Annotated in this window: 100 protein-coding genes, 4 tRNA genes and 1 pseudogene (2 of these 105 only partly in view); 47 read left to right on the top strand and 58 right to left on the bottom strand. The window is 68.7% G+C overall.

All coding sequences use genetic code 11. From position 1 onward, the window contains the following. A protein-coding gene (locus IU476_RS11625) for an MFS transporter (RefSeq protein WP_195099416.1) crosses the window boundary here: on the top strand, positions 1–14142 show its 3' portion. The gene continues 7275 nt to the left of window position 1, outside the view; only the last 14142 of its 21417 coding nucleotides appear in the window; its start codon lies beyond the left edge, outside the window; the stop codon is at positions 14140–14142. A gap of 29 nt (positions 14143–14171) precedes the next feature. On the opposite strand, the gene IU476_RS11620 is transcribed toward IU476_RS11625, so the two are convergent. After that, positions 14172–14687, bottom strand: a complete 516-nt coding sequence (locus IU476_RS11620) for a VOC family protein (protein WP_195099415.1) — start codon at positions 14685–14687, stop codon at positions 14172–14174. Positions 14688–14855: 168 nt separating this feature from the next. Here IU476_RS11620 and IU476_RS11615 point away from each other — a divergent pair, with 168 nt between their 5' ends. The 5 genes from IU476_RS11615 (at position 14856) to IU476_RS11595 (ending at position 18600) form a co-directional block, all read left to right on the top strand. Next, a complete protein-coding gene (locus tag IU476_RS11615; RefSeq protein WP_195099413.1) occupies positions 14856–15395 on the top strand; it encodes a hypothetical protein in 540 nt (179 codons plus the stop codon). Positions 15396–15463: 68 nt separating this feature from the next. Next, the gene (locus tag IU476_RS11610; protein ID WP_195099411.1) at positions 15464–16387 is read left to right on the top strand and encodes a hypothetical protein; all 924 of its coding nucleotides are present in this window, start codon (positions 15464–15466) and stop codon (positions 16385–16387) included. Positions 16388–16513: 126 nt separating this feature from the next. Beyond that, positions 16514–17125, top strand: a complete 612-nt coding sequence (locus IU476_RS11605) for a TetR/AcrR family transcriptional regulator (protein ID WP_195099409.1) — start codon at positions 16514–16516, stop codon at positions 17123–17125. Positions 17126–17198: 73 nt separating this feature from the next. Next, complete coding sequence (locus tag IU476_RS11600; protein ID WP_195099407.1) at positions 17199–18092, top strand: alpha/beta hydrolase; 894 nt, start codon at positions 17199–17201, stop codon at positions 18090–18092. Between the two features lie 25 nt (positions 18093–18117). Further along, positions 18118–18600, top strand: a complete 483-nt coding sequence (locus IU476_RS11595) for a hypothetical protein (protein WP_195099405.1) — start codon at positions 18118–18120, stop codon at positions 18598–18600. Between the two features lie 117 nt (positions 18601–18717). Here IU476_RS11595 and IU476_RS11590 read toward each other — a convergent pair whose 3' ends face one another. Next, positions 18718–19356: a hypothetical protein gene (locus IU476_RS11590; protein ID WP_195099403.1), complete on the bottom strand. Its 639-nt coding sequence runs from the start codon at positions 19354–19356 to the stop codon at positions 18718–18720. Between the two features lie 96 nt (positions 19357–19452). Here IU476_RS11590 and IU476_RS36055 point away from each other — a divergent pair, with 96 nt between their 5' ends. Further along, complete coding sequence (locus IU476_RS36055) at positions 19453–19641, top strand: hypothetical protein (RefSeq protein ID WP_228823477.1); 189 nt, start codon at positions 19453–19455, stop codon at positions 19639–19641. On the opposite strand, the gene IU476_RS11580 is transcribed toward IU476_RS36055, so the two are convergent. From IU476_RS11580 to IU476_RS11550, 7 genes are all read right to left on the bottom strand, one after another. Beyond that, positions 19631–20293: an alpha/beta fold hydrolase gene (locus tag IU476_RS11580; protein ID WP_195099402.1), complete on the bottom strand. Its 663-nt coding sequence runs from the start codon at positions 20291–20293 to the stop codon at positions 19631–19633. The genes IU476_RS36055 and IU476_RS11580 overlap by 11 nt on opposite strands. 256 nt (positions 20294–20549) lie before the next feature. Beyond that, positions 20550–21776 (bottom strand): helix-turn-helix domain-containing protein, encoded by a 1227-nt coding sequence (locus IU476_RS11575; RefSeq protein WP_195099401.1) that lies wholly within the window; start codon positions 21774–21776, stop codon positions 20550–20552. Positions 21777–21939: 163 nt separating this feature from the next. After that, a complete protein-coding gene (locus IU476_RS11570) occupies positions 21940–22413 on the bottom strand; it encodes a peroxiredoxin family protein (RefSeq protein WP_195099400.1) in 474 nt (157 codons plus the stop codon). A gap of 19 nt (positions 22414–22432) precedes the next feature. Continuing rightward, positions 22433–23098 (bottom strand): RNA polymerase sigma factor, encoded by a 666-nt coding sequence (locus tag IU476_RS11565; protein WP_324194013.1) that lies wholly within the window; start codon positions 23096–23098, stop codon positions 22433–22435. A 1031-nt stretch (positions 23099–24129) separates the two neighbouring features. Beyond that, entirely contained in the window at positions 24130–24684 is a 555-nt protein-coding gene (locus tag IU476_RS11560; protein WP_195099399.1) for a hypothetical protein, read from the bottom strand. Further along, the gene (locus tag IU476_RS11555; protein WP_195099398.1) at positions 24671–24943 is read right to left on the bottom strand and encodes a hypothetical protein; all 273 of its coding nucleotides are present in this window, start codon (positions 24941–24943) and stop codon (positions 24671–24673) included. The genes IU476_RS11560 and IU476_RS11555 overlap by 14 nt, the downstream gene beginning before the upstream one ends. 89 nt (positions 24944–25032) lie before the next feature. Continuing rightward, positions 25033–26688 (bottom strand): beta/alpha barrel domain-containing protein, encoded by a 1656-nt coding sequence (locus IU476_RS11550; RefSeq protein ID WP_195099397.1) that lies wholly within the window; start codon positions 26686–26688, stop codon positions 25033–25035. A gap of 690 nt (positions 26689–27378) precedes the next feature. Between IU476_RS11550 and IU476_RS11545 the strand changes: the two genes are divergently transcribed. Further along, on the top strand, positions 27379–27930 hold the full coding sequence (locus IU476_RS11545; protein ID WP_324194044.1) for a DUF5753 domain-containing protein: 552 nt from the start codon (positions 27379–27381) through the stop codon (positions 27928–27930). A 17-nt stretch (positions 27931–27947) separates the two neighbouring features. On the opposite strand, the gene IU476_RS11540 is transcribed toward IU476_RS11545, so the two are convergent. Beyond that, positions 27948–29177: a helix-turn-helix domain-containing protein gene (locus IU476_RS11540; protein WP_267466422.1), complete on the bottom strand. Its 1230-nt coding sequence runs from the start codon at positions 29175–29177 to the stop codon at positions 27948–27950. 283 nt (positions 29178–29460) lie between these two features. On the opposite strand from IU476_RS11540, the gene IU476_RS11535 reads away from it, so the two are divergent. Next, positions 29461–29637 carry a hypothetical protein gene (locus IU476_RS11535; RefSeq protein WP_195099392.1) on the top strand — a complete coding sequence of 59 codons (177 nt, stop codon included), beginning with the start codon at positions 29461–29463 and terminating at the stop codon, positions 29635–29637. A gap of 36 nt (positions 29638–29673) precedes the next feature. After that, a complete protein-coding gene (locus IU476_RS11530; protein WP_195099391.1) occupies positions 29674–29853 on the top strand; it encodes a hypothetical protein in 180 nt (59 codons plus the stop codon). Between the two features lie 32 nt (positions 29854–29885). Here IU476_RS11530 and IU476_RS11525 read toward each other — a convergent pair. Both IU476_RS11525 and IU476_RS11520 read right to left on the bottom strand, forming a co-directional pair. Continuing rightward, positions 29886–29962 (bottom strand) — tRNA-Pro (locus tag IU476_RS11525). Positions 29963–29984: 22 nt separating this feature from the next. Then, a tRNA-Gly gene (locus IU476_RS11520) sits at positions 29985–30055 on the bottom strand. Between the two features lie 452 nt (positions 30056–30507). On the opposite strand from IU476_RS11520, the gene IU476_RS11515 reads away from it, so the two are divergent. Beyond that, positions 30508–31503: a GGDEF domain-containing protein gene (locus IU476_RS11515; protein WP_195099390.1), complete on the top strand. Its 996-nt coding sequence runs from the start codon at positions 30508–30510 to the stop codon at positions 31501–31503. Between the two features lie 44 nt (positions 31504–31547). Continuing rightward, a complete protein-coding gene (locus tag IU476_RS11510; RefSeq protein ID WP_195099389.1) occupies positions 31548–32399 on the top strand; it encodes a DUF1542 domain-containing protein in 852 nt (283 codons plus the stop codon). A gap of 90 nt (positions 32400–32489) precedes the next feature. On the opposite strand, the gene IU476_RS11505 is transcribed toward IU476_RS11510, so the two are convergent. Continuing rightward, positions 32490–33296 carry an Fpg/Nei family DNA glycosylase gene (locus tag IU476_RS11505; RefSeq protein WP_195099388.1) on the bottom strand — a complete coding sequence of 269 codons (807 nt, stop codon included), beginning with the start codon at positions 33294–33296 and terminating at the stop codon, positions 32490–32492. After that, positions 33296–33766, bottom strand: coding sequence for a ribose-5-phosphate isomerase (locus IU476_RS11500; protein ID WP_195099387.1), 471 nt, complete (start codon positions 33764–33766; stop codon positions 33296–33298). The genes IU476_RS11505 and IU476_RS11500 overlap by 1 nt, the downstream gene beginning before the upstream one ends. Before the next feature lie 131 nt (positions 33767–33897). Here IU476_RS11500 and IU476_RS11495 point away from each other — a divergent pair. Next, a pseudogene (locus IU476_RS11495) lies at positions 33898–34917 on the top strand (M48 family metallopeptidase); the annotation flags it as partial. A gap of 423 nt (positions 34918–35340) precedes the next feature. Here IU476_RS11495 and IU476_RS11490 read toward each other — a convergent pair. Continuing rightward, positions 35341–36000: a mycothiol-dependent nitroreductase Rv2466c family protein gene (locus IU476_RS11490; protein WP_324194012.1), complete on the bottom strand. Its 660-nt coding sequence runs from the start codon at positions 35998–36000 to the stop codon at positions 35341–35343. 149 nt (positions 36001–36149) lie between these two features. On the opposite strand from IU476_RS11490, the gene IU476_RS11485 reads away from it, so the two are divergent. The 4 genes from IU476_RS11485 to IU476_RS11470 all read left to right on the top strand — a co-directional run bounded on the left by IU476_RS11485 (position 36150) and on the right by IU476_RS11470 (position 39572). Further along, positions 36150–37370, top strand: a complete 1221-nt coding sequence (locus IU476_RS11485; protein ID WP_195099386.1) for an NAD(P)/FAD-dependent oxidoreductase — start codon at positions 36150–36152, stop codon at positions 37368–37370. Between the two features lie 97 nt (positions 37371–37467). Further along, positions 37468–37869, top strand: a complete 402-nt coding sequence (locus IU476_RS11480) for a YciI family protein (protein WP_195099385.1) — start codon at positions 37468–37470, stop codon at positions 37867–37869. A gap of 16 nt (positions 37870–37885) precedes the next feature. Then, complete coding sequence (locus IU476_RS11475; protein ID WP_195099384.1) at positions 37886–39157, top strand: RNA polymerase sigma factor; 1272 nt, start codon at positions 37886–37888, stop codon at positions 39155–39157. Between the two features lies 1 nt (position 39158). Next, positions 39159–39572, top strand: coding sequence for a DUF1801 domain-containing protein (locus tag IU476_RS11470; RefSeq protein ID WP_195099382.1), 414 nt, complete (start codon positions 39159–39161; stop codon positions 39570–39572). Here IU476_RS11470 and IU476_RS11465 read toward each other — a convergent pair whose 3' ends face one another. Then, the gene (locus IU476_RS11465; protein WP_195099381.1) at positions 39573–40409 is read right to left on the bottom strand and encodes a phosphoribosylaminoimidazolesuccinocarboxamide synthase; all 837 of its coding nucleotides are present in this window, start codon (positions 40407–40409) and stop codon (positions 39573–39575) included. A gap of 137 nt (positions 40410–40546) precedes the next feature. On the opposite strand from IU476_RS11465, the gene pepN reads away from it, so the two are divergent. The 3 genes from pepN (at position 40547) to IU476_RS11450 (ending at position 44508) form a co-directional block, all read left to right on the top strand. Further along, the gene (pepN, locus tag IU476_RS11460; protein WP_195099380.1) at positions 40547–43138 is read left to right on the top strand and encodes an aminopeptidase N; all 2592 of its coding nucleotides are present in this window, start codon (positions 40547–40549) and stop codon (positions 43136–43138) included. Between the two features lie 133 nt (positions 43139–43271). Continuing rightward, positions 43272–43880 (top strand): ClpP family protease, encoded by a 609-nt coding sequence (locus IU476_RS11455; protein WP_195099379.1) that lies wholly within the window; start codon positions 43272–43274, stop codon positions 43878–43880. Between the two features lie 37 nt (positions 43881–43917). Next, a complete protein-coding gene (locus tag IU476_RS11450; protein ID WP_195099378.1) occupies positions 43918–44508 on the top strand; it encodes a ClpP family protease in 591 nt (196 codons plus the stop codon). A gap of 6 nt (positions 44509–44514) precedes the next feature. On the opposite strand, the gene IU476_RS11445 is transcribed toward IU476_RS11450, so the two are convergent. The 5 genes from IU476_RS11445 to IU476_RS11425 form a co-directional block, all read right to left on the bottom strand. Continuing rightward, positions 44515–44910 carry a helix-turn-helix domain-containing protein gene (locus tag IU476_RS11445; protein ID WP_195099377.1) on the bottom strand — a complete coding sequence of 132 codons (396 nt, stop codon included), beginning with the start codon at positions 44908–44910 and terminating at the stop codon, positions 44515–44517. A 140-nt stretch (positions 44911–45050) separates the two neighbouring features. Further along, complete coding sequence (locus IU476_RS11440; RefSeq protein WP_195099376.1) at positions 45051–45521, bottom strand: DUF5130 domain-containing protein; 471 nt, start codon at positions 45519–45521, stop codon at positions 45051–45053. Continuing rightward, complete coding sequence (ctaJ, locus tag IU476_RS11435; protein ID WP_195099374.1) at positions 45508–45786, bottom strand: aa3-type cytochrome oxidase subunit CtaJ; 279 nt, start codon at positions 45784–45786, stop codon at positions 45508–45510. The genes IU476_RS11440 and ctaJ overlap by 14 nt, the downstream gene beginning before the upstream one ends. Before the next feature lie 71 nt (positions 45787–45857). Next, positions 45858–47468, bottom strand: coding sequence for a glycoside hydrolase family 13 protein (locus tag IU476_RS11430; RefSeq protein WP_195099372.1), 1611 nt, complete (start codon positions 47466–47468; stop codon positions 45858–45860). A gap of 124 nt (positions 47469–47592) precedes the next feature. Further along, complete coding sequence (locus tag IU476_RS11425) at positions 47593–48009, bottom strand: globin (protein ID WP_195099858.1); 417 nt, start codon at positions 48007–48009, stop codon at positions 47593–47595. A 315-nt stretch (positions 48010–48324) separates the two neighbouring features. On the opposite strand from IU476_RS11425, the gene IU476_RS11420 reads away from it, so the two are divergent. Beyond that, positions 48325–49017, top strand: a complete 693-nt coding sequence (locus tag IU476_RS11420; RefSeq protein WP_228823476.1) for an HNH endonuclease — start codon at positions 48325–48327, stop codon at positions 49015–49017. 2 nt (positions 49018–49019) lie between these two features. On the opposite strand, the gene IU476_RS11415 is transcribed toward IU476_RS11420, so the two are convergent. After that, positions 49020–49487 carry a MarR family winged helix-turn-helix transcriptional regulator gene (locus IU476_RS11415; RefSeq protein ID WP_324194011.1) on the bottom strand — a complete coding sequence of 156 codons (468 nt, stop codon included), beginning with the start codon at positions 49485–49487 and terminating at the stop codon, positions 49020–49022. Positions 49488–49546: 59 nt separating this feature from the next. On the opposite strand from IU476_RS11415, the gene IU476_RS11410 reads away from it, so the two are divergent. Together IU476_RS11410 and IU476_RS11405 are read left to right on the top strand one after the other, a co-directional pair. Then, complete coding sequence (locus IU476_RS11410) at positions 49547–49903, top strand: hypothetical protein (protein ID WP_195099365.1); 357 nt, start codon at positions 49547–49549, stop codon at positions 49901–49903. Between the two features lie 89 nt (positions 49904–49992). Then, positions 49993–50946: an NAD-dependent epimerase/dehydratase family protein gene (locus IU476_RS11405; RefSeq protein ID WP_195099363.1), complete on the top strand. Its 954-nt coding sequence runs from the start codon at positions 49993–49995 to the stop codon at positions 50944–50946. 7 nt (positions 50947–50953) lie between these two features. Here the strand turns inward: IU476_RS11405 and IU476_RS11400 are convergent, their stop codons facing one another. Next, a complete protein-coding gene (locus IU476_RS11400) occupies positions 50954–51526 on the bottom strand; it encodes a helix-turn-helix domain-containing protein (RefSeq protein WP_195099361.1) in 573 nt (190 codons plus the stop codon). A gap of 73 nt (positions 51527–51599) precedes the next feature. Between IU476_RS11400 and IU476_RS11395 the strand changes: the two genes are divergently transcribed. After that, positions 51600–52289, top strand: coding sequence for an AzlC family ABC transporter permease (locus tag IU476_RS11395; protein ID WP_195099359.1), 690 nt, complete (start codon positions 51600–51602; stop codon positions 52287–52289). Positions 52290–52501: 212 nt separating this feature from the next. After that, on the top strand, positions 52502–52822 hold the full coding sequence (locus tag IU476_RS11390; RefSeq protein WP_195099357.1) for an AzlD domain-containing protein: 321 nt from the start codon (positions 52502–52504) through the stop codon (positions 52820–52822). Positions 52823–53828: 1006 nt separating this feature from the next. Here IU476_RS11390 and IU476_RS11385 read toward each other — a convergent pair. From IU476_RS11385 to IU476_RS11355, 7 genes are all read right to left on the bottom strand, one after another. Next, on the bottom strand, positions 53829–54521 hold the full coding sequence (locus tag IU476_RS11385; RefSeq protein ID WP_228823475.1) for a DUF8010 domain-containing protein: 693 nt from the start codon (positions 54519–54521) through the stop codon (positions 53829–53831). Between the two features lie 113 nt (positions 54522–54634). Continuing rightward, positions 54635–55090 (bottom strand): acyl-CoA thioesterase, encoded by a 456-nt coding sequence (locus IU476_RS11380; protein ID WP_438944007.1) that lies wholly within the window; start codon positions 55088–55090, stop codon positions 54635–54637. 263 nt (positions 55091–55353) lie between these two features. Then, a complete protein-coding gene (locus tag IU476_RS11375; protein WP_195099355.1) occupies positions 55354–60255 on the bottom strand; it encodes an NAD-glutamate dehydrogenase in 4902 nt (1633 codons plus the stop codon). A 324-nt stretch (positions 60256–60579) separates the two neighbouring features. Beyond that, a complete protein-coding gene (ettA, locus tag IU476_RS11370; RefSeq protein ID WP_195099353.1) occupies positions 60580–62256 on the bottom strand; it encodes an energy-dependent translational throttle protein EttA in 1677 nt (558 codons plus the stop codon). A gap of 78 nt (positions 62257–62334) precedes the next feature. Then, entirely contained in the window at positions 62335–62802 is a 468-nt protein-coding gene (gene ssb / locus IU476_RS11365; protein ID WP_195099351.1) for a single-stranded DNA-binding protein, read from the bottom strand. A gap of 183 nt (positions 62803–62985) precedes the next feature. Next, the gene (locus IU476_RS11360; protein WP_195099350.1) at positions 62986–63942 is read right to left on the bottom strand and encodes a threonine/serine dehydratase; all 957 of its coding nucleotides are present in this window, start codon (positions 63940–63942) and stop codon (positions 62986–62988) included. After that, entirely contained in the window at positions 63939–65978 is a 2040-nt protein-coding gene (locus IU476_RS11355) for a bifunctional copper resistance protein CopD/cytochrome c oxidase assembly protein (RefSeq protein WP_195099348.1), read from the bottom strand. Before IU476_RS11355 ends, IU476_RS11360 begins: the two co-directional genes overlap by 4 nt. Before the next feature lie 187 nt (positions 65979–66165). On the opposite strand from IU476_RS11355, the gene IU476_RS11350 reads away from it, so the two are divergent. The 3 genes from IU476_RS11350 to IU476_RS11340 all read left to right on the top strand — a co-directional run bounded on the left by IU476_RS11350 (position 66166) and on the right by IU476_RS11340 (position 67559). Then, positions 66166–66239: transfer RNA gene (locus tag IU476_RS11350), tRNA-Arg, on the top strand. A 223-nt stretch (positions 66240–66462) separates the two neighbouring features. Next, positions 66463–67155, top strand: a complete 693-nt coding sequence (locus tag IU476_RS11345) for a GTP pyrophosphokinase (RefSeq protein WP_195099347.1) — start codon at positions 66463–66465, stop codon at positions 67153–67155. 134 nt (positions 67156–67289) lie between these two features. Next, entirely contained in the window at positions 67290–67559 is a 270-nt protein-coding gene (locus IU476_RS11340; RefSeq protein ID WP_195099346.1) for a hypothetical protein, read from the top strand. A 27-nt stretch (positions 67560–67586) separates the two neighbouring features. On the opposite strand, the gene IU476_RS11335 is transcribed toward IU476_RS11340, so the two are convergent. From IU476_RS11335 to IU476_RS11315, 5 genes are all read right to left on the bottom strand, one after another. Next, positions 67587–68219 (bottom strand): MBL fold metallo-hydrolase, encoded by a 633-nt coding sequence (locus IU476_RS11335; protein WP_195099345.1) that lies wholly within the window; start codon positions 68217–68219, stop codon positions 67587–67589. Then, positions 68216–69301 carry an S-(hydroxymethyl)mycothiol dehydrogenase gene (locus IU476_RS11330; protein WP_195099344.1) on the bottom strand — a complete coding sequence of 362 codons (1086 nt, stop codon included), beginning with the start codon at positions 69299–69301 and terminating at the stop codon, positions 68216–68218. Before IU476_RS11330 ends, IU476_RS11335 begins: the two co-directional genes overlap by 4 nt. 44 nt (positions 69302–69345) lie before the next feature. Next, positions 69346–69846, bottom strand: coding sequence for an SRPBCC family protein (locus IU476_RS11325; RefSeq protein WP_195099855.1), 501 nt, complete (start codon positions 69844–69846; stop codon positions 69346–69348). Between the two features lie 65 nt (positions 69847–69911). After that, positions 69912–71447, bottom strand: coding sequence for an aldehyde dehydrogenase family protein (locus IU476_RS11320; RefSeq protein WP_195099343.1), 1536 nt, complete (start codon positions 71445–71447; stop codon positions 69912–69914). A gap of 297 nt (positions 71448–71744) precedes the next feature. After that, positions 71745–73214 (bottom strand): flavin-containing monooxygenase, encoded by a 1470-nt coding sequence (locus tag IU476_RS11315; RefSeq protein WP_195099340.1) that lies wholly within the window; start codon positions 73212–73214, stop codon positions 71745–71747. A gap of 460 nt (positions 73215–73674) precedes the next feature. Between IU476_RS11315 and IU476_RS11310 the strand changes: the two genes are divergently transcribed. Then, the gene (locus IU476_RS11310) at positions 73675–74568 is read left to right on the top strand and encodes a Sco1979 family transcriptional regulator (RefSeq protein WP_195099339.1); all 894 of its coding nucleotides are present in this window, start codon (positions 73675–73677) and stop codon (positions 74566–74568) included. Here the strand turns inward: IU476_RS11310 and IU476_RS11305 are convergent. Both IU476_RS11305 and IU476_RS11300 read right to left on the bottom strand, forming a co-directional pair. Beyond that, on the bottom strand, positions 74501–75577 hold the full coding sequence (locus tag IU476_RS11305; protein ID WP_324194010.1) for a fatty acid desaturase family protein: 1077 nt from the start codon (positions 75575–75577) through the stop codon (positions 74501–74503). The two genes, IU476_RS11310 and IU476_RS11305, sit on opposite strands and share 68 nt — an antisense overlap. Before the next feature lie 146 nt (positions 75578–75723). Beyond that, positions 75724–76659 (bottom strand): hypothetical protein, encoded by a 936-nt coding sequence (locus IU476_RS11300; RefSeq protein WP_195099337.1) that lies wholly within the window; start codon positions 76657–76659, stop codon positions 75724–75726. A gap of 480 nt (positions 76660–77139) precedes the next feature. Between IU476_RS11300 and IU476_RS11295 the strand changes: the two genes are divergently transcribed. After that, positions 77140–77457, top strand: coding sequence for a DUF3349 domain-containing protein (locus tag IU476_RS11295; protein WP_195099336.1), 318 nt, complete (start codon positions 77140–77142; stop codon positions 77455–77457). A gap of 131 nt (positions 77458–77588) precedes the next feature. On the opposite strand, the gene IU476_RS11290 is transcribed toward IU476_RS11295, so the two are convergent. The 6 genes from IU476_RS11290 to IU476_RS11265 form a co-directional block, all read right to left on the bottom strand. Further along, a complete protein-coding gene (locus tag IU476_RS11290; protein WP_195099335.1) occupies positions 77589–78221 on the bottom strand; it encodes an alpha/beta fold hydrolase in 633 nt (210 codons plus the stop codon). After that, on the bottom strand, positions 78218–78904 hold the full coding sequence (gene biuH, locus IU476_RS11285; protein ID WP_195099332.1) for a biuret amidohydrolase: 687 nt from the start codon (positions 78902–78904) through the stop codon (positions 78218–78220). The genes IU476_RS11290 and biuH overlap by 4 nt, the downstream gene beginning before the upstream one ends. Continuing rightward, entirely contained in the window at positions 78901–80199 is a 1299-nt protein-coding gene (locus tag IU476_RS11280) for a cytosine permease (protein WP_195099330.1), read from the bottom strand. The genes biuH and IU476_RS11280 overlap by 4 nt, the downstream gene beginning before the upstream one ends. Beyond that, a complete protein-coding gene (gene atzD, locus IU476_RS11275; protein ID WP_195099328.1) occupies positions 80196–81242 on the bottom strand; it encodes a cyanuric acid amidohydrolase in 1047 nt (348 codons plus the stop codon). Before atzD ends, IU476_RS11280 begins: the two co-directional genes overlap by 4 nt. Continuing rightward, positions 81239–82555, bottom strand: coding sequence for a nucleobase:cation symporter-2 family protein (locus IU476_RS11270; protein ID WP_195099326.1), 1317 nt, complete (start codon positions 82553–82555; stop codon positions 81239–81241). Before IU476_RS11270 ends, atzD begins: the two co-directional genes overlap by 4 nt. A 120-nt stretch (positions 82556–82675) precedes the next feature. Then, on the bottom strand, positions 82676–83320 hold the full coding sequence (locus tag IU476_RS11265; protein ID WP_195099324.1) for a GntR family transcriptional regulator: 645 nt from the start codon (positions 83318–83320) through the stop codon (positions 82676–82678). A gap of 79 nt (positions 83321–83399) precedes the next feature. On the opposite strand from IU476_RS11265, the gene IU476_RS11260 reads away from it, so the two are divergent. Continuing rightward, the gene (locus IU476_RS11260; protein WP_195099321.1) at positions 83400–83609 is read left to right on the top strand and encodes a hypothetical protein; all 210 of its coding nucleotides are present in this window, start codon (positions 83400–83402) and stop codon (positions 83607–83609) included. Between the two features lie 4 nt (positions 83610–83613). Here IU476_RS11260 and IU476_RS11255 read toward each other — a convergent pair whose 3' ends face one another. Continuing rightward, the gene (locus IU476_RS11255) at positions 83614–84531 is read right to left on the bottom strand and encodes an alpha/beta hydrolase family protein (protein ID WP_324194009.1); all 918 of its coding nucleotides are present in this window, start codon (positions 84529–84531) and stop codon (positions 83614–83616) included. Positions 84532–84607: 76 nt separating this feature from the next. Then, positions 84608–86734, bottom strand: coding sequence for an acyltransferase family protein (locus IU476_RS11250; protein WP_438943996.1), 2127 nt, complete (start codon positions 86732–86734; stop codon positions 84608–84610). A 252-nt stretch (positions 86735–86986) separates the two neighbouring features. On the opposite strand from IU476_RS11250, the gene IU476_RS11245 reads away from it, so the two are divergent. Further along, positions 86987–87559 carry an Rv1733c family protein gene (locus tag IU476_RS11245; RefSeq protein WP_195099319.1) on the top strand — a complete coding sequence of 191 codons (573 nt, stop codon included), beginning with the start codon at positions 86987–86989 and terminating at the stop codon, positions 87557–87559. 229 nt (positions 87560–87788) lie between these two features. On the opposite strand, the gene IU476_RS11240 is transcribed toward IU476_RS11245, so the two are convergent. Continuing rightward, positions 87789–90080 (bottom strand): catalase, encoded by a 2292-nt coding sequence (locus IU476_RS11240; RefSeq protein WP_195099299.1) that lies wholly within the window; start codon positions 90078–90080, stop codon positions 87789–87791. 27 nt (positions 90081–90107) lie between these two features. Here IU476_RS11240 and IU476_RS11235 point away from each other — a divergent pair, with 27 nt between their 5' ends. The 3 genes from IU476_RS11235 to IU476_RS11225 all read left to right on the top strand — a co-directional run bounded on the left by IU476_RS11235 (position 90108) and on the right by IU476_RS11225 (position 92242). After that, positions 90108–90656, top strand: a complete 549-nt coding sequence (locus IU476_RS11235) for a TerD family protein (protein ID WP_195099296.1) — start codon at positions 90108–90110, stop codon at positions 90654–90656. 86 nt (positions 90657–90742) lie between these two features. Next, a complete protein-coding gene (locus IU476_RS11230) occupies positions 90743–91180 on the top strand; it encodes a nuclear transport factor 2 family protein (protein ID WP_195099292.1) in 438 nt (145 codons plus the stop codon). Between the two features lie 39 nt (positions 91181–91219). Further along, positions 91220–92242, top strand: a complete 1023-nt coding sequence (locus IU476_RS11225) for an MsnO8 family LLM class oxidoreductase (protein WP_195099290.1) — start codon at positions 91220–91222, stop codon at positions 92240–92242. A 103-nt stretch (positions 92243–92345) separates the two neighbouring features. Here the strand turns inward: IU476_RS11225 and ctaD are convergent, their stop codons facing one another. After that, entirely contained in the window at positions 92346–94085 is a 1740-nt protein-coding gene (gene ctaD / locus IU476_RS11220) for an aa3-type cytochrome oxidase subunit I (protein ID WP_195099288.1), read from the bottom strand. A gap of 204 nt (positions 94086–94289) precedes the next feature. Next, entirely contained in the window at positions 94290–96473 is a 2184-nt protein-coding gene (locus tag IU476_RS11215) for an ArnT family glycosyltransferase (protein ID WP_195099286.1), read from the bottom strand. A 186-nt stretch (positions 96474–96659) separates the two neighbouring features. Here IU476_RS11215 and IU476_RS11210 point away from each other — a divergent pair. Further along, positions 96660–96735: transfer RNA gene (locus tag IU476_RS11210), tRNA-Gly, on the top strand. 57 nt (positions 96736–96792) lie between these two features. Here IU476_RS11210 and IU476_RS11205 read toward each other — a convergent pair. The 4 genes from IU476_RS11205 to uraD form a co-directional block, all read right to left on the bottom strand. Then, positions 96793–97557, bottom strand: a complete 765-nt coding sequence (locus IU476_RS11205) for an IclR family transcriptional regulator (protein ID WP_438943995.1) — start codon at positions 97555–97557, stop codon at positions 96793–96795. A gap of 137 nt (positions 97558–97694) precedes the next feature. Continuing rightward, positions 97695–98600, bottom strand: a complete 906-nt coding sequence (pucL, locus tag IU476_RS11200; protein WP_195099282.1) for a factor-independent urate hydroxylase — start codon at positions 98598–98600, stop codon at positions 97695–97697. Positions 98601–98606: 6 nt separating this feature from the next. Then, a complete protein-coding gene (gene uraH / locus IU476_RS11195; protein WP_195099280.1) occupies positions 98607–98942 on the bottom strand; it encodes a hydroxyisourate hydrolase in 336 nt (111 codons plus the stop codon). Beyond that, complete coding sequence (gene uraD, locus IU476_RS11190) at positions 98939–99436, bottom strand: 2-oxo-4-hydroxy-4-carboxy-5-ureidoimidazoline decarboxylase (protein ID WP_195099278.1); 498 nt, start codon at positions 99434–99436, stop codon at positions 98939–98941. Before uraD ends, uraH begins: the two co-directional genes overlap by 4 nt. Before the next feature lie 348 nt (positions 99437–99784). Here uraD and IU476_RS11185 point away from each other — a divergent pair, with 348 nt between their 5' ends. From IU476_RS11185 to IU476_RS11155, 7 genes are all read left to right on the top strand, one after another. Further along, the gene (locus tag IU476_RS11185; RefSeq protein ID WP_195099276.1) at positions 99785–100594 is read left to right on the top strand and encodes a hydroxypyruvate isomerase family protein; all 810 of its coding nucleotides are present in this window, start codon (positions 99785–99787) and stop codon (positions 100592–100594) included. Further along, the gene (locus IU476_RS11180) at positions 100576–101490 is read left to right on the top strand and encodes a 2-hydroxy-3-oxopropionate reductase (protein WP_228823560.1); all 915 of its coding nucleotides are present in this window, start codon (positions 100576–100578) and stop codon (positions 101488–101490) included. Before IU476_RS11185 ends, IU476_RS11180 begins: the two co-directional genes overlap by 19 nt. A 19-nt stretch (positions 101491–101509) precedes the next feature. After that, on the top strand, positions 101510–103201 hold the full coding sequence (gene gcl / locus IU476_RS11175; protein WP_195099272.1) for a glyoxylate carboligase: 1692 nt from the start codon (positions 101510–101512) through the stop codon (positions 103199–103201). After that, positions 103198–104421, top strand: coding sequence for a glycerate kinase (locus tag IU476_RS11170; protein ID WP_195099270.1), 1224 nt, complete (start codon positions 103198–103200; stop codon positions 104419–104421). The genes gcl and IU476_RS11170 overlap by 4 nt, the downstream gene beginning before the upstream one ends. Before the next feature lie 128 nt (positions 104422–104549). Further along, entirely contained in the window at positions 104550–105545 is a 996-nt protein-coding gene (alc, locus tag IU476_RS11165) for an allantoicase (protein WP_195099268.1), read from the top strand. Positions 105546–105562: 17 nt separating this feature from the next. Beyond that, on the top strand, positions 105563–105949 hold the full coding sequence (locus IU476_RS11160) for an allophanate hydrolase-related protein (RefSeq protein ID WP_195099266.1): 387 nt from the start codon (positions 105563–105565) through the stop codon (positions 105947–105949). 120 nt (positions 105950–106069) lie between these two features. Beyond that, a complete protein-coding gene (locus IU476_RS11155; RefSeq protein WP_195099264.1) occupies positions 106070–106630 on the top strand; it encodes a hypothetical protein in 561 nt (186 codons plus the stop codon). A 21-nt stretch (positions 106631–106651) separates the two neighbouring features. On the opposite strand, the gene IU476_RS11150 is transcribed toward IU476_RS11155, so the two are convergent. Further along, entirely contained in the window at positions 106652–106798 is a 147-nt protein-coding gene (locus IU476_RS11150) for a DUF1059 domain-containing protein (RefSeq protein ID WP_195099262.1), read from the bottom strand. 28 nt (positions 106799–106826) lie between these two features. Next, complete coding sequence (locus tag IU476_RS11145; protein WP_195099259.1) at positions 106827–107663, bottom strand: LLM class F420-dependent oxidoreductase; 837 nt, start codon at positions 107661–107663, stop codon at positions 106827–106829. Positions 107664–107838: 175 nt separating this feature from the next. Here IU476_RS11145 and IU476_RS11140 point away from each other — a divergent pair, with 175 nt between their 5' ends. Beyond that, positions 107839–109473 carry a cutinase family protein gene (locus IU476_RS11140; RefSeq protein ID WP_195099258.1) on the top strand — a complete coding sequence of 545 codons (1635 nt, stop codon included), beginning with the start codon at positions 107839–107841 and terminating at the stop codon, positions 109471–109473. A gap of 213 nt (positions 109474–109686) precedes the next feature. On the opposite strand, the gene IU476_RS11135 is transcribed toward IU476_RS11140, so the two are convergent. Beyond that, positions 109687–110043, bottom strand: a complete 357-nt coding sequence (locus tag IU476_RS11135) for a MerR family transcriptional regulator (protein WP_195099256.1) — start codon at positions 110041–110043, stop codon at positions 109687–109689. Positions 110044–110110: 67 nt separating this feature from the next. Here IU476_RS11135 and IU476_RS11130 point away from each other — a divergent pair, with 67 nt between their 5' ends. Then, positions 110111–110884 (top strand): amidohydrolase family protein, encoded by a 774-nt coding sequence (locus tag IU476_RS11130; protein WP_195099254.1) that lies wholly within the window; start codon positions 110111–110113, stop codon positions 110882–110884. 325 nt (positions 110885–111209) lie between these two features. On the opposite strand, the gene IU476_RS11125 is transcribed toward IU476_RS11130, so the two are convergent. Further along, the gene (locus IU476_RS11125; protein WP_195099251.1) at positions 111210–111521 is read right to left on the bottom strand and encodes a hypothetical protein; all 312 of its coding nucleotides are present in this window, start codon (positions 111519–111521) and stop codon (positions 111210–111212) included. Positions 111522–111698: 177 nt separating this feature from the next. On the opposite strand from IU476_RS11125, the gene IU476_RS11120 reads away from it, so the two are divergent. Beyond that, complete coding sequence (locus IU476_RS11120) at positions 111699–113036, top strand: helix-turn-helix domain-containing protein (protein WP_500048423.1); 1338 nt, start codon at positions 111699–111701, stop codon at positions 113034–113036. Then, positions 113003–113596: a RibD family protein gene (locus tag IU476_RS11115; RefSeq protein ID WP_324194008.1), complete on the top strand. Its 594-nt coding sequence runs from the start codon at positions 113003–113005 to the stop codon at positions 113594–113596. Before IU476_RS11120 ends, IU476_RS11115 begins: the two co-directional genes overlap by 34 nt. Before the next feature lie 137 nt (positions 113597–113733). Here IU476_RS11115 and IU476_RS11110 read toward each other — a convergent pair whose 3' ends face one another. Then, positions 113734–114891, bottom strand: coding sequence for an ROK family transcriptional regulator (locus IU476_RS11110; RefSeq protein ID WP_195099249.1), 1158 nt, complete (start codon positions 114889–114891; stop codon positions 113734–113736). Positions 114892–114978: 87 nt separating this feature from the next. Continuing rightward, positions 114979–115343, bottom strand: partial view of a sugar ABC transporter permease gene (locus IU476_RS11105; RefSeq protein ID WP_195099248.1) — the 3' end only. 1042 nt of this gene lie beyond the right edge of the window; the window shows 365 of its 1407 coding nt (coding positions 1043–1407); the start codon falls outside the window, past its right edge; its stop codon occupies positions 114979–114981.

Below are 115343 nucleotides of genomic sequence, written 5' to 3'. Positions count from 1 at the left end.
CCGGAGAAAACCGGGTTCACGACGAACGGGCTGCGACCGTTCCTCATGCTGCGCAGCGGCACATTCATCACCTGTGCCGAGGGTGAGCACACGGATCTGCTGAGTTCCTATCTGGCCGAGCACGCCTCCGAGAACGAGCGACAGCAGAGTTCGATACCCGACGCACCGACCATTGTCGCCGGATTCGGTCTGTGGCAGATGACCGAGGGCGCACCGGAATTGGTGAGCCTGTTCTCGGGCGCCTTCTACGCGGAAAGCAAAGTCAGCTCCAAGGCCCGGGTGCAACTGCTGCATCGGCTGGGCGAGCGCATCGACCTGTCGACGATCAAATTCGAATTCGTCTCCGATTCCGTGGGACCCGCGTGGTGGGCTCCGGCGGAGAACGAGGGTGACGCCGCGGCCGCCCATCTCGTCCCGGAACCCGGCGAACTGGTGCAGATCGCGAAGTTCCGCGACGAGTTACGCAAACACCTCCGCGGCGGCACGGACCACTTCTCCTTCGCGGTCACGCACGTTCAGGCGCCCTACAGCGGTGGACTGACCTTCGGCGTCGTGTACGAGCCCGTGCTCGGCGAGCCCGCCACGGCGACCGTCCACGTGAGCCCGGCGAGCACCACCGCGGAAGCACGCTACGACTCCTTCGACCCCGGCACCGAACCCGAGCGCACCTACCCCGCCTTCCGCACCGCACACGAGGTACTGACCCGCTGGCTGACCGCCTCCGGCTTCCACTGGGCGGACGGCACAGAGGCGCTCCTGTCCCCCGCGCCGCCCGAAAACTCCTCCGCCGCAATCGTTCCGACGCCGGGACCCACCCCTGCGGGCACGCCGTGGAAACAGGCAGCACCTGTAGCGATGGCTGATCCCGCATCGTCCGTGACAGCCGGCCCGGCGACCGGAGAGCCGGCCGCCGCGAATTCGGGTACACCCTGGGGTCGATCGGCCGACAAGGACGCCCAGCCGAATCGGCGCGGCCGGACCGACTCGACCACCGGCCGAGAACAAGAACCCGGAACGCCGCAGACACTCACCGATCCCGAGACCGCCGTGCTCGAGCTGGTGTATCGAGGTCACGTCACCGCGGACATCGCGCAGACGCTCGGCATGAGCACCAGCTCGGTGCGCAGTCACCAAGCCCGCGCGGCCAAGAAGTTCGGTACGTCAGGTGTCGTCACCACCGTTCTGGCCGCCAAGCGCGGGGGACTGATCGACTGCGGTGCGGCCGCTCCGATCGGTGACGTCAGGCTCACCGAGGAGCAACGAGAACTGTTGAGCCGCATGGCCGCCGGTGAGACCGACGAGAAGATCGGCGAGAGTTGGGGCGTCAGCCCGGCCGCGGTCCAACGGCGGCGCAATCGCATCGGGGCCGTGCTAGACGCGACAGGCAGTGTCCCGATCTTCATGAAGGCTTTGCGCCTCGGGATCATCGACGACGACGGGGCCACCTCGGAGGCGTACGACGAGGTCCTGGCCGTCGATATGGAGGCGGCGCTGGCGCAGGAGCTGCCCGAAGCTGGCCGCGTGCTCGGTTTCCTCGACCGAGCCGAGGCTTTCCGAGAGGCCTCGACCGCACCGCTCCCCGAATTCGCCTCGACGGCGGCAGCGCGCCTTTGGGAGTTGCTGGAAGAGGCAACATTTCAGCTGACGCGGACCGGCGATCCGGCGGCCGGGCTGGCTCCGCTGCACACCATCTGCCAGGTACTCACCGAGGTCCGCACCCGCCTACCGGACGAGCAGGCGGCGCAGCACGCGCTCGATGCCGTTCGCGCACTGCACGACCAACTTTCGGCGCTGCACGAAGCGCCGAGATCACTGCGCCACCGCTCGGCCAGGGTCTGGGCGGCGGCATCGGAAAGCCTCGGCGACGACTCGGCGGTCGCGACGTCGGTCGAGCGCGCCATGCGGCGACTCCACGACATCGCAGCGGCCGCGGACACCCGGCCGCTGATCTCACACCGCGAGAAGGAAGTGCTCGCGCTGATCGGCGAAGGCTGTGGCGACGAGGAAATCGCGGTGCGACTGGGCATAACCCCGGGCACCGTCGGGCAACACGTGAAGAATCTCCGCCGCAAACTCGGCCGGGGCAAACGGTCGGAGCTGCCGACCATGGCAGCACGGGCGGAGGATGCGGGCACCGCCGATCACATGTTGGCCTCGGTATGGAGATGGGCGAGTGCGGCACCGCTGTCGGAACGGGAACGCGAAATCCTGCGCATGCACGGCGAGGGCATGAGCACCGCCGAGATCGCGACCGCACTCGGCTGTGCCACCGGTACGGTCCGCAATCATGTCCGCCATCTTCTCTACAAGACCGGATTGAATACCCGAGCCGACCTCACCGAGGCGCTGGCAAGCTCGCCCACGTCCGATCCGTTACAAGCAGAGTTCCGCACCCAGGTGTATGTGCGGGCGGCGTCGACCGTCGAGCAGCGCACGCGCCGCGGCGTGCTGAAGCTGAACGCGATGCAGAAGAGGCGGCTGACGGAGGAGATCACCGACGAGACGTTCCTCGTTGCGGCACAGCGTATCCCGACCGACGCACCGGATCCCGGCGGCGCACTCGCCGTGATTTTCCGCGAAGTCGCTCACGATCATCTGCAATCGGCGCAACACCGGCACAGCATCTGGTCCGCGCTGCCCGCGTCCATGCGAACCGGCAGGTACGCCCGCAGTTTCGTGCTGGCCGATCGGCAACAGCTGCGAGAACGGCTGGAGGCACTCCGAAATGCGCACCCGGCGCTCCACCGGTGTCTCGCGCTCCGGCACGTGACGCAGCTGTCGGAGCAGCGAACGGCCGAGTTGATGAAATACGGGGTCTCCGTCATCCGGGCGATGGAGTACCGCGCCGCCCAGATCGTCGCGGGGATTCCCCCCGAGTCCATGCTGGTCTACGACGAAGGGCCGGCCGCGCTCGCACCAGCGGCCACGTCAGCCCCCGCACCCGCCCCGCATCCAGCGGCCGCCCCTACGCCGACGGCGAATTTGCCGAAGCCGGAGAAGGGCACGACCCGGCGCGTAGAACCAGGGGATCCTCCCGGGTTCCTGGGCCTACCCAATCCCGACGACCTTTTCGGCAATCCGCTGCCGCCGCTGGACCGCCGCCTCCGGGACCAGCAGCGCAATCTCGGCATCTTCAATGTCGACGGCGGCGGGTTCGCCCATGGCGGCCGAAAACCCGAGACCGGCGCTCCCCCAGCAGGTTCGGGTGCAGCGGCCGAGCCGACAGAGCAGCAGGCACCGGCGGCGCGGAAGGGTGCCACCGAGGGTGTGCGGAACGCGCGCGTCAAGCAGGCGGTGCTGGTCGAGTGCACGGCGGGCCTCGATGTCACCAAGGCCCTCGAGGTCGGACGTGCGTTGGCCGCGCGGACCGACGCGGACTGGCAGGATGCCGTCGATGCTCTGCCGGACGATGAACGCGCGGCGCTGCAGCGCGCGGGCGGAGGCCGGAAGGGGCCGCCGGATCCGCCCGACGACACGCCTCCCCCCAGGGAACTCCGTCGCCGCGCGATAGCGAAGGTGGTTGCCGCTCTCACCGCCGAACCCACTCACAACGCGGAAACCACTGCGCGGGAGCCTGTTCCGTCGCTTCCATCCAGTACGGAGTTGCGGCCACTGGGCGGCACGACCGGCCGGAGCATGACCTATGCCGAGGCCACCGATGTCGTCGCCGCGGCGTTGCGCCGGTTGCCGGACGACGTGCCGACGGACCTGGTGACCGTCGAGGTCGGCGACTTCGTGGTGTTCATCGCCGACACCGGCGACACCGACCCGGGGCCGCGAGCCACGCTGGAGGCCCGCGTGCTGGAGGCGCTAACACAGCTGAACGTCGCGGGCGTTCCCCGACTCTTCTACGCGGGCAACACCTTCCGCATGCCGGGCGGAGGACGTGCGATGGTACGCATCCAAAGCCGCACGCCCACCGCCGTGCGGACCGGTAACCCGGTCCCTGCCCTGACCGAGCCCGCGCTCCGCGCCGTCTACAAGCGACTGGGCGTGCTACCGGCCGAACACGATGACACCCGAACACATCTGCGGCGACTGATCACCATCGAGACCGTGATAGCCGACGCACTGTTCGACGATCTCGGCGGCCTCTTCACCACGCTGGAAATCCCCGAAAACCCCTTCGCTCCGGTACTTCAGCAGCTCCCGTTCCTGGACCAGGACCGGTTCCAGGTGCTGCATTTCGACCCCCGCTTCGGACACCTGCTCATCGCGGCGGTCGACGGTCGCATCGTCGTTTTCGATACCGAATTCGCCAAACGCGAAGCCCAACACCATGATCGACCGGGTCTCTTCGACGAGCCGGAGCCGCCGGGCGGCTACATCTACGGCGGACCCACCCTCACACTGCTGCTGCAGATCCAGCGCATCCTCCACGGCCTGGCACGACTCGACAGCGCCGCGAACACCGGATCGCTGACACCGGAGCAACTCGCCTTCACACGGACCGCGCTGCTGCGCGCCTTCGCCACGGCGCGTCCCGCTTGGGGCCAGCAGTCGACGCTGCCTCCGGTTCCCGTCACCGCGGCTATCGGCGTCTGGCACGCGCTCGGCACCGACATCGACGTGGAACTGCTTCGGGCACTGGACGATCGGGCGCTGTTGCGCAACCTGTCGGCGGGCTTCCCGATCAAGACGACCCTCGCCGAGGCGTTCCGGCAGGCCATCCGCTCCGGCCGGCTGCCCGCACATCGGCAACTGCCGTCGGCGGCACAGCTCGCCCATCATTTCGAGATCTCCCCGGCCAACGCGGGATTCGTCTACGCGGAGTTGCGCAACGAGGGACTGGTCGAAGCACAGCAAGGCCGTGGAACCGTGGTGGCGGAGACCACCGAACAGGCCGAAAGCACCACGCGCCCGGCCGATCCGGGTTTCGCCGTACAGGGCGTCGTCGCCGCGGACGAGCTGTGCCGGCAACTGACGGGACGGACGACCGTCACCGCCATCGCAGAGGGTTTGCGCACCGCGATCATGGAGGGCGGCCTGTCCCCCGGCTGGAAACTTCCGCCGCACAAGGAGATCGCCGACGGATTGGGCGTCTCGGGCTCCACCGTGGCCCGCGCGTACCGGAAGCTTCGCGACGAGGGCCACCTGGCCGTCCACCACGGCGCCGGAACGGTGGTAGCGGACCCCGAGGTCGCCGCCCGCGCGAAGCGTGCCGCCTTCATGGCGGCATATCAGGCCCGGAACCGGTTGTGGCACTCGCCGCCGTCGGACGATCCGACCCGCGGGCATGTCGACCGATACGGTCCCGACGGTGAGCCGGCACTGCCTGAGGAAATGCACTACGGAGCGGTGCGGCTGGTGTTGCCGGAAGCGACGGCGCCCGTGGAAGGCGTCCAGAACGAATGGGGAAACTGTTACGTCATCGCCGGCGTCAACGCGTCGGGCGCGGTCGCGCGCGACGCGATCGTCGGCATGGTTTCTCAGGTCGGCGAAACGGTCGTGGTCCGAGCGGCTTTCGGGACATATACGCTGAACGCGACGCTGCCCTTCTACGCGGACGGCAGACCCGCCTACGCGACCTCTCCGGACGGCTCGACGCTCGTCGCGTATATCGAGAAGGCCGCAGCCGCCCATTTCGGCTCGTATCGGGCGGTCGAAGCGGGCAACGCCGCGGATTTCATGTATTGGGCCCTCGGCGACCGCTACCCGGAAACCAATATCGTCGATGTCCGGACGATGCCGGTGGAGGATATCCGCGCCGTCCTGACAGCGCGCGTTCCCGTGGCGGTCAATATCGTGCCCCCGGAACGCCCGGACGACGTCCCGGCCGATCTGGACGACCACAATCTCCTCAAAAAGCATGTCTACGTACCGGCCCACCTCGCCGCAGACGGCGGAGTAGTACTGCTGAACCCCTGGGGCAGAAAGCATTCCGTCGGCATGACAGTGGACATCCTGCACGGGATAAACGCCAGCCTGCACTGGGTGAGCACCGAGCGCTATCAGCCGCCCACCGAGGCAGCCGAACGAACGAGCGACACCCGCGCGCTCACGCCTGTCTTGCCGCACCCGACACCGTGGCATCCGGACGGGGAACCGGCCGCGAACACCACTGCGTCACCTGATTCCACTGCTTCCGACGAAGATCCACGGCAGTTGCTCGGTGTGCCCGACGGTGTGGACCCGATGCCGTCGGCGGCCGACCGGAACACCGATGTCGAATACGCGCTCGCGAGCCTCGCGCGGCACCACGACCACTTTCCCGTCGAATTCACCACCGATCCGGGGCTCGTCTACATTCCGGAGCCCGGCCGACCGCCCGCCGAAGTGCTCGCCGACGGCGTCGCCCCGAAATCCGCCGGGCCCCTCACCACCTACCGAAATGTCGAACAGGCTCGGCGCTGGTCCACTACCGGCCGCGTTTATGTGGCGCGCCCGGACGCCGGATTCTTGCGCGCCGACCCGGACGGTTCCGTCCAGCTCATCGGCGGAGTCGCCGGACGGTACATCCTCGGGTACTACGATTTCGGCCCGGAAGTACCGGCCACCCTCCCGTACGGGTTCACCACACCGGCCGCGCGCACCGGGGTGTGGACGCCCAACACCGAATACGGCCCGCTCGCATGGGCGAAAAGCCCGGTGTCGCAGGCCGATTCGAACGACAGCACCGATGACGCTCTCGCCGCGTGGTTGCGGGAGCTGAGCGATCAAGGAATCGACCCCGACCAGTTGATGGCCGATCTGGCGCTGGTCTGGGAATTCCTTCGCGTCGACCCGAAATGGGCTTTGGACGCGAGGCACCACTACGACGCGGTGATCATGTTCGGCAGCCCGGACGACGGCGGATCGGCAGTGGTCGCGAACCTGACCAATGAGCACGGCCTCAGTGATGTTCCGGTGGTGTTCTCCGGATACGACAAGAATGCCGCCGCGGCGGGAGAACCGCAGCGGCCGTGGAATACCGAGGCCGCCCGTTTCCGGCTGGGGGCGGAACGCACGGGAGTGGGCGCGTTCGAGGTCATCGAGGAATACGAAGCGGCAAACACTCGGCAGAACGCGATCAATTCCGTTGCGGAGCTCAAGGATCGCGGTCATCCGGTCGGATCGATCGTCGCCGTCTGCACACCGCACCACGCCCGCCGCGTGTGGGCGACGATCACGAAGAAAGTTCCGGAGGTCCACACCGTAGCCGTCGTCTCGGCCCAGGTGTCGCTCGACAATTACCTCCGCCACGGCCTGCGCTCCGCGGGGCAACCGGACCCGAGCCCGCAACACATCGTCACGGAGATCCTGAAGGAAATCCGGAGGCTGATGGAAACGCCCCGCCTCGGCTTGATCGTCCACCAAGCCATTCCACAGAACGTGGTCGCCGCCTACCGCGAAACGTCGCGCAAGCTGGGGGTTCCGCTGGCAAAAAACCTCGACGAATTCATCAAAGCGCCGACAAACCCCGCACACGACGGGCCAGCGCCCGAGGCCGCGGCAGAGCCTGCCCCAGCCGCGCGGTCCGCTCACCCGGCCCGGACCGCCGGACTCCCCGGCTTCCTCGGCGTCCCCGACCTCGACGATCCGTTCGAGGACCGTGGAGACCCGTTCTATCAAGGCCACAAACGTGCAAGGGGGAAAGAGCGAGTCGAGCGATTCGCCAAGCCACACGCGACCGGCGGCGGTGAAGCTCCGGGCGGGCAACCCGGCCCGAAGGGCGAACAGGGCGTACCCGCGGAACCGGACACGGGGAATCCGCCTGCGGCAACTCCGGACAACGCGGTCCCCGCGACGACGGAACCAGCGTCGGAGGAACCGGCAACCACCGCGGCCGCGCCCGACAACGCCACCGCGGCGAAGGACTCCCTGATCCACGTGATCCGCACCGAACCCGGTGTGGGCATGCGCCTCGGTTCCGAATTCCTCAACACCACCGGCTTCGAAATCATGCACACGATGACGGAGCTCTATTTCATGAAGGAGGCCGGCGCGGGAGTGGCCGGTGCCGTCGGGTTGGCCACCCAGGTGCCGTACTTCGCAGGCGCATTGATCGCGGGCCACATGACCGACCACATCCGGCCCAAGTATTTGATGCTCGGCAGCCAAGTCGCCATGGCTACCGGCGGCCTCGCGGCGACGGTCGGGCTGGCGTCCGGTGGCGCGTACGCCGTCCCGTTGCTGATCGGGACCACCCTGATGGGAGCGGCGTCCTCGGTGGTCTATTCCAGCGCCGCCGGCAAGGTCATCATCGAGATGGTCGGCGAGGCACAAGTCGGGCTGGCCCGGTTCAACAATCTCAAGATGAACGCCACTCGTGTGCTGGGAAAGGGTGTCGGCCCCGCAGCGCTGCAAACGGGCCCCTGGATGGCGCCCCTCATCGACACCGCGACCAGTCTGGTGAATCTGGCGTCGTTGTGGAAATTGCCGGCGACCGTGGCAGCCCCGAATCCGAACAAGACCGAGCAGATCGGGCTGCGCGAGTCGATCACCGAGGGCGTTCGGGCATTGCAGGGCCTGCCGCTGCGACGACGTCAGAACACGAACCTGGGTCTGACCAATTTTTATCTGGGCCTGCAGTCACTGCAATTCACGGCGATGCTCACCGAATCCGGGCTGACGGAATGGGAGCAGGGCGCCGCGCTGGCGCTCATCCCGCTCGGCGGTCTGGTCGGAAACGTGGTGCGGGGCAACTGGATAACGAAGGCTCCGATCGAGACGCTGCTCACGGCCAGGTTGGCCGGGTTGGCCGTGCCCGCGATAATCCAGGCGGCCACCGATAATCTCTGGCTCGCCTCGGCGGCTTTCGCCGGTACCTGGGCGGTCCTCGGTACCGCGGGCATTCCGGTCGCCGCCTACATGGCCCGGACGATCCCGTCCGAGGTGCGCGGGCGGGTCGCCTCACTCACCACGGTGACGACTCGTGGCGCGTTCGCGCTGGGACCCGCGATCGCCGGTGGCTCCATCGCGTTGTTCGGCAGCGATGCCACCGGCGTCTCCGTCGCCGCGACGTTCGGCACCATCGCCGCGTGGTCGGTGTACAAGCGCCTGTTCAAGGCCCGGAAACTGCTGGACTGCATCAACCAGACGGCGGCCGTGATCCGTGAGCTGGGCCTGGCGGAGGGAACAGCGCTCTGGAAGTGGCAGAAGAGGCCGAAGCACCTCGAGAAGGCCATCGCCACCCAACTCGTCGAGATGGAGATCGGCCCCGGCAAGCCGGATCCCGTCACCCGCACGATCGCGGACGTCCGAAACCTGAAGGACGGCGCCGACACGGCCGTCCTGCTGCTCGACGACGGCACCCGGATGCACGCTCTGACCATCACCAACACCGACAACGCCCGCGGCGGCAACGTCGTCGTCTTCGACACCAACATCACCCGGCCCGGCGACCCCCACACCGACCCCGACGACCCCGAACGCATCCCGCGCGTCCGCACCGTCGAGGAATGGAAACAGAACTACCCCGACATCGAAGAGGCCTTCGTCGCCTTCCTGACGACCGACGACGAAGACGATCTCACCAGCCTGCACCCCCGCGACCCCGCCCTGAAGGCCCCGCGCAAGGACGGAACAGTCCTCGGACCGCTGGGCGACGAGCACCCCGCCGCACCGGCCCCGGCGACACAGCCCGGCGACGGCACGATCCGGCTGCCGGCGCCCGGTGAAGCGGAGGTGGTGCGCCTGTTCGCCGACGGGATGCCGCGCGAGACGCTCGGCGCCGTGCTCGCCATGCCGCCGCACCGGGTCGACGAGTTCCTGGAACAGTTGGCGGACAAGGTCGGTGGCAGTGGTGAGCCCGGCGCGGCCGCAGCCGCTCCGGTGGAGCTGTCGGCCGACCGTGCGGAGTTACTGCGCACGATCGCCGGAACACTTTCGGACGCAGCCGATCACCGCCCCTGCGCGGTCGACGCGACGATCGCGGACAGGTTCCGGTCGCGGATGGCGGCCGAAAGTCCCGCTGGGAAAACGCGTGTCGCCGACGGTCCGGCCACGGGCCGTGAGCGCGCGGTGTTGCGGCTGGCCGCGGAAGGCCTGTCCGCCAGAGCGATCGGCCGCGCGCTCGGCGTCTCGGACGGCACGGTGCGCGCCGACCTGGACGCGCTGGCGGCGAAACTCGGTGCGGCCGACCGAAATGCGCTTATCCACGCGGCGCATGAGGTTTGGGCCGCCGACCACCCTGAGCCCGAGCCCCAGCCGAACGAGGATGTGCGGCTGCAACCACGGGAGCTTCAGACCCTGGGCTTGTTGGCCGCGAATCGTTCCACCACCGACATCGCCGACGAACTCGGCCTGACGCAGCGCGCGGTGCGTGTCGTCCGATCCCGGCTGCGGGCGAAGATCGGAATCAAGGACGTCGATGCCATGGTCGAGTGGGCGCGCGGCCGAGGAATCCTCCCGGAGCTCCCGGCGCCTGCCGCGGTCCCCGACGTCCGGCCACCCTTCGACCGCGCGCTGCTCGCCCGCACCGCCGCCGAACTGTGCGCCCCGGCCGCCCTCGAAGACGTAAACGCCACGCTCCCAGCAGGTTCCGGTCGAGCGACCGAACCGCTGCCCGGCAGCGCGCTGCCGAACGCGCGCACCACACTCGCCGAGCAGCTCGCGGTCGCACCGGGCATCGTGACGCCGGGCGCGCTCCGACTGGCGCTCACCTTGCTGGCAGAACAGACGCAGGGCGTGAATCCGGGCACCGTGGCGGCCTTCGACGGCCCGGCCGCCCTGCGATGGCTGGGAAATCAGCTCCGATTCCAAGCCGGTCAGGAAGCGGCGACCCGCGCGGCCGCCCTGACCGAACTCGTCTGGCCCGATGATGCGGAGCAACCCGCGACAGACGGAGATGTATTGGGGCAGAGCGCTTTCGACGCGCGCCGACGGGAGTTGGAGCACGGCCTTCGCGAGGTGATAGGTGTCGTGGAACTCCACCCGCCACACCCCATGACCACCGGTGAGATCATCGCCGAGTTGCACCATGTCGCCACGGTGGCGGGCGCACCGGAACTAGCGCAGCTCGCCGATGCCGCCGAGTCCTTCCTGTGTGCGCCCGGTCCGCAGCCACCGCCGGCCGATCCGGTGCAGATCTTCACGATGCGCCGGCAGCTGGCCGAACACTTGGACGTCGGCGTCGACGAGACGACTCGTGCGCACGCCCGAACCCTTGCCGCCGACGAAACCGTCGCGCCCCGAATCCGTATGCTGGCCGAGCGTTTCGCCGAGTTGAGCCCGGTCGACGCCGCTGCCGTACCCACGGCCGCGGACGTGGCCCACGCGGCGGGGGTCGGCAAGCCGTACGTCTCCGCCGTGTTCAACGCACGGTTCGACGAGCGGAAACCACGGTTCGGCGAGACCGTGCAGCGCGTGCTGGTCGCCGCCCGCCGGCTGGGCGTCCTGCCGGACCGCGCCGACCTGCGCGGTCTCCTCGACCCCGGCTTCGACCGGGAACGGTTCCGGCCGCCGCGCTGGGTCGGCGGCGAGTTCGTCCCGGCGCGTTTCCGGCCGCAGCCCGACCGCACCGCGCTGGCCGACGCGTCCGGCCTCGCCAAAGGCGTTGTCCGCGAAGCGGTCAAGGGCACGGCCACGCCCGACGAGCTGCGCCGGGTGCGCGCCGCGGCCGACACGATCGGGTTCTGGTACCACCCGGACAGCCCGCTGGGCACAGCCGGTCCCGAGGCGGCGCCGCGACCCCTCGCGCCCGGCCCCACGGGTTTCGTCGACCCCGAAGCGCCGTTCGACGGCCCCGACCACCCCTGGAAACCCGCTCGCGCCCAGATCGGCGAATTGGGGACCGTCCACGTCGACGGTGGCGGTCACGGCAAGTGGTGGCGAAAACCGAAGGGGCAGCCGGGTTCTCGCGTCGACGCACCCGCGGAACCAGCCGCCGCACCCGAACCGGCGGCAGCCGCGGAGTCAGGGCCCGCCGAAAAGCCCGTCCCTGTAAGGGAATTGCTCACCACCAATAAGGCCTACCGGCAGCTGTACATCTCCAACGCGATATCCGGACTCGGCGACAGCGTCCAGCAATCGTCGCTGCCGCTGCTGACCTTGAGCCTGACCGGTTCACCGATGGCGGCGGGACTGACCCAGTTCGCGCTGTGGGTGCCGTCGGTCCTCTTCGAGCTCCCCGCCGGATACGCCGCGGATTTCCTCGACCGCGGGCGGACGATGCGCAACGCGCAGTGGATCGCCTTGTCGACCGCCGCCGGCGCGGGGGCCGCGATCACCTTCGGCGCACCGCACATCGGTCTGGTGCTGGCGGGCACGACCCTGGTGGAGGGCACCGCGGCCAAGTTCTACGCACGCAGCCTGCGGGGCACGGTCCGGGATCTGGTCACCGTCGAGCAGTTGCCGAGTGCGAACCGGATGACCGCTGTCGAACGTTACCTCGCCGGAACGGCCGGGCGCGTCCTCGGACCAGCGCTGCTCGGCCTCAACCAGGTACTGCCGTTCGCGGTGAACACCGCCTCGTTCGCGCTCAACCAGGTGAGCCTGGCGAAACTACGGAAGGATCTGCCGGAGCACGTCGCGGGCGAGCGCCGTTCCTTCCGCTACGCGCTCTCCGACATTCGCGACGGCGCGGCGCAGATCTGGCGTGATCCGTTCCTGCGGCTGTACACCGCCGTCACTCCCCTCACGAATGCCTCGATCGGCGTATTGAATCTGCGTACCGCGGCCATCGTGGACGAGGCCACGATGCCGGGCATCGCGGCCGGCGTGGTGCTCGGGGCGGGCGCCATCGGCGGCGTGATCGGCGGGTTCCTGCCGCACAACTTGATCGGCAAGGCTCCGGTCAAGATCCTGTATCCCGCTGCGCTGCTGGGTTTCACAGGTGTGGCCGCGTTGCAGGCGCTGACCACCAACCCGTTCGTCGCCGCAGTCGGTGCGCTCGGCACGTCGGTGATCGGCGTCGGCATGAACGTCCGGGTCGAGAACCACCTCCAGGAGAATGTCCCGCAAGAGTTCTACAACCGGGCCGCCAGTGCACGGGATCTGGTCCTGTCGTCCGGTACCGCCGCCGGTGGCCTGTTGGGCGGCGCGATGCTGCAAGCGCACGGGGTCGACGCCGCCGGCTGGGCTCCGGTCGCCGTCATCGGCGCGGCCGCGGCGGGCGTCACGATGCGCCGGCTCGGCACCTACGTCCACCGTGTGTTCGGATTCCCCTGGCGTACAAAGGAAACCGACGACGCGACCGCAACGGAACCACCGCCACGCACCCCACTCCGCCCCGTCACCCCCGTGCGCCACTTCGCAATACCTTCGGGAGAGGCACAGCGACTCTTCGAGCAGGTGCGGGGTTTGGAACCGGATTTCGCCGGAACCGGCAACAGGTTGAACATCGTCGATACGAGTTCCGGCCCGGCCGTGGTCAGATTCGGAAAAGAACAGCGACCCGAGGCATTTCTGAAGAAATGGATGCCCGAGCACGCGGCCATCGAGTACGTGCGCGAGAGCGACGTGCGCACGCCCGAACTGCTGTACGCCGGGACCCACCCGGCGACCTGTACCGAGTTCACCGTCGTGCGATACGTTCGCAGCGAAACCCGCCCCTTCGACGACCCGCAGTTGCCGCATTGGCTACCCGATCTGCTGAACCAGGTTCGCACTCTGTCGTCGCTGCCACTGCCGGCAGGGATGGACATGGATGTTCCCCAATGGCAGAGCCAGATGATCCAGTATGCCGACGAGGCGTACGACAACCTGCCGGATGTGCAGCGAGCGAGGCTCGACGAACTCGGGATCGGCCCCCTGTCCCGATACGTGCAGCCGGACAGCAGCCGTTCGGGCGACCCGGTCGTCTTCTCGCACAACGACCTCTGGCCGATGAACCTCGGACTCGACGCGAAGAAGAAACTGTGGATTTTCGACTGGGAGCTGGCCGGGCCCGGTGATCCGGTCTTCAACACCTCCTTCTTTCTCGATCGCATCGGAAATCCGAATGCGAAAACGGTCGCGGAGGTCACCGCGAGGTTCGGCGAGTGGGTACTGTCCGTGAATCCCGGCGTAGACATCGAGGCCGGTCTCCGCATGTACAACCGCATGGAATACTGGCGAGGGGCGGCCATGACCGCCGGCGCGCTACCGGAATACGTGGCCGCCGATCCCGACATCTTCGAGCCCTGGGTCGGCTTCTATCACCGGGCGTTCTCGCGAAATCCCGACTGGCCCGACTTCTCGCGAGACGAATTGCGCACGATACTCCGCCGCTGGTTGGACTGAGCGCGCGGACGCAACGCGTGCCGGTTCGGTCAGGCGCCCTGCCTGATCTGCTCGAAAAATCTCCGCATGTGCGGCCCGATCTCGGCCAACTCCAGATACGGCACGCCCGCCGCCGCACCGTCGAGGTAGGCGAAACGCATCTGTCCGCCCATGTCGCCCTGCTGCACCACTTCGATCCCCTGTGCGGTCGCCGCACGCAGCGCCTCGTCGAAATCGTCGGGCTCCGTGCAGATGTGGTGCAGGCCGGGTCCGCCGCGTTCCAGGAACTCGGTGTAGATGGAGACACCGCGGACCGGCTGGATCAGCTCCAATTGCGTTGCGCCGCTGTAGGACAGCGAGATGTGCGCGGTGAAGTCCGCGGGCTCGCCGCGGTAGGCGCAGTGCTCGGGACCGAAATGCACGTCGGGCATGCGGGTCCAGGCGCGGAGTCCGTAGCAGGCGCTCAGGAACCGTTCGGCCGCGTCCACATCGGTCACCACCCACGCCACCTGCGTGATCGCCTGCCCCGCAAGACCGACCACCACATCGACCTCCTCTCGCCACATCTCCCCGCCGACGAGGGACGTACGTACGCGAACCTACCGTCCCCCGGCACGACCGCTAGGACGCCCGCGCAGCGAAGCTACCGTCCACTGGGATTACCGCCCGGCCCGCGCGGCGAACCTCCCGCCAGTGGTGACAGGCGGGTCCGCCCCGCCGCTTAGGCTTGCCGGATGACCAGTCCGAGCACCCCGTGGTCGCCCCGGACCGAGGAACTACCCACCGAGCAGCTCGAGACGACACCCGCGAGCGCGCCCGACCCGCAGCCGGACAGCGAACCACCCCGCCGACGCAAGCCCACACCCCTGTTCGAAGCCGGGATGTTCGTCGGAATCGCCATCGTCACAATCCTTCTCATCGCCTTCGGCCACGACGCGTTCGAGTCGCCGTCGAGCACGCCGCACGCGCCGAACCGGGCGGCCACGTCGACGGCGAGCCCGCGCACCGGCAATCCGGCCATCCGGATCACCAGCGGTTTCGCGGTCGGCAAGGTGACCGCGAACGACGGCGAGTCGCTGCGGGTCAGCGGCGTATCGGGATCGACGACCGTCGTGCGCACCGACACCGACACGCGCGTCATGGTGCTGCCGGGCTCGCGGGTGTCCGACGCGCGCCCCGGCACCATGGTCATGGTCTACGGCGACAAGCAGCCCGACGGGTCGATCATCGCCAACCTGCTGATGGGCGTCACGCTGCCGATTCCCGGACGCTGAGCGCGGACTTCCCAGAGACGGGACTTCGCGCCCCATCCGCGCAGCTCCATCGCACTTACACTCGGGCCATGGCACAGCCCACGCCTTGGGGGCGGAGCGAGACTCCACCCGGGCGGCCCGATCCACCACCGGCTCCGGACCGCCCGAAAAGTGCCGCGTACCGCCGCCCCGACCTGGGGCCGTATCTGGCGCTCGTGCGGGCGAATTGGGGCTATCTCAGTGCCGCGGTCGCCGGGTTCGTCTCGCTCATCCTGTTGTTCCAGCCCTGGCTCACCGCGTCCGGCCCGGACGGCCGCGCCGCCACCAACGCCTTCGGCCGGATCGACGCGACCACCGCGTACCTGTCGGCCTGGTCGCAGCAGCACAACGGCGTCGCGCGCATCACCGGAATCTGGGCGATCCTGGCCGCCGCCGCCATCGTCGTCACCTGCGTCATGGCGGTGCTGAACGTGCGGCTGCGCACCGAGATCGCGGCCCGCGCGACCGCCATCTCCGCGATGACCGCCGCCGCGTTCATCATCCTCACGCTGGTCTACATCAACAGCAAGGCGCCCGAACTCAAGGCGATGACCGCACGCCAGTACGACGCCGGCGGGCAGATCGGCTCGCTGATGGCGTGGGCCTTCGGCAACGGCAGTCTCGCGATACCCGGCATCGCGCGAAAACCGTACTCTAGCGCCGGTCTCACACCGTGGGGCCTGGTGGCCGGTGGTCTCTCGCTGTTCGCCGCCGCCATGGCCTCGACCCAGTGGCTCCGCGACCACCCGGCCAGCCGCCCCCGCCTACGCCTGCGGTCTCCGATCGTCGCCGCCACCGCGGCACCGGCGCAGGCAACATCCGCCGCGGCGGAACCGGTCACGTCAACGCAACCGGCGAGTCCAGCACCGGAACCGCCCGCCCCAGCGCAACCACCTGCGACGGAGCCGGTCGCTACGGAACAACCCGCATCCGCGGCGGAGCGGTCCGAGAAACCCTCGCCCCCGACGGAGTAACCCTCCGAGAATTCCGTTCCGGCCGGAAATATTCGAAAGAAGCAGCCTTCCCGCAGGAATGAGGGACGGCCGCCGGATTCGACCCGGCGACGCGCGACCGGCACGGCCGCTGAGTACCGTGAGCGCATGCAGGACCCCACGCCGCCGCGGTCAGGCCGCCCGCGCGATCCCGCCGTGGATGCCGCGTTGCTGGCGGCCGCGGCCCGGCTGGTCGCCGAGCGCGGATACGGCGCGCTGACCCTGCAGGCCGTCGCGGACGAGGCGGCCACCAGCCGTCCCGCCCTCTACCGCCGCTACTCCGACCGCGCCGAACTGGTCGTGGCCCTGCTGATCGACCGTTTCGGATTGCAGCCCGGCGCACAGGATTTGGGCGGTATCGAGGCCGAGATGGTCGCCATCCAACGTCATCAGGTCGAGTTGTTCAACGACCCTGTCCTGCGCAACGCTCTGCCCGGCCTGCTCGAGGACCTGTCCCGCAGTCCCGGCCTGGCACACCGATTCATGACGCGATTCCTCATTCCGCGCCGGGTCTCCACGGCGTGCATCCTCGACCGCGCGGTGGCTCGCGGCGAGATCGCCCCCGGCACGGACCCGGAGTGGATCTGCGATCTCATCACCGGCCCGATGCTGATGCGCGCCTTGATCCCGATGCTCGGTCCGATCGACGAGACGCTGGTGGAGCTGACCGTCCGCTCCGCGCTCGACGCCGTGGGCTATCGGCCCGGCGTTCAAACCTGATTGTGGTTGACGCCACACCGACCCGACCCATAGGCTCCGTTACGTTACAGCGCGTAATGGTATCGGAGGCACGATGCGCGTCGAGGTCGAGTTCCCCAGTGGCGGTGTCACTTTGCGCGGGTGGTTGTACCGGCCCGAGCAAGCGCCCGAGTCCGGGGCTCCGCTGGTGGTGATGACGCACGGCTTCGCCGGGGTGAAGGAGTGGGTGGCGCCGTTCGCGGAGGTTTTCGCGCGGGCCGGCCTGGCGTGTCTGGTGTACGACCATCCCGGGTTCGGCACCTCGGACGGCGAGCCGCGCTACGAGGTCGATCCGACCGCGCAGATCGAGGGCTACCGCGACGCGATCACGTTCGCGCAGACGCTCGACGGCATCGACGCCGCGCGAATCGCGGTGTGGGGCACCAGCTATGCGGGCGCGCACGTGCTCGTCGTGGCGGCCACCGACCGCCGGGTGCGCGCCGTCGTCTCCCAGGTGCCGCTGACCTACGGGTGGGCCACCTTCAGCCGGCTGGTGCCGCCGACCATGCTGCCCGTGCTGCACGAGGCGATCGCCGCGGATCGGCTCGCCCGCGCGGGCGGCGCACCGCACCAGACGATCAAGGCCGCCTCCGACGACCCCGCCGACCTGGTCGCGATGCCCGGCCTCGAGGTCTACGAGTGGCTGATGGCCAACGGGCCGCAGGTCCCCACCTGGCGTAACGAGGTCACGTTGAGCAGCGTGGACAAGTTCCAGTCCTATGCGCCCGAGGCCTTCCTGCGCCGGATCTCCCCCACGCCGCTGCTGCTGGTGGTCGCCGACCACGACACCCTCGCGCCGACCGATCTCGCTCTCGCCGCTTTCGCCGAGGCCCTCGAACCCAAACAGCTCGAGCTGGTGGCCGGCGGCCATTTCGCGGTGTACGAGCAGCGATTCGACCAGGCGTCCGCGGCCGCGCGCGATTTTCTGCTCGCACACCTGGCCGACTGAGAAACACTGCGGTGGTACACGATTCATGACAGTTCTGGCTTTGGCGATCGGCCGCGCCGAACTCGCCGCCGCCCCGGTGGCCGCGGGCGTCGGCCCGGCCGATATCCGTCGCATCGCCCTTCCGGCCGAGGCGAAGTGGGATGCCTGCCGCGACCTGCTGCTCGAGGTCGCGGGCGACGACGAGATCACCGCGGTCGGGATCGCCTGCCCCGGCGGCATTCCGTCCGTGTCGGGTGAATTCTCGTTGCGGCACACGGGTTTCGGCATCGTCGCGGCGGTGCGGCGCATGTTCCCGGTCGCGATCGTGCAGGTGGCGACCCGCGAACTGTGCCGAGCACTCGCCGAGCGCAACCTCGGCCCGGTGCCCGGCGCGGACGCGATCCTCGCGGGCGCCGGCGTCCTCGCCCTCATCGCGGAGGAGCGCGTGCCCCGCACCTCGCACCGGGACACCCGCGGGCCCACTCGCAGGCCGCGGCGGGCTACTTGCCTTCGTCCGCGACGGCGCTGAGAGTTCTTATTCGCGAACGGATTTCGGTTCTCTACTTGAGCCGCCCGCGCTGACCTCAGCGGCATTACATCGGCGGCGGGCATCGTCTCGCCCACAGTCCGGATGTTCGCGAGGGCGCTACCGGCTGCGGTCCCACTGCAATCGGTCGATCGCCTTCACTGTCAGTGTCGCTCGGTCGGCGGCGGGCAGCCGTCGGCGTTCGTACTCGATCAGGCGCTCGGCGGTCGCCGTGCTGCCCCCGACCATGGACAGCAGCTGGCGGAAATCGTCCCGCTCGGCGACGGGTCGCGGCGCGGCGGGCTGCGGCGCGGCCGGTCGAGGGGCGAGTGTGGGCATCGGCGCGGTGCGCGGCGGCCTCGCCTGCATCGGGGGGCGTGGCCGACGCGGAGTCACGGGGGTCTCGGGGTCCGGGTCGACGACCTTGCCGATGAGTCCGCAACCGATGAACACGGCCAGGCTGCCTCCGATGAGCCCACCGCCGATTTTCAGCAGCCGTATCCCGGTCTCGTGACTGTCGCGCTGGTCCTCGAGCGCTTCTTGATAGGTGGAGCGGCTGGTCAAACGTCCGTTGGTGTACTTGATACATTGCGTGCCCGGAGTCATGTCCTCGCCGTCACAGGTCGGCGCGGCGCTGGTGTCCTTGGTCAGGTCCACGATCCCGATGACGATCGGCACGAAGCCGACGAAGAACATGATCACCGAGACGACCGCGGCCGTCATCGCCAAGACCCACACGAGCTTTCGAAGTACGTACACGTCTTCCCCGCCTGCCCACTCTCGAAAACCCTTGCCGACCTGATTGCTTCACCGACTACGTTCTCCCGAGAGCCTTAACAACCTCTTGGCACCCGGTTGCAGCAAGCGCTCGGCATCGGCCCACAGCACGTCCAGCACTATCTGCGGGCGACCATCGGCATCGGCATCGGCATCGGCATCGGCATCGGCATCGGCATCGGCATCGGCATCGGCATCGGCGCAGGATCAGGGTCCAGCACTATCTACGTGCACATCCCCCACCATGGCAGGCGGCTCATTCGTTGAGCAGCAGTGCGGCAACAGCTTTCGGGTCTTCCCGCATGGCGTCGTGCCCGGTCGGAAGGTCGTGCACCTGCCACTCCGGATCCCCCGCCAGCCGGGTGCGGAGTTCCGCGAACGGTGTCCGGTCCGCCCATCCCGAGCAGTAGACGAACTCCTTGCGAGGAATTCGTCCGAGCCCACCGGTGAGCCGAATCGCCTGCAGGAACGAGGCAATCGGATGCGGACGCCGACGAGGATCCCCACCCTCCGGCGGCTGAACGGCGTACCCGGTACTCGCCGCCCCGGCAACGAACGCCTGCCGATACCGCTCTGTCGTTGCGGCCCAACAGGACTCACCATCACGCGGCACATACGCATCGATGAACACCACCCGCGAAATCCGCTCCGGCACCCGGTCGGCTGCCGCCGCAACCACCATCCCGCCGTAACTGTGCCCGACCAACGTCACCCCGTCGGCATCCCCGATCGCCCCCACCACATCCGCGGCATGCGTATCGAGATTCGCCCCCGCCACCGTCTCCGGCCCATCCCCCACCCGCAACCCGGTCAACGTCAACGCACGAACAACATGCCCCTCCCGCTCCAACAACGGCACCACCCCGTCGAACGACCACCCACCATGCCACCCGCCCGGCACCAGCACGAACGCCGCCATACAGATCTCCTCCACTCCGAGGCCACACCTCGACTACAGGTCCGCCCAACATCTACGTGACCGAACCACTCGACATGGCAACGATTCCACCACCCCACCCCGGCGTGCCACCGACAGAACGCCAACCAATACCCATTCCCCGCCAACTCGCTGCTACCCGACAACCACGATGTGCGGCGACGACCTACACATCCGACCAGCCCTCAACGCGCGCAACTAGGAGTAGCGCAACTAAGAATCAGAACGTCGCGTGTACTCAGGCTCGCGCAGCCCACATTCCCAGAAACTCCCGCGCTTCGGACACCTTCGCGTACGGTCTTGCGGCAGCGGCGATTTCGTCGAGCCGCCGCTGTAGCCGTGCAGACGCCAAATCCGAAATCGTGGTGAACGCGTTCGTCAGCAATGCGCATGCCTGGGCGATATCGCCGCTCCGGACCAGATTGTGGGCCAAGTGCAATTGCCAGGATGCGCGCTCTCGCGGCCAGGCGTCGGAGCTCGAGATCGCGTCGTTGAAATGTGCCGTTGCCGCCTTGTGGTCACCGAGCCGCATGTGCGCTTTTCCGGAGACGCCACTCATTTGGGCTTCCGGCAGGTAGACCCAGTCCGGATCGAAACCGCGGACGGAATCGTAGGCCCGGAAAGCGCGAGATATGGCGTTCACTGTTTCGGTCCGTTCACCACGGGCACCATGCGCTTCAGCTTCACGAAGAGCCATCAGCGCCCGCAGTTTCGGTCCACCGTGGCTGCGTGCGGCACGCGAAGCCGCACGAGCGTATTGCACGGCCATCTGGTCGCCTGCGGTGTTCGAACCGAATCGGTTGACCATCAGGTGGCTGGCGTTACCGAAGGCGTGCGCGGCAGCGATCCCGTCGTCAGCAGCCGCAGCGGTCTGGGCCGCTTCGGTGTAATAGCGGCCCGCGCTGTCGGGACGTCCGGAGTCGTAGTGCACCCACCCCGCGGCGGTCAAAATCTCGGCGGTCGCGCCGGCGAGTTCTCGGCCGACGGCCTCGCTGTAGTCACCGACATCGAGAACGTGCCGGGCGTAACGCGCCTGGCCCGCCGCGACACCGCGCAGGCGGTCGCCGCCGATCACCAGATCGAGGTCGTGAATCTGATTGACGCTGTCGGTAAGCGCGGCGACATCGGCCGCGCCGACCCTGATGTTCGACATCGGAACCGCGGCGGGCGACGACGTGCTTGCGGCGACCGCGGCCAGGCTGCCCGCACCGAGTGCACCGGCTCGGAAGAATTCGCGTCGCTTCACGTCCGCCTCCTCTTCGTCCTCCACCACCAGTATGTCAAGCGGAACGCCGAGCGCACGGGCCACTCGACGCAGCGTGCGGACATCGTGAACAGCCGGACCGTCGTGTTCCAGCTGGGAGACGGCGGGTTGGGTGAGGTGAATGAGCGCAGCGAGTTCGGCCTGTGTCATGCCGATCGACTTGCGGACCCGGCGGATCACCTCTCCGGTTGTCATGTGCATCAAGGCATCCCCGTTCCGCAGTGAACGTGCGTCAGCTGACTCAGAATGACACTGGGCCCTTGCCCCACAACATGTTTCGACCCCTAGGGCAGCTTATACCGTCCTTTGCGACGGACAGCGGTCATTGCCGAACTTCGCTGATTGCCCGTGTCAGCAGCTTCGGTCAGTTTGTGGTGGCGGTGCTCAGGGAGCGGACGGCCGCGCTGATGCCTTTCCTGTCGTAACCCGCGGTGGGCAGTGTGGCGCTGTGGGCGTGGCGGACGACGCCGTTCATGTCGACGAGGAGGGTGCCGGACTGCTGCATCGCGCCAAAAACTTTGCGCGCCAGGCCGATCGAGTCGTGTGGGATTCCGTCGGTCCCGACCAGTACAGGGAATGAGATGCCGCGCTTGGTTTTCCATGCCGCGGCAATATCGCGGGACTCGGGTACGGCGATGAGGACGCGAACATTGGCGGAGTCGAAGTCGTCGCGGTCCACGAGAAGCTGGCGGACGTGCCGGTTGCAGACCGGGCACGAGGTCGACCGCATGAAATACAGCAATGTGCCGTGCGCGCCGCGGTGATCGGACAGCCGCCACGGCTGCCCGGCGCTGTCCTCGAATTCCAGTTCCGGTGCGAGAGTTCCGGTTTCGAGCATGGTGAAACTTCCCTTCGATTCAGATGTGCGCGAGACTCTGCCGGACCGCGGTACGCGCTCGGTGCAGCTGCGATTTCATTCCGGCGATACTCAGGCCGAGAGCCTCGGCGGTCGCCCGTCCCGAGTAATCGAGCACATCGCGCATGATCAGAACCCGCCGCTGCACCTCGGGCAACGCGGTGATCGCCTGCGCGATCCGATCGGCCTCGAACCGGCGCAGCACTTCGTCCTCGGCGGAACCCACCACATCGTCCTCACCACCACCGCCCCACGACCGCAAGTCGAGCACCGGCCGCGCCCGCCGCAGACATTCGTTTCGCACGATCCGGAACATCCACGACGCCAAAGCCGTTGCGGCCCGCAATGTCCCGATCTTCCGATACAGAATGATCAGCGCCTCCTGCGCGGCATCCTCGGCATCAGCGGAAGACGCACACAATTGCCGCGCAAACCGCCGCACATGCGGATGCGCCCCGAGCACCACCGCGGAGATCGCATCCTGATCCCCCCGCTGAGCCGCCTCCACCAACTTCACACCGACCCACCCGGCCGACACTCCACCTACCTCCTCGACGGCTCGGCACTCCGTCTCCATCCGGGACCATTCGGGTCTGGTCGGCGCACTGCCACATCTGAGTTCGACTTTCACGACAATAAGAGCATTCCCAACCCGAAAAGGATTCACAGAACGCTACTTACGACTGTGACCTGCGGTGTTCGAACGCTCAGCCCTCCCGGTACCGCGCCAGCACCGGCTTCACCGCGTCGGTAGCCGGCCGCTCTGCGGCGAGGTCGTGGCGTCGACGGTCAACTGCTCGATGAGAGATGAATCGACCACGCGTGCTTGCCCTTTCAGATCGGCGTGATGTCCGATGCCGTTGTCGATGGATGCGAATGTTCTCCACCGCCGTGCTTTGCGGCTACGGCCAACGTTTCGAGACAGAATCCGGCCCTGCGAGGAACCCGCCCTATTTTTCTAGCCGTCCGAGCGGCTCGGCCAATTCAATGTGCGATCTCGTCGCTGAACAGCAGCGTCGGCTCCGCCAGGATGTCGCAGTACATCTCCCTCTTCTAGATCTCGTCTACGCTTCCGAAGCGCGCCGTGGTGTAGCCGAAGCCCAGCCTGAGCGCGGCGCGGCGGGCGACGCCGTTCGTGTCGACGAGGAGGGTGCCGGACTGCTGCATCGTACTGAAGACTTTGCGCGCCAAACCGATCGAGGCGTGTGAGGTTCCGTCGATCCCGACAAGTACAGGGAATGAGGTGCCGCGCTTGGTTTTCCAGGCCGCAGCAACATCGCTGGACTCGGGTACGGCGACGAGAACGCGACCGTCGGCGGAGTCGAATTCGTCGCTATCCGCGAGGGCTAGATACCAGGGATAGCGCGCCTGCCATCGCTTCGCTCTTGCCGATCGTCCGATAGAACAATCCTTTGAAGATTGACTAGCGATAAGCGGCCGATTCGGCGTAAATATCAAGGAGTACCATCAACCATTTGTTGTTACCTCAGCACAAAGAGCGCCGACAGTGTATGTCGATTTGAAGCGAGTTGATGCAGGACGGGCCGATACGGCAGGATTCATATAGTGAACAAGGTGATTCTTGCGCTCCAAATCGGACTTATTCTTAAGAATGTTTAATATTTTTCACCAGGGTCTTTTATGTCGAGCGTCTAACATTTCTTCAATAGAGAATACATCATTCTAGCATTGGTAACTTCATTTGGGCTCGATCGCAGTATCACCATCGCCAGCTTCACGGTCGCACCATTCCTGAGCGATCTTTTCCATCCTCCGATCTGTGAGGAATGATGCATCGCCGTATCGCTGTATGTAGGCGAGAATTTGGCGTACTTTGTCGTAGGGCTGCACATCTCCCGCTACGGCGACTTTTTCTAGATCCGACCTACGTCTTGCCATCTCTGTTTCGGACAAGGTGTGGTCCGCAAGAACTCGCGTCTGAAAATATTCCTCAGCAAGCATCATCGGGGCTTTGTCCCCTACGCTTCTTAGGAACAGTTTCGCCCATAGGTCGCAGTCGGAACGCATCCGGTCGACGCGGCTCCGGGTCCTGGCCTTCTCTAACTCCCGTAGGAAGCCCTGAGCCGCTTGCAGGTACCTCGCCATGCCACCAAATAGCCCTTTTCGTGGCCCTTCGGCAGACGAAGGCTTCGGATTTGAGCCATCCTTCCTGAGGTGAGAATCTCCACCCTCGGAAACTTCTAAACCGTCTGGATCTCCTGCGGCGGCAGCGTGCGGATCATCCGCGCTCATGAAGGGACAACTTCCGGGCTGCAACAACCTGTGAACCAATGGCAAAGATTAAGTCACTAGGGAGAATTGCCCCCTTCAAGGCGCTTACATAGGGGATATTTGCAGCAGCTTGGCTGCTGAGTACACCGACGCCAAAGATTACCGTGCCGAGGCTTGCGAGAAAGAGAAGCCAAACAAAGTAGGTGAGGTAGTCAACGGGGCCCAGCGTACCGCGGTGTCGCAGCACGTCGATGATGACGACAAGAATTGTCAGCACCACCGTGGAGCCGGACACTATAGCAATGCCTAGGTGGGTCGTCAACTCCTAGCCTTTCGCGGAACCTATTGTTCGGTTCCAGGCTATACCACCTACTTCGGGATCTCATAGAAACGATGCCCACGTCGTGAGCGTGCTTGTTTTACGAGACCTTTACCTTCCAGTTGCTCCAGGACAGCATAAGTTAGACCTGGTGACACCGACATCTGGGCCGCCAAGGCATACTTGTCGGTCGATCCTTTTCCCTGCTCGATCGCATCGAGAAGTGATCGAGCCACGCTTTCAGTAACCTCAGGGTTGCTGATGCCTGCGGTCAGCGGCAATTGATCGCCTAGAGCTTGGATGCAGTCTGCTGCGAGCCCAGGATTGGCCAAGGCCCCTGTAGCGGTCTGCACTACATTGCATCCGGCACTATACAAGGCCTCGAACGAGGCGGCATTCGTGACTCCCCCCATGCCGATTATCTCGTACTCAAGACCGAGAGTGACTTTAAGTACGGACAGATTGCGAACAAACTCCAATGCGTAGTTTAGAATGCCGTGTCCAGACAAGCCGGCCTGTGGCCGTCCGGGGAATACATTCTCGCCGTCCTTATTGCTTGCATCGACTTGGAGCGTGTTTATACCGGCGATGGCGTCAACGTAGTTGCCTATCGCGGAGACCAGTGTTTCAAGTAGATCTTTCGGTAGATAGGAAAGCTTGGCAATCAGTCTTGTCCCGGGTTGGAGTTGCCTCCGGACCGATCTTATTATCTCACCGGTTAGATCAACATTATGACAAACGGGACGTTGCATTACATTCTTGCCCGTTCGGTCCAGGGAATTAGGGCAAGACAGATTCAGCTCGATCGAATCTGCTCCCGCTTCTTCAGCATGAAGCGCTACGCGAACGTAGTCGTTCACTAGAGTTGTGCGGGTACGGTCATCTCCATCGTATATATCACCGACTACACTCACAATAAGGCATTGGCCAAATGCCTCAACTATTCTTTTCGCCTCAGCGACATCTGGCTTCCATTCCTTTGGATCCAGGCTAGGCACGCCAAAAGAATTTACAGTCGAGACCAACTCAGGGGATGTCACCCAATTGTCTTCTTCGGCAGTGACATGATGAGATCTGAAATGCGAAGTCACTGGAAGTGGATCTTTGATGTTAGAGGCGAAAATCCAATTGGGCTTATCGAACCCTGGATGGAATCTACTACGCACCGTCTTGTAGGTGAGGACATTGAAGCCATGTCGTGCGAAGTAATAGATCCAAAGGGAGTTAGCCGTTAGAGCCGAAGACGAAACCCCTATCGGAAAACCAATTTGATGCCCGAGTAGAGACCATCTTCTGGCGGGATCGGTTGTCGGCCGACTTGGCGGAACTGAACTAAGAGGATACTGAGCGTTATCAAAATATCCCTTGGATATATTATAAGCGGGCAGTTCAATACCATGTTCCGACGCAAGACGAAACTGGGCACCAAAGTATAGAATATCTGGCAGCGCCGAGAGTTCTTCTGATTTCAGGCGCTGTCCACTTGACCCAATGTTATCGAGTATCTGGTTGGCCCTATGAAGCCGACGTGGATCTCGAACATTATTTCGATAGCATTGACGGATTAGGTGCAGTAGTGATGGTTCGCGACTCAAGGTAGTTTCTACTTCACGAAGACTGGCTTCGTTCGCGTAAGGATGTCCGCTATGATGAGAGGCAGGCTGACCACTTGAGTCTGAATGCTGGTCATCATCTGAAATCGTCATCGCTCTCTCGTCACCTTCTCGCGTGCCAGCAGAAGCCATCACCCGAACCATGAGTCCCAAAAGGCGATAATGTAACACAAAATAGCGACATGGCCTCACCGTGTCGCTTTTGCGCTGCAAGCATCACTTCTTAACTACTCGTGTCATGGTAGCCTAGGGGTGTGGCGGTTGACCAGTGATAGAAAACATAGATGGTGTTCGGTATTTCGTTCGGCATGTCAAGCTCAACCGCCTGTCCAACACTGACGGACGGTCATCTGACCAACACCGGAGGATAGCCAGTCGATCAAACATCGCCTCCGAGTGGCGTTCGAGGCCGTTAGTCGTCTGGATTGTCGCAGCTGCGTAACGGTTCTGAGGTCCGGGCTGTTGATAAGGCGGTGTGTTGCCGCTGCGCGATAGGCGACGACCCACTCCGATAGGCTGTACCTATCGAGCGTTACACTTGAGAGTCCGACACGCCACTAGAAGGCTTCGCAAGCATCGGATCACTAATCTAAAACAACCGGTCGGTTTATTGTGTGGGACGGGCGACTTCCGCTTAGGACACCTGGATATTGAAAGGTTGCGATACCGCGCCAGCTGCTGCCTCACCGCGTCTGTGTCCGGCGGCACCTCGGGGGGGTTCGTCCAGACGTAGACGTCGTGTTGGTGGAGGACCACCAGTTGTAGCGGCGACGTCAACGGCGCATAAGACTCGCACAGCAGACGAATCTGATGCGCATCTACCAGCCGATCATGGTGCCGGGCATCCTCCAGACCGCGGATTACGCCGCTGCGGTGCTGCGCAAGAGCATCGACTTCTTTCGCATCCCGGACGACCTCGAACAAGGCGTCGCCAAACGCCTCGAGCGGCAACAAGTCCTGTACCACGGCAAGCGCCAGTTCCGGATCATCATGGGCGAGCAGGCCTTGCACACCACAGTCGGCGGAGACGACGTCATGACCGGGCAACTGGACCGGCTCATCGCCGTGATCGGATTGCCTCGCGTGCTGGTGGGCATCGTTCCTGCCGATGCCGAACTGTCCATGGCCACAACCAATTTCGTCATCTACGACAACCGCATGGTGCTGGTCGAAGCGATCACGGCAGAGCTGACCATCACCCAGCCGCGAGAAATCGCGCAGTACGCAGAGGTATTCGACAGCGTCGCACGCCAGTCGGTGTTCGGAAAGGCCGCCCGCGCCATAATCACTGAAGCCGCGGAACAGCGGTGGTCACGACCCTCCGGAGGATTGTGACGGGACATCGCCGATGGTCAGCTGCCGGCCACCAGCTCCAGAAACTCCCGTACCTCCGGCACCGCCGGGTACGACCGGACGTCCTGCACGATGCTCTCGATAGTGGCCTGGAGCCGCGTCGACGTCATGCTGTTGATCTGCGCGAAATGGTCGGTCAGAAGCTGGCAGCCCGCGGAGATGTCACCCGCCTGAATGTTGTTCTCGGCCAGCTTGATACGCCAGCCGACGTTCTCGCGTGGCCATGAGGCTGTGCCGTCTACCGCTTCTTGCAGATAGGCCGTCGCCGTGCGGTGGTCGCCGATCCGCATGTACGACCAACCGGTCATCCCGGCCAAGGCCGACGGTGGCAGATGCACCCAATCCGGGTCGTGACCGCGTCCGGATTCGTAGGCGCGGTGTGCCCGGCTGATGGCGTTCACCATCGCGCTCCTGTCGCCCGTCACGCTGTGGGCGCCCGCCTCATAGATCGCGCCCACGGCGCGCAGCCTCGGCCCGCCATCCCGGCGTGCAGCGTTCTGCGCAGCGCCGGCCAGGTTGACGCCATGCACCGGACGTGCCTCTTTCGAAGGTTTCGACGGGCCGAATCCGCCTTGGAAACTTTGCATGCTGGCGTTGAGCAGGGCGTGCGACGCGGCGATTCCGTCGTTCGCCGCCGCCGCGGTCTGGGCTGCTTCGGCGTAGTAGTGCCGCGCCCGATTCAGATGACCCGCGTCGAAATGCACCCAGCCCGCTGCGGTCATCATCTCGGCGGCTGCGCTGGTGAGAGTCTGTCCGACTGCTTCGGTGTAGGTGCCGCAATCGAGCAGCTGCTCGACATAGCGCACTTCGTTGGCGGCGAGGCGGCACAGCCGATCGCCACCGACGAGCAGATCGAGTTCATGAATTTGGCTGGTACTGGCGGTGATCTCGGCGACCTCGGCGGCCCCGACATGGACGCTTCCAATTGGCGCTGTGGCAGCGCGCCCTGTGGTTCCGGCAACCCCGACTGTCCCCGCACCGAGAGCAGTGGCCCGTAGGAAATTGCGACGGTTCACATCCGCCTCCTCGTCCGACTCCACCACCAGTATGGCAAGCGGGACGTGCAGAGCCTTGGCGATGCGGCGCAGCACCCGCACATCGTGGATCGCCGCTCCGTCGTGTTCCAGTTGTGAAATGACCGGCTGAGTGTAGCCGAGGACCGCCCCCAATTCGGCTTGCGTCATACCGAGAGATTTCCGAAGCCGTCGAACGACCTCTCCGGTGGTCATGTGCATGCTGCTGTCCCCCGCTCTCCCAGTGAAAGTGCGTCGTGCAAATCGTCCGGCCGCTCGGGATACCTTGCCAGGCAGGGGGTTTGACCCTGCACCGAACTGTATACGGGTTTCCGAATATTTCAGGGCCTTCGCGTATACGCGGCGGAGACCGGCCTCGATCCGCCTTACGGTCGGGACCGTGCCCGACCGAACCAGAGATTCGACACGGACCGCAGTCGCCGTCCAGCCCGCTCCCGGCGATGGGATGTCCGATGCGGCCGTCACCGCGAGACGGAGGATGCGGCACATCCACATCGAATCCGGCGCGCTCGTACTCGACTTCCGGGCCGGGGCGGAACAAGCCGAGACCGTGGCCGCCCGACTGGCGCAATGCCTTCCGGGTCTCGTCGTCACGCTCGACGACGACGTGCGCCCCGGCTTTCCTCCGCTGCCCTGTGGCGAGTTGTGGAACTGAGACTCGGACGAACCCGCCCGAAGGGAGCTACAACCCTTGACCGCCAACACTTTCGTGCACGCCGACAGTCCCCTGGCCGAGCACATGTGTCAGGTGCGACTGCTCGAACTGAGTGTGGGACGCGCGTTCGAGCTACGGTTCGCGCACCGGAGCCATCGCCCCGACGAGTGTTCGGTCCATCTCGCCGTCGCGGCGTTCCTGCTCGAACAGGACTAGGCGAACGGGAGGCACTCGGCCGGAAGACCTTGTGGTCGGGATGACAGGATTTGAACCTGCGACCCTCCGCTCCCAAAGCGGATGCGCTACCAAGCTGCGCTACATCCCGGGGGGCCACGGTGGACCGCCAGAGCGGGCGACGGGAATCGAACCCGCACCATCAGCTTGGAAGGCTGAGGTTCTACCATTGAACTACGCCCGCACGCATACGACACCCTGGGATCGCCACGATGTCGTCTGCGCCTAGGACTGTACCGAACCTCACTTCCGAAACGCCAATCGCCTCGGGGCCGCGCGCCCGCCGACCGGATTCGCGCCGCGTATCGCCCGGATCGAAGCATCCGGTCCGGCGCGCCGAAGCAGACACGCAGAACACGCCGAACGCGACACGCAGACAGACCTGTAACAGTCGTGCCTGATCAGCGATGACACGGACGGTCGCCATTCGCGAGATATCGGAACAGGTTGTAAAACACCGTTTTTCGGTATCGAGTGGCTTGCTAGGATCCTTTTTGCCGGACGGGGGTATCTGGAAAGGGGGCGGTGAGCGTGCATCGAGCAAGGTGTACCGGACCGCAAGGTAGTGAGCACGATCCGGAGGGCGTGACCGGTCGGGGTACCGGCGCAGACGGCGTTCGCGTGGGGTGAGCATCGATGCCCCTCGAAGTCGAAACGCAGGCCATCGCGGCCACCACCCGGGACTGGGTTCGTGCTGTCTACAGCAGCAGCGGACTGACCGTTCCGCCCGAACATCTGGAACAGGTTTTCGCCGGCATCATCGACGAACTGCTGGATCTGGCGCGCACGGAACCGTTTCCGGTGCCGGCCGCCCGGTCCATCGGCCGCCGGCTGGGCGAGGCGCCGTTCGACCGCACCCGGATGCTGGCCCCGGCCACCCGCGCACTGCTCGGGTTCGCCCCGGGTGAGCCGGGTTCGCTGGTGGCCACCCGGTGGCCGTTCGTCGCCAGCCACGCCATCGATGCCTACGCCGAGGCCCTCCAGCAGCGCGCGCTGGCCCAGCAGGAACGCAATCTGACCGCGGCGGTGTCGGTGCGGGTGCAGGAGATCGCGGCGCTGCAGCACCGGCTGCGCCACGAGGCCACCCACGACGCGCTCACCGACCTGGCCAACCGCTCGCTGCTGCAGGAGCGGGTGCGACTGATGGCGACCGACCGGTCGCGCGGCGTCGGGCTGCTGCTCATCGACCTGGACGATTTCAAGCAGATCAACGACGGGTTCGGCCACTCGGTCGGCGACGAGGTGCTGGTCGAGATCTCCCGCCGGCTCCGGGCCACCTGCCCGCCGGACACGGTGGTCTGCCGGTACGGCGGCGACGAGTTCGTCCTGGCGCTACCCGCCCGCCGCAACACTCTGGGCGAGCTGGCAATGCGGATCCTGGCCGCGCTGCAGGATCCGGTGCCCACGGCCAGCGGCCCGGTGCCGGTCTCGGCGAGCGTCGGCACCGCCTACTGCCCGCCGGGCCGCTCGTGCGACTTCTCCGATCTGCTGCGCAGCGCCGACCGGGCGATGTACTCGGCGAAGACGGCGGGCAAGCGCCGGTTCGCGCTGTCCGAACTCGACGAGGGGGAGCCGGAGCCGGCTCCCTACGCCCCGGCCCGGCTGGGGTACGACACGGCCGTCGCGGGCTGATCGACGGCCGATCGGTCCCGGCGCGCCCGCGTACGCTGGTCGATGTGACAACGCTTCTTGTCCTCCTCGTTCTCGTTTTGGTGGTGTTCGTAGCCGTGTCTTTCTTCGGTCGTTCCGCGCAGCGCAATCGGCAGGCCACCGAACTGGCCGACGCCAAGGCCGACGCCCGCCGCCTCATCGAGCGCCTGGGCGGGCAGGTCTACAACCTGGTCGGCAACGACGACGCCTCCAAGCAGGCCCTGGCCGACGCCGGTGAGCGGCTCAACGCGGCCGGCTCCCAGATCGACCAGGCGAACACGGTCGCGCAGGCCCGGCTGGCGAAGGAGACGGCGGTCGAGGGCCTGTACTACGTGCGCGCGGCCCGCACCGCGATGAACCTCGATCCGGGCCCGCCGGTGCCGGAGCTGGACGGCCAGCGCTCGGCCGGCCGCGTCACCGAGGACCGCACGGTCGACTTCGAGGGCCGTCGGATCGAGGCGTCGCCCACCCCGTCGCCGCAGACACCGAACTACTACCCCGGCGGCCGCGTCGCCGGGCGGCCCGTCCCCGCGGGCTGGTACTCCGAGCCGTGGTGGAAGACCGCGCTGGTCGCGGGCGCCTGGGGCATCGGCTCGGTGCTGCTGTTCGACGCCCTGTTCAGCGGCATGTCCGGAGTCGCTTACGGCGCTTCGGGATTCGAGAACGGATACGGCGAAGGCTACGACGCCGGTTTCGAGGCCGGGCAGGACGCGGGCGGCGACCAAGGCGCCCTCGACCAAGGCGGCGACCAAGGCTTCGCCGACCAGGGCGGCGACAGCGGCTGGGACGGCGGCGGCTGGGACGGCGGCGGGGGCTTCGACGGCGGCGGCTGGGACGGTGGAGGTTTCGACGGCGGCGGGTTCGATGGCGGCTTCTGAACCACCCTCCCCCGCCTACTCAGCCACGGTTTCGGCGAAACGGTCGGCTCTGCCCCGACGAGGAAGGGGCGGGCTCGAGGCAGACGGTGGTCAGCCAGGTTGGCAAGTGGGGCACCAGAACAGGTTTCGGCCCTCCAGTACCGCGTGTAGCACCGTAGAACCGCAGATGCGGCACGGCTCGCCTGCGCGCCGGTACACGTAGGTGCGGGGCTTGCCCTCGGCGTAGGACGGTGCGCCGCGGTCGTGTTCGCGCCGCACCACGACGATCTTCCCGCGCCGCACGCCCACCCGCATGAGCTCGACCAGATCGGTCCACAGCTCGTCCCATTCGGCGGCGGACAGGTCGCGGCCCCGGCGCTGCGGTGAGATGCCGTGCCGGAACAGCAGTTCCGCGCGGTAGACGTTGCCGACGCCGGCGAGCACTGTCTGGTCCATGAGCAGCGCGCCGAGGGTGCGGGTGGAGCGGCGGATGCGCTGCCAGGCGCGGTCCGGATCGGCGTTGCGGCGCAACGGGTCCGGGCCGAGCCGGGCGGTCAGCGCCGCCACCTCCGGTTCGTGCAGGACCTCGCACGCGGTGGGGCCGCGCAGGTCGGTGCCGTACACCGACTCGCGCCCACCGATCATCCGCATCCGCACCTGCCCGACCGGATCACTCAGGGCCCCAACCGTTTCGGTGAACTTTCCGTACAGCCCGAGGTGGACGTGCACGACTAGGCCCGAATCGTAGTGGTGCAGCAGGTGTTTGCCCCACGCCTCGGCGCGCACCAGGACGCGGCCGTCGACCAGCGCCGCGCCCTCGGCGAACCGACCCTGCGGACTCGACACCCGTACGACTCCCCCGGCGAAGTGCTTGTGATGCTCCTTCGCCAGGCGGTGCAGCGTATGCCCCTCGGGCATCAGCTCTGCGGAACGGGGGCCTCGCCGGTCTTCTCGTACTCGGCGAGGATGTCGATGCGGCGCTGGTGGCGCTCCTCGCCGGACCACGGGGTGGACAGGAAGGCGTCGACGATGGCCAGCGCGTCGGCGGTGCTGTGCATGCGGCCGCCGATGCCCATCAGCTGCGCGTTGTTGTGCTCGCGGGCCAGGCGCGCGGTCTCGATGCTCCACGCCAGCGCGCAACGGGCGCCGGGCACCTTGTTGGCGGCGATCTGCTCGCCATTGCCGCTGCCGCCGAGCACGATGCCCAGGCTGCCCGGATCGGCCACGACCTTGCGGGCCGCGTCGATGCAGAAGGCCGGGTAGTCGTCGGCGGCGTCGTATTCGTGCGCACCGCAGTCGACGACCTCGTGACCGGCCCGCTGCAGGTGATCCTTGACGTGGTTCTTCAGCTCGAAGCCGGCATGATCGGCACCCAGATATACGCGCATGGCAGCGATTGTGTCAGGCGGCCGAATGCGGTCGTACCCGGGTCCGATGCGCTCGCGACGCCGTTGTCGATACACAGATCACAACGGTGTGCCGACGGCGTGCCGGCCGGTTACTGCCTAAGGTTCAGCTCATGCAGTTCGACGACAGCACGTCGCCCCCGACACCCCATTCGGGCCGGCCGCCCGCCGATCCCGCTGCCACACCGACGGGTTGGGATCTTCGGCTGGGCCCGCCCGGCTGGGCCCCGCAGACGCCGTACTCCCCGCCGCGGCCGCCCGTGGTGCAGCAGACGCGCGGACTGTCGCCCTACGGGATGCCCGCCCGGCACAGCTGGGAGATCCCGCTGCTGGTCGTCGTCATCGTGATCACCGTGCTCGGCTATCTGCTGAGCATGTTGCTGCTGCTGGTCGGCGAGATCAACGACTACATGCTGCTGCTGTTGGGCGCGCCGATCCTGCTGTACCTCGGGCGCGGCCTGAACTACGCGACCCAGCGGGTGAACGCGGTGCGCATGTCGCCCACGCAGTTTCCCGAGGGCTTCCGGATGGTGGTCGAGGCCGCGCAGCGCTTCGGCATGGGCACCGTGCCCGACGCCTACGTGCTGACCGGCAACGGCCAGATCAACGCCTTCGCCTCCGGGCACGGCTTCCGCCGCTACGTCGTCGTGTACAGCGACCTGTTCGAGGTCGGCGGCCGGGCTCGCGACCCCGACGCGCTCGCGTTCATCATCGGCCACGAGGTCGGCCACATCGCCGCCGGGCACGTGTCCTACTGGCGGCAGCTGGGCATGTTCCTGGTGCCGTTCCTGCCGATCCTGGGCAATTCGCTGATCCGCAGCCAGGAGTACACCGCCGACAATCACGGCTACTGCAACCGCGCCGCCGGTGCGCCCGGCGCGATGCGGACGCTCGCGGCGGGCAAGTGGCTCAACCCCCTCGTCGGGTTCGACGAGATGGCCGACCGGGCGGCGCAGGAGAAGGGCTTCTTCGTCTGGGTCGCCAACGCCATGTCCTCCCACCCCGTCCTGACCTGGCGCATGTGGGCCCTGCGCGACCGCAGCCGCCACGGCAAACTGTTCTGGCGCCCCAGCGCTCCCCACGTCCCCCCGAACGCCATCCCACCCAAGGGCCTCCCGACCCCCGGCGGCCCTCGGGACGGAAGCGGTTATCCGACAGGCGAATTCGGCCAGACCGGACCGGGGTACTCGACAGGCGGCTACGGTCAGCCGCAGAGCGGTATCAGCTATACGCCAAGCGGTTTCAGCCAGCCGACCCCGGGAACCGGCTATCCGGCGAGCGGAATCGGCCAACCGCCCTCCGGATCCGGCTATCCCTCAACCGGATTCGATCATCCAACCCCCGGAACTGGTTATCCGACAAGCGGATTCGAGCAGAGCGGCTCGGGTTCCGAACAAGCGACGGGCGACTACGGTCGACCGCAGGGCGAAACCGGCCATACGGCAAGCGATTCCGGCGAGACCCCGGACTCGCCGAAAGGCTCGAAGTAGCCGACACCTCGGTCACGTAGTCGGCACCCCAAGCCCCCCGTCGAGCCGGAACGAGAGCCGACCCGCTCAGTCGAACTGCGGGTCCTCGGTGCGGGTGCGCTTGAGTTCGAAGAAGTGCGGGTAGGACGCCAGGGCGACGGCTCCGTCCCAGACCTTGCCGGCGTCCTCGCCGCGCGGGATGCGCGACAGCACGGGGCCGAAGAAGGCGACGTCGTTGATGTGGATGGTGGGGGTGCCGACGTCCTTGCCGACCTTGTCCATGCCGGCGTGGTGGCTGGCGCGCAGCGCCTCGTCGTAGTCGGTGCTCGACGCCGCCTCGGCCAGTTCGGCGGGCAGGCCCACCTCGGCGAGCGCGTCGGCGATGACGGCGGCCAGCGTCTCGGCGCGGTCCTCGCGCTCGTACTCGGCCCGGCGGTTGTGGATGCGGGTGCCCATCGCAGTGTAGAGCGGGGCCAGGATCTTGTCGCCGTGCTGCTGCGCGGCGGCGATCGCGACCCGGACCGGCGCCCACGCCGTCTTCATCAGCTCCTGGTAGACCTCGGGCAGCTCGTCGCGACCCTCGTTGAGCACAGCCAGGCTCATCACGTGGAAGTGGGCCTCGATGTCGCGCACCTTCTCGACCTCCAGGATCCAGCGGGAGGTGATCCAGCACCACGGGCACAGCGGGTCGAACCAGAAGTCCACGCGGTCCTTAGCGCCGGTCGGGGTGGTCGTCGTGTCGCTCACGTCGGGGTCCTCTCGAAGTCGGGTGGCATCGAATCGCACGGATGCCGTCGACAGTCATCAACGACGGAAACTTGCGGATATTTCCCGACCCGCCCGGCCCGGCGCAGTAGGGTCGGAATCGACCTGGTTGCCGTCGCACGGAGGTTTCCATGAGCACAGATTCCAGGTTCGTCCTCGTCGGCGGCGGGCTCGCCGCGGCGAAACTCGCGGAGGCGTTGCGCGCCAACGATTTCGCGGGCTCGGTCACGCTGATCGGCGCGGAGGAGCGGCTGCCCTACGAGCGACCTCCGCTGTCGAAGGAGCATCTGCTGGGCAAACAGCAGCTCGCCGATTTCACCACCGCGCCGGCCCAGTGGTACCGCGACCATCACGTCGAGATCATGCTCGGCACCACCGTCGCCGCGATCGACCGCGGTTCGAAAACCGTTGCGCTGCCCGATGGTTCGACGCTGCCCTACGACAAGCTGGCGCTGGCGACCGGCTCGCGGCCCCGCCGGCTGCCGCTGCCGGGGGCCGATGCCGAGGGCGTCTACGAGCTGCGGACCATCGAGCAGTCCGACGCGCTGATCGAACTGTTCGGTTCGGCGCGGCGACTGGCGGTGATCGGTGCGGGCTGGATCGGGCTGGAGGTGACGGCCGCCGCGCGCGCCGCCGGTGTCGAGGTCACGGTGCTGGAGACCGAGCGGGTGCCGTTGCGGTCCGCGCTCGGCGACCGGATGGGCGAGGTGTTCGCCGACCTGCATCGCGCGCACGGCGTCGACCTGCGCTGCGGGGTGAAGGTCGCCGAGATCACCACCTCCGGCGGCCGCGCGACGGGTGTGCGGCTCGACGACGGCACCGCGATCGAGGCCGACGTGGTGCTGCAGGCGGTCGGCGCGCGGCCGAATATCGAACTTGCCGCCGACGCCGGCCTCGCGGTGGCGAGCGGCGTGCTGGTGGACGAGAGCCTGGCGACGACCGACCCGGACATCGTGGCGGTCGGCGACATCGCCGAGCAGCAGCATCCGGTGCTGGGCCGCCGCATCCGGGTGGAGCATTGGGCGACCGCGCTCAATCAGCCCGCGGTGGCGGCGCTGACGATGCTGGGCAAACCGGCCACCTACGATCGGCTGCCGTATTTCTTCACCGACCAATACGACTTGGGCATGGAGTACACCGGCTACGTCGCGCCGGGGCAGGACACCTCCCTCGTCGTGCGCGGTGACACGGCGGCACGCGCGTTCGTGGCGTTCTGGCTGGACTCGGGCAACCGCGTGCTGGCCGGGATGAACGTCAACATCTGGGACGTCACGGACCGCATCAAGGAGTTGATCCGAGCGGGCGAGCCGGTGGATCCACAGCGGCTGGCCGACACGTCGACATCCCTGTGAGTACCCTCACAACGCAGGTGTGTCGAAGCCTCCGCGCCGGCTCCGACTCGTCCGTGAGAGCGCCACAGCGGGCGCACCGAACACCTTGGAGCCGACCGTGAAGTACATGCTGTTGAAGACCTACGGCACCCCCGCGTACTGCGACACCCCGATCGAGCAGTGGTCGCCGGAGGAGATCGCGGCCAATATCGAGTTCCAGCGGGTCCTCGGCGCGGAGCTGCGCAAGTCCGGCGAGTTGGTGGACGCCCAGGGCCTGGCCTTCCCCGACCAAGCTCGCATCGTCTGCTCCGACGGCCGCTCCGCCCCGGTGGTGACCGACGGGCCGTTCCCGGAGACCAAGGAGTTCCTCGCGGGCTACTTCATCGTCGACGTCGACGGCCCCGAACGCGCCTACGAGATCGCCGCCCGCGCCTCGGCGTCCCCCGGCCCCGGCGGCAAGCCGATCGGCGAGTACATCGAGGTCCGGGCGGTCATGGACGCCCCGGCCCCGGACGCCTAGCGGAGCACGGCCTTTCATGCCCCGCCCACGATCCGATGCGCCGAGCACGGCAGGCACCGAACATTCCCTCTCCCCGGCGGAAGTCGCCTTCCTGCTGCGCGAACTCGCCCCGGCGGTGGTCGGCATGCTGGCCCGGCGGTCGGGGGATTTCGACGCCGCGGAGGATGCCGTGCAGGAGGCGATGCTTGCGGCTGCGACCCAGTGGCCTACCGAGGGACTGCCGGAGAATCCGCGGGCGTGGCTGGTCCATGTCGCGCAACGGCGGCTGACCGATGCCGTGCGCACCGAAATCGCCCGGCGCAGTCGGGAAGTGGCCGTAGCCGTGCGAGAAACCATGCCGTCCAACGATTTCGAAGACGCGCAGGACGACACCCTGACGGTGTTCCTGCTCTGCTGCCACCCCGCGCTGTCACCCGCGAGCGCCATCGCGCTGACCCTGCGCGCGGTGGGCGGCCTCACCACCGAGGAGATCGCCCGCGCCTTCCTGCTCCCGGAACCGACCATGGCGCAACGGATCTCGCGGGCGAAGAAGCGCTTGTCGACCCTCGAGCGTCCCTTCGCCTGCCCGCCCGACCTGACCGACGAGTCTCGGCGCGCCGCCGTCCTGCACGTGCTGTACGTGCTGTTCACCGAGGGCCACACGGCCAGCGGCGGCCCCGAGCTGTACCGCGTCGACCTGGCCACCGAGGCGATCCGGCTGACCCGGCTCGCACACCGGCTGCTCCCGGACGATCCCGAGGTGACAGCGCTGCTGGCGCTCATGCTGCTCACCGATGCCCGGCGACGCGCGCGCAGCGGGCCGAGCGGCGAACTCGTGCCGCTGCTGGAGCAGGACCGCTCCCGCTGGGACCGGACACGCCTGGCCGAGGGGATCAAGCTGGCGACGAATGCCATCGGCCACGGCCTGCACGGGCCCTATCGCGTCCAAGCGGCGATCGCCGCCCTGCACGCCCAGGCACGCCGCGCCGAGGACACCGACTGGGAGCGAATCCTGTTGCTGTACAACCTTTTAGAAGACATGTCCGAAAACCCGATGGTGACACTGAACCGCGCCGTCGCCACCGCCATGGTGCACGGCCCCGCCGCGGGCCTGGCCCTGAGCGCCACCCTCGACGACGCCTTGTCCGGCAACCACCGCCTGGCCGCCGTCCGCGGACATCTCCACGAGATGGCAGGAGACCACCCCGCCGCCGTCGCCGCCTACACCGCGGCCGCCCACCGCACCACCAGCACCCCCGAACGCGACTACCTGACCATCCGCGCCGCGCGGTTGAGGAAGCAGAGCTGACATGCCCGACCAGCAGACCCCGTACGCCAAGGACCCGCGCGTCGACGCCTACATCGACGCCCTCCCGGACTGGCAACAGGAGATTTGCCACCGCGTCCGCGACCTGGTGCACGCCGCCGACCCGGAACTCACCGAGACCGTCAAACGCCGCGTGCAGCCCTACTTCGTCCTCCAGGGCAATGTCTGCGCGCTGCTGGCCACCAAGGACCACGTGAACATCTTCCTGTACGACGGCGGCATCGTGCCCGACCCGGCGGGCATCATCACCGGCGGGCACGACAACAAGACCGCCCGCATGATCTCGCTCTACCGCGACGACGAGATCAACGAGACCGCCCTGGTGGAGATGTTCCGGCGGATCATCGCCGACAACCGGGCCGGTGGGTGGCGAAAGATCAAGGCGCGCAGCGAATGATCAGCGCGGCGTGCCGGACCACGCGGTGCCGGTGACGAGTTCGTAGGCCTCGGCGTATTTGCCGCGCGTGGCCTCGACGATCTCGGCGGGGATCTCCGGTCCGGGCGGTTCCTTGTCCCATCCCGTCGAGGTCGCCCAGTCGCGCACATACTGCTTGTCGAACGAGCGCTGCGGGCGGCCGGGCTCCCACTCGGCGGCGGGCCAGTAGCGGGAGGAGTCGGAGGTGAGCACCTCGTCGCCCAGCGTCAGAACCTCACCGTCCCAGCCGAATTCGAACTTGGTGTCGGCGATGATCACACCGCGCTCGGCCGCGTAGGCCGCGCCCCGGGTGTAGACGTCGAGGGTCAGCTCGCGCAGGCGTTCGGCGACCTCGCGGCCCTCCTGCCGCACCACGTCGTCGAAGGTGATGGGCTCGTCGTGCCCCACCGACGCCTTGGTGGTGGGCGTGAAGATCGGCTCGGGCAGCTTGTCGCCCTCGCGCAGACCCGGGGGCAGCGCGATGCCCGAGACCGAGCCGGTGCGCTGGTACTCCTTGAGCCCCGAACCGGACAGGTAGCCGCGCGCGATGCACTCCACCTGCACCATCTTCAGCGGCTTGACGCGCACCGCGCGCCCCGCGAACTCCGCGGGCACGTCCGTGGTCGACAGCACGTGATTGGGCACGTCGGCGAAGTATTCGAACCACCAGTTCGACAGCCCGGTCAGCAGCGCGCCCTTGTCGGGAATCGGCGTAGGCAGCACCACGTCGTAGACCGACACCCGGTCGGAGGCGACGAGGATCAGCGAGTCGCCGTCCTCGTACAGGTCGCGCACCTTGCCGGCGTGGATGTGCTTCAACTGTCCTCCTCGGGATGCTGGAACCTCAGCCTTCCAAGCTGATGGCGTGCGCCGCGCTGCTCAGCCTACCGAGGCGGCCGCGCGCCGCCCGACGTGGCATTCTGGGCCACGACGGCCGAACAGCGAAGGAGCACTCCTTGTCAGCACCGAATCTCACCCGAGAGCAGGCGATCGCCCGCGCCGCGACGATCAGCGTGGAGAACTATCGCGTCGAACTCGACCTGACCGGGCAGCCCACCGACGCGGCGGCCCCGTCCTCGGAGCGGTTCTTCTCGCGATCCACGGTGACCTTCACGGCGACACCCGGGGCGGAGACGTTCATCGACTTCGTCGGGGCCGGGGTGCGCTCGGCGGTGCTCAACGGCACGGCGCTCGAGATCGGCGACTACGACGAGTCCGCGGGCCTGACCCTCACCGGCCTGGCCGAACGCAACGAACTGGTGATCGAGGCCGACTGCGAGTACTCGCACACCGGCGAGGGCCTGCACCGCTTCGTCGACCCCACCGACGACAAGGTCTACCTGTACTCGCAGTTCGAAACCGCCGACGCCAAGCGGATGTTCGCCTGCTTCGACCAGCCCGACCTCAAGGCCACCTACGACATCACCGTCACCGCGCCCGCGGACTGGGAGGTCATCTCGAACGGCGCGGCGGTCGACGCCCGCAAGACCGGCACCGTGGTCACGCACACCTTCGCGACCACGCCCCGGATGAGCACGTACCTGGTGGCGCTGATCGCGGGCCCCTACGCCAAGTGGACCGACACCTACACCGACGAGCACGGCGACATCCCGCTGGGCATCTACTGCCGCGCGTCGCTGGCCGAATTCATGGACGCCGAACGGCTTTTCACCGAGACCAAGCAGGGCTTCGGCTTCTACCACCGCAATTTCGGCGTGCCGTACGCGTTCGGCAAGTACGACCAGCTGTTCGTCCCCGAATTCAACGCCGGCGCCATGGAGAACGCGGGCGCGGTCACCTTCCTCGAGGACTACGTGTTCCGGTCCAAGGTGACGCGCGCGTCCTACGAGCGGCGCTGCGAGACCGTGCTGCACGAGATGGCGCACATGTGGTTCGGCGACCTGGTCACCATGAAGTGGTGGGACGACCTGTGGCTGAACGAGTCGTTCGCCACCTTCGCCTCGGTGCTGGCGCAGACCTCGGCCACCGAATACACCAGCGCCTGGACCACTTTCGCGAACGTGGAGAAGTCCTGGGCGTACCGGCAGGACCAGCTGCCCTCCACGCACCCGATCGCCGCCGACATCCCGGACCTGGCCGCGGTGGAGGTCAACTTCGACGGAATCACCTATGCCAAGGGCGCTTCGGTGCTCAAGCAGCTGGTCGCCTACGTCGGCGAGGAGCCGTTCCTGGCCGGGCTGCGCGACTACTTCGCCGACCACGCCTACGGCAACGCCACCTTCGACGATCTCGTGGGCGCGCTCGAAAAGGCTTCCGGCCGTGACCTTTCCGGGTGGGGCGCGCAGTGGCTCAAGACCACCGGCCTGAACATCCTGCGCCCCGACTTCGAGGTGGACGCCGAGGGCCGGTTCACCCGCTTCGCCGTGATCCAGGAGGGCGCGCACCCCGGCGCGGGTGAGCGCCGCGTGCACCGCCTGGCCGTCGGCGTCTACGACGACCGGGACGGCAAGCTGGTGCGCACCCACCGCGTCGAGCTCGATCTGGCGGCCGCCGAGCGCACCGAGGTGCCGGAGCTGGTGGGCGTCGGGCGCGGCAAGCTGGTGCTGATCAACGACGACGACCTCACCTACTGCTCGGTGCGCCTGGATCCGGAGTCGCAGGAGACGGTGGTCACCCGGATCGCGGACATCGCCGAGTCGCTGCCGCGCACGCTGGCCTGGTCGGCGGCGTGGGAGATGACGCGGCAGGCGGAGATGAAGGCTCGCGACTTCGTCGCGCTGGTGCGGCGCGGCGTCGGCGGCGAGACCGAAATCGGTGTGGTGCAACGGGTTCTGATGCAGGCGCACACCGCGCTGGACAGCTACGCGGACCCGGAGTGGGCGGCGCGGGAGGGCTGGCCGCGGTTCGCCGACCGGCTGCTCGAGCTGGCGCGCGCGGCCGAGCCGGGCTCGGACCACCAGCTGGCCTTCGTCAACTCGCTGACCGCCGCACGGCTCTCGCCGCAGCACGTCGAGGTGCTGCGCGCGCTGTACGAGGGTGACCCGGCCGAGTCGGGCCTGGCGGGGCTGGTGGTGGACACCGACCTGCGCTGGCGGCTGGTGCAGGCGCTCGCCAAGGCGGGCGCGGTCGACGCCGACGACCACACCACGCCGGTGATCGACGCCGAACTGGATCGCGACCCGACGGCCGCGGGTCGTCGCCATGCCGCGACCGCCGCCACCGCGCGGCCGCAGGCGCAGGTCAAGGAAAACGCCTGGGACACCGTGATGAACGACGATTCGGTGCCCAACATCACCGCCCGCGCCATCGTCGGCGGCTTCGCGCCGTCGGGCCAGGACGAGCTGCTGACCCCCTACGTCGAGCGCTACTTCGCCGAGATCCCGAACGTGTGGGAGCGCCGCTCCAGCGAGGTCGCCCAGACCGTCGTCGTCGGCCTCTACCCGCACTGGGCCATCACTCCCGAAGCGGTCGCCATCGCCGACAAGTTCCTCGACGGCGACCACCCACCGGCCCTGCGCCGCCTCGTCACCGAGGGCAAGGCCGGCATCGAACGCTCCTTGCGCGCAAGGGCTTTCGACGCCAGCTGAGCCTTCCCGTACCCGAACGGCCCGCCCGCGCGACCATTGCGCGAGCGGGCCGTTCGATATTCGCTGCTGTGAGCAGATCTGCTGACAGCAGCGTGGAGGGCTGTAGGCGGGTCTGCTCGGGCACGGTGGGGGCATGGCTCACGACGACAACAAGATTCCGCTGTTCAGCTGGCGCGCGCGGGAGCAACTGCTCAGCCGGCGCATCCTCGTTCTCGACGGGGGACTCGACGACGACAACGGCACGCTGCTGGCGACCCAGTTGCTCACGCTGGCGGCCGAGGACCCGGATTCCGGTGTGTCACTGTGGATTCACTCGCCCGGCGGCTCGGTGCCGTCGATGCTGGCGATCCGCGACGTGATGCGCCTGGTGCCGTGCGACGTGTCGACCCTGGCGCTCGGATTGGCGTGCAGCGCGGGGCAGTTCCTGCTCTCCGCCGGCACCCGCGGCAAGCGCTTCGCGTTGCCGCACGCCCGGATCCTCATGCACCAGGGCTCGGCGGGGATCGGCGGCAGCGCGGGCGAGGTGGAGGTGCAGGCCGACGACCTGCGGCACACCGTCAACACGGTGCTCGGCCTCATCGCCGAGGACACCGGGCAGCCGTTCGAGCGCATCTACGAGGACTCGCTGCACGACCGCTGGTTCAGCGCCACCCAGGCACAGGAGTACGGGTTCATCGACGGCATCGTCGACTCCTTCCACCAGGTGATCCCGCAGCGGCAGCGCGTGGGGATCTCGGCATGAGCACCACCACCATCCACCGCGACCGCCAGGAGAAACCATGACCAGCTACACGATCCCGAACGTCATCGCGCAGCATCCGCGCGGCGAGCGGATCATGGACGTCTACTCCCACCTGCTCACCGAGCGGATCGTGTACCTCGGCACCCCGATCGACTCCGGGGTCGCGAACGCGCTCATCGCCCAGCTGCTGCACCTGGACGCCGACAGCCCCGGGCAGGACATCAACCTCTACATCAACTGCGAGGGCGGCGACCTGTCGGCCATGCTCGCGGTCTACGACACCATGCAGCACGTCCACTCGCCGGTGCTGACGACCTGCGTGGGACAGGCCATCGGCGTGGGCGCGGTCCTGCTCGCGGGCGGCGCGCGCGGCCGCCGATCGATGCTGCCGCACACCCGAATCGTGTTGCACCAGCCCGCGGCTCGCGGTCAGGGCGCCATCCCCGACCTGATCATCCAGGCCGACGAATTGGTGCGGATGCGCACGGAGATCGAATCGATCCTGTCCGAGCACACCGGCCAGGACGTGGCGACGCTACGCCACGACACCGACCGCGACCGCGTGTTCACCGCCCAGGCCGCGATCGAGTACGGCCTGGTCGACCAGGTGCTGGGTCGCCGCGATTGACGGCGGTCAGGCGGCCAGCAGTGTCGGGCCGGAGCGGCGGACACGTTCGACGTCGCCGGGAGCGACCGGGCGGGCGAGGGCCAGGTGGCGCTGACGGCGCAGTGCGTCGGCGACCTGTTCGGTGAGAGCGCCGAGGGAGGTGCCGAGCGCGCCCGCGAGGGCGGCGATCATCTCGCTGGACGGCTCCTTGCGCCCCCGCTCCACCTCCGACAGGTACTGCGGCGAGACTCCGGCGCGGGCCGCGGTCTCCGCCAGCGTCTCGCTGTGGTCCTGCCGCAGCGCCCGCAACCGCTCGCCCAGCACCTCACGCCACAGCGGCTCGCGGGCGGTCTCCTCCGCCCGCGCCGGTGAGCGGTCGTCGCGTCCGCCGGGTATGGAATGAAGTCGCGGGTGCTCGGCCATGCCCCGAGCCTAAATCCCCCAGCGGATCACGCGCCCCCCGATTCCGCTCAGGGCGTAACCCATTCCCTGACACCGCACCCCTTCCGTCACTCCGCGCCCGTCCGGGCGGGCACGTGGAAACGGAAGGGGTGCGGCGGTTTTCAGCTGGGGCGGCCGATGGCGGCGGCCATGACGCGCACGGCCGACACCAGTCCGTCGATCAGCTCGCCCTGGCGGAACGAGCTCAGCGCGGCGGTGACACCGAGCTGGCAGACGCGGTCGTTCACCCGGTCGGCGACGTCGCGGCCGGAGCGGACCTCGATGGCGCGGTCGTTGGGCGAGACGGCGATGAGCACCGAGCGCTCCGCCTCCGGCGTGGTCGGGAACAGCGCCTCGACACCGGTCGCCGGGTCGGGACGGAGGTCGCCGATGAAGATGTTGAAGCGCACCTTGGTCGCGCGGGTGGCCTCGGTGAGCGTGTTGTCCAGGATCAGCCGCTCGGTGTCGGTGAACGGCGCCTCCTTGAACACGTCGCCCGCCTCGTGCACACCGGAGACCCGGCCGCTGGTGGTGACGGCGTATCCGCGCGGCAGGTCGGCCTCGACCACCGCGGGCCAGTTAGAACTTGCCACTTGCCCGGCCTCCGATCAGCTCCGCCCCGGCGGATTCGATAGCCGCATGACTGTCATGCGAATGGTCAGCGATGTGGTGACCGAGCACGGTCACCTCGTCGGTCGCGCTCCACAGCACCGGGTCCGCGGTCCACTTGTCACCGAGGGAGAAGTGCACCGGCTTCTCGCCGGGCAGCGGTTTGCCGAGATACGACAATCCGGCGATCACCGCGTAGATCACCAGCGGGATGCCGACAAAGATCAGCACTGTCTCGAGAATGCTCACAGCCCAACGGTAGACGATGGGCCGGACCCGAGCGCCGACCGGTGAGCCACCGCGGCCCGTGTCGCGATCACTCAGACCAGCCAGGCGGCCGCGTTCACCGGGAGCCGGTCGCCGTCCAGCGGGGCGCTGGACAGCAGCACCTCGCCCGGGGGCAGCGGAATCGGCTCGTCGGAGGCGTTCAGCGCGCACACCAGGCCGCCGGAGCGCCGGAACGCCAGGCAGCCGTCGGGGCTGCCGTACCAGTCGAGGTGGTCGCCGGCGAATTCCGGTCGCAGCGCGCGCATCTCGATGGCCAGCCGGTACAGCGACAGCGTCGAGTCGAGCCGTTCCAGCTGCGCCTCGACGGTGAGGTCGGCCCACTGCGGCGGCATCGGCAGCCACGGCCGGCCGGTGGTGAACCCGAACGGCGGCCGCTCGCCCTCCCACGGCAGCGGCACCCGGCAGCCGTCCCGGCCGCGCTCGGTGTGGCCCGACCGCTCCCAGGCCGGATCCCGCAGCGCGTCGTCCGGCAGGTCGTCCACATTCGGCAGGCCCAGCTCGGACCCGTTGTACACGAACACCGCCCCGGGCAGCGCCAGTTCGAGCAGCAGCATCGCGCGCGCCCGGTCCACCCCGACGCTGCCGCCGCCGTAGCGGGTGACCTCGCGCTCGACGTCGTGATTGGACAGCGTCCAGGTGGCGCTGGCGCCGACACCCGATACCGCGGTGAGCGAATTATCCACGGCGGCACGGATTTTCGCGGCGTCGAAGGACGTCTCCGCGAGCCGGAAGTTGAAAGCGAGATGCAGCTCGTCGGGGCGCACGTATTCGCCGAAGCGGACGTTGTCGTCCACCCACACCTCGCCGATCGACACCGCGCCGGGGTACTCGTCGATCACCTTGCGCAGCCGGCGGTGGATGTCGTGCACGCCCGGATTGTTGAAGCGCGGATCGTCGTCGTCGTGTTTCAGCATGCGGGTGTCGACGACGTCCATGTCCGGCAGGCCCGGCGGTTTGGCCATGCCGTGGGCGACGTCGATGCGGAACCCGTCCACGCCGCGGTCCAGCCAGAACCGCATGGTCTCCTCGAAATCCGCGGCGACCTCGGGATTGTCCCAGTTCAGGTCCGGCTGCTCGGCGGCGAAGAGGTGCAGGTACCACTGGCCGGGACGGCCGTCGGGTTCGGTGACGCGGGTCCAGGCCGGGCCGCCGAAGATGCTCGGCCAGTTGTTGGGCGGTTCGGCGCCATCGGGTCCGCGGCCGTCGCGGAAGAGGTAGCGCGCGCGGGCCGCACTGCCCGGACCGGCGGCGAGCGCCTCGGCGAACCACGGGTGCCGGTCGCTGGTGTGGTTGGGCACCAGGTCCATGGTGACCTTGAGCTGTCGGTCGTGCGCCTCGGCGATCAGCTCGTCGAGTACCGCCAGATCGCCGAACAGCGGATCGATGTCGCGCGGATCGCTGACGTCGTAGCCGCCGTCGGCCATCGGCGATCGCATCACCGGGCAGATCCACAACGCGTCGACGCCGAGGAGTTCCAAGTAGCCGAGCCGGTCGCGGAGCCCGGCGAGGTCGCCGACACCGTCACCGGTCGAATCGGCGAACGAGCGCGGGTAGACCTGATAGAACACCGCCGATCGCCACCACGGCGCGTCCGCGGCGGGCTGGTCCGACGTGCCCGGCTCCCCGGAGGATGAAGCTGTCACAATTGCCAATAGTGCCAAAGCATTCCGGTAAAAGCCGCCGTGGGGGCGCGTGTTGGGCGGATCGAGCTAATCTTCAGCGAGAATCGGACATACTCCGGTCCGTGCCGGGTTTTCCGCCGCGGCCTCAGATCGGCGAGTTGATCAGCGAATTCGCCGCCATCTCCAGGTAATCGAGCAGCGCGCGGCGGTGCTCGTCGTCGAGGACCTCCGGCTCGATCTCGGCGACCGCGATCCGCATGCACCGCAACCAGGCGTCGCGCTCGATCGGCCCGATCCGGAAGGGCATGTGCCGCATGCGCAATCGCGGATGGCCGCGCTCGTCGGAGTAGGTCCGCGGGCCGCCCCAGTACTGCTCGAGGAACATGCGCAAGCGGCGCTCGGCGGGACCCAGATCCTCCTCCGGATACAGCGGCCGCAGCACCTCGTCGGCGGCCACCTCCCGATAGAAGGTGGCCACGAGGCGGTGGAACGTGTCCGCTCCCCCGACCGCCTCGTAGAAGGACGTCGCCGTCTGCTCGCCGGAACTCACGCCCGCCAGCATATCGCCGGGGCCCGCGGCCCGGCATCCACGCGATGCGGGCAACCGGATCCGTGCGCCGCGGGCAACAAGTCGGCATGCAATCGGGATCGGGTCGTGCTGGCCGCGGCGAGGGGTGGATCGCATGCTGAGAGTGGCCGGTGAACAGTGGGATTCGCCGCGCCGGCGGATACCGCCCCCGGGTGTTACCGCGCGTTCACGAACACCACAGACGGAATGTGTCAAATCAGCTGGCAAAGGCGACGATTCCATGGTCAACTGGTTGGCAGTGTCTGCCGAGATACCACACGAACCGGACCAAACGAATTCGGGGTTCCCATGAAGCAGCGGCACGGCGCTCGGTCACACGAGGCCAGAACCCACCGACAACTCCAGCCCGCCGACGTCCACAATCGTGGGTCGGGGGCTACTCCGCTGCATGTCCTGTCCGATAAACGCTCTTATCCGGGTGCCCTTCCGCACCGCACCGTCGAATCCGCTCCCCCCGCCGCGGCCTGGGTGAAGCGCCGGGTGTTGCTTCTGAACGCCACCTACGAGCCGCTCACCGCACTGTCCGCGCGCCGCGCCATCGTGCTTCTGATCTGCGACAAGGCCGACGCCGTGCACGACAATCCCGACGGCCCCGTGGTGCATTCCGCGGGCGCGTCGGTCGCCCTGCCCTCGGTGATCCGCCTGCGCAACTACGTCCGCGTGCCCTATCGCGCCCGGGTCCCGATGACCCGCGCGGCGCTGATGCACCGCGACCGCTACCGCTGCGCCTACTGCGGCGGCAAGGCGGAGACCATCGACCACGTCATCCCCCGCAGCCGCGGCGGCCCGCACACGTGGGAGAACTGCGTCGCCTCCTGCGCACCGTGCAACCACCGCAAGGCCGACAAACTGCTCAGCGAGCTGGGGTGGACCCTGCACCATCCGCTGGTCTCCCCGAAGGGCCCGCACTGGCGTCTGCTGTCGACCACCGCCGACCTGGATCCGGCGTGGTTGCAGTACCTCGGCGAGGGCGCGGCGTAGGTTCAGCCGTTCGTCGGCGGTCGGCCGAACAGCGGCAATCCCGCGGTCGTGCCGACCGTTCCGAGCGCGCGATGCAGGGCGGCGCGGTCCCGGCCCCCCAGTTCCGCGGCGAGTTCGCCGTCGAGCCGATGCGCGATGTCCTCGCACGCGGTCAGCAGCTCGCGGCCGCGGTCGGTAAGCGTCAGCACCTGACGCCGCCGGTCGTCGGCGTCGCGGACGCGGCGTAGCGCGCCGAGGTTCTCGAGATGGTCGGCCAGCGCGACGACGAGGCTGGGCGCGACCTCCATGCGCGCGGCCATTTCCTGTTGCGAGGCCGCGCCGTCCCCGCTCAGCGCGATGAGCATGCCCACGTGCTTCTGCTTGAGGCCTAGTTCCGCGATGCGCGCCGCGTAGAGGTCGGCGACCTTGGTGCCGAGGTAGCCCAGCCGGAACGTGAGGGTTGCCGGCAACCCCGCATTGACATCGCTCACGGGCACGATAATACTTCGCATTAATCATTCACAGTCTGAATCATTCATGGAGTGATCCAATGCCTCTCGCCCTCACCCTCCTCAATGCGGCGACAGCCCTGCTCACCGGTGGTGCCGCGGTGCTGGGACTCACCCGACCGGCACTGCTGGCACCGGCCGGGACGGTCGTCTCACCCGGCGTGGCGATGTACGCCCGCATGTACGCCGCCCGCGCACTGCCGCTGAGCGCGGTGACGCTCGCGGTACTCGTCGGCGATGTTCACGACGCCGTCGTCCCGGTACTGCTGATCGCCGGCCTGGCGCAGGTCGGCGACATGATCGTCGCTGCGCTGCAACGCAATCCGGGCATGCTCGCCGGTTCCACCCTCAGCGCGGTCGTGCCCCTGGGGTCGGTTGTTTGGATCACCACACACTGAAGAGAGCACTGCTCTTGACAAGCAGGGCCGGACGGCGGCATGCTTGTCGCATTAGAGATCAGCGCTCACAAAAGCGAAAGGTGCGCACAATGACCGAGCTGCACGTCGTCACCGGCGCCGGACCCGTCGGCACCACCGTTGCCGAGCAGCTCGCGGCCGCGGGCAAGCACGTCCGCGTGCTGACCCGGTCCGGGAGCGGCCCGGCGCATCCCCTGATCGAGCGCCGGAAGGTGGATGTCACTCGGCGCGAACAGCTTTCGGCGGTGGTCGAGGGCGCCGTGGCGGTCTACCACTGCACGCACGGCTCGAAATACGAGGCGCGCACCTGGTGGGCCGAGCTGCCCGCCACCGAGCAGACCGTGCTCGAGGTGGCCGGGCAGGCGGGCGCGGTGGTGGTCTTCCCGGAGAGCCTGTACTCCTACGGCCCGGTCGATCGGCCGATGACCGAGGACATGCCGCGCGCGGCCGACTTCGGCAAGCCCGCCGTCCGGGTGGCGCTGCTGCGGGCGCGCGACGCCTCGCCGACCCCGACGGTGAGCGTCGCGGCCTCCGACTTCATCGGCCCGCACGTGCGCAACTCCCACGCCGGGGAGCGCATGGTCCCGAACATCCTGAGCGGCAAGGCGGTTCAGGCCTTCGGCAAGACCGACCTGCCGCACTCGTTCACCTACATGCCCGACCTCGCGGCGGCGATGATCGCCGCGGCGGCGGACCGCTCGCTGTGGAATTCCTTCCTGCACGCCCCGACCGCGCCGGCGGTGTCGATCCGCGAATTGGTCGCCGCGCTGGCCGCCGCCGCGGGCATGCCCGCCCCGAAGATTCTGGCGATGCCCGGGTGGGCGCTGCGCACGGTCGGAGTGGTCAACGGTTTCATGCGCGAGCTGTCCGAGATGAACTACCAGTTCGAGCGGCCCTTCGAACTGGACTCCACGGTCAGCGAACGTCGGCTCGGGCTGCGGCACACGCCGCTCGACGAGGTCGCGCGCGGCACCGTCGACTGGTGGAAAACCGTTGTGGCACAGGAGGGAGCGCTCGCCGCATGAGCGCCGGTCAGCCGTACTCGCTCGCCTGGATCCCCCAGGTGCCGGGCTCGAGGGCCTGGAAGATGTGCGGCTGATCACCGGGATAGCGGATGTAGTCGCCCGGACCGAGTTCGACCGGATCGGCGGCCGGACCGACCAGGGCGCGCCCGGCGGCGAGCACGACGTGCTCGATCTCGCCGCGGGAATGCGGATCGGACTGCCGCGGCTGGCCCGGCTCGGCGGCGATCCGGTAGATGTCACGGCGCGCGTTCGGCGGACTGGCCGCCAGCAGCGCCACCTGATAATCGGCCTGCGCCGACGCCAGCACCGGTCCCTCCCCCGCCCGGATCACCTGCACCTGCGGGCGCGGCGGGTCGAGCAGGCGCGAGAACGGGATGCCCAGCGCGACGCACAGCGCCCACAGGGTCTCGATGCTCGGATTGCCGACACCCGATTCCAATTGCGAGAGAGTGGATTTGGCGACACCGGCCCGGCGCGCCACCTCGGTCAGCGACAGCCCGACCCGGGCCCGCTCGCGGCGCAGCGCGGCGGCGATGGCCTCCTTCGGCGGGGCGGACTGGGTGTCGTCGTGCTCGGTCATGATGGGTTCAGACAGTACCGCGCGGCGACGGCGCGATTGACGAGGCGGACCGGCAGCGTTCAATATAGTAGTCGTGCGTTCGATATGGCGAACACTCGAGCGGAGTGATCTCACCGGGATAGCGACCATCTGCCTGGCGGTCGTGGCCATCGGCGTGTCCTATGGCGCCTCGGCCGTGACCTCGGGGATGCCCGCCTGGCTGCCGCTGCTGCTCAGCGTGCTGGTGCTGGCCGGGGGTTCGGAATTCCTGTTCGTCGGCATCGTCGCCGCGGGTGGCAGCCTCGCCGCGGCCGTGCTGGCCGGGCTGGTGGTCAACGCCCGCCATCTACCGTACGGACTGGCGGTGCCCGAGGTGGTCGGCACCGGATGGCGGCGGCTGCTCGGGACGCACGTCATGAACGACGAGTCGGTGGCGGTGGCGCTGGCCGAGCCCGACCGCGACCGCCGCCGCGCCGTCTTCTGGCTGTGCGGTCTCGGCGTGCTGCTGGCCTGGCCGCTGGGCGCGCTGCTGGGTGTGGCGATCGGCGCGGCGGTGCCGGACCCCAACCGTTTCGGGTTGGACGCGGTGTTCCCGGCGGTGCTGCTGGCCTTGGCATTGCCCGCGGTACGCGGTGATCGGGGAACCCGACGCGCGGTGCTGGTGGGCATGGCCGTTGCGGCGGCGGCGACGCCCTTCCTCGGCGCGGGGTTGCCGGTGCTGCTGGCCTTGCCCGCTGCCTCGCTCGCCTCCGGACGCGACACCCCCGCCGCCGAACAGACTTGAAGCGGTTCGTCGACGAACCGACTGGATCGGAGACCGTTCCGCTCGTCGACGAACCGACCGGGATCCAAGACCCGTTCCGCTCGCCCACGAACCGACCGAATCCGAGACCGTTCCGCTCGCCCACGAACCGACCGAATCCGAGACCGTTCCGCTCGCCGACGAACCGACACCGAAGCCGTTCCCGCCCAACCCGTCACGAAAGCGCCGCGACTATGTCCGTAAGCACCACACTGATTCTCGGCACGCTCGCCCTCGCGGTCGGCACCTACGCGCTGCGCTTCGCGGGCCCCCTCCTTCGCCGCCGCGTCACCTTCCCGCCGCGCGTCACCCAACTTCTGGAAGCCGGCTCGGTGGTCCTGCTCGCCGCCCTAGCCGTCACCGAACTCGTGCCCGACGGCCACCGGGCCGGATTCGCCCTTCCCGCAGGCGTTCTCGTCGCCGTCGCCCTGGCCTGGCGGCGCGCCCCGCTCCTCGTGGTGGCGCTCTCCGCCGCCGTCACCACCGCCCTCCTCCGCCTCCTCGGCGTCGCCTGACCACAACCGGTCCGGCCATCGAGCGTGCGCCGCTTCGATTATCGCGGCGCTTATCCATCCGCTGGAAACACCCCGAAATTACTTACCGGTAGGTAGTGAAGGTGATTTGCCGCTTTCCTGAAAGCGACTGCTTGGTGAGCCGCCCGGCGACTGCTGGAAATTCGTCAAAGGTCGCGTAAATCCGTCTACACAACGCCGACCGCCGTGGTATCCAATCGTTCTCGGTGCGGTTTTGTCGCACGACGTATTATGTCGCGGCGGTTGCTCGTCAATCGCTGTAAGAACACCCGGGAAACGAGCCCGGAATTCGCTCGTAGCGTCCTTTGTTGTGCCGTTCCACTGCTGTACTCTCCTGATTCGGACCGCCCTGTTCATGAGGTCGACCCACCCCTGGTGTGCGCGCATGCGGCGCACGAGGTGCCGTGATCGAAAAATTTCATGATCTGAATCAGGAGGTCCGAGATGCCCGATTCGGGTAGCTCTCACGGCACGGAGTCCCGGTGCTGCACAGGGAAAGAGTGCCGGTCGAGGAAGGAAGGGCCCCGGCCCTGGATGACGCTTGTCGGCGCCACCACGGCCAAAGCCCTCCTCGACTATCTTCTCCGCCGGTTCGATCTTTTCGACCGGTGACGGAAACGGTGTGATCCACCACTTCCGGTGAGGCCGCGGGGCAAGGCCTTTTGTCCCGCTTCCCGGCTGCGGCCGGGACCGTGGGCACTCGGACACCACTCCGGGTGTCCACGGCAGCCAACCGAAACGATCGATGCGCCCGGCAATGCGCCGCTCGATTCTTACACACATCGCCGTGTAGTCCTATAGGAACCGCGCGGCCGTGTACTTCCGACCTGCTGTTATTCAGCGGTACGGTCGGCGAATTCGGCGGGCGGCATGCTTACTGAACTGCACGGATAGCCGCATAATCTCGACTCGGTCACATTCGATGAATTCTCCATTGTGCGGCAGCACAGATGCGGAGCCGACGGGTTGATCGGGATGGGCGGCGTGCTCAGCGGGGGGTGAGGGGCATGCCGGGGCCGCGGCGGCGGGCGACCGAACCGTAGCGGGCGTCCAGGCGTAGCCAGGTGCGGGCGGCGCGGACGCGGACGATCTCGGTCGGGGCGATGCGGCGGGCGTCGGCCTTCTCGCCGGAGTGCGGGATGAAGTCCATGGCCGTGAGGGTGAACACGACGCGCATGGGGACCTCGACCTGCTGGCCGCCGCCGGTGACCGTCAGCACGGTCTGGTCGAGCAGCGACACCGGCGGGCCGAGACCGCTGCCGTGCTCCGCGGCCACCTCGGCGCCTCGCTCGGCCAGTTCGACGAGGCTGCGCGCCGGGACATCCTCGACGTGCACCCAGCCCTCGGCCGGGGGCAGGGCGGTCCGCCACGCCGAATCCATCGAGAAGCCCAGGTCTATGGGGTCGCCCGCGCCGGGACCGCTCAGTCCGGTCAGCAGCGTGTCACCGCCGACCGTGACGTCGTCGACGCCCAGTTCGGCGACCACCGTGCGGACGGCCAGCGCCTCGAAACTCGTTGCGGCCCAAGCGGCCACGTACCGATCGCCGCGCCGCCGCAAGCGGATCACGGCCGCCGGGTCCAGCCGCACCGCGCGGCCGACGAAGGTCGCCAGATTCTCGCGTTCGGCCGGGTCGGGCACCCGCAGCGCTCGATGGTCCGATCGATCGAATCCAGGCATCATCGCCCGCGTCCTCACCTTCCGCGCGTCCGGACCTCGACCACGACTCCGGCCGTACCGGATTGCCGTGGTCACCACCGGAAACCCTACCCGGCGCGAGTGCGGTCACCGTCTCGTCAGTGGGACTTCCACTGCGCGAGGTAGTCGCGTTCGGCCGGGGTGAGGCGGCGCAGCCGCTGCGTGTCGATGTCGAAGGCGGCCATCTGGGTGGTGGCGATCACCGCCGGCGGCGAGTCCAGCGTGACGCCGTTCGCCCGCACCTCGTACCCGATGGTGAAGTCGACCGCGCGCAACTGCTCGATCCACATCGCCACGTCCAGCGGAGTGTCCTCGTGCCGCAACTGTCCCCGATAGCGCACGTGCAGATCGGCCAGCACGCAGCCGGAGCGCAGCCCCACGGTCGGGCGGTCGCCCTCGAACAGCCACGGGATGCGCGCCTCTTCCAGCAGGGTCACCATGCGCGCGTGGTTGATGTGCTGGAAGACGTCCATGTCCGACCAGCGGACATCGACCTTGGTGTGAAAACGCTTGGGCAGCACGGCGGTAGCAGCCGACTTCGCGAGCCCGTTCACCGAACCGGCACTCGTCACACGTAACCTCCGATCGGATTGCCACGCGCGCGCCTGCCGGGCGGCCTGCGCCGCGGGAAGTGGAGCAGCGGATCAGACCGGTTCCGATGCGGCGATGCCTCCGAAACCGATTCGGCTACCCAGTATGCCGGGTCCGCGGCGCGCTCCCGGCCGGGGACCGGGCGCGCCGTCCGCGACACGCCCGGTCCTCGCCGGTCAGGGGACCGTTCTGCCCGTTTCTGTGAATCGGCACAAGGTCCGCGTCGTCAGCGCGGCACCTCCGACTGCGCGCCCACGCCGCTGACCATGCTGCGCACCTGGCGCGCCGCCACGGACAGGGTGGCCAGGTCGTGGGTGCCGGACTCGAAGAGTTCCGCGAGGGCCGCGCGGGCGCGGCCGAGGCGGGACTGGTTCTTCGATTCCCAGTACGCGATCTTCTCCTCGGCCGTCTCCTCCGGATCGCCGCCGGAGAGCACGTCGAGGGTGAGCGAGCGCAGCGACCCGTACATGTCGTCGCGCAGGGCGAGCCGGGCCAGCGAATGCCAGCGGTCGCCGCGCTCGAGGTGGCTGACCGCCTGCAGCAGCCAGTCGATCTTGAGGTGCTCGTTGAGCGCGTAGTACAGCGCGCCCACCTCTTCGCCGCTGCGGTCGGTGATGTCGGCGATGTCGACCACGTCGAGCAGGGGGAACAGGTTGAGCAGACCGAACACCTCGGTCGCCAGCTCCTGCGGGACGCCGCGGCCGATCAGTTTCGCCGACTGCTCCTCGAGGGTGTCGATGTGGTGGCCGCGCAGCCACCCCGGCACCTTGGGCGCCAGCTCCCGCACCGAGCCGCTGTACCGGTGGATCTCGGCGCCGACCGCGATGGGCTGCGGGCGGTTGCTCAGCAGCCAGCGCGAGGCGCGGTCGAGGGTGCGCTTGGTCTCGAGTTCCAGATCGTCCTTCACCGCGGTGGTGATGTCGGCGCTCCGGATGCGCGTCCAGATCGACTGCAGGTCGAAGATCTGGGTCGCGGCCGCGAACGCGCGCACCGCGTCGGTCGCGCTGGCGCCGATCTCCTCGTTGAGCCGGTGGGCGTAGGTGATGCCGCCGAGGTCGACCATCTCGTTGATCACCATGGTGGTGACGATCTCCCGGCGCAGCCGGTGCCGCTTGATGGCGGCGCCGAAACGCTCGCGCAGGGGCGTCGGGAAGTACTGCGGCAGCCGGGCCGAGAAGTAGGCGCTGTCGGGCAGGTCCGAGTCGAGCAGATCGGACTTCAGCGAAAGCTTCGCGTGCGCCATCAGATTCGCCAGTTCGGGCGAGGTGAGCCCGGCGCCCGCCTCGGCGCGGCGCTTGATCTCCACGTCCGAGGGCAAGGCTTCCAGTTCGCGGTCCAGGCCCCGGCGGGATTCCAGGTCCTCGATCAGGCGCTTCTGCACGTTCAGCATCCGCGGCGCTTCGGCGCGCGACATGCCCATCAGGAAGTTCTGGGACACGTTGTCCTGCAACACCATGTCCGAGACCTCGTCGGTCATCGAAGCCAGCAGCGGCCCACGCTCGGCGGCCGGCAGCTCGCCCGCCGACACCACGCCGTCGATCAGGACCTTGATGTTGACCTCGTGGTCGGAGCAGTCGACACCGGCGGAGTTGTCCAGCGCGTCGGTGTTGCACTTGCCGCCGTTGCGGCAGAACTCGATGCGACCCAGCGCGGTGAGACCGAGGTTGCCACCCTCGCCGATCACCTTGACTCGCAACTTGTTCGCGTCCACCCGCACCGCGTCGTTCGACTTGTCACCGACATCCGCATTCGACTCGGTACTCGCCTTGATGTAAGTGCCGATACCGCCGTTCCACAGCAAATCCACCGGAGCCAGCAGAATCGCCTTGATCAATTCCGGCGGGGACATCGACGCGGTTCCTTCGGGCAGACCCAGTGCCCGGCGCACCTGCGGGCTGATCGGCACCGCTTTCACGGTGCGGTCGTAGACCCCGCCACCCTCGCTGATCAGCGAGGCGTCGTAATCACGCCACGACGACCGCGGCAACTCGAACATCCGCCGCCGCTCCGCGAACGACCGCGCCGCATCAGGATCCGGATCCAAAAAAATATGCCGATGATCGAACGCCGCCACCAACCGAATGTGCTCCGACAACAACATCCCGTTACCGAACACATCCCCCGACATATCACCGACACCCACCACAGAAAACTCCTGCGACTGCGTATCGACATCCATCTCCGCGAAATGCCGCTTCACCGACTCCCACGCACCCTTGGCCGTGATCCCCATCGCCTTGTGGTCATACCCCACCGAACCACCCGACGCGAACGCATCACCCAACCAGAACCCGTAGGACTGCGCCACCTCGTTCGCGATATCCGAGAACGTCGCCGTCCCCTTGTCCGCCGCCACCACCAGATACGTATCGTCACCATCACGACGCACCACCCGCTCCGGCGGAATCACCTCGCCGGTGGCGTGATCCACGTTGTCGGTGACATCCAGCAGACCCGAGATGAACGTGCGGTAGCAGGCCACACCCTCGGCCTGCAACGCCTGCCGGTCCGCGGCCGGGTCGCCCGTGGTCGCCGGCGGGTGCTTCACCACGAAGCCGCCCTTCGCGCCCACCGGCACGATCACCGCGTTCTTCACCGCCTGCGCCTTCACCAGGCCCAGGATCTCGGTGCGGAAATCCTCCAGCCGGTCCGACCACCGCAACCCGCCACGGGCCACCGGACCGAACCGCAGGTGCACGCCCTCGACCCGCGGCGAATACACGAAGATCTCGAATTGCGGCTTGGGCCTGGGCAATTCGGCGATCTCGCCCGGCTCCACCTTGAGCGACACATACTCGCGGGGCGCACCCTGCGCGTCGGTGCGGTAGTAGTTGGTGCGCAGCGTCGCCCGCACCAGGCTCAGGATGGCGCGCAGGATGCGGTCGGCGTCGAGGCTCACGACCTCGTTGATCCGCTCGGTGAGCGCCGCCTCCAGTTCCGCGGCCCGCTCCGGGGAGGCGGAGTCGGGGTCGAAGTGCGCCGCGAACAGCTCGACGAACAAGCGCGCCGCGTCCGGTGAGACCAGCAGTACGCGCGCGATGTTGGCCTGGCTGTAGGGGAAGTCCGCCTGCTGCAGGTACTTCGAGTACGCGCGCAGGATCGAGACCGTGCGCCAGTGCAGGCCCGCGCGCAGCACCAGCTCGTTGAGCGCGTCCGCCTCGGCCCGCCCGTACCAGAGGGCGTCGAAGGCCTCGGTGAAGCGCTCGCGCAGCCCGCGCTCCTGGGCGCCGAGCGCGTCCAACCGGTGCAGCGGCTCGACCAGCTCGGCATCCATGTTGCGGTCCAACGACATTCGCAGCAGGTCCGGGCGGGCCTGCAGGCCGAAGTCGTAGATCCAGGTCTCGCGGTCGTCCTCGAACTGGAGCTTGTAGGGCCGCTCGTCGACGACCTCGACGCCCAGGCTCTGCAGCAGCGGCAGCACCTGGCTCAGCGAGATGCCGCCGCCGACGTAGAGGGTGAACCGCCACGACCCCGGCTCGGAGCCGGGACGCCGGTACAGGTGCTGGTCGATGCAACCGTCGCCCAGCCGCTCCAGCCGCACGATGTCGGCCAGGGCGCGGGCGGCGGTGAAGTCCTCCTTGTAGGCGTCCGGCAGGGCGGCGGTGTAGCGCTGCACCACGGCCGGGTCCAGGACGGTGGCGGCGGCGACCTCGTCGCGCAGGTGGTCGTCCCAGGTGCGGCTGGCCTCCGCGAGCAGGCCTTGGATGCGCAGCCGGTTGGCCTCGGAGACGTCCACCGGCGTGCCGGGTTCGGGCAGCCGCACGGTGAAATAGACGCTGGCCAACTCGCTTTCGGAGACGCGCGCCGAGTAGTCGATGGAGACGCCGCCCAGCTCGCGCACCAGGATGTCCTGGATCTCCAGGCGGACGCGGGTGGTGTAGCGGTCGCGCGGCAGGTAGACCATGCAGGCCACGAATCTGCCGTAGGAATCCGAGCGCAGGAACAGCCGGACCTGCCGCCGCATGCCGACATTGAGCACCGCGCCGGCGGTGTGCCGCATGGTCTCGACGTCGGCGGAGAACAGTTCGGTGCGCGGGAAGGACTGGATGACCTCGAGCATCGCCTGCCCGGAGAACGAGTCGAGATCGAAGCCGCTCTTCTCGATCACCGCCCGCACCCGGCGCGCGATCACCGGGATGTCGAGCACGTTCTCGTGCATGGCGGCGACGGTGAACACGCCGATGAACAGATGTTCGCCGGTAATCGTTCCGCTGGAGTCGAATTCGGCGACGCCGACGAAGTAGGGGTAGACCGAGCGGTGCACGGTCGCGGGCACCAGACCCTGGGTGAGCAGCAGCAGCGGGCGGTCCCCGCCGTCGACCGGCACCCGGAAGTCGGTGCCCACGTTGGGGCGCAGCACGCCGAGCGAACTCTCCGGCACCACAGTGGGTTTCGCCTGCGGGTCGCCCGTGGCGGCGCGCTGGTAGCGGGCGTAGCCGAGCACCGTGAAATGCCCGTCGGCCAGCCAGCGCAACAGGTTCGCGCAATCGACCAGGTCGGTGGCGGAGAACGGCGGCGTGCCCTCCTTGGCGGCCACCTCGAGTTCGTCGGCCAACCGGTCCTGCACGGTGCGCATGGTCTCGGTGTCGCCGATGACCTGACGGACGTCGGTGAGCACGTCGGCGATGCCGGTTTCCAGCTCCGCCAACAGGTCCGGGCTGGTGGACGGGTGCAGCTGCAGATGCATCCAGGACTCGCGCAGGCCGGTGGACCCGTTGCCGTCGACCTCGTGCGGAACAGCGGATTCCAGGGCGCCCTCGGCGTCGCGGGTCACCTCGAGAATCGGGTGGATGACCTCGCTGATGCTGACCGCCTTGCGGCTCAGATACGAGGTGACCGACTCGACCAGCAGCGGCATGTCGTCGGTGACCATCTGCACCGCGGCACCCAGGCCCGCGCCGTCGTCCGGGTGGTACACCCGCACCCGCGCCTGCCCCGGCGGGCGGAGCATGCCCAGCTCGATGTGCCGCCGGAACACCAGGTTCGAGCCACCGGTGATCGCGCAGTCGACATCGCCGGCATCCACGTGGCGGAAGTACGCCTCCTCGAGCGCCGCCAGCTCGCCGCGCAACTGCTCCGGCAAACTCGCGACCCACGCCACGGTGGACATATCGGACGAGACCGTCATTTTCTTCGCCAACTCCCTCGGATTGGTCCGCAACAAAGTGACGCCGGAGTCGAGAGTAGCTGGACGCCGCAGACGCCGCCCGGGATTCTCCCCAAACCTGCGACTACGCCGACCTGCCCGAACCCTCCGGTCGGTACCACCCCACCGGTGCGCTACCGAAGAGCCAGGTAGTGCACGACAAGCGTTGCGCCCGTGGTTATTCGGCGCCCGCCTGAAATATGACGAATCACACTGTTTGCTTGTCGATAACCCGCCAGTAACCGGGTTGCCGACCGGTCCCGGACGCCTCCCGCGGGGGCGCTCCGGGACCGGAACGGCGGAAAGTTAGTCGCGGGTCAGCTTGCGGTGGGTGACCCGGTGCGGCCGCGCCGCGTCGGGGCCCAGCCGCTCGACCTTGTTGGCCTCGTAGGCCTCGAAGTTGCCCTCGAACCAGAACCAGGCGGCCTCGTTGTCGTCGTTGCCCTCCCACGCCAGGATGTGCGTGCAGGTGCGGTCGAGGAACCAGCGGTCGTGGGAGATGACCACGGAGCAGCCGGCGAACTGCTCGAGCGCGTTCTCCAGCGAGCCGAGGGTTTCGACGTCGAGGTCGTTGGTGGGCTCGTCGAGCAGGATCAGGTTGCCGCCCTGCTTGAGGGTCAGCGCCAGGTTCAGGCGGTTGCGCTCACCGCCGGACAGCACGCCCGCGGGCTTCTGCTGGTCCGGGCCCTTGAAGCCGAAGGCGGAAACGTATGCGCGCGAAGGCATTTCCTGGCTGCCGACCTGGATGAAGTCCAGGCCCTCGGAAACGACCTGCCACACCGTCTTGTTCGGGTCGATGCCGGCGCGGTTCTGGTCGACGTAGCTCAGCTTGACCGTGTCGCCGATCCTCACCGTGCCGCTGTCGGGCTGCTCGAGCCCGACGATGGTCTTGAACAGCGTGGACTTGCCGACACCGTTGGGGCCGATGACGCCGACGATGCCGTTGCGCGGCAGGGTGAACGACAGGTCCTTGATCAGCTGGCGGTCGCCGAAGCCCTTGTCCAGGTGCTCGACCTCGACGACCACGTTGCCCAGGCGCGGACCGGCGGGGATCTGGATCTCCTCGAAGTCCAGTTTCCGCATCTTCTCGGCCTCGGCCGCCATCTCCTCGTAGCGTCCGAGGCGGGCCTTGTTCTTGGCCTGGCGGGCCTTGGCGCCCGAACGCACCCAGGCCAACTCGTCCTTCAGCCGCTTCTGCAGCTTCTGGTCCTTCTTGCCCTGCACCTCGAGGCGCTCGGCCTTCTTCTCCAGGTAGGTGGAGTAGTTGCCCTCGTAGGGGTAGGTGCGGCCGCGGTCGAGTTCGAGGATCCAGCCGGCGACGTTGTCGAGGAAGTACCGGTCGTGGGTGACGGCCAGCACGGCGCCCGGGTACTGGGCGAGGAACTGTTCGAGCCACAGCACGGACTCGGCGTCGAGGTGGTTGGTGGGCTCGTCGAGCAGGAGCAGGTCGGGCTTGCTCAGCAGCAGCTTGCACAGCGCGACGCGGCGGCGCTCACCACCGGAGAGGTTGGTGACCGGCTCGTCGGGCGGCGGGCAGCGCAGCGCGTCCATGGCCTGTTCCAGCTGCGAGTCCAGGTCCCAGGCGTCGGCGTGGTCCAGGTCCTCCTGGAGCTTGCCCATCTCCTCCATCAGCTCGTCGGAGTAGTCGGTGGCCATGAGTTCGGCGATCTCGTTGAAGCGGTCCAGCTTCACCTTGATCTCGCCGAGGCCCTCCTCGACGTTGCCGCGAACGGTCTTCTCCTCGTTCAGCGGCGGCTCCTGCTGCAGGATGCCGACGGTCGCGCCCGGGGCGAGCCAGGCGTCTCCGTTGTTGGGCTGGTCCAGTCCCGCCATGATCTTCAGCACGCTCGACTTACCGGCGCCGTTCGGACCGACAACGCCGATCTTGGCGCCGGGAAGGAAGTTCAAGTTCACGTCATCGAGGACGACCTTGTCTCCGTGCGCCTTGCGAACCTTGCGCATCTGGTAAATGAACTCAGCCATATAGGGAAGCCTATCGGTGTGGGTGCGGGTGGGGCGAAGCGGAGCTACCGCGCGGGCGCCGGACATCGAAGCCCCTCGTCATCCGGCATCGGCCGGGGTAGCGGCGACCGGCTCCGGGGTATCGGAATCCGCCGGTCGACGGACCGCCTCAGTATCAACGTCCGCGGGTGAGCCGGAGTTCCCGGACGGCTGGCGCACCACCGGTGCGGAACAGCGCCCCAGGTCCGGCCCGAGCGCACTGGCCCGCATCTCCAGGTCGTGCCGATCGGCCCCCTCCCTGGTCCGGTACTCCGACGTCCGCAACTGCCCGTAGGCGATGATCGGATCCCCCCGCCGAATCGACGCGTCCACCCCCTCCACCATCCGCCGCCAGCAACTCACGGTCAGGTACAGGGTCCCGTTGTCCACCCACTCCCCGGTCTGCCGATCGAACCGCCGAGCATTACTCGCCATCCGAAACGAAACCACCTGCTCCCCACTGGGCAGACTCCGCCGCACCGGATGCGTGATCACATTGCCGACAACAGCCGTATTGGCCTCGTACATCTTCCACCCCTTCACTTTTCGACCCTGACGACGACGCAAGGCACACTCCCCCACCCCGCGACCGCCCCAACCAGCGAACACGTCCAGCCTGACCGATCCCCGCCCCCCACAACACCCCCGAATTCGAATTTGTGGATGAATCCGAGGTGTGTGAACACCCGCCGTTCCGCTTCGCGGGCCGACCTACAGCGTCGTCAAATCCGTGTTCGCCCCGCACAATACGATCACCGGCCGCTCCCCCGGGTCTGGGATGTACGCCCCGCTCTGGATTGCCGCGAGGGCTACCGCACCCGCCGGTTCGACCACGATGCGGAACTCTCGCCACAGGTACTCGCGGGCCATGGCGATGGCGTCGTCGGTGACCAGGACCGAGGCCATGTGGTAGCGCTGGGCGAGTTCGAGGGGGATGTCGCCGATTCTGGTGGCGCCCAAGGCATCCGAGGCGATGCCGCTGACGTGGACGTCGACCGGGCGGCCCGCGGCGAGGGCGGCGTGCAGGGTGGGCGAGCCCTTCGGCTCGACGCCCACGACGCGGCCGCGCAGGCCCAGGGCGGCGGCGATGCCGGACGCGAGGCCACCGCCGCCGACGGCGACGAGGATCGGGGGGCGGCCACGCACCTGACGCTCGATCTCCAGCCCCACCACGCCCGCTCCGGCCACCACCGCGGGCAGGTCGTAGGCATGCAGTTGCAGCGCGTCGCGCTCCTCGACGAGCTGGTCGGCGTAGCTCTTGGCGTCGGCGTAAGTCGTTCCGTGCCAGAGCACTTCGGCGCCGTAGGCCCACATGGCGGCCACCTTGGTGTGCGGCGCCGACTCGGGCACCACCACCGTGCACGACCGGCTCTGCACCGCACAGGCCAGCGCCGCGGCGATACCGGCGTTGCCGCCGGAGGCGATGACGACGCCGCGCTCGTCGGATCGGTTCTCCAGCAACGCGTTCAGGCTGCCGCGCACCTTGAAGGTGCCGCCGTGCTGCAGGTACTCGAGTTTGAAACTCACCTTGACCGGACCGTGCGGACCGGACACCTCGGTGTGGAACATCGGCGTGACCCGCACCCGCCGGCCCAGGCGCAGGCGGGCGGCGCGCACGTCGGATCGGTACAGCTTCTTCACGTTTCCCGTCGCGGGCGCGTCGGTCACGACCGGCTCCCCCGATCCCGCCGCGCCAGTTCGGCGAACATGGCGTTGTGCGCGGCCAGGTCGGCATCGTGATCGCGGTCGGCGGCGCGATCCATCCGCTTGGCCAGCCGATCGTCGCTGCGCGACCACTGGATCAGCAGCGCCAGCATCACCAGCACCAACGGAATCTCACCGCTGGCCCAGGCCAGGCTGCCGCCGGTGCGCTGGTCGCCGAGCAGGTCGGTGTTCCAGCTCAGGCCGAGCGATCGGTAGAACGTGGCGCCCAGCACCGTCGTCATACTCATCAGCGCGACGCCGAAGAACGCGTGGAAGGGCAGCGAGCCGAACACCATGCCCACCTTCGTCATCGGCTGCACCTGGCGCGGTTTGGGGTCGATGCCGAGCACCACCCAGTAGAAGAGATAGCCCGACACCAGGAAGTGCAGATTCATCACCAGGTGCGCGCCGTGCGAATCGACCACCGCGTCGAAGATCCCGCCCAGATACAGCGCGTAGAACCCCACCACGAACAACGCCGTCGCGACCACGGGCTGAGTCAGGAACCGCGACACCGGATTGTGCACCGCGGCCAGTACCCACTCGCGCGGCCCCGGTGGCGCGTCGCGTCCCGCGGGCGGCAGCGCACGCAGCGTCAGCAGCACGGGGCCGCCGAGCGCGAACAGGATCGGCGCCAGCATCGACAACAGCATGTGCTGCGCCATGTGCACACTGAACATCGCCGGGGCATAGCGACCGACACCGGAACTGGTGGCCACCAACAAGACCGCACACCCGCACAGCCAGGCGAGAGTCCGCCCGGCGGGCCAGGCGTCGCCGCGGGCGCGCAGTCGCCGCACCCCGGCCAGATACAGCACAGCAAGCACGAGGGCAAGGGTCCCGAAGATCAGGTCGAAGCGCCAGTCGAACAGAATTCTCGCGGCCGTCGGCGGACCGGCCAGGTCGTATCCGAGTTCCACCTCGGACGGCGACGGTACCTGCCGCAGCTCCGGCGGCGGCGTGCGGCCGAGCCCGACCGCGAGCCCGACGGTGGCCGCGAACACCAGCACTTCCACGCCCGCGTACCGGATCAGCGCGGCGCGATCACGCGGATTCGCGCGCAGCGCGGGCACGGCGGTGCGCCGCTGCACGAAGCCGATCACGCCCAGCGCGCACAGCGCGACCGTCTTGGCGACGACCAACCGGCCGTAGGTCGTCGTGAACAGGTCGCTCCACGGCACCCGCACCCACGCGTTGAGCACGCCGCTCACGGCGACGACCGCGAGCGCGCCGGTCGCCACGACGGAGAACCGCCGCGCCGCCAGCCCGGTGTGCTCGCCCCCGCGCAGCGCGTAGGCCAGCACCGCGAACAGCCCGCCGAGCCACAGCGACACCCCGACCAGGTGCAGGATCAGGCTGTTGGTCGCGACATCGTGCGCGCCACCCGACGACGAATGTCCGGTGAGCGCCACGGGCATCAGGCACAGCACCGCGAACCCGAACAGCACCGGCGTCCAGCCCCAGCGCAGCGCCAGCCGGCAGCCGATCGCCAGCGCGAGCGCCATGCAGGCCGTCGTCCGCCACGAACCGGCGACCTCGACCTGGGCGATGGCGTGCCAGACCTGATCGGGTCGCAGAGTCGTCCGGACCGGTTGCCCGGTGGTGTCCGACAGCGTCAGCGGCACCAGCAGCGCGGCCGCGCCGGCCCAGACCAGAGCCGCGATCCCGGCCCGGTGCAGTGCCCGGTAACCGCCGACGTCGAGCAGTCCACTACGCTGCGGCGGTGTGAGGAATGCCGCGAACAGCAGCGAGCCGACCGCCACCGCCGCGGAGAGATCGGCGATCGCGCGCACCGCGGGCAGACCGTAGGTGGTCAGCGGACCAGGATCGGGAATCCCGAGCAACGTCAACGCCTGAGCGGCCGACAGCCCCACCACCAAAGGCGCGACCAACGCGGCCAACGCCACCGCCACCGTGGTGAGCACCGGGAACATCGCCGCCGACTCCGCCCGGGTGTCCTGGGATTCAGGTTCGACGGACGGGTCCAGCGGTGACGACATGGGCCTCAGCCTAGTTCGGCACCACACCTCCGGCCGCCCCGCCCCGGACCTCCCCGCGCCCCCTGTGACGCCGCCGACATGCCCGCGAGTTGCCCGCCGAGCACCCGGACCGAATCTGGACGCTCGTTATACTAATCGTGCTGGACACCGTCCCGAGAAACCGGCATGGTGTGTGGTGCTGTGCACTGCCTCCGTAGCTCAGTTGGATAGAGCAAGGGCCTTCTAATCCCTAGGTCGCAGGTTCGATTCCTGCCGGGGGCACTACCACCTCTGACCAGCGGCATTCGTCGCCGGATCAGGGATACCCACACCGCTCGACGCCCAAACACTCAGGAATTTCGCCGCCACGGTGACGACCATCGACGCTGTGGCGGGTCCCACCCGACATGGCAGGAAATGTGCAGGCACGGGCAGAATGAAGCGCGTGAGAGCCTGGCAGCCGACTGCAGACGCCGACGCCGTTTCCCCTGCGGACGCCGGGCGTATGACGATGGATGACGTGCGCGCGGTCCGCGAGCAATTCCTCGATTTCATGCTCGGCTACAAGTTCGCGATCGATGAGATCACGACCAAGATCAATATCTTGCGAGAGGACTTCAACAGCACCCACGAGTACAACCCGATCGAGCACGTGGGATCGCGGCTCAAGTCGCCGGAGAGCGTGCTGGAGAAGGTCCGGCGCAAGAACTACGCGATGAACCTGGCCTCCATCCGGGAGAACGTGCTCGACATCGCCGGGGTCCGGGTTGTGTGCAGCTTCCTGTCCGACATCGCCGTGATCCGGGACATGCTGGTCGGGCAGGAGGACATCACGCTGCTGGAGGAGCGCGACTACATCACGCACCGCAAGCCCAACGGCTACCAGAGCTTGCACTTGATCGTGTCGATCCCGGTGTTCCGCTCCAATCGCACCGAGCGGATGCCGGTCGAGATCCAGATCCGCACCATCGCCATGGACTTCTGGGCCAGCCTCGAGCACAAGATCTACTACAAGTACCGCGGCGAGGTCCCGCCGAACCTGCGCAGCGACCTGACCCAGGCCGCCGAGGTGGCCGCCCAGCTGGACGAGAAGATGGAGGCCCTGCACCGCCAGGTCGACCACACCGCGCGCACCCGGCCCGGCCCGCTCGAATCGCTGGATCTGAGCACGCTGTACCACACCTTCACCGCCGGCTAGAAACACAGCAAGGGACGCGATAGCGGACCCATGCCGAGGCACCCGCACGGGAAACCCACACGGCTCTTTCATCATCCGCTACGGCACAACGGATTCGCGTACGGTGGAACCTCCGGCTACTTCGAGGAGCGTAGATGTGGTGGCGGCGGTCGAGTGTATTTCGTGATCCCCCAGTCGAACTCACCGAGTGGCAGTTGCGCCGGGGGCTCGATGCCGCGCGGCGGGCGGCGCGGGCCTCGCAGCGCTCGCTGACCAGTACGAAGGCGCGGCAGTACCGGCGGTATCGGGCGGAAGCCGGGGAGCACTATCTCGACTGGCCGCGGTGGAAGGCGGAGTATCTGCGGGAGTACAACCGGCGCATCAACATCGGCAATCCGCCCTCGGGGAGTTACATCTCCGGCTGAGAAACTGCCGCGGTCGGGCCGAATTGTTCAGTGCCCCCGGGCAATCCATTCCGACAGGTGTGGGGCCTCGGTGCCGATGGTGGTGGGGTCGCCGTGGCCGGTGTGGACTCGGGTGTGGGCGGGGAGGGGGAGGAGGCGGGAGCGGATGGAGTCGATGATGGTGGGGAAGTCGGAGTAGGAGCGGCCGGTGGCGCCGGGGCCGCCGGAGAACAGGGTGTCGCCGGAGAAGAGGGTGTCGGCCTCGGGGAGGTGCAGGCAGACCGAGCCCGGGGAGTGGCCGGGGGCGTGCAGGACCTGGAGGTCGGTGCCTGCCACGGGGATTCGCTGATTGTCGGACAGGTGCCGGTAGGGCAGGCCGGGGTGGGTGAGCTGCCACAGCGGGTCGTCGCCGGGGTGGAGCAGGATGGGGGCGTCGAGGGCGGCGGCGAGCCGGGGCGCGGCCGTGACGTGGTCGTTGTGCCCGTGGGTGCAGACGACGGCGGTGACGGTGCGGCCGGCGACGGCCGCGAGGATCGGCTCGGCCGTGTGGGCCGCGTCGATCACCACGGCCTCGTCGTCGTCACCGACCACCCAGACGTTGTTGTCGACTTCCCAACTGCCGCCGTCGAGTTCGAACACACCCGAGGTGACGACGCGGTCGATGCGCAGCGCGCCGCTCACAGCACCACGACCGATCGCAGCACCTCGCCGGCGTGCATGGTGTGGAAGGCCTGCTCCACCTGGTCGATGGTGATGCGTTCGCTGACGAACCGGTCCAGCGGCAGCCGGCCCTGCCGGTAGAGGTCGACCAGCACCGGGAAATCGCGTTCCGGCAGGCAGTCGCCGTACCAGGAGGATTTGAGCGCGCCGCCGTGCGAGAAGAAGTCCAGCAGCGGCATCTCCAGCCGCATGTCCGGCGTCGGGACGCCGACCAGGACGACGGTGCCGGCGAGATCGCGGGCGTAGAAGGCCTGCTTCCAGGTCTCGGGGCGGCCCACCGCGTCGATCACCACGTCGGCGCCGAAACCGTCGGTGAGGTCCTGGATCGCGGCGACCGGATCGGTCTCGGCGGCGTTGATCGTATGTGTGGCACCGAGTTCGGCGGCCCAGGTGAGTTTCCGCGCGTCCCGGTCCACCGCGATGATCTTCGAGGCGCCCGCCAGCCGCGACCCGGCGATCGCGGCGTCGCCGACTCCCCCGCAGCCGATCACCGCCACCGAATCGCCCCGGCTCACCCCGCCGGTGTTGACCGCGGCGCCCAGCCCGGCCATGACCCCGCAGCCCAGCAATCCGACGACCGCGGGATCGGCCTCCGGGTCGACCTTGGTGCACTGACCGGCGTGCACGAGCGTCTTCTCCGCGAACGCGCCGATGCCCAGTGCGGGCGTGAGCTCGGTGCCGTCGGTGAGGGTCATCTTCTGGGTGGCGTTGAACGTGTCGAAGCAGTACTGCGGCCGCCCGCGCCGACAGGCCCGGCAGCGGCCGCACACGGCGCGCCAGTTCAGCACGACGAAATCGCCGACCGCGACGGAATCGACTCCCGCACCGACACTTTCGACCGTGCCGGCGGCCTCGTGGCCGAGCAGGAAGGGGAACTCGTCGTTGATGCCGCCCTCGCGGTAGGTGAGGTCGGTGTGGCAGACGCCGCACGCGGCGACCGCGACCACCACCTCTCCCGGACCGGGATCCGGAACGACGATCTCGGTCAGCTCGACCGGCTTTCCCTTGGCCCGGGCGACGACTCCCCGTACGTGCTGTGGCATGGGTTCCCTCCGAGGTGATAGGCCTGCGTAATGCTACGGCCCGATCAGCGCGCCGCGGTGGCGAAGCGCCGATCGGTGAGCTTGCGCAGATTGCGCAGGAAGTACCGGAACGTCGCGTTCATCAGCGGCCCGAACAGCCGCAGCGACACGCTGGTCGGCCGGTCCCCCGCCATGGCCATCGTCCAGGTGAGCCGGCACCCGCCCGCGGTGGGGACGATGCGGTAGTCCTCGGCGAAGGCCGTGATGCCCTTGGTGGAGCATTCGTTGAAGCGAAAAGCCATGTGCGTGTTCGGTTCCCACGCCAGGAACTCCTCGTTGCCGACGATCCCGCCGCGCATGTGCACGGTGCGCGTGGTGCCGATGCCGCGCGGCTCCGGGCTGGTCCAGGTGACGCCGGTGATGACCGTGGCCCACCGCGGCCAGGCCGAGGCGTCGGCGAGCACCTCGAACACCTGCTCGGGGGTGACGTTCAGCTCGACGCTGTTGGAATAGCGGTACGGCGCGGTCTCGGCGAAGCTCGCCTCGACGCGCTCGCACGGGTGCAGGGTGGACATGCGGTCCCTTCCGATGAAACTGAATCTACTTGTGCCGGAACGTTTTCGGCGCGATATCAGGCGAGGAACCGACGCCCCAGCCGGGTGCCGAAGCCGTAGCGGACGACGGCCTCGAGATTGCGCTTGGTCTTCTCCGTGTAGGGGTACCAGACGCTTTCCTTCTTGCTCTGCCACCGGTCGATGAGCACCGGCTGGGCGTGGGTGAAGCCGCGCAGCGCGTCGGGGCCGTTGACCTGGCCGACGCCGCTCTCCTTGCGTCCGCCGAACGGCGCCTCGGCCACCCCGTAGATCACCGACGCGTCGTTGTGGACGACCGAACCGGTGGTCAGCCGCGCGGCGATGCGGCGGGCCTTGGCGGCGTCCTTGGTGAACACCGAGCCGCTGAGCCCGTAGCGGCAGTCGTTGGCGAGGCGGATCGCCTCCTCCTCGTCGCGCACGCGGGTGATCGCGACCACCGGGCCGAAGGTCTCCTCGGTCATGAGCTGCATCTCGTGCGTGGCGTCGACGACCACGGTGGGCTGGAAGTACAGGCCGTTGCCCGCGGCGGGCGAACCGCCCACGGCGACATTGGCGCCCTTGGCTTTCGCGTCGTCGATATGCCGGGTGACGACGTCGACCTGGCGGTCCCAGAACAGCGGGCCCATGTCCGCCTCGCCGGGCCCGTAGGTCACGGCGGCGGCCTGCTCGGTCACCAGCCGGACGAATTCGTCGGCGACGCTGTCGACCACGTAGATCCGCTCGACGCTCATACACACCTGGCCGGTGTTGAACATCGAGAGATACACCGCGCCCGCGGCGGCGCGCTCGAGATCGGCGTCGGCGCAGACGATCATGGCGTCCTTGCCGCCGAGTTCCAGGGTGTAGGGCAGCAGGCGCTCGGCGCACGAGGCGGCGATCTTGCGGCCGGTGCCGACGCTGCCGGTGAAGCACACCTTGTCGATGTCCGCGGCGACCAGCGCCGCGCCGGTTTCGCCGTCGCCGTGCAGCACCTGCACGACGTCGTCGGGGACGCCCGCCTCGCGCAGCACCCGCACCACCCACTCGCCCGAGCGCGGGGTCACCTCGGAGGGCTTGAGCAGCACCGAGTTTCCCGCGAGCAGCGCCTGCACGACGGGGTTGAGCGACAGGATGAACGGGCCGTTCCACGGGGTGATCACGCCGATCACGCCGAGCGGCTGATAGTCGATGTAGAGCTTCTTGATCGGCCGCAGGTAGCCGTGCAGCCGCGCCCGGTGCGAGCGCAGGTCGCGGCGGGCGCGCACGCTCCAGTGATTCAGGAAGTCGCAGCCGGGGACGATCTCCATCGTCAGCGCCTCGACCCGGGGCTTCCCGGTCTCGGCGTGCACGGTGTCGATGATCTCCTCGCGCCGGTCCACCAGGATCCGGACCGCGGAACGCAGGATCTCCGCCCGCTCGTCGACGCCCCGGGCGGCCCACGCCGGCTGCGCCGCACGCGCTTTCGCGACCGCGGCCGCCACCTCCGCGGCGTCGGCGACCTCGACCTCATCGATCGGCCGACCATCCACCGGGCTGTCGAGAGCGAGGCGGCGGCGACCGTCGGCGGTCCCCGGGATCGAGCGAACGATGGCCATGGGATTCTCCTCGATAGGGGGCCGAGCAGGGGTGCGGGAACCGGCTCCGCGATGGAACGAGTTTCCGTTTTCAATCTATACACCCTGATAGGCGAGAGACAATCATACATCTCACTCAGCAATGTATGACAAGGTCCACGACGGCTTGTTCGTCCCGACGACCTCCCTCCGCGAGCGCGATGCACCGTTCCATCCCCTCCGCCATGGCACGGGGCATCGCTCGCGAAATGGCCGTTTCCGAATTCGCCGCTCGTGGCGCCGACCGGTATCGGCGACGCCACCAGCGGCCTCGGTCGCTCAGGCGGCCTCGGTGGCCCGCCTGGCGACCGGCTGGAACGAGTGTTCCGGCGGGGTGCGCAGCATGCGGGCGTAGGTGCGGGCGGAGGCCGGCCAGGGATTGGTCACGGCGCCGCTCTCGTGCTTGTACCAGCTCGACCCGGTGGACGCCCACACCGTCCGCGCGATCGCCGCCCGCAGCCACCGCTGGTAGGTCGCCATTGCCTCGGTGCCGACTTCTATTGCGGGAGAGCCGATTTCGGCACGCCAGCGCAGGCATCTCATGATGTAGTCGATCTGGTGCTCCTTCATGGCCGGATTGCTGCCGGCCGGATTGAAGGAGTTGGGCCCGGCGATCAGGAAGGCGTTCGGGAAGCCGGGGACGGCCAGGCCCATGAACGCCGCCGCGCCGGAACGCCATTGGTCGTGCAGCATTCGCCCGCCGCGCCCGCGCACGACGATCGGCGTGAGGAACTCCGAGGCCCGGAAACCCGTGGCGTAGACGACCACATCGGCGCGGTGGCGGGTCCCGTCCACGGTCTCGATCCCTTCCTCGCACATACCCGCGATCGGCGCCGTGACGAGTTCGACGTTGGGACTGCGCAGCGTTCGGTAGTAGGCGCGGTCGAACAGAATGCGTTTGGCGCCGATCGGGTAGCGGGGAGTGAGCCGCTCCCGCAGCAGCGGATCGGCGACCTCGCGCCGCAGATACGCGCGGGCCAGCCACCGGGCCGGTCGCGCGGGCCAGCCGCGGCGCATGATCGGCGACAGCAGCGAATCGGCCGCCTGCCGCACGACCCACCGGTACGCGCGGTGCCCGCCCGGCAGCCGCAGCGCGGTGCGCGCCAACGGACCGAAATTGTCGGCCGGCTTGGGCAGGATCCAGTGCGGAGTGCGTTGGAACACGGTCACTTTGCGGGCGCGGGCCTGCAACGTCGGCAATACCTGCGCCGCGCTCGAACCGGTCCCGACGACCGCGATGTCCCGGCCGTCGAGATCGATCCCGTGATCCCACTGCGCGGTGTGGAACGCCGCGCCCGCGAACTCGGCGTGGCCCGGGAAGACCGGCACGTACGGGCGGTGCAACTGGCCGACCGCGAAGACCACGAAGTCCGCGGTGAGCCGGGAGCCGTTCGCGGTCACCAGCGCCCAGCACGCCGCGTGTTCGAGGTAGGTCGCCTCGGTGACGGCCGAGTTCGGGCGCAGGTGCGGCGCCAGACCCCGGTCCTCGACCACCCGGCGCAGGTAGTCCAGGGTGCGGCGCTGATCGGGAAAACGCGTGCGGGTACTGCGATACGGGGCGAACGAGAACGAGTACAGGTGCGCCGGAACGTCGCAGCTACACCCCGGATAGGTGTTGTCCCGCCACACTCCGCCGAGGCCGGGTCCTTCCTCGAGGATGACGAAATCGTGGATCCCGGCGCGTTCGAGCGCGGCACCCATGCCGATGCCGCCGAATCCCGACCCGATGATCACCACTGAGTAGTGCAATCTCTCTACCACCTCCATGCGCGAAGAGACATCCAGTAATCGATGGGCAACCATACTGGGATGGTCCCGTAAATGACCAAACGCACTGTCATAGCCGTGTTTTGGATGCGCTTTGCGAGGTTGAAGAATCGATCGTTTGACCAACTGGACGCTTGTAGCACATTTCTAGCAAATCTAAGTTGCAGCCATATTCCCCGCCAAAATTGTTGTGTGGCAAGGAATTTCGTGGATACCGGACGGTGTGATTACAGCGTGGCGGCAGCCGACGAACGTCAAGCGCCCCCACGCCGCGGCAGAGCCCTACCTACCTGCGGGTCGTCGCGCGAAGTTTGCGGAGCGAGGGTTCGGGACGACGAGAACACTGGCCTGCTGCGGCCGCGGGGGTATGATATTCCCTCGACGCGGTGTGATCGGCGGTCTTGAACACCGCTGGTGATCGTCGAACATCGGAGTAGAACTCATGATCCCAGAATCGGTTCCGTCGCGGATCGGCAGCGTGGATTCGCTTGTCGCCGAACGCGGTCCGACGGCGCTGCGCATCGCCGTCGGCGGTCAGCTGCGCAAGCTGCGCGAACAGTGCGACGTCACCCGCGAGGCCGCGGGCGAGCACATCCGCGGCTCCCACGCCAAGATCAGCCGACTCGAGCTGGGCCGCACCGGCTTCAAGGAACGCGACATCCGCGACCTGCTGACGCTGTACAAGGTCACCGACCCGGAGGAGCGCGAGGCGTTCCTGGAGTTGGTCCGCAAGGCCAACCAGCCCGGCTGGTGGCACCGCTACAGCGACCTGCTCCCGCAGTGGTTCGAGACCTACATCGGCCTCGAGCACGCGGCGCACGCCATCAGAACCTTCGAGGCGCAATTGGTTCCGGGCCTGTTGCAGACCGAGGAGTACACCCGCGCTGTCGTCGCCCTGGGGCATCAGGACGAGGACGCGAACCGTCGCGTCGAGCTGCGCCGGCGTCGCCAGCAGATCCTCGATCGCGAGAGCGGCCCGACGCTGTGGGCGGTCCTGGACGAGACCGTGCTGCACCGCCCGATCGGCGGCACCGAGGTGCTGCGCCAACAGCTCGAGCATCTGGTCGCGATGTCGGAGCGGCTGAACGTGACCGTCCAGGTGCTGCCCTACGCCGCGGGCGGCCACGCGGCCGCCGGCAGCTCCTTCACGATGCTCCGCTTCGCCGAACCCGAACTGCCCGACCTGGTCTACATCGAACAACTGACCAGCGCGATCTACCTGGACCGCCTGCGGGACCTGGAGGTCTACCGCCTGGTCATGGACCGGCTCAGCGTTCAGGCAGAACCGCCGGAGGTGTCCCGGCAGATGATTTCGGCGGCAGCGGCTCGTCTGTGAGCGCCGCCCGCGCCGGCGCGCCGACGGCGTGCAGGTGGCGCAGCGCCTGCGCATAGGAATCCAGCAGGCCCGTCTGGCTGTAGGGCAAGCCGAGTTCGGCGCAGAACCGTTCGACCAGCGGCTGTGCCCGGCGCAGGTTGGGGCGCGGCATCGACGGGAACAGATGGTGCTCGATCTGGTAGTTCAGGCCGCCCATCGCGGTATCGATGAGCGGGTTGCCGCGCACGTTGCGCGAGGTGAGCACCTGGCGGCGCAGGAAATCGGTGGCCTCGTCGGCGGTCAGCACCTCCATCCCCTTGTGGTTGGGAGCGAAGGTGCAGCCCATGTAGAAACCGAACAGCGCCTGCTGCACGAGCAGGAACACCACCGCCTTGCCCGGCGGCAGCACCGCGAAGACGACGGCGAGGTAGCCGATCGCGTGGGCGGCCAGTAGCGCGCCCTCCCAGCGACGATTCGGAATCGGCCAGCGCAGCACCGCCCGCGCGCTCGCGAAATGCAGACTTCCCGCCTCCAGCAACAACATCGGGAAGAACAGCCACGCCTGGTAGCGGAAGACCAAGCGGCGCAAGCCCCGGCCCGCGCCCGCGCGCTGCGGCGAGTGCGCCAGCACCCCCATCACATCCGGGTCCGCGCCCTCGGTGTTGGGGTGCGCGTGGTGGCGGTTGTGGTTGCTGGTCCACCAGCCGATGCTCACGCCGATGGCGAGATTGCCCGCGATCAGACCGAACAGGCGATCGGCACGGCGGTTGCCGAAGATCTGCCGATGCCCGGCGTCGTGCCCGAGGAAGGCCAGCTGCGCGAACACCGCGGCCAGCCACACCGCGACGGCCAGCTGCCACCACGAGTCGCCGATCACGACGAACAGCGCCCACCCGCCCAGCCAGGCCGCGCCCGTGAGCGCCGCCTTCCAGCCGTAGTACCGCAGCCGGCGCTCCAGCAACCCGGCCTGCCGTACTCGACGCAACAACACCGCATATTCGCTGCCTCGCAGCGCGACCGAATCAGACACCGCCGCCAACCCTATAGCCATGTCGCGTTGTTCGCGGAATCGAATCGCGACCTGGGCGCACGGTCTCAGGATCCCGCGGCGACACGTCCGTCGGATGAACGCCGGGCGGCGATCGGACGCCTATTCCGCCGCGGGCGCACGCGAGGTCACAGCGTCGAACCGCGCCACGCCAGGTGCAGCTCGTCGGCGCCGCGCGCCGGGCGGAAGGCGCACAGCGCGGGACCGCGCCCGCTTTCGAAGGCGGCCGCCCGCGCGGGCGGCTGCCAGCTCTGGTCACCGTCGAACGAGGAGTACCAGATCTCCGCGCCGCTGGCGGATTTCCAGGCCAGGTGCAGGCGGCCGTCCTGGACCGCCAGCGCCGGCGCGAGGTCGGAATAGGCGTCGGGCGGGTTGGCCCGGGAGGTCCAGGCGATCCCGTTCACGGTGCTCCACAGGCGGATCCACTTGTCGTCGTCCAGTGTGGCCTTGGCTCCGCGGTGGGCCAGGTACAAGGTGTCGCCGAGGACCGCGACGGCGGGGCTCGCGGCGGAGGCCATCCCGGGCAGGCGCACGGGCGCGTTCCAGCCGGTGCCGCCGCGCATCGACGAATAGAGGTTCTGGTCGGCGGTGACCAGGTGTTCACCGCCCCGCCAGAAGGCTTGCAGCGCACCGCGATACACGGTCAGGCTCGGTGCGCGGGCGGTCTCCGCGCCGCCCAGGATCTGCTGGTCCTCCCATTTGTGGCCGTCCGTCGAGGTGGACCAGAAGAGGCTCTGATCGCGGCCCGCGCCCTTCCACGCCAGATACAGCGTCTCGCTGCCGATTTCGGCCAGTGTCGTCAGGGCGGGCTGTTCGGAGGTGCCGACATTGGGCAGGTTCCAGGGCGGGACCCAGCTCTCGCCGTCGGCGGAGCTGGACAGCCAGATGCTGTTGGTGCTGTCCTCCGCGCGCCAGGCCATGTGCAGGTCGTGGTGGAACACCGCCAGGGCGGGGGCGTCGGGCGAGGTGGCACCCGGGACCGGGGCCTGGTCGGCCCACCCGCCGCCGTGGGCGGCGCCGGAGGTCCAGAGCCTGGTATCGGGATGGCGACGGGGAGATATCACGGGACTCACCACAGCTCTCTGCACTGGCGAAAATCGCGGGAGGACGGCGACATCGTTGTGCGGCCGAGGCGATCCCAGTGTAGTTCCCGCATCCGATGATCGTGCGAAAACCGTTCGGGCGAAAGGGTTTTCGATCTTCGGCGCGGACGAGCGAGCAGCGCTGCCCGCGGGACTAGATGCAGATGCTGATGCTGAACGGGCCGAGCGGGATGTTCAGGCAGACGGTGGCCGAGCCGAGGATGGGAAAGGCGTAGTGGGGCATGGGTGGTCCTTCGGTGACGCGAGGCTTCCCGGACCACCTTTCGCTCGCGCGGCGGCGAGTGCAACCGGGAATTTTCACAACCGAGGTCGGGCACGGTCGCCGAGGTCGCGTTTGCGCTCGAAAAGCCGGGCGAGGACGATATCGAACGGATGGCCGACGACGGCCCCACTCGCCCCGCCACGCAGTTCTGAACCCACCAGTCGCAGAACCGGAGACCGATGGCCCTGACCGCATTCCTCGCCAGAATCGTCGATTGGCTGCGCGCCGGATATCCGCACGGCGTCCCCGACAACGACTACGTGCCGCTGCTGGCCCTGCTCGCGCGACGCCTGACCGAGGACGAGGTCCGCGAGATCGCCGAGGAACTGGTCGCGCAGGGCACCCTGCCCGCCGACCGGACCGACGTCGGGGTGAGCATCACCAAGATCACCGACGCGATGCCCCGCGAGGCCGACCTCGCCCGCGTCCGTGAACACCTCCTGGCCGGTGGCTGGCCGGTCGACGACAACTGGCCCGACATCGACAACCTCCCCTGAGTACCCAGCAACACCCACCGCGAGGCACGCGAAATCGAGTCACCTGGCCGACCGGCCCACGCTTTCACCTCCACAACTTCGCGAGGCGGCCACATCCAGTGCTCCCAGCGATCCCGGGTCCGTCCTCCACTTCACCCAGGCGACCACACGCCGGAATTCTCCAACCATCTCGCGTCGGACAGCCCGCCTTCCAGGTGGGCGGCGTGGCCGACGCCCGGCAGCACCGCCGTCCGGGTACCGAGGTACGCCGCCAGGGCCGCTACCGCCCGATGCCGTGTGCACGGTGAGTGCTCTCCGACGGTGAGCAGTACCCGGCCGGGCGCGGGCAGGGGCGCGGGCTCGAAGGCGCCGAACATCGCGAATTCCGCGGCGACCGTCTCGCGGGACGCGGTCGTGCACCCGATCTCCCACGCCGGGCCGTACAGCGCGCGCCCGAACCCCTCGACTCCCCCGGCGACCAGACCGGCGGCGACGTGGTCGAGCAGACCGGGAGCGAGGGATCCGGCCGCGGGCTCGTGGAGCAGCGCACCGGCCAGCGGCACGCCGCGGGCGGCCAGTGCCAGCCCGAGGGTCGCGCCGCCGCTGACGCCGATCACGACGGCTCCCGCGCACAGCGGTGCGAGACAGGCGAATTCGGTGTCCAGGTCCCCGGACTGCGGGCGGTCCGGGGCCAGTACCTCCGCGACCTCCGACAGCGCGGCGACCGTCGATTCCCAGACCCGCGAGTCGGTCGCCGCGCCGTGGATCAGGACGACCCGCCTCACGCGTCGAGGACGGCGAGCAGCTCGGCCGAGGTCGCCACCGCGCCGAAGATGCCGCCCTGCATGGTCACCATGCTCAGGGCCGCCTCGTGGTGGCGGCGCTCGGTGGCGCCCGTGCAGTCCGAGAGCACCAGGCATTCGTAGCCGCGGTCGTTGGCCTCGCGCATGGTGGTGTGCACGCAGACGTCGGTGGTGATGCCGGTGAGCACCAGGTGGGTGAGGCCGCGCGTGCGCAACAGCAGGTCCAGGTCGGTGGCGTAGAAGGCGCCCTTGCCCGGTTTGTCGATCACCGGTTCGCCGGGCAGCGGCGCCACTTCCGGCACGATCTCCCAGCCCGGTTCGCCGCGCACCAGGATGCGGCCGCACGGTCCGAGGCTGCCGATCTCGGCCCCGACTCGCGCCGATCGCCAGCGCTTGTTCGCGGGCAGGTCGGCGAGATCGGGCCGATGGCCCTCGCGGGTGTGGATCACGGTGAGCCCGCGGCGGCGCGCGGACGCGAGCACGCGGGCGGTCGGCGCCAATCCCGCCCGGGTGAGCGCGAGGTCGTAGCCCATCTGGTCGACATACCCGCCGGGCCCGCAGAAGTCGGTCTGCCAGTCGATGAGCAGCAGCGCGGTGCGGGCGGGGTCGACGCCGCCGTCGAACGGCCACGCGTAGGGCCGCGCGGCCACGGTCGGGAGGGTCATGCCGGGATCTCCTTGTCACGAGAGGTGAGAACGCAAGCGCCGGTGTAGAAGACGGTGGCGGCGACCAGGCCCACGACGGCGTCCGACAGTTGCGGCGCGAAGGCGTGGGTGAGCAGCGCGGCCGCGGACCCGCCCAACCAGCCGACGAACGGCGGTCGGCGCAGGGCGCGCACCCGGCCGCGCGAACCGAGCCCGAAGCGCGGCAGGACCAGCTGGTCGAGAATGACCACCGCGCCGATCGGCGGCACGATCACGCCCAGCAGGTTGAGCCACTGCTCGAACCACGACCAGATCCCGGCGACCGCGAGCAGCACGCCGGCCGTGCCGAGTACGACAGTCAGCCGCCGCATCCGGCCGCCGGTGAGCTGGCTCCAGCCGACCGCGCCGTTGTAGAGGCAGTGCGTGCACACCGAGCCGAGATTGACGAAGACGAAGGCGACGGCCAGCGGCACCAGCAGGCCGCCGTGCTCGATGAGCAGCCCGAGGAAGTCGCCGCCGTCGGTACCCGGATCCTGCGCGCCGCCCAGCGCCACCACGAACCCGCCGATGACCAGCGCGATCGTCTGACCGAGCGGAAAGGCCGAGAACGCCGCGAGGAACCCTTCGCGCCCGGAGCGCGACCAGCGGGTGAAGTCGGCGGTCATCGTCCCCAAATCGACGAAGGAGGCGATGACCAGCGTCACCGCGGCCCCGAAACTCATTGCGCCACTGCCGGAATAGGTGGTCGGCGCGCCGGGCCCGGCCGCGGCGGCGAGCCCGATCGCGACCAGCCCGAGCACCACGTAGAACGGCGCCGCGATCATCCCGATCACCGACAGCGCGCGAATGCCGAGCAGCGTGACCGCGACGAACACGACGCCGGTGGCCAGCGTGGTGAGCCGTTCGTTCCAGCCCAGGCTGTCGTGCAGGATCGCGCCGGCCATGCCGGTCTGGAAGGCGAACCAGCCGATCACGACGGTCGCCAGGAATCCGGACGGGATCGCGGCGGCCCGGCGGCCGAAGGTCTCGGCGGCGGTGAGCGCGAAATTCTTGCCGCTGCGCCCGGCCAGGTAGCTCAGCGCGCCCACATAGCCCATCAGGATCAGGCTGCCGGTCATGATGGCCAGCATCCCGCGCCCGAATCCGAGCGAGTGCACGATGAGCCCGCCGAAGATGGCGCAGGTCAACACCATCGGGAAGCCGAACCACACGGCCGAGACCGACAGCAGTCCGCGTCGCCGCGCGAGCGGCACCGGAACGTCCTCGAACTCCTCGATGGCGGCGCCGCGCGCCTCGGGAACGGTCGTGGCGGTCATCGCCGCACCTCCGGGAGTTCGTAGACGACGGTGATGCTCCCGCCGCCGGGGCGGCCCTGGTGTTCGGCGCCGCCGGAGACGTAGATCGCGCCGTCGCCCTTGAGCGCGGCGAGCAGACCTCCGACGGCGGCGCGGGCGTGCCGGGTGGAGTTGACGTCGGAGTCGGTGAGCATGGTGTGCCGGTAGCCGCGCACCGCGCCCGACGGGTCGGCCTCGGCCTTGGCGAAGATCTGCCGCACGGTGCCGCCGCGCCGCGTCACCTCGTCGAGAAGCGCTGCGACGGAAGCGATGTCGAGCGCGTCGGCCATCTCGCCGTGCAGCGCGCGCCACGGATTGGCCGCGGCCGCGCTCTCCGCGACGACGAGCACGTGGCAGTCGTCGAGTTCGGCGCCCGCGCTCGCCGACGCCCGCGCCGAGGACACCGCGGCCGCACCCGACAGCGCCGCCGCCGCGGTGTCGGTGTCGCAGTCGCCGAGCGCGACCGCGATGCCCAGGGCGCTGGCCGCGCGGGAGCGGCCCATGGATTCGTAGGTGTCCTCGGACACCGGTTCCCGCCCGGCGGCGCGCAGGGCGGCGATCTTGTCGGAGGTCAGCAGCGGGCATTTCACCAGCACGAAGTGGACGTCGGCGGCCGGCACGCCCAATTCGGATACCAACTTGCCGACCGTGTCGGCGACCGCGGCGATCTGCGCGGGGCGGCCGATCTCGGCGGGATCGAGAACCCGGGTGCGGCCCACGGCGGCGACCAGTCCCCGATCGAAGCCCGGGTGGCGGGTCTCGTCGCGCACGAACAGGTTGACGTGCGGGCTCAGCACGCCCTCGGTGCCGCCGGAGAACACCGTGACCGCGGCCTCGGGCAAGCGCGGCTCCCACGCGGCGGCGGCCAGCGTGCGGCTGAAGTCGTTGACGCAGCCGTTGCCCTCGGTCTTGCCGATGACGCCGAGGACGTCCTCGACGCGGTGCCCGGCCTCGGCCAGCACCGCCAGCGCGCGCAGGTCGGCGGGACCGGTCGTGGGCACGGTGAACAGGGTGATCGGGGTCATGCGGGCGTGCTCCTCCGGGACAGCGGGGTGAGGTGGTGGAAAACCAGATTCAGGACGAACGCGACGACGACCGTGCTCGTGACGGCACCCCCGAAGATGATCTTCGCGGCGGACGGCAGCCCCGAATACACATCGGGCGAGACGATCGGGATCATCCCGATGCCCATCGCCAGCGACACGATCAGCAGGTTGCCGCCGACCGCGAAGTCGACCTTCGAGACGGTCGCGATGCCCACGCCCGCCACCGTGGCGAACATGACGAGGCTGACCGACCCGATCACCACGTCGGGCAGGCTCGCCACGATCTCGCCCATCTTCGGCATCAGCCCGAGCGCGACGAGCAGGCCGCCGGCCACCCCGACCACCCGCCGGCTGGTCACTCCGGTCATGCGCACCAAGCTCACGTTCTGTGCGAAGACGGTGTCCGGGAAGGACGTCAGCGGCCCGGCGAGCAGTGCCGACAGCCCGTCGGCGGCCAGTCCGCGAGCCAGCCGCGCGGGGCCGACCGGCTCCCCCGTGGTCTCCGAGACCGCGAGCAGATAGGCGGTGGTTTCGGTGAAGATGACCAGCATCACCAGGCACATCGAGATGATTCCGGCGATCGGGAAGGTCGGGGCGCCGAACAGGAACAGCCGCGGCACCCCGAACCAACCGGCGGCGCCGACCCCGGCGAAATCGGTCATCGACAGCAGCGCGGCCACACCGGTGCCGAGCAGCAGGGCGATCAGCACCGCCGACTGGGCCGGCAGCCCGCGGCCGTACCGCATCAGCGCGACCACGAGCAGCACGATGCCGGCGGCCAGCGCCAGCCGCGACCCGCCCGCCGGCCGGTCGCCGAAGATCATCGTCACCGAGTTGCCGATCAGCGACAGCCCGATCATGGTGACCGCCGCGCCCCGGACCACCGGCGGGAAGAACCGGATCAGCCGGGAGAACGGCACCGCGACGAGGATGCCGAACAGGCCCGCGGCGATCATCGCGCCGTAGACGGCCGAGAGCCCGTACTCCTGGCCGATCAGGATCATCGGCGTGAGCGCGGTGAACGACGCGCCGACCACCACGGGCATCCGCGCCCCGAGCAGCCGACCGAGCCCCGCGGCCTGCACGACGGTGATCACCCCCGCGACCAGCAGGTCGGCGTTGACCAGGACCGCGATGGTGGATTTGGCCAGGCCGAGGGCCTCGCCGAAGACCAGGGGCACGGTGACGCAGCCGGCGTACATCACCAGTACGTGCTGCACGCCGAAAAGGGCTGTGCGCCAAAGTGACAGGGATTGCGGCGGCGATTCGGTGTCGAGAGCGACGGCGGACATGCGGGCCTCCAGCGGAACGAGCTTTCTCCCTGGAATTTGTATACAAACCTTATTTCGTCCGCGTTTCTCTGCGTTCAGTACACGTAACAACCGAGAAGCTTGGTGCGTCTTGTATACGAACTAGCGGTTGCGCAGGGTCTCGACCAGAGCCTCGTCCTTGGCGATGTGCTCGCCCATCAGGTACCCGGCCTGGATCGGCGACCGGCTCAGGATCGCCTGCGCGATGGCCGCGTGGTCACCCCACGACCCGGCCGTGCGCGCCTCCAGCTGCTGATCGAAGATCCACTGCACCCGGCGCAGGATCTGGCCGAGCATGACCTGCAACTGGTGGTTGCCCGAGGCCTGCGCGACCAGCGTGTGGAAGCGCACGATCAGCGACGGCAGTTCCTCGTGCGCCGCGGTGTCGCGGCCCAGGGCCACCACCTGCCGCAGTTCGTCGGCCACCTCGCCGCCGCCGCGCTCGGCGGCCAGCTGCGCCGCCAGCACCTCGAGGCCGCGCCGCACCTGCACGAGTTCGCGCGCGGCGGCCCCGGCGGTGTCCGACACCGTCGCGCCGCGGTAGCGCACCAGCGTGACGAAGCCCTCACTGTGCAACTGCGACAACGCTTCTCGGATCGGCACTCGCGACACCTCGAAGCGCCGGGCCAGATCCTCCTCGCGCAGCCGGTCACCGGGCACGAGTCGGCCCGCGAGAATGTCCTCGCGCACCGCGTGCGCGATCGCTTCCCGCGGTGCCAAGTCGCTGTCGTCCTCACCGGCGGCCACGCCGAGAGCGTAGCGGCTCGGGGCGTGCCGGTGCGGAAGCTGCCATGATGGTGGAGCCGCCGGAACGGGGAGGATCGTCATGCGCTTGATCTCGCTGCTGATGTTCGTGTGGTTGATCGTGGGGGTGGTGGCCGCCGGTCAGCGCGGGTATCTCACGCGGGTCTCACAGAGCTGCGGCGATTTCGGGACCATCGCGCTGAACGTGGTCGCCGGTCCGCTGAACTATTTCGGCGTCGACCCCAAGGTCGCGGAATGCACGCTGCCCGAACCCAGTTCGACGCCGTCCTGACCGTTCAGCGCAGCCGCTCGACGTTGTCGAGTACGACCTTGAAGGCGCTCGCCCACGCCGACGAGGTGGGCGTGGTGAATTCGGCGTGGCCGACGCCGGGCAGCAGTTGCAGGTCCGTCGTATTCCCGGCGGCCCGGGCCGCGGCGACGTAGCGGCGGCTCTGCTCGGGGTCCACCACGCGGTCGGCTTCGCCGTGCAGCGCGCTGACGTGAATGCCGCGCGGCAGGTGGGCGATCGGCGACGCCTCCTGATAGCGCTCGGGCACCTCCTCGGGGCCGCCGCCGAGCAGCTTGCGCACCGCGCCGTCGCGCCCGTTGCGCACCGCGAGCACCGGGTCCAGCACCCCGGCCAGCACCGTGAGGCTGCGGATCCGAATGCCCCGCCGCGCAGCGGGATCCGGGCTCGCGTGCCTGCCCGCGACCCACGCCGCGAGGTGCCCGCCGGCCGAGTGCCCGGCGAGGTGCACGCGCCGCAGGTCCAGGCGGCGGCCGGACCGCTGCTGCACGACGGTCGCCAGCGCGGTGACCGCGTCGTCGACGTCGGTGAGGGTGACCGGCCAGCCCCCGGCCCCGTTCACCCGCCGGTATTCGACGTTCCAGACCGCGACGCCCTGCCGCGCCAGCGCCGTGGCCTGCGGCGCGAACTGGGCCAGGGTCCGGTACTGCGCCCAGCTCCCGCCGTGGATCAGCACGACCACCGGATAGGGCCCGGTGCCGCCGGCGGGCAGGTAGAGATCGCCGAAAGTGTCCGGGCCCGAACCGTAGTCGATCCGCAGGGGCGCGTCGGGCGTCGCGGGCGCGCCGATGGCGGCCACCGCCGGAGCCGCCGGCTCGACCGCGCCGTAGCCGGTCGTGAACGCCACCGCGGCCAGCACCGCCGTCACGGCCAGCGCCCGCAACCGGCCGCGCTTGGTTGCCAGCACGATCGGGCACCTCCGTACTCGGTGATCACCTCGCCGGCACCGGACGCCGGCGGCGCGTCCCGCTCATCCTAGTGGGCTACCACCAACCGAGGATGGGCTGGAGCTGACGCCCGAGCGGACCGGCCAGCGAGCGGGAGTAGCTGGCGGTGAGGTGGTGCTCGTCGTGGTAGATGAGGATGTTGCCGCCCACCACCGGGCACACGTCGCGCGTGCAGACGGCGTCGGTCATATCGATCGGGAACACGTTGGGGAACCGGGAGGCCGGCTCCAGTTCGGGATCGACCGGGTCCAGGGCGTCGTCGCGACGCATGCCGCAGGAGATCGGATTCCCGCCCTGCGCAAGGCAATCGGCCGCCTTGTACCGGACGCCGTCGCGGCGCAGCCAAGGCGTGTCCCGCACCGCGACGACGTTCAGGCCGCGCTCGCCCAGCGCCGACCACACGTCGAGGTAGTCCTGCGGGGTCTCGTCGCCGATGTCGTCGCGCGGGCGGGTGCCGGTGGTGAACACCCAGTCCGGGCGGTCGGCGGCGAGGCGGTCGAGAGCGGCGCGCGACCAGTCGCGGCAGTCGGGGATCGACTCGCCCTTGTAGGTCGCGTCGTCGGCGAGGGTGAGCGGGCAGCCCATCTTCAGATACACCCGGATCCGGAACGAGTACCGCTCCGCCAGCACCTGCAAGGCCGGAACCCAGTGCTCGGCATGCGAACTCCCGGCCACCGCCAGCGTGCGCGACGCGGCGGGATCGCCGTAGGTGCAGGTCACCACCTCGCTGGTGTCCCAGTCGGCGATGCAGCCGTCCGCGGTGGGCGGCGGCACGTCCGCGGGCGCCGCGAACACGCTGGGGCGCATGGGCATCTGCGGCGCCTCCACCCCGAAGGCGATCGCCTCGGCGCCCGGATAGCGCACCGGTTCCAGCCCGGCGACCGCCTGCGGCGGATTCACCCGGGTCACCGCCACCTGCCAGCCGACGGCCGCGACGACGCTCAGCACCGCCACCAGCACGATCGCGGCACCGGCCAGTCGCCGGTAGAGCATCGCCGCCGCGTGCCGACGCGGCGAACGCGGCTGCCGATGCGGACGCGACCGCAGGCGCAGCGGCTCCTCGATCGTCCGGTGGGTCGCCCAGGCCAGCAGCAGCGACATCGCGATCACGGCCAGGCCGCCGGCGAAGCCCGCGTGGGTGCGGTTCCGGTCGGTCAGATAGAAGATCAGGATCGGCCAGTGCCACAGGTACAGCGGATAGGCGAGGTCGCCCAGCCACCGCGCCGTCCGGCTCGCGAGGATCCGGAGGGGCCACGGCGGCTGTTCGGCACCGAGATTGCTGCCCGCGATCACCACGGCGGCCGCCGCACCGACCGGCAGCAGCGCGGCCGGACCCGGAAAACGGTTGGCGCCGTCCAGGATCAGCCAGCCGCACAGCACCACCCCGGCGAGGCCGAGGACCGCCAGTGCGAGGCGCACGATCCGCGGCGGTGTCAGGTACGGCACGGCCAGCGCCAAGGCCGCGCCCACCAGCAATTCCCATGCGCGCGCCAGACTGTCGTAGTAGTTCCAGCCCTGCTGGGTGGCCGTGCCGTGCACGGCGTAGAGGAACGACAGCGGCGCGGCCACCGTGATCACGACCGCCACCGCCGGACGCACGGCCTCGGGCCGCCCGGCCCGGTGCGCGCCCCAGGCCACGACCGCGACCACGAGCAGCGCGGCGAGATAGTACTGGCCCTGCACCGACATCGACCACAGATGTTGCAGCGGGCTCACCGACGGGTCGGCCGCCAGATAATCCGACCAGGTCGACGCCAACTCCCAGTTCTGAACATAGAAGAGCGAGGCCAGCGTCTGGGCGGCGATGGCCTCCCACTGCGTGTACGGCCGCAGCGCCACGGCCGCCACCAGACCGGCCCCGAGCACCACCACCAGCGCGGGCAACAGCCGACGCGCGGTGCGGCGCACCGTGAATCCCACACCCACCGGCCCCGCGTCGGCGCGGCGCAGCAGCAGGCCCGTGAAGAAGTACCCGGACAGCACCAGGAACACGTCCACGCCCCCGGACACCCGGCCGAACCAGATGTGGAAGACCACCACCAGCGCGATGGCCACACCGCGCAATCCATCCAGATCCGTGCGATATCCGGACTCCGGACGCACGCCGTACCCTGTCGTTCCGTGGGCGGCCGTGGCCGCCGCGCGGGTCACCCGATTCGTCACCGCCGCGCAGACCGTCCCGACGCCGACAGCACGGTTCGACCGCGAACGGGCACAGCAGGGTGAAGCAGCGCTGACGACGACACGACCATTCTCTTACCACGGGTAAAGACTTGGGGGCCACTCTTCCGGCACTCCCGCACCCGAATCACGTAGCGCCCGCGGGCCCGCGAACGACATCACAGATGTGGGCGCGCGACGGCGACGAATCGCGCCCGACGGCTCGGGGTGATCACAAGAGAAGAGGTGATCGGGGTGCGGGGCTATCCCTCGATCAGCGTCCGGCTGCTGCGGACGGCGCCGTGGAGCGCCAACCCGCTGATGCGGCCCGGGGACCGCGCGCTGGCGGTGCTCGGGCTGCTCGCCGTGCTGGCGTGCGTGCTGGCGGTGCCGTTCGCGGGCGCGATCGGCACCGCGGTCTACGGCGGCCACGCCGACCGCATCCGTCTTGAGCACGCGACGCGAACCCGCGTCACGGCCACCGTGCTCGCCGACCCGACACCGGTGTACGACGCGCGCAGCGGCGCCCGCGCCCCGGTGCGGTGGGAGCGCGACGGCCGCGACGCCGAGGCCGTCGTCCCGGTGCCGCGCACGCTGTCCGCCGGAGCGCAGGTGCCGCTGTGGCTGGGCCCCGACAACACCCCGACCGAACCACCCGCCTGGCCCGGCGCCGCCGTCCTGGCCGGCATCGCCGCCGGCGCGGGCGTGATCGCCGGGACGGGCCTGGCCGGGGCCGCTTTGTGCGGCGCGGTCCACGGCGTGCTGTTCCGCCACCACACCCGCCGCCTGGATACCGAGTGGCGCCAATTCAGCCCGGGCCACCGCTGAGCTCCGAAACCTTCGCCCGACCCGGAGCGCAGCGTGCAGCAACACCTGCGGCGCGTGAAGAGCCGGTCGTGGGATGCGCTTGCCGGGAGGTTCCATAACGAAAAATCCGGTTTGACACGCTGCGCCCGAGCAGACGAGGAACACGACACTGCCCGCGCTCCACCCGGTACGCTACGGCCTTCCCGCTACTGGGCAGTGAACTCGACTGTCGCGCCGCGCTTCTCGGTCCTCACGCGGGAACGGTGAGGGCCACTCGCTGCCACACGCGGTGTTGGGCCAGGATCGCGGCGAACTCGGTGACGAACTCCTCGGGGAGGTCGGTGCCGCCGGTGTCGGAGACGATCACGCCGTTGTTGGTGACGACGCCCGGGTCCGCGGGCATGTCGGCGGTGAGGCCGGCGATGCGCAGGACCGTGGCGCCCTCGCCGAAGGCCGCGATCGGCTTGGCGTGTTTGAAGGCCTCCTGCAGGAAGTGGACGGCGGAACCGTTGTAGCCCAGCGTATTCGCCGACTTGTTGCCGCCGGGTACCACGACCGCGTCGTACAGCACCGACGCCGTGGTGAGCAGGGTGCGGTCCACCGCGAGTTCGCCGCCGTCCTCGGACTGCACCGAACCGCCGTGCGGCCCGATGGTCTCGACGACCGCGCCGCGCTCGGTCAGCAGATCCCGCAACCGCGCGACGCCGGCGGCGTCGACACCCTCGTCGACCAGAACCGCGATCTGGCGGGTCGCGATGCTGTCCAGCGCGGTGGTCGTCTGGGAGAGCGCCGGGGAGACGAACGCGTCGCCCGGATCGTGGTCGGCCGGCGCGGGCAGGCCCAGTTCGGCCGCGACCCGGTTGGCGAGGTCCGCGTCCACCTGGGCCAGGTGGTCGACGACGCGCTCGCGGATCGCCACGGTCTCGCACTTGCCGAGTTCGAAGGCGAAGGCGGAGACGATGTGGTCGGCCTCGTGCGGCGCCATGCTGCGCCAGAACATGCGGGGCTGGCGGTAGTACTCGCGGAAACTCTCGGCGCGCTTGCGCATCGAGGTGCCCGACACCTGTTCGGGGTAGTGGTGGAAGCCGTCGCCGTTGAGCACCGGGCAGCCGCCGCCGAGGCTGTTCTCGGTGTAGCTGGCGCGGCCCACCGGGATCGCGTGCTGCCCGTAGCCGTCCTGCTGGTGATTGCGCACATCGGCGACCGGCCGGTTGACCGGCAGCTGCGCGAAGTTCGGGCCGCCCAGCCGGATCAGCTGGGTGTCGAGGTAGGAGAAGTTGCGCAACTGCAACAGCGGGTCGTTGGTGAAATCGATGCCGGGCACCAGGTTGGCGGTGTGGAAGGCGATCTGCTCGGTCTCGGCGAAGAAGTTGTCCGGGTTGCGGTCGAGCACCAACCGGCCCACCGGCAGCACCTCGACCTGCTCCTCCGGGATCAGTTTGGTCGCGTCGAGCAGATCGAAGTCGAAATCGTGCTCACGCTCCTCGGGAATCAGCTGGACGCCGAGTTCCCACTCCGGGTACTGCCCGGCCTCGATCATGTCCCAGAGGTCGCGGCGGTTGAAGTCGGGGTCGCGACCGGCGACCTGCTGGCACTCGTCCCACAGCAGCGAGTGCGTGCCGAGCTTGGGCGTCCAGTGGAACTTCACGAAGGTGCCGCGCCCGTCGGCGTTCACCAGCCGGAAGGTGTGCACACCGAAGCCCTGCATCATGCGATAGCTGCGCGGCAGCGCCCGGTCCGACATCAGCCACATGATCGCGTGCAACGTCTCCGGTTGCAGCGACACGAAATCCCACAGCGTGTCGTGGGCGGACTGGGCCTGCGGAATCTCGTTGTGCGGCTCGGGTTTCACCGCGTGCACGAAGTCCGGGAACTTGATGCCGTCCTGGATGAAGAAGACCGGGAAGTTGTTGCCGACCAGGTCGTAGTTGCCCTGCCGGGTGTAGAACTTGGTGGCGAAACCGCGCACGTCGCGCACGGTGTCCGCCGAGCCGCGCGAGCCCGCGACCGTGGAGAACCGTACGAACACCGGAGTGCGCACGTCGGGATCGGTGAGGAATTCGGCCACCGTGAATTCGGCCAGGGAATCGTCGTAGGGCTCGAAGTAGCCGTAGGCGCCCGCGCCGCGCGCGTGCACGACTCGCTCGGGGATGCGCTCGTGGTCGAAGTGGGTGATCTTCTCGCGGGCGTGGAAGTCGTCGAGCAGGGTCGGCCCGCGCTCCCCCACCGTCACGGCGTCGTCGGTGTTGTCGACCCGCACGCCCTGCTGCGTGGTCAGGTGACCTTTCCGCCGATCCACCCGGTGGCCGTCGAGCTGCTGCTGCTTCGGGTCGCCGTCATCCGTTCGTCCGCTCACAGTCGCCTCCTCCTCCGATCGAAGTTCCCTCGGTGCGCGACTGCCCGGAGCGTCACCGGGTAAACCCGCGGTCGCCGGAACACACCGTCCGAGGGGCTCGCGACCGCGCGGGTCGGCTCGCTCCCGCTCCCCGGACGCCCGGTCGGCAGTAGGGTGAGCGGCGAAGTCGGTTGGCGGTCCGGGCATTTCGGGTCGCCCGAGGAAGGGGGTCGAGTGCTCGTTCCGCTGCAGGACGACGGCGGCACGCCGCTGGAGTATCTCGCCATGGGACTGGGCTGGGATCCCGCGCCCGCCCGCCGCCGGTTCGGCGCCCGCAGGCCGGCGATCGATCTCAACGCGTCCGCGCTGTTGTTCGACGGCGATCGACTGGTGGACGTCGTCTATCACGAACAGCTCGGCACCGCCGACGGGTCGGTGCGCCTGCACGGCGACAACGTCACCGGCGAGGGCCCGGGCGACGACGAGGTCCTGACGGTCGACCTCACCCGGCTGCCGGATGCGGTCGACGCCGTCGTCCTGCTCGTGACCTGCTACTCCGACCAGACCTTCGACGACATCGGCAACGCGTACTGCCGCCTCGCCGACGGCGTCTCCGGCACCGAGATCGCCCGCTACAACCTGCCGCGCGGGCCGCACACCGGCCTGGTGATGGGCGTGCTCGAGCGCGCGACCCCGGCCTGGCAGTTCCGGCAGGTCGTCGCGGGAATCGCCGCCCGCCACCCCGCCGACGCCGTGCCGCTGCTCGCCGAATACCTGCGCTGACCGGCCCGATTTCCCGGTTCCGGCCGCACGCGCCGCCGAGTCCTGGTGACATGGTTGCCGGTGCGCGGCACCGGGAGGAGGCACCGATGTTGTCACTGCAGGAAATCTCGGACCGGCTGGAGATCGAGGATCTGATGGTGCGGTACTCGCACGCGGTGGATACCCGGCGGTGGGAGCTGCTCGACGAGATCTTCACCGCCGACGCGGTGATCGACTACACCGCGATGGGCGGTCCGAAGGGCGGGCTGGCGGACACCAAGCGTTTCCTCGCCGAGACGATGCCGAATTTCCCGGCGTTCCAGCATTTGATCAGCAATTCGTCGATCACCGTCGACGGCGACCACGCCACCGGGCGCACCATGTGCCACAACCCGATGCTCGTGACCGACCACGAGGGCAAACAGAGCCTGATGCTGTGCGGCCTCTGGTACCTCGACGCCTTCGCCCGCGTGGACGGTCACTGGCGGATCGCGCGCCGCGAGGAGGAGAAGAGCTACCTGTTCGTGGCGCCGTCCGCGGGGTGAGCCGAGGAATCAGCGGCGACCGCGAGCGTTGTCAGGACTATGACGTCGTTGCAGTCGGTGCGGTTCTCCGTCCTCGATCGTTCGCGCGTGCGCCGGGATCAGGAGCATCCGGCGGCGCTGCGCGAGACGGTCGAATTCGCGCGGCTCGCCGAACAGTGGGGCTATCACCGGTTCTGGGTGTCGGAGCACCACAGCGTGCCCGGTGTGGCCGGGTCCGCGCCGACCGTGCTGGCCGCCGCCGTCGCCGCGGCCACCGACCGGATCCGGGTCGGCACCGGCGGCGTGATGCTGCCCAACCATCAGCCGCTCGTGGTCGCCGAGCAGTTCGGGGTACTGGAGTCGCTGTTCCCGGGCCGGATCGACATGGGACTGGGCCGGTCCGTCGGCTTCACCGGCGGCATCCGGCGCGCGCTCGGGCACGACCGAGACGACGCCGACGACTTCGACGACCAGCTCACCGAACTGCTGTCCTACTTCACCAGCGGCCGCCACGGGGTGCACGCCTGGCCCGCCGAGGGACTGCGGGTGCCGGCGTTCCTGCTGGCGATCGGTTCCGGGGCCGAACGCGCGGCCCGGTTCGGGCTGCCGCTGGTGATCGCGGCCGCACACGGCGAGGACGCCATGCTGCGCTCGATCGAGCGGTACCGCACGGACTTCCGAGCCACCCCGTGGGGCACGACGCCCACCGTGATCGTGTCCGGGTCGGTGGTCGTCGCGGACACCGCCGAGCAGGCGCGGCGACTGCTGATGCCCGAGGCGTGGTCGGCCGCGTACTCGCGCACCCGCGGCGAATTCCCGCCGCTGTCGCCGCCGGAGGCCATCGACCCCGCGGCGATGACCGACCGGGAACGGCGCGTGTTCGAGGATTCGATGCGCGGTCACATCGCCGGCACCGAGGACACCGTCGCCGCGGAACTGGAACGGTTGCTCGAACGCACCGGAGCCGACGAGTTCCTGGTCCACACCAGCACCTACGACCGCGCGGCCCGGCTGGACTCGCATCGGCGGCTCGCGCGGCTGGCCGGTCTGCCGGGCGCCCGCGCCGGGCATCTCGCGGCCTGACGCGACAGGCTCTGTGTCCCTGGGGAACACAGAGCCTTGGTCGCCTCGAGGGCACGAACGCGGTGCCGGTCTCTTTCCGCCGTCCACCGGTCCGAGCGGCAGCCTACTGCGGGACCACCGGGTGGTCGGGGATCTCGACCCGCGCGTGGCGGCCGAACCCGACGTGGGCCTCGGCCCGCATCCGCTCGACCATGTGCGGATAGTGCAGCTCGAATGCCGGTCGCTCCGAGCGGATGCGCGGCAATTCGTAGAAGTTGTGCCGCGGCGGCGGGCAGGATGTCGCCCACTCCAGCGAATTGCCGTAGCCCCACGGATCGTCCACCGTCACCACCTCGCCGTAGCGGTAGCTCTTGAAGACGTTCCACACGAACGGCAGCACCGAGGCGCCCAGGATGAACGCGCCGATGGTCGAAATGGTGTTCAGCAGCGTGAAATTGTCGGTCGGGAGGTAGTCGGCGTACCGGCGCGGCATGCCTTCGGCGCCCACCCAGTGCTGTACCAGGAAGGTGGTGTGGAAGCCGACGAACGTGGTCCAGAAGTGCCACTTGCCCAGCCGCTCGTCCAGCATGCGCCCGGTCATCTTCGGGAACCAGAAATAGATGCCCGCGTAGGTCGCGAAGGCGATGGTGCCGAACAGCACGTAGTGGAAGTGCGCGACGACGAAATAGGTGTCGGAGACGTGGAAGTCCAGCGGCGGGCTCGCGAGAATGACACCCGACAGACCGCCGAACAAGAATGTCACGATGAAGCCGACCGAGAACAGCATGGGCGATTCGAAGGTCAGCTGCCCCTTCCACATGGTGCCGATCCAGTTGAAGAACTTCACGCCCGTGGGCACCGCGATCAAGAAGGTCATGAACGAGAAGTAAGGCAGCAGAACGGCTCCCGTGGCGAACATGTGGTGCGCCCACACCGCGATCGACAGCGCCGCGATCGCGAAGGTCGCGTAGACCAGCGCCGTGTAGCCGAAGATCGGTTTCCGGCTGAACACCGGGAAGATCTCCGTCACGATGCCGAAGAACGGCAGCGCGATGATGTACACCTCAGGGTGGCCGAAATACCAGAACAGGTGCTGGTACAGGATCGGCCCGCCGTTCGCGGCGTCGTAGATGTGCCCGCCCAGATGCCGGTCGTAGGCCAGCGCCATCAGCGCGGCGGTCAGGATCGGGAAGGCCAGCAGGATCAGAATGCTGGTCACGACGATGTTCCAGGTGAAGATCGGCATCCGGAACAGCGTCATGCCCGGGCAGCGCAGGCACACCACCGTGGTGATCATGTTGACGCCGCCGAGGATGGTGCCCAGACCCGAAACCGCCAGTCCCAGAATCCACAGATCCGCGCCGACGCCGGGCGCGTGCACGATATCCGAGAGCGGGGTGTAGGCGGTCCAGCCGAAATCGGCCGCGCCGCCAGGAGTGATGAAACCGGCCGTCGCCATGGTCGCGCCGAACAGATACAGCCAGTAACTGAACGCGTTCAACCGCGGGAACGCCACGTCGGGGGCGCCGATCTGCAACGGCAGCACGATATTGGCGAACGCGAAGACGATCGCGGTCGCGTAGAACAGCAGCATGATCGTGCCGTGCATGGTGAACAGCTGATTGAACTGTTCCGGCGACAGGAATTGCAGGCCCGGCCGCGCCAGCTCGCCGCGCATCAGCAGGGCCATCACGCCGCCGATGAGGAAGAACGTCATGGCCGTGAACAGATACATCTGACCGAGCATCTTCGGGTCGGTCGTGGTGATCGCCTTGTACAGGAACGACCCCTTCGGGCCGCCCCGCGCCGGAAAGGGTCGCGCGGCCTCGAGCTGGCCCTCCGGTTTCGGAGATACAGCAGTCAACACATCCTCCTAGGTCGTTTCCCGCAACTCGTCCGCGCGGACGGAACATGCTTGTGGAACCCGTGAATGACGCGCACACCGAACGCAAGCAGCATACGTGCAGCTATCGGGCGGTGGGCGGGGAACACTCCGGTCGCGCGGACGCGAACAGGCCCCGCGTCCGGTGGGACGCGGGGCCTGTTCGGGTCGGTGCGGGAACCGCCCTCAGGAGATCGGCTTCGTCAGGTCGTAGACCGTGGTGCCGCCGACCGTCGTGGCGGTGAAGTGCTCCTGCACCCAGGCGGTGATCTCCGACGCCGAGCCCGAACCGCCGCCGGGTCCGCCCATGCCGCCGCCCGCGATGAAGTAGCGCACCTCGCCGTTCGCGACGTACTGCTGGAATTGGGCCAGCGTCGGTGCGTCGTCGCTGCCGGTGAAGCCGCCGATCGCGATGATCGAGGTCCCGGTGGACAGCTCCAGGCTGCCCGCCGACTGCGCGCCCACCGTCGCCGCGGCCCACCGGTTGCTCGTATCCTTCAGCAGCGCTTGCAGTTCCGCGTTGTTGCTCGCGGTACCGCCGAAGGACATCCCACCACCTGCCGCCGAGCCTTGGGCCGTACCACCCGCCGCCGAGGCGTCGGCCGTGGTGCCTGAGGCCGTACCCCCCGAGCCTTGGGACGAGGTGCCCGAGGCTGTGCCGGGCGAACCCTCGGTCGTACTGCCGGACGCCGCACCCGCCGAGCCTTGGGGCGAGGTGCCGGGGGTTGTGCCTGGCGAACCCTCGGAAGCCGCGTTGTCCGACGGGCGCTCGCCCGTGCCATCGAAGCGGCCGTCACCGTCCGGGCGGGCGGACCCGTCGCCGACGGGTGCGCCCATGCCGCCGCCCATGCCGCGTCCGGTCTGCGGGCCGGAGGTCGGGATGGAGCCGCTGTGCGCGGTCGTCACGGTGTCGACGGTGTAGGCGGCGGCGCCGCCCAGTCCGAACAGCAGACCCGCGGCGGCCACGACCACTGTCAGGCGGCCGAGCCGGTGTGCGCCGACGACCAGTACCAGCGCCACCGCGACGCAGCCGATCAGCACCGCCCACCGCAGCGCGGGGAACCAGTCGGGAGTCCGGTTCAGCAGCACGAAGTTCCAGACACCGGTGGCGGCGAGCATGCCGCCCAGCACCGCACGCGGCACGAAACCGCCTCGCGCCCGCCACAATTCGGTGACCGTGACACCGATGAGCGCGGCGACGGCGGGCGCCAGCGCGACCGTGTAGTACGGGTGGATCGTGCCCTGCATGAAGCTGAACACCACGCCGGTCACGAGCAGCCAACCGCCCCAGAGGATCAGCGCGGCCCGGGTGCTCCCGGTGCGCGGGGTGCGACGGGTGAGCCAGAGCCCCGCGAGCAGACCGATCAGCGCCGCGGGCAGCAGCCAGGAGATCTCGGTGCCCATGGAATCGCCGAACAGCCGGGAGATTCCGGTGCTGCCGCCGAAGCCGGTGTTGCCACCGCCGCCTCCACCGCCGCCGCCGTTGCCGGAGCCGCCGAGCACCCGGCCGAGACCGTTGTAGCCCAACGCCAGCTCCAGCAGGCTGTTGTCGGTGGAACCGCCGATGTAGGGCCGCGAACCGCTCGGCCACAGCTCGACCAGCAGGATGTACCAGCCCGCGGACACCACGACCGCCAGCAGCGCGCCCAGCAGCTTGCCGATCCGCTGCCAGAATCCGATCGGCGCGGCGACGAGGAAGGCCAGCGCGAACGCGGGCAGCACGAGGAACGCCTGCATCATCTTGGTCAGGAAGCCGAACCCGATCGCCGCACCGGCGAGGGCCAGCCAGCGCCCGCTGCCGCGCTCGGTGGCGCGCATGGTGCAGTAGGCAGCCGCGACCAGCAGGAACACCAGCAGCGCATCCGGATTGTTGAAGCGGAACATCAGCGCGGCCACCGGGGTCAACGCCAGCACGCTACCGGCCAGCAATCCGGCGCCGGGCCCGCTCCAGCGACGTACCGCGGCATAGACGAGCCCGACCGAGGCCACGCCCAGCAGCGCCTGCGGCAGCAGCATCGAGAAGGAACTGAACCCGAGCAGCCGTCCCGACAGCCCCATCAGCCACAGCGACGCGGGCGGCTTGTCGACGGTGATGGCGTTGCCCGCGTCCAGCGACCCGAACAGCAGCGCCTTCCAACTCTGCGTGCCCGCCTGCGCGGCCGCCGCGTAATAGTCGTTGGCCCAACCGTTTTCGCTCAACGCCCAGAGATAGGCGAAGGCCGTCGCGAGCAACAGCGCCAGCAGCGCGGGCCGCGCCCAGCGCGGCCGGTCGGGTGGTCCCGAGGCCCGGCGGTGCCGGTGCCGCCGGCTGTCCGGCGGGCTCGGGGGCGGGGGCGTCTCCCGCCGGGCGGGAGCCTCGATGGTGGTCATAATCGGTCCTCTCGTGTCTCGACCCCATCGTCGAGCCACCGACTGAGTCCCCCGTCCGGCCACGCTGTGGAGTTGCTGTGACTCCCCTGCGGACCCCACCACCCACCCGAACCGCCCCTACCAGCCGATTCGCCGATCGCGAGCCCCATCCGCTATCGTTTTATCCCGTCGCCCCAAGGGCACGATGCGGATGTAGCGCAGCTGGTAGCGCATCACCTTGCCAAGGTGAGGGTCGCGGGTTCGAATCCCGTCATCCGCTCCACGATCTCTTCGGTCCCGCTCGGACCACTCCCCGCCGGACGCGTTCGCCGCGCCGAATTCAGCTCTGGGACAGTAGGTCTCGGCCGAGGGCGGTGGCGGTTTGCTGGAGTAGGGGGATGATGGTGTTCATGTCCAGGCCCGCTACTCGGGATTGGGGGCCGGAGATGGAGATGGCGGCTCGGGTGGGAGCGTCGGGGACGGCGACGGCGTAGCAGCGGACGCCGATCTCCTGTTCGCCGTCGTCCTGCGCGTAACCCTGGATGCGGACGCGGTCGATCTCGGTGCGCAGCACCGCGGGGTCGGTCAGGGTGTGCGGGGTGCGGGGGCTCATCGAGATGCGGGACAGGATGCGGTCGGATTCGTCCGGGGGCAGCGCCGCCAGCACCGCCTTGCCGACGGCCGTGCAGTGCAGGTCCACGCGCTGACCTACCTCGGTGAACATCCGCATGGCGTGCGGCGAGGGCACCTGGGCCACGTAGACGACCTGATCGCCGTCGAGCACGGCCATGTTCGAGGTCTCGCCGGTCCGGTCGCGCAGCCGGGTCAGATGCGGTCCGGCCGAGGCGCCGAGCACCCGGCTCGCGGTCTCGCCGAGCCGAATCAGCCTGGGCCCCAACGAGTACCGCCGCGACGGCTGCTGGCGGATGTAGCCGCCGGCGCTCAGGGTGCGCAGCAGCCGGTGGATGGTCGGCTGCGGCAGCCCGGACGCCTCGGCGAGATGCGACAGCGTCGCCTCACCGCCCGCGTCGGCCACCAGCTCCAGCAGTTCGAAGGCGCGGTCGACGGATTGCACCCCGCCGCTCCGCGGACGCGCTTCGGTCACGGCGATCCTTCCCTCGTCGGTGGGCTCGCCCACCATTTTCGCAGCCCGGTTCCGCTTTGCGGAAGTTCGCATCGCGGAATTCGGAGTCTAGGAAATGGAAGAACCAGCGCACGCACCGGGTCAGGACGCGCGCGGACCTAGCAAAAGCCGGGGATCCCGTGCCAGGCCCGGCCGGGAGCGGTGGCGTCGTCGCGCTCGACGGTGGCCTCGATCAGCCCGTAGGGCCGGTCCGCGGCGATGAACACCTCGCCGGGATTGTCGAGCCCGAATTGCTCCAGGTCGTAACGGAAGTGGTGCTTGTTGGGCGCGGAGAACCGGATCTCGGCCACCTCGCGATGCTGCTCGAGCACCGCGCGCCCCATGCTGTAGAGCGTCTGCTGCAACGCGTAGGAGTGCACGGCGGCGAACTGCCGCAACAGAATCGAGCGAATCGAGTCGAAGGACTTGTCCCAGTCGACGTCGGTGTGGTCGTAGCGCCAGCGCGCGACCAGCGAGGTGGCCATGATCCGGTCGTCGGTCTCCGCCAGGGTGGTGTACCGGTCCTTGAAGAAGCCGTGGAACTCCGAGCCGGTCGTCTTCAGCACCACCAGATCCTTGATGCCCGAGACCACGAACGCGCGGCGATCCGGTCCGACACCGTCGACATTGACCACCGTGGTCCGCACGCCGCCGCCGCTGCGCACGAAGGAGTGGTCGTGCCCGAGCCCGTCGACCGGAATTCTGTCCCAGGCGAATTCGTCGATCTCGATACGCGCACCGTCCGCGCCCGGGCAGCGGGCGATGAAGTGGTCGGCGAGGGTGAGCCCGAAGTCCTCGATCTCGGTCACCCCCCGTTCCTTCGCGAAGGCGAACACCGCGTTCTTCTGGGTATCGGTGGGCAGGATGTCGCGCTGGTCGCCGGTGATGTGGGCGTCGGCGAACCGGCCCCGCAGCGACGTGGACACGTTGAGGTCGCGGATGCTGTGCCGCGCGGTGTCGCGGTAGACCCGGACGAGCCGGTTCTCGGCCTTGCCGTACTGGTTGGGCCCGAGCTGGATGGCCATGGGAATTCAGCTCCCTCGATAGGTGGAGATGGCGAACGGGGACAGCAGCAGCGGCACGTGGTGGTGCTGCGCGGGATCGGTGACGGTGAAGGTGACGGTCACCTCGGGGAAGAAGTGCTCGCGTTCGCCGAAATAGCCTGCGGTGTCGAAGATCAGGCGGTAGTCGCCCACCTCCACGCGCTCGGGGCCGAGGACGGAGACGCGGCCGTCGGCGTCGGTGCACGCGTCGCCAATCGGCCGCCAGCCGTCCGGCTCGCGAAACTCCAAACGCACCGGCATATCTCGCGCCGGACGACCGGCCGCGGTGTCGAGCACGTGCGTGGTGATGGCACTGCGGCTCATGGAATCACCAGTCCTTCCAGTCGTACTCGCGCGATCGCGGCGAGTTCCTTTCGGGTGACGGCTATTTCGTTCGAGGGATCGTTGTCGAGCCGAGCCGTGAGATCGGCGAGCAGTTCGGCCCCGCCGCGCCCCGCGGCGCACACGAGGTAGATGTGGCCGAACTTGCTCTCGTAGGCGAGGTTTCCCACCCGCAGCCGCTCGGCCAGGTCGGTGTCGGCGGCGTCGACACCGGACTGCTCGTGCGCCGCCCGGGACCCCGGGATCGTGCGCGCGCCGATGCGCGGGTGATCGGCCAGCGCGCGCCGCACCTGGGACGCGTCGAGCGCGAGCACCGCCCGCTCGGCCAGGTCCAGCAGCGCGGCACGATCGGCATACGGCCGCGCGGCACTCACCGCGTCGGCCCATTCCGCAAGGCCTACAACACCTTCCAGGATGCGCCGCCAGCTCGGAGCCGGTAGCGCGTTGATTCGGGAGATAGGGAGCGGTTCCGGCACCGGACACCTCCGCCCGGCGAGCCGGGAGTCGCAATCATTTCGTATAGCGGAATCATAGTTCCACTAGCGCTGAATCTACGGGTGGACGCGCCGGACTGTCAACGGCATCTCGCACGCCGAACCGAAATTCGACCGAAGTGTTGACCGTCACATACTCGAGCCGCTACCGTCGTATTACGGAAGTTGTATTCCGCAATACGAAATATCCGAGACGTCGGCGTCGAAGCCGCGTCCCCGCCGCGAGACCGATACGCGCGGCCACCTCACCCCGGTCCACGCACCGGCGTCACCGAATCACCGGGCCCGTCCGCCCGGACGGCAGCGCTGCCCGACCCAGGAGAAGACCGCATGACCGAACACCCACTCCCCTACGCGGTGAACCTGTCCATCCTGTTCACCGAGCTGCCCCTGCTCGACCGGCCCGCCGCGGCGCGGGCCGCCGGTGCCGACGCGGTCGAATTCTGGTGGCCGTTCGCCACCGCCACTCCCGACGACGCCGAGGTCGAGGAGTTCGTCCGCGCCGTCGAGCAGGCCGGTGTGCGGCTCGTCGGGCTCAATCTGTTCGCGGGCGACATGCCGGGCGGCGACCGCGGACTGGTGTCGTGGCCCGGGCGCGAACAGGAGTTCGCCGACAGCGTCGCCGTCGCCGCGCGGATCGGCGACAGGCTGGGCTGCCGGGCGTTCAACGCTCTGTACGGCAACCGGATCGACGGCGTCGACCCCGCCGCACAGGACGACCTGGCCGTGCGCAACCTGGCCTTCGCCGCCCGCGCGCTCGCCGGCATCGGCGGCACCGTGCTGCTCGAGCCGGTCAGCGGCATCGCGGCCTACCCGCTGAAGTCCGCCGCGGACGTCGTCGGCGTGCTCGACCGGGTCCGCGCCGCGCAGGGGGCGGCGAACCTGGGCCTGCTCGCCGACCTCTACCACCTCGCCACCAACGGCGACGACCTCGACAAGGTCGTCGAGCGCTACGCCGACCGCATCGCCCACGTGCAGATCGCCGACGCCCCCGGACGGCACGAGCCGGGCACGGGCGCGCTGGATCTCTTCGGCTACGTCGGCAAGCTCGCCGCGGCCGGTTACCGCGGCCACGTCGCCGCCGAATACGTCCCCACCGGCGCCAGCGCCGACAGCTTGGCCTGGCTGCCCACCGCGTAAGGAGCATCGCAATGAGCAAGATCGGATTCATCGGCCTCGGCATCATGGGTTCGCCGATGGCGGGCCACCTGGTCCGGGCCGGCCATGAGGTCACCGGCTACACCCTCGGCGCCGCGGCGCTCGACAAGCTGGTGGCCGAGGGCGGCAAGCGGGCCGCCGACGTCGCCGAGGCGGTCCGCGACGCCGAGATCGTCGTCACCATGCTGCCCGATCACCCCGAGGTCGAGGACGTGGTGCTCGGTGCCGACGGCGTCTTCGCGCACGCGCCGAAAAACGCTCTGCTGATCGACTTCTCGACCATCCGGCCGCAGAGTGCGATCGCGCTCGCCGACGCCGCTGCGCGAGAGGGCTTCCGAGTACTCGACGCCCCGGTTTCCGGCGGCCAGGCCGGTGCGGAGCAAGGTGTGCTGTCCATCATGGTCGGCGGCACGGCGGACGACTTCGCCGCCGCCACACCGGTATTCGAGGCCGTCGGGAAGACGTTCGTGCACGTCGGCGGGCACGGAGCCGGGCAGATCGTCAAGGCCGCCAACCAGCTGGTGGTCGGCGGCACCTATGCCCTGGTGGCCGAGGCGATCGTGCTGATGGAGGCGCTGGGCGTCGATCCGGGGAAGGGTCTGGACGTGCTGGCGGGCGGCCTGGCGGGCAGCCGGATCCTCGAACTCAAACGCGCGTCCATGGTCGCGCGCGAATTCGCCCCCGGCTTCCGAATCGACCTGCACCACAAGGACATGGGCATCGTCACCGACGCCGCGCGGCAGGCCGGGATCGCGCTGCCCGCCGGTGCGCTGGTGGCCTCGCTCGTCGCCGCGGGCCGCGCGCAGGGCTACGGCGCGCTCGACCATTCGGCGCTGCTGAAGGTGGTCGAGAACCTCAACGGCCGTGGCGCGCAATAGTTTTCAGAAGGGAAGAACAATGGCAAAAGTTCCGGTCATGCAGGCCGTGCTGGATGTGCTGCTCTCCGAGGGCGTCGACGTGACGTTCGGTTGCCCCGGCGCCGCCATCCTGCCGCTCTACGACGCCATGCGCCGCACCGACATGCGGCATCTCATCGTCCGCCACGAGGAGGGCGCCACCCACATGGCCGACGGGTGGGCGCGCACCACCGGCAACGTCGGCGTCGCCATCGGCACCTCCGGTCCCGCGGGCACCAATATGATCACCGGCCTCTACACCGCGCACGCGGATTCCGTTCCGATCCTGTGCATCACGGGACAGGCCGAGTCGAACAAGCTGCACCAGGAGGCTTTTCAGGCGGTCGACATCGTCGCGATCGCCGAGCCGGTCACCAAGTGGGCCGTGCAGGTGAAGGAGGCCGCGCAGGCGCCGTGGATCTTCCGCGAGGCCTTCCGGATCGCGCGGTCGGGCCGACCGGGGCCGGTGCTGATCGACCTGCCGATCGATGTGCAGAAGCAGGAGATCGAGTGGGACGCGAGCATCGACGCGCCGCTGCCGGTGACGCGCGTGCTGCCGCATCCGCCGCGCGTCGCCCGCGCCCTCGACATGCTGCTCGACTCGGAGCGGCCGCTGATCCTCGCCGGCGGCGGCGTGATCCTGGGCGACGCGCACGCGGAACTGGCCGAACTCGCCGAACTGCTCGGCGTGCCGGTGCAGGTGACCTTGATGGGCAAGGGCGCGTTCCGCGAGGACCACGCGCTGTTCGCCGGCATCACGGGCGTGCAGACCAGCCAGCGCTGGGCCAACGCCGCCTTCCTGGAATCGGACCTGGTGCTGGCGCTGGGCGCCCGCTTCGGCGATCGGCACACCGGCACGCTCGACGTCTACCGCGGCGACCGCCGGTTCATCCACGTCGACATCGAGCCCACCCAGCTGGGCAAGGTGTTCGGACCCGATCTCGGCGTGGTGTCCGACGTTCGCCCCTTCCTCACCGCACTGCTGGCCGAGGCGCGCAACCGCAAGCAGCGCAAGGATTTCGGGGCCTGGGCGGCGCGGCTGGCCGAGCTGCGCGGCACCCTCACCCGGCGCGACGATTTCGACGTCACGCCGATCAAGCCGCCGCGCGTGTTCAAGGAGATCAACGAAACCTTCGGCGAGGACACCTATTTCGTCACCGCCATCGGGCTGTATCAGATCTGGTCCGGGCAGTTCCAGCGGACCTACCTGCCGCGGCACTACCAGGTCTGCGGGCAGGCGGGGCCGCTGGGCTGGGAGATCCCCGCCGCCATCGGCGTGAAGGCGGCCCGCCCCGGCTCCGAAGTCGTTGCGGTGGTGGGTGATTACGGCTTCCAGTTCCTGGTCGAGGAGCTGGCGGTCGCCGCCCAGTACGACGTGCCGTTCGTGATCGTCATGGTCAACAACGAGTACCTGGGCCTGATCCGGCAGGCGTCGCTGCCCTACGAGATGAACTACCAGGTCGACATCCACTACGACGAGTTCGGCACCGACAACGTCAAGATCATGGAGGCCTACGGCTGCTCGGGCCGCCGCGTCTACGAGCCCGGCGACCTCGCCGACGCCCTCGCCTGGGCCCGCAAGCAGGCCGAGGCGACATCGCGCCCCGTCCTGGTGGAGGTGATGGTCGAACGCGAGGCCAACACCGCACACGGCCCGGCCATCGACGCGGTACGGGAATTCGAACCGGCATGAGCGGCCTGCGGCGCCGGGCAGGCCACGGGACCGGCACGAGTGGATCGCGAAGCGGTGCGGTCGGCCGAACCGGCTCGGGCGCACCGCGCATCGTACTGGCCCCGGACAAGTTCAAGGGGTCGGCGACCGCCGCGGAGGTCGCCGACGCCTTGGCCGCCGGCATCCGGCGGGTGCGACCCGACGCCGAGCTCCGCCGGGTTCCGGTCGCCGACGGCGGGGAGGGGACGGTGGCGGCGGCCGTGAGTGCCGGGTTCGACCGCGTCACAGTCGAAGTCAGCGGACCCACCGGCAGTCCGGTGCGAGCGGCGTTCGCGCACAACGGGTCCGTCGCGGTCGTGGAGGCGGCCGCGGCGTGCGGTCTGGCCCGGCTGCCGGGCGGAACGCCCGCACCGCTGACGGCCGGGAGCACCGGGGTCGGCGAACTGCTCCGCGCCGCACTCGACACGGGTTGCCGCACACTGGTGCTCGGGGTGGGCGGCAGCGCCTGCACCGACGGCGGGGCCGGAATGCTGACCGGGCTGGGTGCGGCACTGCTCGACGCCGACGGCCGCGCGGCGGGGCCGGGCGGTGGCGGGCTGACCGACATCGCCTACCTCGACCTGCACCGCCTCGACCCACGGATCCGCGCGGTGGATCTGGTGTTGGCCAGCGACGTCGACCATCCACTTCTCGGAAACACGGGCGCGGCAACCGTTTTCGGCCCGCAGAAGGGCGCGAGCGCGGGCGAGGTAGCCGCCCTGGAAGCGGGGTTGGCGCACTGGGCCCGACTCGTCCACCGCCGCACCGGATTCGATGCCGCCGACCGTCCGGGCGCGGGCGCGGCCGGCGGCATCGGCTTCGCCGCGCTGGCCGTCCTCGGGGCCCGCCGGACCGGCGGTATCGACATCATGCTCGACCTGGTGGGTTTCGACCGCGCCCTGTCCGGCGCCGATCTCGTGATCACCGGCGAGGGCTCGATCGACGCCCAGACCCTGCACGGCAAGGCGCCCGCCGGCGTGGCCGCCCGCGCCGCCCGCGCCGGAGTCCCGACCGTCGCGGTGGCGGGCCGCCTCCTCCTCGACGAGCACCACCTGCGCTCAGCGGGTTTCACCGCCACCTACCCCCTCACCGACCTCGAACCCGACCCGGACCGCTGCCAGCGGCACGCCTCCCGGCTCCTCACCCGCCAGGGCGAGCACATAGCCCGCCAGCACCTGACAGCGCCCACCACTCCGCGCTGAGCCCACCGCACGCCCCGCCTCGCGAGAGGAAGCCGAAATCGCCCCGCCGTCAACGATTTCGGCTTCCTCCAGCACGGCGGGCCGTGCGTCGGGGCAACCACCACAACCCCCAACCCCGAAAGGCCCCCATGCCCGACTGGACGCACCTACCCGACCTCGCCGCCCGCCGCGTCGGCGGCAGCGTGGTCGCCGCGAGCGACGAATTCTTCGCCGAGCGTGAGAATCTCGTCAAGGACGAGGCGCCGGAGTACCGCCCGCACACCTTCACCAACAAGGGTCAGGAGTACGACGGCTGGGAGACCCGACGACGGCGCGACGGCAGCACCGGCCCCGACTGGGCGCTGGTGCGCCTGGGCATCGCGGGCGTACCGGCCGCCGTGGTCGTCGACACCGCTCATTTCGCGGGCAACTATCCGCCGGAGGTGTCGGTCGAGGGCGCGTGCGTGGCCGGGCACCCGTCGGTGGAAGAACTGCTCGTCGCCAACTGGCACACCGTGGTCCCGCGCTCGCCCGTCGACGGCGACACCCGCACCGTGTTCGAGGTGCGGCACGCGCGGCGGCTCACCCACCTGCGCCTGAACATGCACCCCGACGGGGGCATCGCCCGCCTGCGGGTGCACGGCACCGCGGTCCCCGACCCGCGGTGGCTCGACGACGTGCCCTTCGATCTCGCCGCGCTGCGCCACGGCGGCCGCGTGGTCGACTGCAGCGACGGCTTCTTCTCGCCGCCGAACAACATGCTGCAACCGGGCCTCTCGCGGTTCATGGCCGACGGCTGGGAGACCCGCCGCCGACGCGGCGCCGGAAACGACTGGGCCACCGTCGCTTTGGCGGCCGAGGCGATCCCGAAGGTACTGGAACTCGACACCACCCACTACAAAGGCAATGCGCCGGCGGAGATCTCGCTGGACGGCATCACCGCCGACGGCGAGCGGGTGCCGCTGCTGCCGCGCACGACGCCGCAGCCCGACGCGCCGCACCGCTACCGCCTCACCGGCGACCGACCGGTGCATCTGGTGCGGCTCAACATCTTTCCCGACGGCGGCATCGCCCGGCTCCGGCTCTACGGACCACTCACCGCGGCCGGTCGGCAAGCCCTGCACGACCGCTACTCCGCCACCTGACCGAAACGGAGACCCCCATGGTCCTGATGTTCCTCAACGGCGACGGCATGCGCGGCGGCCGCCTGCACGACCAGCTCGCGGGCGCGCCCCTGCTGCGCCGCGCCCGCAGCGCCCCGAAATACCGCTACTACTCCGTCGGCGACCGCTTCCCCGCGATGATCGCCACCGACACGGCGGGCCGCCCGGTCACCGGCGAGGTGTACGACGTCCCGATGGAGATCCTGCGCGACAACCTGATCCCCGCCGAACCCCCCGAACTCGAACTCGGCCTCATCGAACTGGACGACGGCACCGCCTGCCTGGCCACCGTCCTGCGCCGCGACCAGCTCGGCTCGCCGAGCCTCATCGATATCTCCGACATCGGCGACTGGCGCGTCTACCGCGCCACCGGAAACCCGCACTGACCCGCGAAAACGCGAGTTCGCCGACACCGACCCCGCAGGTCGGTCCCCGCGACGACGACCGGGCAACTATGTTCGTGGAGTCCGGATCCCGATCGCCGATCAACGAGGAAGCGGGGTGCGATGCACTGGGATCAGATGACCGCCACGGCCGACGACCTGCGCAAACGCGCGACCCGACTGCGCCGCGGCGTCGGTCAGCTCGGGGTGATCGAGTCGATTCTCGACGCCGCGACCGGCCCGTGGCTCGGCGCCATGGACGCCGACGGTCGCGGCACCGCGGAGCTGCACATGCACCTGGCCGGGCGCTACCGCATCACCGCCGTCGTGACGAGCGCCGGAAAACTCACGCTCGTGCAGTTGCAGACGCCGGGCCCCGAGCCGGAGCGGGTGCTGTCCGCCAAGCCCGCCCTCCGCCGCGGCTGGGACGCCCCCGAGGAGATGCCCAAGCAGCCCGAATGGCTCGACTACGTGGTGGAGTGGGTCGCGAAGGCCAGCGCCGACGTCGACCGCCGCGCGGTGGTCGAATGGCATCTGAAAGGCGCCGACCGCAAACTCGCCGCCATGAACGACACCATCGACAGCCTCCGCCTCAGCCTGCGGGAACGCGAACAGCTCCGCGACGACCTGGCCGCCGAGGTCGCCGGGCTGCGCACCGAACTCGAGTCCCTCGGCCGGGACTGAGCCCGGCCGCCGCGACATGCGTCAGTACGCGATGAACAGGATCTCGTCGCGGGAGTAGTCGTGACCGGGGTGGTTCTCGGCCAGGTGCTTCTGCGTCTTCTCCACCAGATCGTCCTCGTCGGTGCCGACGATCGATTCTCCGCACGGGCAGTTCAGATTTCGCTTCATGAGCCGTCCTTTCTCCTCGATCGAGAGTCTAGGTGTCGTTTCGCGCGTCGGCATACCGATGTGCCAGCTCGGCGAAGTCGTCGAGGATACGGAGGGTTTCCGACTCCGGCACGGTCGGCAGGGACAAGGTCACGCGCTGCACGCCGGCCTCGGCGTAGGCGTCGAGCACCGCCGGGTCGGGCGGGGCGGGGGTGACGGCGATCGGCAGATCGTGGCCGTCGAGCGGCGCGAGCTGAGCGCGGACCGCGGCCGGGTCCGAGACCCCGTTGGGAATCCAGCCGACGCCGTGGCGGATCGCGCGGCGCGCGGCGGCCTCACCGCCACCGATGAAGATCGGCGGATGCGGGTGCTGCGTCGGCTTCGGCCAGGCGTAGATCGGGTCGAAATTCACGAATTGTCCGTGGTATTCGGAGAGGTCCTTGGTCCAGATCTCCACGAGCGCCTCGAGTTGCTCGTCGAGCAGCGCGCCGCGGGTGCGCGGGTCGGTGCCGTGGTCGGCCATCTCCTCGCGATTCCAGCCGACGCCGACGCCGAAGACGACACGCCCGCCCGAGAGCAGGTCGAGGGTGGCGACCTCCTTGGCGGTGTGGATGAGGTCGCGCTGGATCAGCAGGGTGACACCGGTTCCCAGGATCAGCCGCTCGGTGGCGTGCGCGATCGCGCCCAGGACGACGAACGGGTCGAGGGTGCGGTAGTAGACGCGCGGCAGGTCGCCGCCGCCGGGGTAGGCGGACTCGCGGCTCGCCGGGATGTGCGAATGCTCGGCGAGGAACAGGGATTCGAACCCGCGCTCCTCCAGGGCGACCCCGAGCGCCGGTCCGCCGATGCCTTCGTCGGTGAGGAAGGTGTTGACTCCGATCTTCATACCCTCCCGAACCTCCCGCTCACCGGTCCGTATTCCGCAGGGCCCGAGCAGCACCCGAGCAAGCCCCGGGCGAACTCTCCGTAACACTCACCGGCCCGGCGGCGACTTCCTCGGTGACACATGGCCCGTCGGGGGGCTTGTCCATCCTTGTCGGAATTAGGAATGGAATCAGGACATGGCTCTTCGCGAGTTCATTGCACGGCACCGGATAGCCTCGGCCGTCGCCGCACCGGCGGCGCTGGGCGTGGCGGCGATCGTCGCCGCCTCGTTCGCGCTGACATCGACGCCGCAGACCAGGGACACCCAGCTCACGTCCTCGGTGACCGAATGCCACGACATGGTGACCATCTCGGTCGCCGGTCGCAACGACACCCCGGTCGCCGGGACCACGAAACTGCTGGTGGACGCCAACGGCAACGAGCTACCCGCGGCGCTGTCGGGTGACCACAGCAGCGAGTGGGTGGACCCGGTGGTCAACGCGCCGGCCGGAGCGGTGGATCCCGGCTCCTACGCCGCGGTCTACATCGCGTACCCGGCGAACATGTCCACCTACGAGGAGGCCGTCGACACCGGCGTCGCGAACACCCAGAAGGTGATGCGCGAGATCTCCCAGGCCTGCCCGGACACCAAGTTCTCCATCGTCGGATACAGCGAGGGCGCCGACGTCGTGCGCCGCGTGGCGACGACCATCGGGCACCAGGAGGCCGACAAGGACGGCAACTACGGCATCGTCGACCCGGACGACGTGCTCGGAGTGGTCATCCTCGCCGACGCCGGGCGCTCGGCGGGCGAGGGCCCGTTCCCCGGCGCGAAGGACCCGTTCAGCAATCCGGACGGCTTCGATCAGGTGTATCAGAACGGGCAGAAGCCGGTGCCCGGCCAGGGCGCGCTGCCCGGCACCAGCGGCGATTTCGGCGCGCTGAACGGCAAGGTCGCGTCGTTCTGCTCGGACGGCGATCTGACCTGCTCGGCGCCGCAGAACATCTCGCTGCTGCAACTGGCGGTCAACGTCGGGCGGCAGCTGAACGTCGACGCGCTCGAACGCGACGGACTCACCCCGGCGACCGGGCAGGACGTCGCCGTGGTCCTCGGGCGGATCGCGCTGGCGGCGTTCGCCGACATCCAGTCGCAGCCGAACTGGATGCAGAGCGACGAGACCTTCCTCCAGGTGCTGCTGCGCGTGTCGGATCCGGACTACAAACCGGGCCAGGCACCCAAGACCCCGGCCAAGGCCGACTCGATCTCGACCGATCAGATGACGCCGCTGGCCTACCTGCCGCAGAAGGTGCTCAACGAGATCGTCGGCCTGATCGTGACGAACCAGAACACCATCCCGGTGATCATGAGCGATCCGTACCAGCTGACCCTGGGCCCCAACCACACCGGTCACCACTTCGACTACTGGAAGGACGCCGACCCGGCCAACGGCAAGCCGCTGACCTCCGCCGAGTACGCGGCCGCCTGGCTCACCCACCTGGCCCAGCAGGCCCAGGCAGGCAAGCGGGTCGACCCGACCTCGCAGCCCGGCGAGGCGGACCTCGCCGCCGCCTACAAGGCCGCGACCACCTCGGCGTCACCGACCACCACCGCGGCCCCCACCACCGGTTCCGCGACCACAACCGGTTCCGCGACCACCACGGCCCCGGCGACCACCACCCCGTCGACGACCACCGGAACCTCGAGTGCGACAACCACACCCGGGACCACGACCCCGCCGGTGACCACGACGACAGAAACCCCCAAGCCGACCACCACCACGCCCCAGCCGACCACTACCACCGGTGGTGCGACCGTGGCGGCGTCGAAATAGCCTGCGGGGTAGATAGTTCGGGAGCCGGGTCCCGTCCGTGAGCGCGGACGGGACCCGGCATCAACCGGCGAGACGAACAGGTGCGGCAAGGACCATCACCGCGTCCACGGCCAGAAGTTCGGTGGAAATCCAGCCGACATTGGCCAACGGCAACGTTTCGGCAACCTAGCGCGCGTGCTGCTCGGCATTGCGAGCCGACGGCCAGGGCACGTCTCAATCTGTCTCGCGCGCTGTGGCGTCGATGGTGCGGCGCAGCAGTTCCCGCGCGGCGGCGAGTTCCGTTGCGCGCCTGTCCAATTCGTCCAGTCGCGTTTCCAGCGCGGGCAGGACTCCTGGGCAGGCGCGCAACGCGCCATCGCTGTCGGCGCACGGCAGAATTCGGGCGATCAGCCGTGTGGGCAACCCGGCGGCGAGCAGCGCGCGAATCTGTCCTACCCGCTCCGCTGCGCCCTCGTCGTATTCGCGATAGCCGTTGGCGCGACGTTCCGCCGAGAGCAGACCCGCCCGCTCGTAGTACCGCAACAACCTCTCGCTGGTTCCGGTGCGGCGCGCGAGTTCACCGATCAGCATGACTTGACCTTCCCATGGTGTCAGGGATCAACACTGCCGTGCAGTAGCCGATTCCCGAGGAGCCACGTTGATCATCGACGCCCACAGCCACGTTCACGACCCCGTCGACCAGCACATCGCCCTGCTGGACGAGGCGGGCGTCGACCGCGCCGTCCTGTTCATGACCCGCCCCCACCCGGAACGCGCCGCGAATCTCGCCGAGCTGCGCACCGAAATGGACCTGCTGCACAAAGCCCTTGCGGGCCAAGGCGAATCGGGCCGCGAGACTGCCCGCCACGAACTCGACGCCACCCTCACCACCCACCCCGACCGCTTCATCGGCTTCGGCTCGCTACCCCTGAACGACCCGGACATCGGCGCACTCGTCCAACACGACATTGTCGACCGCGGCCTCCACGGCATCGGCGAACTGACTCCCCCACCAGGCGAGGCCGCACTCCTGGAACCCGTACTCCGAGCCGCCTCCGACCACCCCGGCCTCCCGGTCGTCGTCCACGGCGCAGCCCCCACCACAGCCGCCGACCTCCGAACCCTGGCAACCTTGGCCCACCGCCACCCCCAAGTCCCCGTCGTAATCTCCCAACTCGGCGGCCCCCACTGGATGCAAGCCATCGACCTCGCCCGCCAAACCCCCAACCTCTACCTCGAACTCTCCACAACCCCAATAATTTTCGCAATCCGCCTAGCCATAACCGAACTCCCCGACCGCACCCTCTACGGCTCCGACGCCCCCTACGGCGACCCCCTCCTAACCCGCCTCGCAATCGAACGCACCACCCCTTCCCTCCAAATCCGCACCCTCGTCCTCGGCGAAACCGCCCACCACCTCTTCCGCCTATAACCCCTGCCCTACCGCACCCTCCCCGAATCCGGCGTAATGCGCCGAGCTTCCACGAGCACCCGATACGCCAGCGCCTTGCGCGGACAGTCCTCACGACCGCATCTCCTGTGGGCCTGCATAATCCGATGCGCATCCGCCACAGTCACGACATGCCCCTGCTCCTCGTGACTCCACTCTCTCGAACATCCGAGCCGTCCCGACGCCGCGCTGTCGCGTCCCTCGTCCCTGCTGTCATCCAGTTTGTGATCGGGGCGCAGCAGTAAGAACACCGCGCCCGCAGCGATTGCGGCCAGCCCCGACATCACCGACCAGACGACCGCAGCATTCATGACCGTTCCAGGTGGCTCGAGACAGTCGTCCAACGACCGAAACTCATTCGCGGCAAGGCGGATTCGACATCCACGAAGCACATCAGCGCGTGCAACTGCATTACGTCGAGATGCCCCGGCGACGGCACGAGAACCACATCGACGTCAGCGGCACGCACCTGATCGATCACCGGGAGCAGGGAAGGCGGAGGCCAGTACAGGCGGTACCCGAGACGCCGCGCGAGCCGACGCACCCTGGGCTTGTCCAGCTCCGACGACTCGCTGGTGTCCGGGTCCACCCAGGCGAACGCCGTCGGATGTGTCCTCATCGACCGTTGCCTCCTTGCGTTGGTTGGTGGCGACTCCCACCGCCGAGCGATCACGCAACACGTGGCGAGAGAGCCACCTCAACCTTTTCGCGATAGGCCTGGTCAGACCAGGTACCGACGAGGGATCGGCGGGGTACCCTCGGTGCACTCGCTACCTGTTGATTGGGGGCTCAACGGATGACTGTGTGCACGAGATGGACCGGCCGCGAAGTAGCCGCCTTGCGAGAGGCGACTCGATTGGGCCAAGACGGATTCGCTGCTTGGGCCGGGGTTTCGGTAGAAGCTGTTAAGAAGTGGGAACGGCGTAAGGAGACCATCCGACTCACGCCGCGCTACGCCCAGCGCATGGACCGGATGCTACGGCAGGCCGAAAATGATGTGGTTCAACGCTTCTGGTCGATCCTCGATAGTCCCGCTACCGTCGATATTGCGGCGCAGGAGACAGGCGTGCTGCGCGACAATGCCGCCGACGGAGACTGCGTGTTGTTGCCGACACGCATGTCAACGGGAGAGGTGATCCTGGTGCCGGTTCCGCGACGCGATTTCGTTCTAGGCATCGGCGCTGGTGTAGCCGGTGCCGCCCTGTCGGCGGGGCCGTTGGCCGCGCTGTTCGCGAATACCGATATCGACCACATTCGACACTTTCTCGACAAGCGGATGTCGATCATCGAATCCGACAACCTGTACAGGTCGAGAGAAACTTTGCCGGAAGTACTCACGGCCATCAAGCGCATGCAAGCTCTACGTGCGGCCAAAGTTGTCGACTCCCAATCCATCCTGCGCCTGCTGGCGATGTACGCGGAAACCGCGGCGTGGCAACTGCAGGATCAGCACATGTTCGACGAGTCGCAGCGGTGGGCGGAGAAGGCTCTGACTTGGTCGCATCAACTCGGCGACAGCCACTATGTCGGGCTCTCCTTGGTGCGGATGAGTCAATTGGCCTGCGACATGCACGATTACGAAGGCGGCCAGGAGTTCGCCGAGGAAGCCAGGCGTTCGGCACCTCCGGATTCATTGTTCGCCGCGGCTGCGGTCACGTTCGGAGCACACGCCCGCGCCTTGGCGGGCGACCCGAACGGCAGTGCACGTGCCTACGACTCGGCGCGCGGGACGGTCGACCGAGCCGAGACCGATCCGGCTTGGGGGTTCTTCCTCGATCAGTCGTATATCGACGCCCACCAGGCGCACAGTTCCGCCGAAACAGGCGACTTCGCCTCCGCCACTCGGCAGTTCGCCGACGCCACCGATCGGATGCAGACGGGATATCCCCGTGACGGAGGGGTCTACCTGGCGCGCGCGGCTGTTGCGCATATGGCTGCCGGTGAGATCGAGCCCGCGGCGCGGCTCGGGGTCGAAGCCTTGCGGATCGGGATCGGCACCGAATCCGGGCGGATCATGGCGAAGGTGGTACAGCTGAGGGAAACGATCGACGTCGCCAGTAGGCAAGCGGGGGTCGGCGAGTTCGTCGACGAGTACGAAGAGTGGAAGGACTCGGGTTGGCCCGACCGTATGTAGTGCTGTCAGTCGCGGTCAGTGTCGACGGCTATATCGACGACACGATTCCTGAGCGCCTGCATCTGTCGAACGCTCGGGATTTCGACCGCGTGGATCAGGTGCGGGCGGAGTCCGATGCGATTCTCATCGGCGCGGAGACGTTGCGGCGCGACAATCCTCGGCTGATCATCAAGAGTGAGGCCCGGCGTGCCGCGCGCATCGCGGCGGGGAAACCGGGGCACCTGCTGAAGGTGGTGGTCACCGCATCCGGTGATCTCGATCCGGCAGCCAAATTCTGGCATCACGGGGTGGAGGAGCAGCGACCGATCGTCTACACCACCGACGGCGGCGCGGAGAAACTTCGGGACCGCCTCGGCGAACTCGCGACCGTGGTGTCTCTCGGAAAGGAAGTCGACTTCGGCGCGCTGCTGGACGATCTCGGAAACCGAGGCATCCGGCAATTGATGATCGAAGGCGGCACCAGCATCCACACCGCCGTACTCTCCGCCGGCCTCGCCGACGAACTCCACGTCGCCGTCGCACCACTCCTGATCGGCGAAACCGACGCCCCCGATTCGTAAACCCGGCCAACTACCCAGGCGGCACCCGCCGCCGCATGCACCTCGTCGACGTCACGCAAATCGACGACATCGCACTACTCAGATACCGCCCGAAGGAACAGTCCCCGATCGAATAGCACCACGCATCGGGCGAATGCTCAGACCCTGGTCAGGACGGAGTCGAAAGCGGCCTCTGCTGCACCCAGGAGTTTCAGGTCTGGGCCGAGGGTGGATTTTTCTATGCGGACGCCGCCCTGGGCGCGGCTGACCATGCTGCGGGCGCGGACTTCGGCGCGGGCTCGGTCGACTACGGGGGTGGGGAGGGCGGTGAAGAGGTCGCCGAGGACGACGAGTTCGGGGCCGAAGACGTTGACTACGTTGACCAAGCCGAGGATGAGCCAGTCGACGTAGTCGCCGAGGCGGGCTACCGGGTCGGGATCACGTTGCAGCTCATGGAGTTCCGCGACGATCGCGCCGCGGGGGCGGCCCTCGCCGAGGCCGAGGGCGCGGCGGAGGGCGGCCTCGCCGACCTCGGTCTCCCAGCAGCCGACGTTGCCGCAGTGGCAGCGGCGGCCGCCGGGACGCACTGTCATGTGGCCGATTTCGCCGAGGTAGCCGGCCGAGCCGCGCAGCAGGGCGCCCTGGGCGATGATGCCGCCGCCGACACCGACGTCGGCGGAGACGAACACGGCGTCGGAGGCGCCGCGCCCCACGCCGCGCACGAATTCGGCCAGGGCGCCGAGTTCGGCGTCGTTGCCCACCACCACGGGGACGCCGAGGGCGGTGCCCATCCGTTCCCCGAGCGGCACGTCCAGCCAGCCGAGATTGGCCGCGCCGTGCACCATTCCGTCGGACCGCCGCACGATGCCCGGCACCGACACGCCCGCCGCCACCGGCCGGAGACCCAGGTCCTGCGCCAGCAGGGCGGCCGACTCCGCGACGTGGCACACCACTTCCTCCGGTTCGCGCTGCCGCCCGCGCAGATTCCAGCTGTTGCGCCCCAGAATCTCACCGCCGAGCCCGACCAACGCGATTCCCGCATGCTCGACCTGCACGTCGACGGCCAGCACCACCACCGCCTGCGCCTGCGGCAGCACCAGCAGCGACGGCCGCCCCGCCCCCTGCGCCAGCCGCGGCACCCGCTCCTCCACCACGCCGTCCCCGGCCAGCCCGTCCACCAGCATCTTGATGGTGGACCGGTTGAGCCCCAGTTCGGTGGACAGCGCGGCGCGCGTGGTCGGGCCGCCCTTGTGCAGCAACCGCAACAGGGCGGCCCGGTTGTAGCGGCGCACCTCGTCCGGCCGGGCGACGGTCATGGAGTCATCAATAGCATTGCCGCCTCCAACCGCCACCACCGGGACGAGCGGGTGAAACCCTCGCCACCACCGAGACTCGCCACGCGCTCATCGCCCGCTCGCGGCGGCCCGACGTCGCGACACGGCATCGACGGTGGCCGCCAGCAGCAGCACGAGCCCCGTCACGATCGACACCACCGCCGCGGGCTGCCGCAGCAACCCGAGCCCGTTCGAAACCACCGCCAGTACCGCACCGCCGATCACCGCGTCCGCGACCCGCCCCTTGCCGCCGAACAGCGAGGTCCCGCCGATCACCGCCGCGCCCACCGCGAACAGCAGCGTGTTCAACCCGCCGGCCTGCGGATCCACCGAACCCACCTTCGACGAGTACACGATCGCGCCCACTGCCGCGCAGGCCGAGCAGATCACGAAAACACTTGCCCGCAACCGGATCACATTGATCCCGGCGCGTC

This window comes from Nocardia blacklockiae, from assembly GCF_015477355.1.
Lineage (GTDB): Bacteria > Actinomycetota > Actinomycetes > Mycobacteriales > Mycobacteriaceae > Nocardia > Nocardia blacklockiae.
This window is presented reverse-complemented; position numbering and strand designations above follow the sequence as displayed.

What these genes read in the sequence shown, in the direction of transcription:
- IU476_RS11620 (WP_195099415.1), bottom strand. Translation starts at nt 14,687, where the DNA reads ATGTGGCGAGAGGAGGTCGATGTGGTGGTCGGTCTTGCGGGGCAGGCG.
- IU476_RS11615 (WP_195099413.1), top strand. Translation starts at nt 14,856, where the DNA reads ATGACCAGTCCGAGCACCCCGTGGTCGCCCCGGACCGAGGAACTACCC.
- IU476_RS11610 (WP_195099411.1), top strand. Translation starts at nt 15,464, where the DNA reads ATGGCACAGCCCACGCCTTGGGGGCGGAGCGAGACTCCACCCGGGCGG.
- IU476_RS11605 (WP_195099409.1), top strand. Translation starts at nt 16,514, where the DNA reads ATGCAGGACCCCACGCCGCCGCGGTCAGGCCGCCCGCGCGATCCCGCC.
- IU476_RS11600 (WP_195099407.1), top strand. Translation starts at nt 17,199, where the DNA reads ATGCGCGTCGAGGTCGAGTTCCCCAGTGGCGGTGTCACTTTGCGCGGG.
- IU476_RS11595 (WP_195099405.1), top strand. Translation starts at nt 18,118, where the DNA reads ATGACAGTTCTGGCTTTGGCGATCGGCCGCGCCGAACTCGCCGCCGCC.
- IU476_RS11580 (WP_195099402.1), bottom strand. Translation starts at nt 20,293, where the DNA reads ATGGCGGCGTTCGTGCTGGTGCCGGGCGGGTGGCATGGTGGGTGGTCG.
- IU476_RS11575 (WP_195099401.1), bottom strand. Translation starts at nt 21,776, where the DNA reads ATGCACATGACAACCGGAGAGGTGATCCGCCGGGTCCGCAAGTCGATC.
- IU476_RS11570 (WP_195099400.1), bottom strand. Translation starts at nt 22,413, where the DNA reads ATGCTCGAAACCGGAACTCTCGCACCGGAACTGGAATTCGAGGACAGC.
- IU476_RS11560 (WP_195099399.1), bottom strand. Translation starts at nt 24,684, where the DNA reads ATGAGCGCGGATGATCCGCACGCTGCCGCCGCAGGAGATCCAGACGGT.
- IU476_RS11550 (WP_195099397.1), bottom strand. Translation starts at nt 26,688, where the DNA reads ATGACGATTTCAGATGATGACCAGCATTCAGACTCAAGTGGTCAGCCT.
- IU476_RS11540 (WP_267466422.1), bottom strand. Translation starts at nt 29,177, where the DNA reads ATGACCACCGGAGAGGTCGTTCGACGGCTTCGGAAATCTCTCGGTATG.
- IU476_RS11535 (WP_195099392.1), top strand. Translation starts at nt 29,461, where the DNA reads ATGCGGCACATCCACATCGAATCCGGCGCGCTCGTACTCGACTTCCGG.
- IU476_RS11515 (WP_195099390.1), top strand. Translation starts at nt 30,508, where the DNA reads ATGCCCCTCGAAGTCGAAACGCAGGCCATCGCGGCCACCACCCGGGAC.
- IU476_RS11505 (WP_195099388.1), bottom strand. Translation starts at nt 33,296, where the DNA reads ATGCCCGAGGGGCATACGCTGCACCGCCTGGCGAAGGAGCATCACAAG.
- IU476_RS11500 (WP_195099387.1), bottom strand. Translation starts at nt 33,766, where the DNA reads ATGCGCGTATATCTGGGTGCCGATCATGCCGGCTTCGAGCTGAAGAAC.
- IU476_RS11485 (WP_195099386.1), top strand. Translation starts at nt 36,150, where the DNA reads ATGAGCACAGATTCCAGGTTCGTCCTCGTCGGCGGCGGGCTCGCCGCG.
- IU476_RS11475 (WP_195099384.1), top strand. Translation starts at nt 37,886, where the DNA reads ATGCCCCGCCCACGATCCGATGCGCCGAGCACGGCAGGCACCGAACAT.
- IU476_RS11470 (WP_195099382.1), top strand. Translation starts at nt 39,159, where the DNA reads ATGCCCGACCAGCAGACCCCGTACGCCAAGGACCCGCGCGTCGACGCC.
- IU476_RS11455 (WP_195099379.1), top strand. Translation starts at nt 43,272, where the DNA reads ATGGCTCACGACGACAACAAGATTCCGCTGTTCAGCTGGCGCGCGCGG.
- IU476_RS11450 (WP_195099378.1), top strand. Translation starts at nt 43,918, where the DNA reads ATGACCAGCTACACGATCCCGAACGTCATCGCGCAGCATCCGCGCGGC.
- IU476_RS11445 (WP_195099377.1), bottom strand. Translation starts at nt 44,910, where the DNA reads ATGGCCGAGCACCCGCGACTTCATTCCATACCCGGCGGACGCGACGAC.
- IU476_RS11425 (WP_195099858.1), bottom strand. Translation starts at nt 48,009, where the DNA reads ATGCTGGCGGGCGTGAGTTCCGGCGAGCAGACGGCGACGTCCTTCTAC.
- IU476_RS11420 (WP_228823476.1), top strand. Translation starts at nt 48,325, where the DNA reads ATGAAGCAGCGGCACGGCGCTCGGTCACACGAGGCCAGAACCCACCGA.
- IU476_RS11410 (WP_195099365.1), top strand. Translation starts at nt 49,547, where the DNA reads ATGCCTCTCGCCCTCACCCTCCTCAATGCGGCGACAGCCCTGCTCACC.
- IU476_RS11405 (WP_195099363.1), top strand. Translation starts at nt 49,993, where the DNA reads ATGACCGAGCTGCACGTCGTCACCGGCGCCGGACCCGTCGGCACCACC.
- IU476_RS11400 (WP_195099361.1), bottom strand. Translation starts at nt 51,526, where the DNA reads ATGACCGAGCACGACGACACCCAGTCCGCCCCGCCGAAGGAGGCCATC.
- IU476_RS11390 (WP_195099357.1), top strand. Translation starts at nt 52,502, where the DNA reads ATGTCCGTAAGCACCACACTGATTCTCGGCACGCTCGCCCTCGCGGTC.
- IU476_RS11385 (WP_228823475.1), bottom strand. Translation starts at nt 54,521, where the DNA reads ATGATGCCTGGATTCGATCGATCGGACCATCGAGCGCTGCGGGTGCCC.
- IU476_RS11375 (WP_195099355.1), bottom strand. Translation starts at nt 60,255, where the DNA reads ATGACGGTCTCGTCCGATATGTCCACCGTGGCGTGGGTCGCGAGTTTG.
- ettA (WP_195099353.1), bottom strand. Translation starts at nt 62,256, where the DNA reads ATGGCTGAGTTCATTTACCAGATGCGCAAGGTTCGCAAGGCGCACGGA.
- ssb (WP_195099351.1), bottom strand. Translation starts at nt 62,802, where the DNA reads ATGTACGAGGCCAATACGGCTGTTGTCGGCAATGTGATCACGCATCCG.
- IU476_RS11355 (WP_195099348.1), bottom strand. Translation starts at nt 65,978, where the DNA reads ATGTCGTCACCGCTGGACCCGTCCGTCGAACCTGAATCCCAGGACACC.
- IU476_RS11345 (WP_195099347.1), top strand. Translation starts at nt 66,463, where the DNA reads ATGACGATGGATGACGTGCGCGCGGTCCGCGAGCAATTCCTCGATTTC.
- IU476_RS11340 (WP_195099346.1), top strand. Translation starts at nt 67,290, where the DNA reads ATGTGGTGGCGGCGGTCGAGTGTATTTCGTGATCCCCCAGTCGAACTC.
- IU476_RS11330 (WP_195099344.1), bottom strand. Translation starts at nt 69,301, where the DNA reads ATGCCACAGCACGTACGGGGAGTCGTCGCCCGGGCCAAGGGAAAGCCG.
- IU476_RS11320 (WP_195099343.1), bottom strand. Translation starts at nt 71,447, where the DNA reads ATGGCCATCGTTCGCTCGATCCCGGGGACCGCCGACGGTCGCCGCCGC.
- IU476_RS11310 (WP_195099339.1), top strand. Translation starts at nt 73,675, where the DNA reads ATGATCCCAGAATCGGTTCCGTCGCGGATCGGCAGCGTGGATTCGCTT.
- IU476_RS11295 (WP_195099336.1), top strand. Translation starts at nt 77,140, where the DNA reads ATGGCCCTGACCGCATTCCTCGCCAGAATCGTCGATTGGCTGCGCGCC.
- biuH (WP_195099332.1), bottom strand. Translation starts at nt 78,904, where the DNA reads ATGACCCTCCCGACCGTGGCCGCGCGGCCCTACGCGTGGCCGTTCGAC.
- IU476_RS11280 (WP_195099330.1), bottom strand. Translation starts at nt 80,199, where the DNA reads ATGACCGCCACGACCGTTCCCGAGGCGCGCGGCGCCGCCATCGAGGAG.
- atzD (WP_195099328.1), bottom strand. Translation starts at nt 81,242, where the DNA reads ATGACCCCGATCACCCTGTTCACCGTGCCCACGACCGGTCCCGCCGAC.
- IU476_RS11270 (WP_195099326.1), bottom strand. Translation starts at nt 82,555, where the DNA reads ATGTCCGCCGTCGCTCTCGACACCGAATCGCCGCCGCAATCCCTGTCA.
- IU476_RS11260 (WP_195099321.1), top strand. Translation starts at nt 83,400, where the DNA reads ATGCGCTTGATCTCGCTGCTGATGTTCGTGTGGTTGATCGTGGGGGTG.
- IU476_RS11240 (WP_195099299.1), bottom strand. Translation starts at nt 90,080, where the DNA reads ATGCCCGGACCGCCAACCGACTTCGCCGCTCACCCTACTGCCGACCGG.
- IU476_RS11230 (WP_195099292.1), top strand. Translation starts at nt 90,743, where the DNA reads ATGTTGTCACTGCAGGAAATCTCGGACCGGCTGGAGATCGAGGATCTG.
- IU476_RS11225 (WP_195099290.1), top strand. Translation starts at nt 91,220, where the DNA reads ATGACGTCGTTGCAGTCGGTGCGGTTCTCCGTCCTCGATCGTTCGCGC.
- IU476_RS11215 (WP_195099286.1), bottom strand. Translation starts at nt 96,473, where the DNA reads ATGACCACCATCGAGGCTCCCGCCCGGCGGGAGACGCCCCCGCCCCCG.
- pucL (WP_195099282.1), bottom strand. Translation starts at nt 98,600, where the DNA reads ATGGCCATCCAGCTCGGGCCCAACCAGTACGGCAAGGCCGAGAACCGG.
- uraH (WP_195099280.1), bottom strand. Translation starts at nt 98,942, where the DNA reads ATGAGCCGCAGTGCCATCACCACGCACGTGCTCGACACCGCGGCCGGT.
- IU476_RS11185 (WP_195099276.1), top strand. Translation starts at nt 99,785, where the DNA reads ATGACCGAACACCCACTCCCCTACGCGGTGAACCTGTCCATCCTGTTC.
- gcl (WP_195099272.1), top strand. Translation starts at nt 101,510, where the DNA reads ATGGCAAAAGTTCCGGTCATGCAGGCCGTGCTGGATGTGCTGCTCTCC.
- IU476_RS11170 (WP_195099270.1), top strand. Translation starts at nt 103,198, where the DNA reads ATGAGCGGCCTGCGGCGCCGGGCAGGCCACGGGACCGGCACGAGTGGA.
- alc (WP_195099268.1), top strand. Translation starts at nt 104,550, where the DNA reads ATGCCCGACTGGACGCACCTACCCGACCTCGCCGCCCGCCGCGTCGGC.
- IU476_RS11160 (WP_195099266.1), top strand. Translation starts at nt 105,563, where the DNA reads ATGGTCCTGATGTTCCTCAACGGCGACGGCATGCGCGGCGGCCGCCTG.
- IU476_RS11155 (WP_195099264.1), top strand. Translation starts at nt 106,070, where the DNA reads ATGCACTGGGATCAGATGACCGCCACGGCCGACGACCTGCGCAAACGC.
- IU476_RS11150 (WP_195099262.1), bottom strand. Translation starts at nt 106,798, where the DNA reads ATGAAGCGAAATCTGAACTGCCCGTGCGGAGAATCGATCGTCGGCACC.
- IU476_RS11145 (WP_195099259.1), bottom strand. Translation starts at nt 107,663, where the DNA reads ATGAAGATCGGAGTCAACACCTTCCTCACCGACGAAGGCATCGGCGGA.
- IU476_RS11140 (WP_195099258.1), top strand. Translation starts at nt 107,839, where the DNA reads ATGGCTCTTCGCGAGTTCATTGCACGGCACCGGATAGCCTCGGCCGTC.
- IU476_RS11135 (WP_195099256.1), bottom strand. Translation starts at nt 110,043, where the DNA reads ATGCTGATCGGTGAACTCGCGCGCCGCACCGGAACCAGCGAGAGGTTG.
- IU476_RS11125 (WP_195099251.1), bottom strand. Translation starts at nt 111,521, where the DNA reads ATGAGGACACATCCGACGGCGTTCGCCTGGGTGGACCCGGACACCAGC.
- IU476_RS11120 (WP_500048423.1), top strand. Translation starts at nt 111,699, where the DNA reads ATGACTGTGTGCACGAGATGGACCGGCCGCGAAGTAGCCGCCTTGCGA.
- IU476_RS11110 (WP_195099249.1), bottom strand. Translation starts at nt 114,891, where the DNA reads ATGACCGTCGCCCGGCCGGACGAGGTGCGCCGCTACAACCGGGCCGCC.